110 protein-coding genes, 1 tRNA gene and 4 pseudogenes (2 of these 115 running past the window's edge) are annotated in these 109,664 nt (G+C 66.8%); 67 read left to right on the forward strand and 48 right to left on the reverse strand.

The annotated features are described in order from the left end of the window. The 4 genes in view from BMZ21_RS10945 to BMZ21_RS10960 are tightly spaced (at most 34 nt apart) and all read left to right on the forward strand, a layout consistent with a single transcriptional unit that may run on beyond the window. A protein-coding gene (locus tag BMZ21_RS10945; protein ID WP_091833318.1) for a TRAP transporter substrate-binding protein crosses the window boundary here: on the forward strand, window positions 1-552 show its 3' portion. 423 nt of this gene lie to the left of the window's left edge; only the last 552 of its 975 coding nucleotides appear in the window; its start codon lies off the left edge, out of view; it ends in the stop codon at window positions 550-552. Between the two features lie 34 nt (window positions 553-586). Continuing rightward, complete coding sequence (locus BMZ21_RS10950; protein WP_091833322.1) at window positions 587-1,219, forward strand: TRAP transporter small permease; 633 nt, start codon at window positions 587-589, stop codon at window positions 1,217-1,219. Between the two features lies 1 nt (window position 1,220). Then, complete coding sequence (locus tag BMZ21_RS10955; protein WP_091833325.1) at window positions 1,221-2,483, forward strand: TRAP transporter large permease; 1,263 nt, start codon at window positions 1,221-1,223, stop codon at window positions 2,481-2,483. Between the two features lie 26 nt (window positions 2,484-2,509). Continuing rightward, window positions 2,510-2,866 carry a hypothetical protein gene (locus BMZ21_RS10960; protein ID WP_091833328.1) on the forward strand — a complete coding sequence of 119 codons (357 nt, stop codon included), beginning with the start codon at window positions 2,510-2,512 and terminating at the stop codon, window positions 2,864-2,866. Window positions 2,867-3,247: 381 nt separating this feature from the next. On the opposite strand, the gene BMZ21_RS10965 is transcribed toward BMZ21_RS10960, so the two are convergent. Beyond that, window positions 3,248-3,769 carry a TetR-like C-terminal domain-containing protein gene (locus tag BMZ21_RS10965; protein WP_158673537.1) on the reverse strand — a complete coding sequence of 174 codons (522 nt, stop codon included), beginning with the start codon at window positions 3,767-3,769 and terminating at the stop codon, window positions 3,248-3,250. Between the two features lie 221 nt (window positions 3,770-3,990). Between BMZ21_RS10965 and BMZ21_RS10970 the strand changes: the two genes are divergently transcribed. From BMZ21_RS10970 to BMZ21_RS30805, 11 genes and pseudogenes are all read left to right on the forward strand, one after another. Continuing rightward, entirely contained in the window at window positions 3,991-4,968 is a 978-nt protein-coding gene (locus BMZ21_RS10970; RefSeq protein ID WP_091833334.1) for an ABC transporter substrate-binding protein, read from the forward strand. Continuing rightward, on the forward strand, window positions 4,965-5,789 hold the full coding sequence (locus tag BMZ21_RS10975; protein WP_091833339.1) for an ABC transporter permease: 825 nt from the start codon (window positions 4,965-4,967) through the stop codon (window positions 5,787-5,789). Before BMZ21_RS10970 ends, BMZ21_RS10975 begins: the two co-directional genes overlap by 4 nt. Continuing rightward, the gene (locus BMZ21_RS10980; protein WP_167561602.1) at window positions 5,786-6,580 is read left to right on the forward strand and encodes an ABC transporter permease; all 795 of its coding nucleotides are present in this window, start codon (window positions 5,786-5,788) and stop codon (window positions 6,578-6,580) included. The genes BMZ21_RS10975 and BMZ21_RS10980 overlap by 4 nt, the downstream gene beginning before the upstream one ends. A gap of 1 nt (window position 6,581) precedes the next feature. Then, entirely contained in the window at window positions 6,582-7,418 is an 837-nt protein-coding gene (locus BMZ21_RS10985; protein ID WP_091833341.1) for an ABC transporter ATP-binding protein, read from the forward strand. Beyond that, window positions 7,418-8,305, forward strand: a complete 888-nt coding sequence (locus tag BMZ21_RS10990; protein ID WP_336531907.1) for an SDR family NAD(P)-dependent oxidoreductase — start codon at window positions 7,418-7,420, stop codon at window positions 8,303-8,305. Before BMZ21_RS10985 ends, BMZ21_RS10990 begins: the two co-directional genes overlap by 1 nt. A gap of 42 nt (window positions 8,306-8,347) precedes the next feature. Next, entirely contained in the window at window positions 8,348-9,253 is a 906-nt protein-coding gene (locus BMZ21_RS10995) for a beta-keto acid cleavage family enzyme (RefSeq protein WP_091833347.1), read from the forward strand. Between the two features lie 23 nt (window positions 9,254-9,276). Beyond that, complete coding sequence (dhaL, locus tag BMZ21_RS11000) at window positions 9,277-11,004, forward strand: dihydroxyacetone kinase subunit DhaL (RefSeq protein WP_091833350.1); 1,728 nt, start codon at window positions 9,277-9,279, stop codon at window positions 11,002-11,004. Then, window positions 11,001-11,915, forward strand: coding sequence for a beta-keto acid cleavage family enzyme (locus tag BMZ21_RS11005; protein WP_091833354.1), 915 nt, complete (start codon window positions 11,001-11,003; stop codon window positions 11,913-11,915). Before dhaL ends, BMZ21_RS11005 begins: the two co-directional genes overlap by 4 nt. After that, the gene (locus BMZ21_RS11010) at window positions 11,912-12,628 is read left to right on the forward strand and encodes an SDR family NAD(P)-dependent oxidoreductase (protein ID WP_091833358.1); all 717 of its coding nucleotides are present in this window, start codon (window positions 11,912-11,914) and stop codon (window positions 12,626-12,628) included. The genes BMZ21_RS11005 and BMZ21_RS11010 overlap by 4 nt, the downstream gene beginning before the upstream one ends. 15 nt (window positions 12,629-12,643) lie before the next feature. Then, window positions 12,644-14,428 carry an IlvD/Edd family dehydratase gene (locus BMZ21_RS11015; protein ID WP_091833361.1) on the forward strand — a complete coding sequence of 595 codons (1,785 nt, stop codon included), beginning with the start codon at window positions 12,644-12,646 and terminating at the stop codon, window positions 14,426-14,428. A 46-nt stretch (window positions 14,429-14,474) separates the two neighbouring features. Continuing rightward, a pseudogene (locus BMZ21_RS30805) lies at window positions 14,475-15,013 on the forward strand (transposase); the annotation flags it as partial. Window positions 15,014-15,331: 318 nt separating this feature from the next. Here BMZ21_RS30805 and BMZ21_RS11025 read toward each other — a convergent pair. From BMZ21_RS11025 to BMZ21_RS11035, 3 genes are all read right to left on the reverse strand, one after another. Then, window positions 15,332-16,045 (reverse strand): HAD hydrolase-like protein, encoded by a 714-nt coding sequence (locus BMZ21_RS11025; RefSeq protein WP_208862262.1) that lies wholly within the window; start codon window positions 16,043-16,045, stop codon window positions 15,332-15,334. Between the two features lie 18 nt (window positions 16,046-16,063). Beyond that, entirely contained in the window at window positions 16,064-17,041 is a 978-nt protein-coding gene (locus BMZ21_RS11030; protein WP_244543802.1) for a patatin-like phospholipase family protein, read from the reverse strand. Between the two features lie 251 nt (window positions 17,042-17,292). Next, window positions 17,293-18,126 carry a MipA/OmpV family protein gene (locus tag BMZ21_RS11035; RefSeq protein ID WP_091833364.1) on the reverse strand — a complete coding sequence of 278 codons (834 nt, stop codon included), beginning with the start codon at window positions 18,124-18,126 and terminating at the stop codon, window positions 17,293-17,295. A gap of 162 nt (window positions 18,127-18,288) precedes the next feature. Here BMZ21_RS11035 and BMZ21_RS31125 point away from each other — a divergent pair. The 4 genes and pseudogenes from BMZ21_RS31125 to BMZ21_RS11045 all read left to right on the forward strand — a co-directional run. Further along, window positions 18,289-18,564, forward strand: a pseudogene (locus tag BMZ21_RS31125) (response regulator); the annotation flags it as partial. Continuing rightward, a pseudogene (locus tag BMZ21_RS31130) lies at window positions 18,544-18,643 on the forward strand (DNA-binding response regulator); the annotation flags it as partial. The pseudogenes BMZ21_RS31125 and BMZ21_RS31130, both read left to right, overlap by 21 nt. A 65-nt stretch (window positions 18,644-18,708) precedes the next feature. After that, window positions 18,709-18,969: a winged helix-turn-helix domain-containing protein gene (locus BMZ21_RS31135; protein ID WP_425285435.1), complete on the forward strand. Its 261-nt coding sequence runs from the start codon at window positions 18,709-18,711 to the stop codon at window positions 18,967-18,969. Window positions 18,970-18,979: 10 nt separating this feature from the next. Then, a complete protein-coding gene (locus BMZ21_RS11045) occupies window positions 18,980-20,362 on the forward strand; it encodes an ATP-binding protein (RefSeq protein ID WP_167561603.1) in 1,383 nt (460 codons plus the stop codon). 23 nt (window positions 20,363-20,385) lie between these two features. Here BMZ21_RS11045 and BMZ21_RS11050 read toward each other — a convergent pair whose 3' ends face one another. The 4 genes from BMZ21_RS11050 to BMZ21_RS11060 form a co-directional block, all read right to left on the reverse strand. Further along, on the reverse strand, window positions 20,386-20,718 hold the full coding sequence (locus BMZ21_RS11050; protein ID WP_091833372.1) for a hypothetical protein: 333 nt from the start codon (window positions 20,716-20,718) through the stop codon (window positions 20,386-20,388). Window positions 20,719-20,763: 45 nt separating this feature from the next. Continuing rightward, window positions 20,764-20,934: a hypothetical protein gene (locus BMZ21_RS30350; RefSeq protein ID WP_167561604.1), complete on the reverse strand. Its 171-nt coding sequence runs from the start codon at window positions 20,932-20,934 to the stop codon at window positions 20,764-20,766. A 742-nt stretch (window positions 20,935-21,676) separates the two neighbouring features. Next, entirely contained in the window at window positions 21,677-22,387 is a 711-nt protein-coding gene (locus BMZ21_RS11055) for a formylglycine-generating enzyme family protein (RefSeq protein ID WP_091833375.1), read from the reverse strand. Between the two features lie 32 nt (window positions 22,388-22,419). Further along, window positions 22,420-23,529 carry an aldo/keto reductase gene (locus BMZ21_RS11060; protein WP_244543803.1) on the reverse strand — a complete coding sequence of 370 codons (1,110 nt, stop codon included), beginning with the start codon at window positions 23,527-23,529 and terminating at the stop codon, window positions 22,420-22,422. Window positions 23,530-23,613: 84 nt separating this feature from the next. Here BMZ21_RS11060 and BMZ21_RS11065 point away from each other — a divergent pair, with 84 nt between their 5' ends. The 3 genes from BMZ21_RS11065 to BMZ21_RS11075 all read left to right on the forward strand — a co-directional run bounded on the left by BMZ21_RS11065 (window position 23,614) and on the right by BMZ21_RS11075 (window position 26,049). Then, window positions 23,614-24,327: a helix-turn-helix domain-containing protein gene (locus tag BMZ21_RS11065; protein ID WP_167561605.1), complete on the forward strand. Its 714-nt coding sequence runs from the start codon at window positions 23,614-23,616 to the stop codon at window positions 24,325-24,327. A 117-nt stretch (window positions 24,328-24,444) separates the two neighbouring features. After that, complete coding sequence (locus tag BMZ21_RS11070; RefSeq protein ID WP_167561606.1) at window positions 24,445-25,113, forward strand: 2Fe-2S iron-sulfur cluster-binding protein; 669 nt, start codon at window positions 24,445-24,447, stop codon at window positions 25,111-25,113. 3 nt (window positions 25,114-25,116) lie between these two features. After that, the gene (locus tag BMZ21_RS11075; protein WP_091833381.1) at window positions 25,117-26,049 is read left to right on the forward strand and encodes an FAD binding domain-containing protein; all 933 of its coding nucleotides are present in this window, start codon (window positions 25,117-25,119) and stop codon (window positions 26,047-26,049) included. Here the strand turns inward: BMZ21_RS11075 and BMZ21_RS11080 are convergent. The 5 genes and pseudogenes from BMZ21_RS11080 to BMZ21_RS11100 all read right to left on the reverse strand — a co-directional run. Beyond that, a pseudogene (locus tag BMZ21_RS11080) lies at window positions 25,935-26,246 on the reverse strand (pyridoxal-phosphate dependent enzyme); the annotation flags it as partial. The gene BMZ21_RS11075 and the pseudogene BMZ21_RS11080 overlap by 115 nt on opposite strands. A 226-nt stretch (window positions 26,247-26,472) precedes the next feature. Continuing rightward, a complete protein-coding gene (locus BMZ21_RS11085; RefSeq protein ID WP_091833384.1) occupies window positions 26,473-27,240 on the reverse strand; it encodes an alpha/beta fold hydrolase in 768 nt (255 codons plus the stop codon). Between the two features lie 141 nt (window positions 27,241-27,381). Further along, on the reverse strand, window positions 27,382-27,906 hold the full coding sequence (locus BMZ21_RS11090) for a cytochrome P460 family protein (protein WP_091833387.1): 525 nt from the start codon (window positions 27,904-27,906) through the stop codon (window positions 27,382-27,384). Window positions 27,907-28,507: 601 nt separating this feature from the next. Then, the gene (locus tag BMZ21_RS11095) at window positions 28,508-28,879 is read right to left on the reverse strand and encodes a MarR family winged helix-turn-helix transcriptional regulator (protein WP_158673539.1); all 372 of its coding nucleotides are present in this window, start codon (window positions 28,877-28,879) and stop codon (window positions 28,508-28,510) included. A 526-nt stretch (window positions 28,880-29,405) separates the two neighbouring features. Further along, a tRNA-Ser gene (locus BMZ21_RS11100) sits at window positions 29,406-29,495 on the reverse strand. Window positions 29,496-29,694: 199 nt separating this feature from the next. Here BMZ21_RS11100 and BMZ21_RS11105 point away from each other — a divergent pair. From BMZ21_RS11105 to olsB, 4 genes are all read left to right on the forward strand, one after another. Continuing rightward, window positions 29,695-29,997 carry a hypothetical protein gene (locus tag BMZ21_RS11105; protein WP_100963244.1) on the forward strand — a complete coding sequence of 101 codons (303 nt, stop codon included), beginning with the start codon at window positions 29,695-29,697 and terminating at the stop codon, window positions 29,995-29,997. A gap of 154 nt (window positions 29,998-30,151) precedes the next feature. After that, window positions 30,152-31,690, forward strand: coding sequence for a YifB family Mg chelatase-like AAA ATPase (locus BMZ21_RS11110; RefSeq protein ID WP_091833398.1), 1,539 nt, complete (start codon window positions 30,152-30,154; stop codon window positions 31,688-31,690). A 109-nt stretch (window positions 31,691-31,799) separates the two neighbouring features. Beyond that, entirely contained in the window at window positions 31,800-33,896 is a 2,097-nt protein-coding gene (locus tag BMZ21_RS11115; RefSeq protein WP_091833401.1) for a response regulator, read from the forward strand. Between the two features lie 125 nt (window positions 33,897-34,021). Beyond that, entirely contained in the window at window positions 34,022-34,978 is a 957-nt protein-coding gene (gene olsB / locus BMZ21_RS11120) for a l-ornithine N(alpha)-acyltransferase (RefSeq protein ID WP_211200375.1), read from the forward strand. Window positions 34,979-34,984: 6 nt separating this feature from the next. Here the strand turns inward: olsB and BMZ21_RS11125 are convergent, their stop codons facing one another. The 3 genes from BMZ21_RS11125 to BMZ21_RS11135 are packed head-to-tail and all read right to left on the reverse strand — an operon-like array spanning window position 34,985 to window position 37,676. Further along, window positions 34,985-35,851: an SDR family oxidoreductase gene (locus BMZ21_RS11125; RefSeq protein ID WP_091833407.1), complete on the reverse strand. Its 867-nt coding sequence runs from the start codon at window positions 35,849-35,851 to the stop codon at window positions 34,985-34,987. Continuing rightward, complete coding sequence (queG, locus tag BMZ21_RS11130) at window positions 35,848-37,086, reverse strand: tRNA epoxyqueuosine(34) reductase QueG (RefSeq protein WP_091833410.1); 1,239 nt, start codon at window positions 37,084-37,086, stop codon at window positions 35,848-35,850. The genes BMZ21_RS11125 and queG overlap by 4 nt, the downstream gene beginning before the upstream one ends. Then, window positions 36,984-37,676 carry a glutathione S-transferase family protein gene (locus BMZ21_RS11135; RefSeq protein WP_091833413.1) on the reverse strand — a complete coding sequence of 231 codons (693 nt, stop codon included), beginning with the start codon at window positions 37,674-37,676 and terminating at the stop codon, window positions 36,984-36,986. Before BMZ21_RS11135 ends, queG begins: the two co-directional genes overlap by 103 nt. Window positions 37,677-37,914: 238 nt before the next feature. On the opposite strand from BMZ21_RS11135, the gene BMZ21_RS11140 reads away from it, so the two are divergent. Next, entirely contained in the window at window positions 37,915-38,712 is a 798-nt protein-coding gene (locus tag BMZ21_RS11140; protein WP_091833417.1) for an undecaprenyl-diphosphate phosphatase, read from the forward strand. A gap of 2 nt (window positions 38,713-38,714) precedes the next feature. On the opposite strand, the gene BMZ21_RS11145 is transcribed toward BMZ21_RS11140, so the two are convergent. Beyond that, on the reverse strand, window positions 38,715-39,629 hold the full coding sequence (locus tag BMZ21_RS11145) for a LysR family transcriptional regulator (RefSeq protein ID WP_091833420.1): 915 nt from the start codon (window positions 39,627-39,629) through the stop codon (window positions 38,715-38,717). A gap of 86 nt (window positions 39,630-39,715) precedes the next feature. Here BMZ21_RS11145 and BMZ21_RS11150 point away from each other — a divergent pair, with 86 nt between their 5' ends. Continuing rightward, the gene (locus tag BMZ21_RS11150) at window positions 39,716-40,918 is read left to right on the forward strand and encodes a 4-oxalomesaconate tautomerase (protein ID WP_280141479.1); all 1,203 of its coding nucleotides are present in this window, start codon (window positions 39,716-39,718) and stop codon (window positions 40,916-40,918) included. Beyond that, on the forward strand, window positions 40,851-41,837 hold the full coding sequence (locus BMZ21_RS11155) for a Bug family tripartite tricarboxylate transporter substrate binding protein (RefSeq protein ID WP_091833423.1): 987 nt from the start codon (window positions 40,851-40,853) through the stop codon (window positions 41,835-41,837). The genes BMZ21_RS11150 and BMZ21_RS11155 overlap by 68 nt, the downstream gene beginning before the upstream one ends. A gap of 3 nt (window positions 41,838-41,840) precedes the next feature. Here BMZ21_RS11155 and nth read toward each other — a convergent pair whose 3' ends face one another. Continuing rightward, entirely contained in the window at window positions 41,841-42,542 is a 702-nt protein-coding gene (gene nth / locus BMZ21_RS11160; RefSeq protein WP_091833426.1) for an endonuclease III, read from the reverse strand. Window positions 42,543-42,562: 20 nt separating this feature from the next. Here nth and BMZ21_RS11165 point away from each other — a divergent pair, with 20 nt between their 5' ends. Both BMZ21_RS11165 and BMZ21_RS11170 read left to right on the forward strand, forming a co-directional pair. Next, the gene (locus BMZ21_RS11165; RefSeq protein ID WP_091833429.1) at window positions 42,563-43,096 is read left to right on the forward strand and encodes a DUF2244 domain-containing protein; all 534 of its coding nucleotides are present in this window, start codon (window positions 42,563-42,565) and stop codon (window positions 43,094-43,096) included. Further along, window positions 43,093-43,596, forward strand: coding sequence for a hypothetical protein (locus BMZ21_RS11170; RefSeq protein WP_091833432.1), 504 nt, complete (start codon window positions 43,093-43,095; stop codon window positions 43,594-43,596). The genes BMZ21_RS11165 and BMZ21_RS11170 overlap by 4 nt, the downstream gene beginning before the upstream one ends. Window positions 43,597-43,604: 8 nt before the next feature. Here the strand turns inward: BMZ21_RS11170 and BMZ21_RS11175 are convergent, their stop codons facing one another. Then, window positions 43,605-44,210: a class I SAM-dependent DNA methyltransferase gene (locus tag BMZ21_RS11175; RefSeq protein WP_091833435.1), complete on the reverse strand. Its 606-nt coding sequence runs from the start codon at window positions 44,208-44,210 to the stop codon at window positions 43,605-43,607. A 118-nt stretch (window positions 44,211-44,328) separates the two neighbouring features. Between BMZ21_RS11175 and BMZ21_RS11180 the strand changes: the two genes are divergently transcribed. Beyond that, window positions 44,329-45,315, forward strand: coding sequence for a methylated-DNA--[protein]-cysteine S-methyltransferase (locus BMZ21_RS11180; RefSeq protein ID WP_244543804.1), 987 nt, complete (start codon window positions 44,329-44,331; stop codon window positions 45,313-45,315). 9 nt (window positions 45,316-45,324) lie between these two features. Here the strand turns inward: BMZ21_RS11180 and BMZ21_RS11185 are convergent, their stop codons facing one another. Further along, window positions 45,325-46,230, reverse strand: a complete 906-nt coding sequence (locus BMZ21_RS11185; RefSeq protein WP_091833438.1) for a hypothetical protein — start codon at window positions 46,228-46,230, stop codon at window positions 45,325-45,327. 462 nt (window positions 46,231-46,692) lie between these two features. On the opposite strand from BMZ21_RS11185, the gene dnaK reads away from it, so the two are divergent. Both dnaK and dnaJ read left to right on the forward strand, forming a co-directional pair. Next, window positions 46,693-48,615 (forward strand): molecular chaperone DnaK, encoded by a 1,923-nt coding sequence (gene dnaK, locus BMZ21_RS11190; RefSeq protein ID WP_091833442.1) that lies wholly within the window; start codon window positions 46,693-46,695, stop codon window positions 48,613-48,615. 139 nt (window positions 48,616-48,754) lie between these two features. Continuing rightward, window positions 48,755-49,891 (forward strand): molecular chaperone DnaJ, encoded by a 1,137-nt coding sequence (gene dnaJ / locus BMZ21_RS11195; RefSeq protein WP_091833445.1) that lies wholly within the window; start codon window positions 48,755-48,757, stop codon window positions 49,889-49,891. A gap of 59 nt (window positions 49,892-49,950) precedes the next feature. Here dnaJ and BMZ21_RS11200 read toward each other — a convergent pair whose 3' ends face one another. Both BMZ21_RS11200 and BMZ21_RS11205 read right to left on the reverse strand, forming a co-directional pair. Next, window positions 49,951-50,142, reverse strand: coding sequence for a CsbD family protein (locus tag BMZ21_RS11200; protein ID WP_091833448.1), 192 nt, complete (start codon window positions 50,140-50,142; stop codon window positions 49,951-49,953). Between the two features lie 89 nt (window positions 50,143-50,231). After that, window positions 50,232-51,053: a helix-turn-helix domain-containing protein gene (locus BMZ21_RS11205; protein WP_091833451.1), complete on the reverse strand. Its 822-nt coding sequence runs from the start codon at window positions 51,051-51,053 to the stop codon at window positions 50,232-50,234. A 134-nt stretch (window positions 51,054-51,187) separates the two neighbouring features. Here BMZ21_RS11205 and BMZ21_RS11210 point away from each other — a divergent pair, with 134 nt between their 5' ends. The 3 genes from BMZ21_RS11210 (at window position 51,188) to BMZ21_RS11220 (ending at window position 56,017) form a co-directional block, all read left to right on the forward strand. Further along, on the forward strand, window positions 51,188-51,610 hold the full coding sequence (locus tag BMZ21_RS11210) for a hypothetical protein (RefSeq protein WP_091833455.1): 423 nt from the start codon (window positions 51,188-51,190) through the stop codon (window positions 51,608-51,610). A gap of 137 nt (window positions 51,611-51,747) precedes the next feature. Further along, the gene (locus BMZ21_RS11215) at window positions 51,748-53,949 is read left to right on the forward strand and encodes an esterase-like activity of phytase family protein (RefSeq protein WP_091833458.1); all 2,202 of its coding nucleotides are present in this window, start codon (window positions 51,748-51,750) and stop codon (window positions 53,947-53,949) included. A gap of 145 nt (window positions 53,950-54,094) precedes the next feature. Beyond that, complete coding sequence (locus BMZ21_RS11220; protein WP_091833461.1) at window positions 54,095-56,017, forward strand: potassium transporter Kup; 1,923 nt, start codon at window positions 54,095-54,097, stop codon at window positions 56,015-56,017. A gap of 197 nt (window positions 56,018-56,214) precedes the next feature. Here BMZ21_RS11220 and BMZ21_RS11225 read toward each other — a convergent pair whose 3' ends face one another. Then, complete coding sequence (locus tag BMZ21_RS11225) at window positions 56,215-57,447, reverse strand: argininosuccinate synthase (RefSeq protein ID WP_091833464.1); 1,233 nt, start codon at window positions 57,445-57,447, stop codon at window positions 56,215-56,217. 205 nt (window positions 57,448-57,652) lie between these two features. Here BMZ21_RS11225 and BMZ21_RS11230 point away from each other — a divergent pair, with 205 nt between their 5' ends. Then, window positions 57,653-58,261: a 2-hydroxychromene-2-carboxylate isomerase gene (locus BMZ21_RS11230; protein ID WP_091833467.1), complete on the forward strand. Its 609-nt coding sequence runs from the start codon at window positions 57,653-57,655 to the stop codon at window positions 58,259-58,261. Here the strand turns inward: BMZ21_RS11230 and BMZ21_RS11235 are convergent. The 5 genes from BMZ21_RS11235 to BMZ21_RS11255 all read right to left on the reverse strand — a co-directional run bounded on the left by BMZ21_RS11235 (window position 58,258) and on the right by BMZ21_RS11255 (window position 63,881). Then, window positions 58,258-59,331 carry a M48 family metallopeptidase gene (locus tag BMZ21_RS11235; protein WP_091833470.1) on the reverse strand — a complete coding sequence of 358 codons (1,074 nt, stop codon included), beginning with the start codon at window positions 59,329-59,331 and terminating at the stop codon, window positions 58,258-58,260. The genes BMZ21_RS11230 and BMZ21_RS11235 overlap by 4 nt on opposite strands. Before the next feature lie 34 nt (window positions 59,332-59,365). After that, window positions 59,366-59,923 carry a LemA family protein gene (locus BMZ21_RS11240; RefSeq protein ID WP_091833473.1) on the reverse strand — a complete coding sequence of 186 codons (558 nt, stop codon included), beginning with the start codon at window positions 59,921-59,923 and terminating at the stop codon, window positions 59,366-59,368. Between the two features lie 114 nt (window positions 59,924-60,037). Then, window positions 60,038-61,279 carry an MFS transporter gene (locus tag BMZ21_RS11245; RefSeq protein WP_091833476.1) on the reverse strand — a complete coding sequence of 414 codons (1,242 nt, stop codon included), beginning with the start codon at window positions 61,277-61,279 and terminating at the stop codon, window positions 60,038-60,040. After that, complete coding sequence (locus BMZ21_RS11250) at window positions 61,276-61,647, reverse strand: hypothetical protein (protein ID WP_091833479.1); 372 nt, start codon at window positions 61,645-61,647, stop codon at window positions 61,276-61,278. Before BMZ21_RS11250 ends, BMZ21_RS11245 begins: the two co-directional genes overlap by 4 nt. A 2-nt stretch (window positions 61,648-61,649) precedes the next feature. After that, window positions 61,650-63,881 (reverse strand): TonB-dependent receptor, encoded by a 2,232-nt coding sequence (locus tag BMZ21_RS11255; RefSeq protein ID WP_091833482.1) that lies wholly within the window; start codon window positions 63,879-63,881, stop codon window positions 61,650-61,652. 243 nt (window positions 63,882-64,124) lie between these two features. Between BMZ21_RS11255 and BMZ21_RS11260 the strand changes: the two genes are divergently transcribed. After that, window positions 64,125-65,135 (forward strand): helix-turn-helix transcriptional regulator, encoded by a 1,011-nt coding sequence (locus BMZ21_RS11260; protein WP_167561607.1) that lies wholly within the window; start codon window positions 64,125-64,127, stop codon window positions 65,133-65,135. A gap of 8 nt (window positions 65,136-65,143) precedes the next feature. On the opposite strand, the gene BMZ21_RS11265 is transcribed toward BMZ21_RS11260, so the two are convergent. Further along, window positions 65,144-66,856 (reverse strand): cytochrome c biogenesis protein DipZ, encoded by a 1,713-nt coding sequence (locus BMZ21_RS11265; protein ID WP_091833487.1) that lies wholly within the window; start codon window positions 66,854-66,856, stop codon window positions 65,144-65,146. Between the two features lie 28 nt (window positions 66,857-66,884). Then, window positions 66,885-67,097, reverse strand: coding sequence for a hypothetical protein (locus BMZ21_RS11270; protein WP_091833489.1), 213 nt, complete (start codon window positions 67,095-67,097; stop codon window positions 66,885-66,887). Window positions 67,098-67,232: 135 nt separating this feature from the next. On the opposite strand from BMZ21_RS11270, the gene BMZ21_RS11275 reads away from it, so the two are divergent. Beyond that, window positions 67,233-67,718 (forward strand): MarR family winged helix-turn-helix transcriptional regulator, encoded by a 486-nt coding sequence (locus tag BMZ21_RS11275; RefSeq protein WP_091833492.1) that lies wholly within the window; start codon window positions 67,233-67,235, stop codon window positions 67,716-67,718. Between the two features lie 12 nt (window positions 67,719-67,730). Here the strand turns inward: BMZ21_RS11275 and BMZ21_RS11280 are convergent, their stop codons facing one another. Next, entirely contained in the window at window positions 67,731-68,738 is a 1,008-nt protein-coding gene (locus tag BMZ21_RS11280; RefSeq protein ID WP_091833495.1) for an LLM class flavin-dependent oxidoreductase, read from the reverse strand. Window positions 68,739-69,133: 395 nt separating this feature from the next. On the opposite strand from BMZ21_RS11280, the gene rpsA reads away from it, so the two are divergent. Continuing rightward, window positions 69,134-70,840: a 30S ribosomal protein S1 gene (gene rpsA, locus BMZ21_RS11285; protein WP_091833499.1), complete on the forward strand. Its 1,707-nt coding sequence runs from the start codon at window positions 69,134-69,136 to the stop codon at window positions 70,838-70,840. 89 nt (window positions 70,841-70,929) lie between these two features. Next, on the forward strand, window positions 70,930-72,219 hold the full coding sequence (locus tag BMZ21_RS11290; protein WP_091833502.1) for an Hsp70 family protein: 1,290 nt from the start codon (window positions 70,930-70,932) through the stop codon (window positions 72,217-72,219). Window positions 72,220-72,226: 7 nt separating this feature from the next. Here BMZ21_RS11290 and BMZ21_RS11295 read toward each other — a convergent pair whose 3' ends face one another. Then, the gene (locus tag BMZ21_RS11295; RefSeq protein ID WP_091833505.1) at window positions 72,227-72,601 is read right to left on the reverse strand and encodes a cupin domain-containing protein; all 375 of its coding nucleotides are present in this window, start codon (window positions 72,599-72,601) and stop codon (window positions 72,227-72,229) included. 164 nt (window positions 72,602-72,765) lie between these two features. On the opposite strand from BMZ21_RS11295, the gene sppA reads away from it, so the two are divergent. The 4 genes from sppA to lhpI are packed head-to-tail and all read left to right on the forward strand — an operon-like array spanning window position 72,766 to window position 75,358. Further along, a complete protein-coding gene (gene sppA / locus BMZ21_RS11300; protein ID WP_091833508.1) occupies window positions 72,766-73,734 on the forward strand; it encodes a signal peptide peptidase SppA in 969 nt (322 codons plus the stop codon). Between the two features lie 28 nt (window positions 73,735-73,762). Further along, on the forward strand, window positions 73,763-74,047 hold the full coding sequence (gene ihfB, locus BMZ21_RS11305; protein ID WP_091833512.1) for an integration host factor subunit beta: 285 nt from the start codon (window positions 73,763-73,765) through the stop codon (window positions 74,045-74,047). Window positions 74,048-74,067: 20 nt separating this feature from the next. After that, window positions 74,068-74,403 (forward strand): LapA family protein, encoded by a 336-nt coding sequence (locus BMZ21_RS11310; protein ID WP_091833515.1) that lies wholly within the window; start codon window positions 74,068-74,070, stop codon window positions 74,401-74,403. A gap of 10 nt (window positions 74,404-74,413) precedes the next feature. Beyond that, entirely contained in the window at window positions 74,414-75,358 is a 945-nt protein-coding gene (lhpI, locus tag BMZ21_RS11315) for a bifunctional Delta(1)-pyrroline-2-carboxylate/Delta(1)-piperideine-2-carboxylate reductase (RefSeq protein WP_091833518.1), read from the forward strand. Between the two features lie 33 nt (window positions 75,359-75,391). Here lhpI and BMZ21_RS11320 read toward each other — a convergent pair whose 3' ends face one another. Both BMZ21_RS11320 and BMZ21_RS11325 read right to left on the reverse strand, forming a co-directional pair. Beyond that, on the reverse strand, window positions 75,392-75,565 hold the full coding sequence (locus BMZ21_RS11320) for a DUF3309 family protein (RefSeq protein ID WP_091833522.1): 174 nt from the start codon (window positions 75,563-75,565) through the stop codon (window positions 75,392-75,394). A gap of 91 nt (window positions 75,566-75,656) precedes the next feature. Continuing rightward, the gene (locus tag BMZ21_RS11325) at window positions 75,657-76,640 is read right to left on the reverse strand and encodes a tripartite tricarboxylate transporter substrate binding protein (protein WP_091833525.1); all 984 of its coding nucleotides are present in this window, start codon (window positions 76,638-76,640) and stop codon (window positions 75,657-75,659) included. A 197-nt stretch (window positions 76,641-76,837) separates the two neighbouring features. Between BMZ21_RS11325 and mepA the strand changes: the two genes are divergently transcribed. After that, window positions 76,838-77,731 (forward strand): penicillin-insensitive murein endopeptidase, encoded by an 894-nt coding sequence (gene mepA, locus BMZ21_RS11330; protein WP_091833528.1) that lies wholly within the window; start codon window positions 76,838-76,840, stop codon window positions 77,729-77,731. Between the two features lie 119 nt (window positions 77,732-77,850). Here the strand turns inward: mepA and BMZ21_RS30590 are convergent, their stop codons facing one another. Continuing rightward, the gene (locus BMZ21_RS30590; protein WP_091833531.1) at window positions 77,851-78,990 is read right to left on the reverse strand and encodes an extensin-like domain-containing protein; all 1,140 of its coding nucleotides are present in this window, start codon (window positions 78,988-78,990) and stop codon (window positions 77,851-77,853) included. A gap of 312 nt (window positions 78,991-79,302) precedes the next feature. On the opposite strand from BMZ21_RS30590, the gene BMZ21_RS11340 reads away from it, so the two are divergent. After that, complete coding sequence (locus BMZ21_RS11340) at window positions 79,303-80,010, forward strand: glutathione S-transferase N-terminal domain-containing protein (RefSeq protein WP_091833534.1); 708 nt, start codon at window positions 79,303-79,305, stop codon at window positions 80,008-80,010. 123 nt (window positions 80,011-80,133) lie between these two features. Here BMZ21_RS11340 and BMZ21_RS11345 read toward each other — a convergent pair whose 3' ends face one another. From BMZ21_RS11345 to BMZ21_RS11360, 4 genes are read right to left on the reverse strand one after another with little or no spacing between them, the layout of a single operon-like run. Beyond that, a complete protein-coding gene (locus BMZ21_RS11345) occupies window positions 80,134-80,913 on the reverse strand; it encodes an ABC transporter ATP-binding protein (protein WP_244543805.1) in 780 nt (259 codons plus the stop codon). Next, a complete protein-coding gene (locus tag BMZ21_RS11350) occupies window positions 80,910-81,902 on the reverse strand; it encodes an ABC transporter substrate-binding protein (RefSeq protein WP_091833541.1) in 993 nt (330 codons plus the stop codon). Before BMZ21_RS11350 ends, BMZ21_RS11345 begins: the two co-directional genes overlap by 4 nt. Before the next feature lie 54 nt (window positions 81,903-81,956). Continuing rightward, on the reverse strand, window positions 81,957-82,763 hold the full coding sequence (locus tag BMZ21_RS11355) for an ABC transporter permease (RefSeq protein WP_091833544.1): 807 nt from the start codon (window positions 82,761-82,763) through the stop codon (window positions 81,957-81,959). Then, complete coding sequence (locus tag BMZ21_RS11360) at window positions 82,760-83,608, reverse strand: IclR family transcriptional regulator (RefSeq protein WP_091833547.1); 849 nt, start codon at window positions 83,606-83,608, stop codon at window positions 82,760-82,762. Before BMZ21_RS11360 ends, BMZ21_RS11355 begins: the two co-directional genes overlap by 4 nt. 122 nt (window positions 83,609-83,730) lie before the next feature. Here BMZ21_RS11360 and BMZ21_RS11365 point away from each other — a divergent pair, with 122 nt between their 5' ends. The 3 genes from BMZ21_RS11365 to BMZ21_RS11375 all read left to right on the forward strand — a co-directional run bounded on the left by BMZ21_RS11365 (window position 83,731) and on the right by BMZ21_RS11375 (window position 86,584). Next, entirely contained in the window at window positions 83,731-84,429 is a 699-nt protein-coding gene (locus tag BMZ21_RS11365) for a hypothetical protein (protein ID WP_091833550.1), read from the forward strand. Next, the gene (locus BMZ21_RS11370; RefSeq protein ID WP_091833553.1) at window positions 84,429-85,208 is read left to right on the forward strand and encodes an SDR family NAD(P)-dependent oxidoreductase; all 780 of its coding nucleotides are present in this window, start codon (window positions 84,429-84,431) and stop codon (window positions 85,206-85,208) included. The genes BMZ21_RS11365 and BMZ21_RS11370 overlap by 1 nt, the downstream gene beginning before the upstream one ends. Before the next feature lie 131 nt (window positions 85,209-85,339). Then, the gene (locus BMZ21_RS11375) at window positions 85,340-86,584 is read left to right on the forward strand and encodes an amidase (RefSeq protein WP_091833556.1); all 1,245 of its coding nucleotides are present in this window, start codon (window positions 85,340-85,342) and stop codon (window positions 86,582-86,584) included. 483 nt (window positions 86,585-87,067) lie between these two features. On the opposite strand, the gene BMZ21_RS29910 is transcribed toward BMZ21_RS11375, so the two are convergent. Next, window positions 87,068-87,325, reverse strand: coding sequence for a hypothetical protein (locus tag BMZ21_RS29910; RefSeq protein ID WP_143079690.1), 258 nt, complete (start codon window positions 87,323-87,325; stop codon window positions 87,068-87,070). Window positions 87,326-87,558: 233 nt separating this feature from the next. On the opposite strand from BMZ21_RS29910, the gene BMZ21_RS11385 reads away from it, so the two are divergent. The 3 genes from BMZ21_RS11385 to BMZ21_RS11395 all read left to right on the forward strand — a co-directional run bounded on the left by BMZ21_RS11385 (window position 87,559) and on the right by BMZ21_RS11395 (window position 90,103). Beyond that, complete coding sequence (locus tag BMZ21_RS11385; protein ID WP_091833562.1) at window positions 87,559-88,530, forward strand: TIM44-like domain-containing protein; 972 nt, start codon at window positions 87,559-87,561, stop codon at window positions 88,528-88,530. A gap of 143 nt (window positions 88,531-88,673) precedes the next feature. Further along, window positions 88,674-89,480 (forward strand): 4-hydroxy-tetrahydrodipicolinate reductase, encoded by an 807-nt coding sequence (dapB, locus tag BMZ21_RS11390; protein WP_091834348.1) that lies wholly within the window; start codon window positions 88,674-88,676, stop codon window positions 89,478-89,480. After that, a complete protein-coding gene (locus BMZ21_RS11395; protein WP_208862263.1) occupies window positions 89,480-90,103 on the forward strand; it encodes an alpha-ketoglutarate-dependent dioxygenase AlkB family protein in 624 nt (207 codons plus the stop codon). Before dapB ends, BMZ21_RS11395 begins: the two co-directional genes overlap by 1 nt. Here the strand turns inward: BMZ21_RS11395 and BMZ21_RS11400 are convergent. The 3 genes from BMZ21_RS11400 to BMZ21_RS11410 all read right to left on the reverse strand — a co-directional run bounded on the left by BMZ21_RS11400 (window position 90,095) and on the right by BMZ21_RS11410 (window position 94,216). After that, window positions 90,095-90,727, reverse strand: coding sequence for a trimeric intracellular cation channel family protein (locus BMZ21_RS11400; RefSeq protein ID WP_091833568.1), 633 nt, complete (start codon window positions 90,725-90,727; stop codon window positions 90,095-90,097). The genes BMZ21_RS11395 and BMZ21_RS11400 overlap by 9 nt on opposite strands. Window positions 90,728-90,730: 3 nt before the next feature. After that, a complete protein-coding gene (gene grpE, locus BMZ21_RS11405) occupies window positions 90,731-91,354 on the reverse strand; it encodes a nucleotide exchange factor GrpE (RefSeq protein WP_091834350.1) in 624 nt (207 codons plus the stop codon). Between the two features lie 96 nt (window positions 91,355-91,450). Further along, window positions 91,451-94,216 (reverse strand): [protein-PII] uridylyltransferase, encoded by a 2,766-nt coding sequence (locus BMZ21_RS11410; RefSeq protein ID WP_425285436.1) that lies wholly within the window; start codon window positions 94,214-94,216, stop codon window positions 91,451-91,453. A gap of 336 nt (window positions 94,217-94,552) precedes the next feature. Between BMZ21_RS11410 and BMZ21_RS11415 the strand changes: the two genes are divergently transcribed. The 5 genes from BMZ21_RS11415 (at window position 94,553) to BMZ21_RS11435 (ending at window position 98,589) form a co-directional block, all read left to right on the forward strand. Then, complete coding sequence (locus BMZ21_RS11415) at window positions 94,553-95,518, forward strand: aliphatic sulfonate ABC transporter substrate-binding protein (protein WP_091834353.1); 966 nt, start codon at window positions 94,553-94,555, stop codon at window positions 95,516-95,518. A 20-nt stretch (window positions 95,519-95,538) separates the two neighbouring features. After that, window positions 95,539-96,372: an ABC transporter permease gene (locus tag BMZ21_RS11420; protein ID WP_091833576.1), complete on the forward strand. Its 834-nt coding sequence runs from the start codon at window positions 95,539-95,541 to the stop codon at window positions 96,370-96,372. A gap of 7 nt (window positions 96,373-96,379) precedes the next feature. Then, window positions 96,380-97,162: an ABC transporter ATP-binding protein gene (locus BMZ21_RS11425; protein WP_091833580.1), complete on the forward strand. Its 783-nt coding sequence runs from the start codon at window positions 96,380-96,382 to the stop codon at window positions 97,160-97,162. 161 nt (window positions 97,163-97,323) lie between these two features. Next, entirely contained in the window at window positions 97,324-98,034 is a 711-nt protein-coding gene (locus BMZ21_RS11430; RefSeq protein ID WP_167561608.1) for an ATP-binding cassette domain-containing protein, read from the forward strand. Between the two features lie 45 nt (window positions 98,035-98,079). Then, on the forward strand, window positions 98,080-98,589 hold the full coding sequence (locus tag BMZ21_RS11435; protein WP_091833586.1) for an OsmC family protein: 510 nt from the start codon (window positions 98,080-98,082) through the stop codon (window positions 98,587-98,589). Here the strand turns inward: BMZ21_RS11435 and BMZ21_RS11440 are convergent, their stop codons facing one another. Together BMZ21_RS11440 and BMZ21_RS11445 are read right to left on the reverse strand one after the other, a co-directional pair. Continuing rightward, entirely contained in the window at window positions 98,590-99,831 is a 1,242-nt protein-coding gene (locus BMZ21_RS11440; protein WP_091833590.1) for an MFS transporter, read from the reverse strand. A 95-nt stretch (window positions 99,832-99,926) separates the two neighbouring features. Then, window positions 99,927-101,111, reverse strand: coding sequence for a DNA recombination protein RmuC (locus BMZ21_RS11445; RefSeq protein WP_091833593.1), 1,185 nt, complete (start codon window positions 101,109-101,111; stop codon window positions 99,927-99,929). A 114-nt stretch (window positions 101,112-101,225) separates the two neighbouring features. On the opposite strand from BMZ21_RS11445, the gene def reads away from it, so the two are divergent. From def to truA, 3 genes are all read left to right on the forward strand, one after another. Further along, window positions 101,226-101,759, forward strand: coding sequence for a peptide deformylase (gene def, locus BMZ21_RS11450; protein ID WP_091833596.1), 534 nt, complete (start codon window positions 101,226-101,228; stop codon window positions 101,757-101,759). A gap of 19 nt (window positions 101,760-101,778) precedes the next feature. Next, window positions 101,779-102,708 (forward strand): methionyl-tRNA formyltransferase, encoded by a 930-nt coding sequence (fmt, locus tag BMZ21_RS11455; RefSeq protein WP_091833598.1) that lies wholly within the window; start codon window positions 101,779-101,781, stop codon window positions 102,706-102,708. 130 nt (window positions 102,709-102,838) lie between these two features. Beyond that, entirely contained in the window at window positions 102,839-103,576 is a 738-nt protein-coding gene (gene truA / locus BMZ21_RS11460) for a tRNA pseudouridine(38-40) synthase TruA (RefSeq protein ID WP_091833601.1), read from the forward strand. A 7-nt stretch (window positions 103,577-103,583) separates the two neighbouring features. Here truA and BMZ21_RS11465 read toward each other — a convergent pair whose 3' ends face one another. From BMZ21_RS11465 to BMZ21_RS11475, 3 genes are all read right to left on the reverse strand, one after another. Next, window positions 103,584-104,171, reverse strand: coding sequence for a hypothetical protein (locus tag BMZ21_RS11465; protein ID WP_091833604.1), 588 nt, complete (start codon window positions 104,169-104,171; stop codon window positions 103,584-103,586). 67 nt (window positions 104,172-104,238) lie between these two features. After that, window positions 104,239-105,441: a succinyl-diaminopimelate desuccinylase gene (dapE, locus tag BMZ21_RS11470; RefSeq protein ID WP_091833606.1), complete on the reverse strand. Its 1,203-nt coding sequence runs from the start codon at window positions 105,439-105,441 to the stop codon at window positions 104,239-104,241. Window positions 105,442-105,473: 32 nt separating this feature from the next. Further along, window positions 105,474-105,896 carry a DUF805 domain-containing protein gene (locus tag BMZ21_RS11475; protein WP_091833609.1) on the reverse strand — a complete coding sequence of 141 codons (423 nt, stop codon included), beginning with the start codon at window positions 105,894-105,896 and terminating at the stop codon, window positions 105,474-105,476. A 250-nt stretch (window positions 105,897-106,146) separates the two neighbouring features. On the opposite strand from BMZ21_RS11475, the gene BMZ21_RS11480 reads away from it, so the two are divergent. The 5 genes from BMZ21_RS11480 to rpoN all read left to right on the forward strand — a co-directional run. Further along, entirely contained in the window at window positions 106,147-106,761 is a 615-nt protein-coding gene (locus BMZ21_RS11480; protein ID WP_091833612.1) for a ribonuclease D, read from the forward strand. Window positions 106,762-106,878: 117 nt separating this feature from the next. Further along, window positions 106,879-107,616, forward strand: coding sequence for a lipopolysaccharide-assembly, LptC-related protein (locus BMZ21_RS11485; protein WP_143079691.1), 738 nt, complete (start codon window positions 106,879-106,881; stop codon window positions 107,614-107,616). Window positions 107,617-107,657: 41 nt separating this feature from the next. After that, entirely contained in the window at window positions 107,658-108,296 is a 639-nt protein-coding gene (locus BMZ21_RS11490) for an LptA/OstA family protein (RefSeq protein ID WP_091833618.1), read from the forward strand. A 111-nt stretch (window positions 108,297-108,407) separates the two neighbouring features. After that, window positions 108,408-109,304: an LPS export ABC transporter ATP-binding protein gene (lptB, locus tag BMZ21_RS11495; RefSeq protein WP_425285437.1), complete on the forward strand. Its 897-nt coding sequence runs from the start codon at window positions 108,408-108,410 to the stop codon at window positions 109,302-109,304. A 160-nt stretch (window positions 109,305-109,464) separates the two neighbouring features. Further along, on the forward strand, window positions 109,465-109,664 hold the 5' end (the start) of the coding sequence (rpoN, locus tag BMZ21_RS11500; protein ID WP_091833621.1) for an RNA polymerase factor sigma-54. The gene runs 1,333 nt beyond the window's last position; 200 of the gene's 1,533 nt are visible here — the first part of the coding sequence; it begins with the start codon at window positions 109,465-109,467; its stop codon lies off the right edge, out of view.

The raw sequence follows: 109,664 nt of genomic DNA on the forward strand, positions 1-109,664 counted from the left end.
CTCGGATACGGCATGACTGGCCTGCGCCAGATCCTGACCCGCGACAAGTCGACGGGCATCGCCGACATCAAGGGCAAGAAGATCCGCGTCATACCGTCCGCGCCGGCGCGTGACTTTTACGAGCTGCTCGGTGCGGCGCCCACGCCGGTGCCGTTCGCCGGTGTCTACGATGCGCTCGCCAATGGTCAGGTCGATGGCATCGACATGGATTTCGAGGCGACGTTCTACAACAAGTACAACCAGCTCGCCAAAACCATGCTGGTGACCAATCACGTCATGGCACCGATGGCCGCTGCCTTCTCGGCCAGGGTGTGGCGCGATCTGAGCGAGGCTGATCAGAAGCTGATCCGCGATCTCGTCGCCAAGCAGATGAAGCTCATCCGCAACGAGTTCGTCGCCAACGAGGAAGCCTTCCGCAAGCGCCTGGCTGAAGCCGGCTTCGAGATGAGGCCGGTCGCGCGCGAGACGTTCGCGGAGGTCGTCAAGGCCTGGGATGCGCGCTGGGAGGCCAAGGCGCCCGATCTGAAGGCGCTGCGAACCTTCACTCGCTGACGCCGGCCGGTCGCGCCAACAGGAGAATGTCGCCATGGATCTGACCGCGCGAGACGCGGCCCTCCTGCGCTGTCGCCGCAGGACTGTCGCGGAGGCGACGCAGGCCGTCAGCCGTGTCGTCGCCGCTGGTGAAAAGGTGCTGGTGACCGCCTTCGTCGCCGCGATCTTCGCGCTGATCCTGCTGAACATCGCAACCCGGGCCGCCGGCCGGCCGCTGATTTGGGTCGACGAACTTGCGATCTATCTGATGGTCGCGACCTGCTTCATCGGCACCTCGCTGACGGTGCGACAGCGGCTCGACTTCGCCGTGACGCTCGTTATCGACGCGCTTGGGCAAGCCAAGCGCAGGGTCGTCGACGCGATGCTGACCGTGATCGGCCTCGCCTATGGGCTTTTCCTGATTGTGCTGTGCTGGCGACTCTTCGACCCGGTGCAGCTGGCATGGTCGGGCTTCGACATCGCGGCCTACACCGCGGCCTCGCTGAACTTCCTCTATACCGATCCGACCCAGACGCTGGGAATTCCCAAATGGGTCGTCCTGCTCGTGCTGCCGCTCTACGCCGTCGGCGTCAGCATTCATTGCCTCGCCAATCTGGTCGAGGACCTGGGCTGGGCGGAGCGCGAACGGATCGCCGCCGACAGCGCCGCGACCCTGGAGGCCGGCTGACATGATCACTGGTGCAGCTTTCACCGCGTTCCTGCTGGGCGGCCTGCCGATCGGGCTCGTGCTCTGCCTTGCGACGTTGTCCTACGTCGTCGCGACGCGAAACTGGCAGCTCTTCGATTCCTATCTGATACAGCTCTTCGGCGGCATCGATTCCTACGGCCTGCTCGCCCTGCCACTGTTCATCCTGGTCGGCGAGTTCATGAACGCAGGCGGGATCACGACGCGGCTGCTCGAGATGACAATGGCCATCACCGGCCGGATCCGCGGCAGCCTCGCCTATGTCAACGTCTTCGCCAACGGGCTGATCTCGTCGATCCTGGGATCGTCGACGACCCAGATCGCAATCATGGCGCAGACGCTCGTGCCGGAAATGGTGCGCAAAGGCTACGACAAGAACTTTGCCGTCGCCACCACCGTCTCGGCGGGATTGCTCGGGCCTATCATCCCGCCCTCGCTGATCTTCGTGATCTACGGCGTGATGGTGCAGGCACCGATCGGCGACATGTTCGTCGCGGGAATCATTCCCGGCCTGCTGATCATCGCGGCCTTCTGCCTAGTGATCTGGCTGATGGGCTTCTGGCTCGCCTATCCCATCGAGCCCCACGCTTCGGTCCGCGAGCGCATCGGCCGGTTCATGCGCGGCCTGCCCACCATGCTGATCCCGATCGTCATCCTGGTCAGCATCATGACCGGACTGGCGAGCCCGACGGAATCGGCGGCGCTGGCCTGCGTCGCAGCGCTGTTTCTCGGCTTGGGCTATCGCGAGATCGATCTGCGCCAGCTGCCGCAGATGTTCCTGCGGACCGGGCTCAACACGGCGATCGTGCTTTACCTCGTCGCCGCGGCCAACGTCTTCACCTGGGTGCTGATCCACGGCCAGGTGCCGCAGGTCGTCGCCAGCTGGATGACCTCGGTGGCGAGCGGACCGGTCAGCTTCATGCTCTGGCTCAACCTGATCCTGCTGGTCATCGGCACGGTGATCGACGGCGTCGCCGGGCTGATCCTGATCGTGCCGATCCTCTATCCGATCGCGACCGGCCTCTACGGCATCGATCCGATCCATTTCGGGGTGGTGGTCTCGATCAATCTGACTCTCGGGTTGGTTTCGCCGCCGGTCGGGGCTGCGCTATTCGTCGGCGCGTCGTTGACGAATACCAAACCGAGCGACGTCTTCGCCATGTCACTCCCCTTCTGCCTCGCAACCTGCGTGGTCCTGGTCGTTCTCAGCATCTGGCCATGGTTCACGCTGGCGCTGATCAGATGACTCCACGCGCAAACAGGACAATCGCGATGAATCAGTCGAGCACGGCACCTGGCGGCGTCGCCCGCATCTGGCGAGGTCGGACCAGCAGCACCCTGGCGGACGAGTACACCCGTTATCTCTACGACCACGGCGTGAAGAAGCTCGAGTCGCTCGGCGCGCGCGGCGTCCAGATGCTCCGCGAGGACCAGGCGGATTCCAGCTTCTTCATGGTCACGTCGTTCTGGGACAGCATGGAGGCGATGACCCGCTGGGCCGGAGCCGACCCGACCCGGATCAGGCATCTGGACAAGGACCCTGAATATCTTCTCGAACTGCCCAGCAGCGTGCAGATCCTGAGCGTCGTCTCCTGCAACTGGATACTGGCGGATACGATGCGCATTTAGACCATATTGGCTCTGCCTGCCGGGCTAGCAGGCCCTGCAAGGCCGCTTCCGGGCTATGTGGCCTGCTGCCGGCTTCGCGGGCACCGTGAGTGAGTGTTTCGTGAGGCCGGAGGGTCTGCGGCGCTTCGAAGCGCGTCCAAATGCGAGGCTCTCCAGACCCACTCCGATGCATGCGTGCAGCGGCCTCGCTCGACAGAAGCCCCCAGACTACGAAGATAAGCGTAACCCGCGTGAACGAGACCGCGGCACAGAGGTGCAATCCGAGCTTGACCCAACTGCCCGACTAGTGAGGCAGACCTTCGATGTACGTCAGCAAGCGAACTATGAGCACGTGAGCTTCGACACGCGCAATGCGGCGACGTTCCCAGCGGGATCGTCGACTTAGTCTGCAGCAAGCCGGCTCATGACGAAGCGCGTCGTTTCTTCCGCGAGTTCCTCGGGCAGTCGTCGATAACCGCCGAGAAAGGCGCGGCAGATCAGCGGGCCCGTGAGGAGATCGCAAATCCATTCGGCATCGATCTCTCCCGTTAGTTCGCCGCGCGCCCGTGCGCGCCCGAGAGCTCGCGATGTGGATGCCCTGCGCGGTGCCACGAATCCGTGCCACCAACTGCTGGCGAGCTCCGGTTCGGCACTGATATCGGCGAGCAGGCCGGGGAACAGCCCGGCGATGACGGGGTCGTTCCAGAACCGGATCTGAGAGCGCTGCAATTCCAACAGGTCGCCTGCAAGGGATCCGGTGTCAGGCGTTGGGTCGATACCATAGCCCTCGATCAGGGCACCGAGAACGAGGAGCACCTTGTTGGCGCCCCGAAGGTAGATGGTCGGCCGCGTGGCGCCGGTCCGTTGCGCAACCATGTCATAGGACAAGCGCTGGTAGCCGACCTCCGCCAGCAGATCGAGCACGGCGCGGGTGATGGCAGCATCGGTTGCACTCCGCCGGGGCCGCCCTCGCGTACGAGGCTTGTCGGCAAAGACCCCGGAAGGCTCGGGCGTCGGCTTGGCCGAGTTTGTCCTAGGCATCGCTACATCTCTTGACAGGGCCATTCGAACTAATTCATATACAGGTCGTATCGTAAATATAAGACCTCAAGGTCGTTTACACGATTTTCCCCGGGGAGGAAACCATGAAGCGCTTGTCCTATCTGTCGCGACGTCACGTTCTGGCCGGCATCGCTGCCCTGTCCACCGCGGCCGCGTCCCCACTGGCGGTCGCGCAGACCGGCGCTGGCAAACTGCGCGAATTGAAGCTCGGCGTCTTCCCGATCGTCGATGCCGCAGTCCTTTTGCTGGCGCGCGACCGGAGCATCTTCGAGAAGCATGGGCTCAAGGTCACGATCAGCACGTTGTCGACAGCCTCGATCGTGCAATCGACGATGAGCGGACAGGTCGATGTCGCGCTCAACTCCTTGCAACATACCGCCTCCGCCAGCGCGGCCGGATTGCCGATCGGGGTCGTGAGCGGCCTCAGCCGCTGGGCGAAGGGAAGCTCCGGAGCCGACCCCGATGGCCTGATCGTCCGCAAGGGGGATGTCCGCTCGGGCGCCGACCTCAACGGCAAGACGATTGCGGTCGTGGCGCTGAACAGCGCCGACGAACTCGCCGCCCGCGTGACGGTCGACCGCTTCGGCGGCGATGCGCGCAGCCTGAAATTTGCCGTGCTGCCGCCGCCCGCGATGAAGGGCGCCGTTCAGAACGGCGACGTACAGGCGGCCGTGGTCCACGACCCCTTCTACTCCTCCTTCATGGCGAGCGGCGCGTTCGCGGCTCCCTTCGGCAATCCGAACTTCCTCGCCTTTGCCGATCTGCCGCGCCTCGTCCTGATCGCCTCGCGCGACTACGCCAAGGCCAATGCGGATACGATGCGAGCGCTGCGCGCGGCCGTGGCAGAGGCGATCGCGTATGCCGAGAGCCATCCGCAGGATGTGCCGGAGGCCCTGATGAAAGGCTTCAACACGCCTGAAGCCGACGCCAAGGCCTCGGCGCTGCCGAAGCTCTCGGCCGAAGTCACGGTCCCCCAGGTGGCGCAGGTGAAGAAGCTGTTCGAGGATTACAGCTTCGCGAAGGGCACGGTCGATCCGTCCGCTCTGGTGCTGGCGCCGTGAGCGGTCTCGTCTCCCTTCCCTCGGACGGTACGCCGGCGCGCCGAGCGCCGCCGCGGCCGATCGGCCCCTGGCTCGGCAAGGCAGCCTTCCTGCTGCTCCCGCTGGCGGCGTGGCATCTCCTCGTGCTCAGCGGCAAGGTCGGGCCCGAGGTGTTGCCCCGGCTCGACGCGACGCTGCTGCGCCTGGCCGCACTGATCGCCGCCGGCGACGTTCCGGCCCGCATTGGCGAGACCCTTACCGGCTGGGCGATCTCGCTGCTGATCGCGACGTCGATCGCCGTTCCGCTCGGCATCCTTCTCGGATCGAGCGCCTTCGCGCGGCAGAGCAGCCGGCTGCTGGTCGATGCGGTGCGGAGCGTCCCGCCGCTGGGGCTAATCCCGCTGGCGCTGCTGCTGTTCGGCGCGCGCCGGCAGACCGAGCTTATGGTGACCGTACCGACCATGCTGTGGCCGATCATGCTGCAGGTCAGCCATGGCGTGCGCGACATCGACCCGATGTTGGTCGAGACCGGCCGAGCCTTTCGCCTGCCGAAGGCCACGCTGCTCCGGCATGTGCTGATGCCGGCTGTGACGCCCTATCTCATCACCGGACTGCGGCTTGCCGCCGTCATGGGTCTTCTGCTCTGCATCGGCATCGAGGTACTCACTTATGTGCCAGGCGTCGGCGCGGCGATTGCGGTCGCCCAGAGCGTCGGCGCGGTCCTCGACGTCTATGCCTATACGCTGGTAGCGATCGGGCTGGGCGTCGCGATGACGCTCGCGACCTATCTCGCCGAGGGGTTGCTCGTGCCCTGGAGCCCGGCGCGCAGGAGGCGGCCGTGAGCGCCCTGCGTTGGCGCGGCCTCGCGCTCGAACTTTGGCTACCGGCCCTGCTGGTGCTGCTCTGGTGGCTGAGTTCGCGCGGAAGCACGTCGCTCTATTTCCCGCCATTGGCGCAAATTCTCGATCGGTTCGCCTCGGACTGGCTCTTTGCCAGGGTCGGCAGCGACCTTTTGCCGAGCCTGCGCAATCTCGCCGCCGGCTTTGCGATCGGAGCTGGCCTTGGTGTGGCCCTCGGCGTCGCTCTCGGTCTGTCCCCGCTGGCGCGGCTCGCCCTGCCGCTGCTGGAAGTGATGCGCGCCGTGCCGGTGATCGCGCTGATCCCGCTCGTGATCATGCTGATGGGTACGGGGGACGGAGAGAAGATGGCGATCATCGCCTTCGGTACGCTGTGGCCCGTCGTGCTCAACACCACAGAGGGCGTCAGGACGATCGACCCGACGCTGCGGGACGCGGCCGCGACGATGGGGCTGCGCAAGCGCGACACCCTCATGCGCGTCGTCCTGCCGGCGGCGAGCCCGCAAACCTTCGCGGGCCTGCGGCTGGCCGTGTCGATCGCACTGGTGGCGACCGTAGGCAGCGAGCTCTTCGCCTCCACCCGTGGCATCGGCTACGTCATCCTGTCGGCGACGCAAGGCTGGGACATGCCGCAGATGTGGGCCGCGCTGATCATGCTCGGCATCATCGGCTATGCCCTCAACGGCCTGATGAGCCTGGCCGAGAGGCGTGCGCTCGGCTGGCATCACAGCCACGCCGCCTCCGGCTTCGACAGCTCTCATCGCAGGAAACGCTGACATGCTAGAGATCAATGATCTGTCGATGAGCTACGGCTCCGGCACGCAGGCGAAAGTCATCTTCCGGAACCTGAATTGCACCGTCGAGCGGGGCGAAATCGCCTGCCTCGTCGGCCCCTCAGGTGTCGGCAAGTCGACGCTGATGCGCTGCATCGCCGGGCTGTCGCGGCCCGTCGCCGGCACCGTGACCCTCGATGGCGCAGTGATCGACCGGCCGCACAAGGACATCGCGGTGGTCTTCCAGGACTACGGCCGCTCGCTGATGCCCTGGCTCAGCGTGCTCGGGAATGTCACGCTGCCCCTGCGTCATCGGATCGCCGATGGCGGCAGGCGCGACAGCGCTGCGGAAGCTGCCATCGAGGCCGTCGGCCTCAAAGGACACGAGCGGAAATATCCCTGGCAACTGTCCGGCGGCATGCAGCAGCGCGTCGCGATCGCCCGGGCGATCGCCTGCGAGCCGCGACTGCTGCTGATGGACGAGCCCTTCGCCTCCGTCGATGCCCAGACACGCGCTGAGCTGGAGGACCTGACGCTGGGCCTGCGCGAACGGCTCGGCATGTCGGTCGTCGTCGTGACGCACGACATCGACGAGTCGATCTACCTCTCGGATCGGGTCGTGGTGCTGCGCGGCTCGCCGGCCGAGGTGGTCGACACGCTCGCCGTGCCGTTGCCCACGCCACGCGACCAGATCGCCACCAAATCGGAGCCGCGTTTCGCCGAGCTCAGGGCGCGCGTGCTGCACGAAATCCGTGGCGAACGCGGAGCGGCGCCGGCGCGACTGAGCCTGGTCGGCGAAGAGCCCCTTCAACGGACCTCGATCGCCGGGAGAACCGCGTGATGGCCACGCCACAACAAGACGCTATGGGCGTCGGAATTCCGCCGGAGCTCGCAGGCAGGCCGCCGCGGTTGGCCGGAAAGGTCGCCATCGTCACCGGAGCCGGCTCGGTCGGCGACGGCTGGGGCAATGGCCGCGCGACCGCCGCCGTCTTCGCCCGCGAAGGCGCCGAGATCTTCGCGGTGGACCGCAATGTCGAAGCGGTCGAGGCCACGCGCGCCGCGATCCTGGAGCGTGGCGGTATATGCGAAACCCACGTCGCCGACGTGACGGACGCCGAAGCGGTCGGCCGGTTGGCTGATGCCTGCCTCGAACGATACGGCCGCATCGACGTGCTGCACAACAATGTCGGCATTGCCCATGTCGGCGGCCCCCTGGACACGGCCGAGGCCGACTGGGACCGGCTGATGGCCGCCAACATCAAGAGCATGTTCCTGACCTGCAAGGCGGTCATACCGATCATGCTGGCGCAGTTCGAGCGCGAGGGGCGCGGCGGCGCGATCGTGAATATGGGCGCGATCGCCGGCATCCGCTGGACCGGCGTACCGCTCCTCGCCTACGCCGCCTCGAAGGGCGCGATCGTGCCGTTTTCCAAGCAGATCGCGCTGCAATATGCGCGGCAGCGAATTCGCTGCAACGCGGTCACCGCCGGTTTCCTCGAAACCCCGATGATTACCGTGCTGCGTGACGCCTATGGCGCGGCGGATTTCGACGAGATGATGCGCAAGCGCGACCGCCAGATCCCCCGCGGCAAGATGGGCACGGGCTGGGACGTCGCCCATGCCGCCCTCTTCCTCGCCTCGGACGAGGCCGACTTCATCACCGGGCAATCGCTCGTCGTCGACGGCGGCGTCACCTCCCAGACCTGGCTCGATTCCAACGACAACTGACGGGCTTGCCATCGCGGCGCCCCGCATGCCGGAGAACGCTCCATGAAGAAGATGATCATCGACGTGCGCATGAACGAGTACGCCATGCGCGACGAGAACCCGAATGTCCCGTGGTCGCCGGCCGAGATCGCCGAGGACGCCGCCGAATGCTACGAGGCCGGTGCAACCTGCGTGCATTTCCACGGCCGCGACGGTGTGACAGGCGAGCCGGAGAACAGCTTCGAGACCTATGCCGAGACGATCGAGCGCATTCGCGAGAAGGCGCCCGACGTGCTTGTGCATTCGACGCTCGGCTACGTCACGCTCACCCCGTCGGAACGACGCGTCGAGCACATCCTCAAGCTCGCGCGCAACCCGAAGACAAGGCCCGACATCGCGCCCGTCGACATGGCCTCGATGAACGTCGACGTCTACGCCAAGGACAAGAAGGAGTTCGTCACCGACGACCTCGTCTTCCACAACCCGACCAAGCTGCTGAAATACTTCACTCGCGAGATTCAGGCGGCTGGCGTCAAGACGGTCCACACCTGCTGGAACATCGGCTGTACGCGCACCGTCGACGCCTTCATTGAGATGGGGCTGATCCGGGGACCTGCCTATATCGGCTTGCTGATGTCGGAGAGCGGGCTTTTCGCGGGCCACCCCGGTACTTATCGCGGCCTCTCGGCCCATCTCGACTTCCTGCCGCGCAACGGGCCGAGCGAATGGCTGGCGCTGGTCTATCCCGGCAGCGTGCAGCCGATCGCCAGCATCGCCATCGCCGAGGGCGGACATCTCTCCTTCGGGCTCGGCGACCATCCCTATCTCGAACTCGGCGGCAAACCGCGCAATGCCGATATCGTCCGCCATATTGCGGCCCTGGCTCGCAGCATGGGGCGCGACATCGCGACACCGCAGGAGGCGAGGGAAATTCTCGGCATCGCCGAGCCCCAGCGCGCGGCCGCCTGAGCGCGATAGTCGGAGGAGTGGGAATGAAAAAGCTGATCAACGATCCGCGCGATGTGGTCGGGCAGATGCTGGAGGGGCTCGTCGGCCTCGACGAGCGCCTGGCGCTGCTCGCGGGCGAGAACGTCGTGCTGCGGCGCGACGCCGCCGAGCTAGCGGCGAGGGGCGGGGTCGCGCTGATCTCCGGCGGAGGCGCCGGCCACGAGCCAGCCCATGCCGGCTATGTCGGCGAGGGCCTGCTGACGGCCGCGGTCTCCGGCGACGTCTTCACCTCGCCGAGCACGGATGCGGTCCTTGCCGCGATCCGCGCAGTCGGCGGCCAAGCCGGCGTGCTGCTGATCGTCAAGAACTACACCGGAGACCGGCTCAATTTCGGCCTCGCCGCCGATATCGCCCGCACGGAAGGCATCCCCGTCGAGATGGTGATCGTCGATGACGACGTCGCGCTCGGCGCGGGCGGCGGTGCGGGCCGGCGCGGCATCGCCGGCACGGTTCTGGTCCACAAGGTGGCAGGAGCCTGCGCTGCTGCAGGCCTCCCGCTTGCCGAGATCAAAGCCGAGGTCGAGGCCGCCATCGCCGCGACCGGCACCATGGGCGTCGCCCTGTCGGGCTGCACGGTGCCCGGCGCCGATTCAGCGGGCTTCGATCTCGCCGCCAACGAGATCGAGCTCGGGCTCGGCATCCATGGCGAGGCCGGGATCGAACGAGCCCATCTCGATGGCGCCGATGCGCTCGTCGAGACGCTTATCGATCGGATCGTCGCCGATCGGGGCTTCGGCGCGAACGATCAGACGGCGCTCCTCGTCAACGGGCTCGGCGGCACGCCGCCGATGGAACTGGCCATCGTCGCCCGGGCCGCCCTCGCCGCGTTGCGCAAACGCGGCATCACCGTGCGTCGTAGCTGGTGCGGCAGCAATCTGACCGCGCTCGACATGCAAGGCTGCTCGCTCTCGCTGATGAGGCTCGATGCAGGCCGCTTGGCGCGTCTCGATGCTCCGGCATTCTCGGCGAGCTGGCAGGCGGGAGCGACGCCGCCGGTGGAGCCCAATCGAGTGCGGATGGCTGCCGGCGCAGTGTCCGTCGAGGCGACCGCGGCAGAGCTCGGGCCGAAGGCGCGGCGCTTCCGCCATGTCCTGGGCGCGATTTCGCATGCCATCCGGGTGCAGGAGGCCCGCCTCACAACGCTCGACCAGGCCGTGGGAGACGGCGATCTCGGCTTCAGCCTCCGCCGTGGTGCCGACGCACTGGACAAGGCGTTCGCTGGCAATCTGCCTGCTGACGAGGCGAGCCTGCTCAGGCTCGTGTCGCAGACACTCCGGCGCAGCATCGGCGGTACCTCAGGCCCGCTCTATGCCATCGCCGCGTTGCGGGCGTCGGAAGTCCTGCGCAAGACGAATGACCCGTCTGCGCACGCCTGGGCCGAAGCGCTCACGGCTTCCTGCACCGGTATCTCCGAACTGGGAGGCGCCGCCCGCGGCGATCGCACCATGCTCGACGCGCTGATCCCAGCGGCCGAGGCGTTTTCCGGAGCTGTGGGGAGCGGAGCGCCTGTATCCACCGCTCTGGCGCAGGCTGTTACCGCAGCACGGCAAGGCGCAGCCGCCACGGCCGGCATGACGCCGCGCAAGGGCCGGTCGAGCTATCTCGGCGACCGGGTCGCGGGCCATCCCGACCCCGGCGCGGAGGCGGTCGCGATCTGGCTGGCCGCGCTCGCCCACGAGTTCTCCGAAGCCGGAGCGGAGGCGAAGCCATGAGCCGGAAGGTCATCGTCACCGTGGCACCGACGGGCGGATTCGCGACCCGGGCCCAGAACCCGCATCTGCCGACGCAGCCGGACGAGATCGCAGAAGACGTCGCGCGCTGTCATGCGGCGGGCGCCTCTGTCGCGGCGCTGCATGCCCGCCTTCCCAATGACGAACCGACCTGCGACGCGGCGATCTATGGCCGGATCAACGCGCTGATCCGCGAGCGCTGCGACATCGTCATCAACAATTCCGGCGGCGGTGGCGTCACCGGCGCGATGGGCCGCAGACTCAGCGACGATCTCTGGGAGGTCGATCTCGACGAGCGCATGAAGGCGGCCGACGCCGGCGCGGAGATCGTCACGCTGAACGCCATGACGGTTCTCGCCACGCTCGCCGGCCGCGAGACGCTCCTGACGGCCTCGCCGCGACGCGCCCGCATTTTCGCGCAGCGCCTGCGCGACAGGGCCATCAAGCCGGAATGGGAGGCGTTCAGCCCGGCCCATCTGATGCAGGACATGCGCACGCTCACCGCAGAGGGGCTCGATCCGGCCCCGCACATCGTCAATCTCTGTCTCGGCTTCGATCATGTCTTCCAGGGCGCCATGCCCTATTCACCCAAGATTCTCCAGATGATGGTAGAATTGCTGCCGGCAGGCTCGGTGTTCTCCGTGGCGGCGGCCGGCGCGGCGCAGCTTCCTGCAACCACCCACGCGCTGCTGCTCGGCGGCCATGTCCGCGTCGGGCTCGAGGACAACCTGGACTATCTGCCCGGCGAGCCGACGACCAACCCACGCCTGGTCGAGCGGATGGTGCGCATCATCCACGAACTCGGCATGGAGCCGGCGACGCCCAGCGAGGCCCGCGAAATCCTCGGCCTGGTGCCGTCAAATGCGCAAGCACGCGCGGAGCAAGCAGCATGAGCATCCTCGATCGTTTCCGCATGGACGGCGAAGTCGCCATCGTCACCGGCGGGGCCAGCGGCATCGGCGCGGCGGTCGTCGAGGCCCTGCGCGAGGCCGGCGCCAGCGTGATCGTCGCCGACCGCAATGGCGAACCGTCGCTCGACGTCGCCGACGAACGGGCGGTCGATGCCTTCTTCGCCGATGTCGTGCGGCGGCACGGGCGCCTCGACGTGCTGGTCAACAATGCCGGCATCGCCATCCGCCATCCCACGCTCGAACTGTCGAGCGCCGACTGGAACAGCGTCGTCGCGGTGAACATGACCGGCATGTTCCTTTGTGCCCGCGCCGCCGCTCGCCACATGCTGCCGGCGGGCGAAGGCAGGATCGTCAATACCGCTTCGGTGATGGGGCTGTCCGGCGGGCTCTACCCCAACGTGTCGTACCAGACGACCAAGGGCGCGATCGTCAACATGACCCGGGCCTTGGCGATCGAATGGGCGCGTACCGGCATTCGTGTGAACGCCGTCGCTCCCTGGTTCGTGCGCACGGCTCTCACTGCGGGCGTGCTCGACCGGCCGGGCATGCAGGCCGAAATCGAGGCCGCGACCCCCATGGGGCGCCTCGCCGAGCCCGAAGAGATTGCCGGCGCCTTCCTCTATCTCGCCAGCAGGGCCTCCGGAATGGTCACCGGCCATACGCTGCCTGTCGATGGCGGCTTCCTGGCGCGCTGATGGAAGATACGAGCGATGAGCGAGCAAACCAAGCCCCGCCTGCGCAGCCAACTCTGGTGGAGCAACCCGGACGATCCCGGCATGACCGCGCTCTATATGGAGCGCTATCTCAATTACGGCCTGACGCGGGCGGAGCTGCAAACGGGCAAGCCGATCATCGGCATCGCCCAGACCGGCAGCGACCTCGCGCCCTGCAATCGCCACCACCTGGCACTTGCGCAGCGCGTGCGCGAGGGCATCCTGCAGGCTGGTGGCATTCCCTTCGAGTTCCCTGTCCATCCGATCCAGGAAACCGGCAAGCGCCCGACGGCGGCGCTCGACCGCAATCTCGCCTATCTCGGCCTTGTCGAGATCCTGTTCGGCTATCCGCTCGATGGCGTTGTGCTGACCACTGGCTGCGACAAGACCACGCCGGCCTGCCTGATGGCGGCGGCGACCGTCGATATCCCCGCGATCGTGCTCTCCGGCGGACCGATGCTGGACGGGCACGCAGACGGCAGGCTCGTCGGCTCCGGCACGGTAATCTGGGACGCGCGCAGGCGCCTCGCCGCTGGCGAGATCGACACCGACGCCTTCATGCATATCGTCTCGACCTCGGCGCCGAGCATCGGCCATTGCAACACGATGGGCACGGCGAGCTCGATGAACGCGCTGGCCGAAGCGCTCGGCATGAGCCTGCCCGGCTCGGCCGCAATACCTGCGCCATATCGCGAACGCGCGCAGGTCGCTCACGCGACCGGCGCCCGGATCGTCGGGATGGTATGGGAGGATCTGAAGCCGTCCCGCATCATGACCCGCGCCGCCTTCGAGAACGCGATCGTCTGCGCATCCGCCATCGGCGCATCGACGAATTGTCCGCCCCATCTCAACGCCATCGCGCGGCATATGGGCGTTCCGCTCGACAACGCGGACTGGGACAGGATCGGCTACGACGTGCCGCTGCTCGTCGACATGATGCCGGCTGGGCGGCATCTCGGCGAAGCTTATTACCGTGCCGGTGGTCTGCCGGCAGTCATCGCCGAGTTGCGCAAGGCAGGGCGGATGCACGAAGGCACCCTGACCGTGACGGGGCGCACGCTGGGCGAGGACAACGCCGGAGCGCGCATTCTCGACGAGGAGGTCATCCGGCCGATCGCCCGCCCGCTGCGCGACGCCGCTGGCTTCGCCGTCCTGTCCGGCAATCTCTTCGACAGCGCGATCATGAAGACCTCGGTGATCTCGGAGGAATTCCGGCGTCGCTATCTCCGCCGTCCAGGGGACGAGGACGCTCTCGAAGGACGGGCCGTCGTATTCGAAGGTCCGGAGGACTACCACGCCCGGATCAACGATCCGGCGCTCGGCATCGACGAGGACTCGATACTCGTCATCCGCCATGTCGGTCCGCTCGGCTATCCCGGCGGAGCGGAGGTGGTGAACATGCTGCCGCCGGACGCCTTGGTCCGTCGCGGTATCGAAGAACTGCCTTGCATCGGCGACGGGCGCCAGAGCGGAACCTCCGGCAGCCCCTCGATCCTGAACGCTTCACCGGAAGCGGCAACGGGCGGCGGCCTCGCGCTGCTGCGGACCGGCGACCGCATTCGGATCGACCTGAACAAGCGCAGCGCCGACATGCTCGTCGGCAACGACGAACTGGCGCGGCGGCGGAAGGACCTGGTGCTGCCGGGCCTGATCGACCAGACGCCCTGGCAAACCCTGTTCCGCCGGCACGTCGGCCAGCTCGATGGCGGCATGGTGCTGGAAGAGGCGCTCCGCCACCAGCGCATCGCGGCGATCCACGGCGTTCCACGCGGCAATCATTGAACGCGACGCCGGGGGCGCTTCGCCTGAATGGAGAGCGGCATGACGAGGTTGGCAGGCAAATACGCCCGAACTGGCCGGGCGGATCAGTGCCGCCCTGGCCGGACAGATCGGCGAGCTCCAGGTCCGGCTGACGGGACTGGAAACGGACCTGCTTGCCTGGCATCGCTCCAATGAGCCGTCGCAGCGGCTGAGCGCCCTTCCCGAAGTCGGCCTCGCTTCGGCCACAGCGCTCGCCGCGTCGGTCACCGACGCCGGCCGCTTCCGATCCGGGCGGCAGTTTGCGGCCTTGCGCAGCCTGACGCCACTTCAGAACTCCAGCGGCGGCAAGGAGCGGATGGGACGGATCTAGCGCATGGGAGATCGCTATTCGAGGTGGCCGATCGTCGTCGGCATGACCTCGGTGGTTCGCCGAGCTCGGGCCAAGCCAGACTCCGTCGACCCGCGGATCGCCACCATGCCGGCACGCAAGCCCGCCCGGGTTGGTCGTAACCGTCGCGGCAGCCAATCCAACAGCGCGTGGGGCGGTCGATCATGGCCAGGCGCGGCGTCTATCGCGCGCCCTATCAGTGCGCAGCAAAAGTTTAGCCGGTCGTCGAAGACCAGCTTCAGGAGGTTGCGAGCGCGATGTGAAATGATGGCGAACCGGTCACACCGGGAACTGGGACACCTCGCCGAATGTCAAAGGCGTCAAAGCCTGCAAGGCAAAGTGGGAACGGCTCGCGGATACCATCAGGGCCAGCGCTCTTTGAACGACCGCATCGACAAGCTGGACATAAGACTGCACCCGACCAGACCGCCAGCATCACATCACCACTTGCAACGCGGGACACCGGACATTTCGCGAGCTGCGCGAGACATCAGGTTGCACCTATGCGCCCAAAGGCCACCTAAACTGGGACGTGATCACCGCGACAACAGAATATCCTTCAGCTGATCGGACGTGACCGCCAGTTTCGTCGCTCGCGCTGCGACCAGAGCATCGTCATGGGAGGCGCCCCATCCCACACCGATGCTGGCAACGCCCGCACGGTGAGCGGCATCGATATCCCGGACCTCGTCGCCGACTGCTACGACCTCGCAAGGCCTGGCGTTCAGGGTCTTGAGCACCCGTTTGAACTTCGCCGATTTTCCGAAGAGGGTTGCGCCCGTCTCGTAGTGGTCAATGAGCGGCGCATGCGGGCCGAGCACCAACTGAATATTCGCCGCCGAGTTGGAGCTGACCACCGCGATCAATACTCCGTTCGACTTGAGCTCGAGAAGCAGGTCCCCGACCCATCCGAAAAGTTTGATCTGATCGATCTCCTGCGCCGCGAGCGCCCGCATGTGCATCGCGATCGCCGGCAGTTTCCATTTCGGAATTCCCAAGGCGTTCAGGATGTCCAGTGGCGGCTTGCGCCGGAGCTCTTCGCGCTGCTCGGCGGTGATCTGCCTGAAATCATAGCGCCGGGCGACGTCGTTCAAGACCCCGAAGAACCAGCCGATGCTGTCGGCGAGCGTGCCGTCGAAATCGAAGATGACGACACGCTTGCGCGCATTGAAGGCGTGGCTGTTGCCGCTGTCGTTCGTGTGGACGTGCATCAAACGCTCCGCAGTGCTTGCTGGCAGGTCGACTTCCATCGAAGTCCGCAGGTGCAGCTATCGTGCCGGCGCCTGTGGCGTATCTGCCGTCGCATCGGAAAATGACGGGCGATCCTTCCAGAAGCTGCCGCCCATCATGCCGTCGTATCCGAGCTTGTAGACGGCGCGCATGTAGGACGTGCCGAACGGATTGATCATCTCGTAGGGCACTTCCTTGTCGATGGAAGCCATCCGAAACCGGATCCCGGTCTTCTTGGCGTAGGCATAGGTGGCGAGCAGCGCGGTCCGTGTCTGGGCCTTGATCAGCGACGAGCTTGCCCGCGCCATGACGATGAAGGTGTTGTTCGCCGTCATCGCGAACTCCGGCATGAGGGCGTTGTTGACGAGGATGTACATGTTGAGCCTGGCCCTGCTGGGCCACTGCTCCTTGTCCGCATTGGCGATCCAGCCCTCGGGGATGGTCAGGATCTGTGACGCTGAGCCGCCGTCGGAGTGCATCTCTTCGACCACCTGCTTGCCGGCCCTGGCCTTGATGAGCACGGCCGGATAGAGGCCGGGAAGGCTGGCCGATGCCATGACGATGTCCCGGAACAGCTTCAATGCGTCTGGTCGGTCGCTGTCCGCGATGGCGCCCAGGTTCCAGATCACGGCCCTCTGTGAGTCGAGGTTCGACGTCAGGACGAGAAGGCGGCGCCCCTTGCGATGTTCCGCGGCGATGTTCGCCATGATGTCACGGGTCAGATAGCGTTCGACGAGCTCGCGGAACGGCTCCTGTTTCAGCAGGCTCGGGCCGAGCAGACCCGCCGGCAGGAAGCCGACATCGACGAGTTTTTCAGCAAGCCCGCTCGTGTAGAGCTCGACGAGGGTCTCGTCATAGGCCGGGCCGAGAAAGGCGAATGGCGCGATCAGGGCTCCTGTGCTGACACCGCTGACGATGTCGAATTGCGGGCGTCCGCCCTTGTCCGACCAGGCCTTCAACGCGCCGACGCTGAACGCGCCTCCCGCACCGCCGCCCGATAGGACAAGGTAGTTCATCCTTCGGCGCTGCGAGGCGGGCAGCCAGGCACGGGCTCGGGGGAGACTGCCTGTCGAATCCGCATAGGTCCGGATAGCGTCGAAGCCTTCGATATCGGCGGTCGCTGCGGCCCCTGCCTGATAGGGAATGCGGGCAGGAGCAAGACAGCCTCCGAGGAGGGCGAACACGCAGATCGCGACAAGGCGAGCGATGGTTCGCATTGTGTGAGGATCGCAAGGACACATGGAGCAGGCAGCGCGCGGCCCGCGCGTCAGAAGCGATAGGCGACCGCCAGCCCGCCGCTGAACTGGTTCTCCGACCCCTCCCGCTTGACGATCGGTGACTTGGCGGCATCGCCCAGAAGGCGGCCATAGGCGACGCGGCCGGTGATGCCCCAATTCTGCGTGAAGGCGTAGCGGGCGCTCAGGCCGATCTCCGCCATGCTGAGACCGGACGATGCGGTATAGGTGGGCAGTCCGGTCGCCACCGCACCGGCCGCGGTCACGCCGAAATAGGCGTTCGAATATTTCTTGTCCGCGAATTGCAGCTCGGCATCGAGCGACATGAAGAAGGTCCGGGTGAACTGGATGCCGTAGCTCGTCTGCAGGGTGACCGTGTAGCCTTCATGTCCCTCGGAAGCCTTGGCGAATTCGACCCCGAACGAGAGCTTGTCGTTCTGCAGCAGGAGCCGCTCCAGATTCAGCTTGGCGAAACCGCCGAACTCGACCGAGCTGTCGACTTCCGGGAGAAGCTTGAGTCGACGGCTTTTCACGCTGTTGTCGCGGCCACCATCATAACCAACTAGCGGGCCGGCCTCGATCAAGCCGCCGGGGATCACATTGACCTTGGCGCGCGGGCCGAGCACCTCGATGTAGTAGTCGCGATAGGCGAGACGGCCCATTCCGAACGGCATCGCCTTGTAGTGCTTCGAGCCCGGAAATTCCGGCATCATGCCGCCACCGAGCGCGAGCATGGCGCTCCAGTCCGAGCGCGGCTGCTCGGTGGGCGGCTGTGGCTCCCGGCTTCTGGAAGGCAGGTCGCTGGCCCGGGCTGTGGCCGGTGCCGCCAGAGTCGCCAGAAGGATCGCGTAGTCCTGAATGCGCATACGAATCTCCGTGGATGCGTGGCTGTTGCCTCGCGGCCCGGAGATCGGCTTGCTACCTTACAGGCTCCTTACGGCGATCGGCGCGCAGCCGTGAGGCGCTGAAAGGTTCGTGCAAGGTAGCATGCCTAGCTGTGTCCTGTTCCGCTACGCGAAGGAGCTGAGATGCGCGTTCTGTTTGCAGAGGACGACGAGGCTGTCGGCCGGGCGACGGCCTCGTCCCTGACCGCTGCCGGCTTCGTCGTCGATCTCGTCGAGAGCCGTGACGATGCCCTGCATGCGCTGAAGTCACACAGTTACGATGCCGCCGTGTTCGACATCCTCCTGCCTGATGGCAGCGGGCTTGAGGCGCTCGCCGAAGTGCGCCGATCGCGGCTCGATCTTCCGGTGCTGCTGCTGACGGCGCTGGGCTCGGTCGACGATCGCGTTACCGGCCTCAACACAGGAGCCGACGACTACCTCGTCAAGCCGTTCTCGATCGACGAGCTGATCGCGCGGCTCCGCGCACTGCAACGGCGGCTCGGGACCTCGGTGGCGATGGTGCTCGCCGTCGAGAACACGAGCTTCGACCCGACCTCGCGGATGATGTCGGTCGATGGCGAGCATGTGCCGCTCTCGCGGGCCGAGAGCATCGTCGTCGAGCGCTTCATGCGCTGCCTTGGTCGCGTCGTCACCAAGGAGCAGCTGGCGGAGAGCGTCTACTCGTTCAACGAGGAATACACCGACAACGCGGTCGAGGTGCATGTCCACCGCGTCAGGCGCAAGCTGGAAGGCAGCGGTGCGAAGCTGTCGATCAGGACGGTGCGAGGGCTGGGCTACATCATGGTCGCGGACAAGACTCCATAGGCGGTGGACCTTGAACTCACTCAGTCTCCGGCTCGTCATCGCCACGACGATCGTGTTCATGGCCTCGCTCTCCTGCACGTTCGCCGTGCTGGTCCAGGAGGCGAAGTACGGGCTCTTCCGGGTCCAGAGGAACAGCCTGACGGTACAGGTCGATACCCTTGCGGAACGGATCCGCATCGTCGACGGCAGGCCGACGCTGGAACTCGGCGACCTCGCCGAAGAAGTCGGCAAGACGGTCTCCTATGCACTGCTCGACCGGCAAGGGCGCGTGATCCAGTCCTGGGGCCTCAAAGGCGTCGATGTCTCGCCGGCCGTCATCGAGCGCTACGACACCGACGATCCATTCGGCTTCTCAATCGAGAGATGGCTCGATCCGAACAGCGGCGACCCGGTCATGCTGATTCTGCCCGATGCCGGCGGCAGGCAACGGGTCGTCGTCACGGTCGTGGCGCGCGAGGGCCTGTTCGTGCAGGCCTCGATGCCGCTGCTCGACAGTAACATCGCGATCGCCGACGTGCTCTACACCTTCACCGAAGGCACGGTCCTGGCGATCCTCCTGCCTCTGCTGCTCGCGATGATCGCGATCCCGATCATCGTCAGGCTGACGCTGAAACCGATCCGGCGTGTCTCCCGACAGGCGCAGGAGATGGAGGCGGCGACGCTCGACCGGCGCCTCTCTATAAATCGCGTGCCGACCGAGATGCGCGGGCTCGTCCGTGCCTTCAACGACCTGCTCGCGCGGCTCGACACGGCCTGGCGCCTGCAGCGCGAGTTCACCGCCAACGCCGCGCATGAGCTGCGCACGCCGATCGCCGCCCTCAGGGCCGAGGTGGAAGCCATCGTTCCAGCGCCGGCGCGCTCGGTCCTCGCCGTCCATTTCGACAAGGTCGCCCGCCTGCTGGCGCAGCTGCTCGCGCTGGCCGAGGCGGACAGTAGGCCGATCGACACGGCTGCGCATCTCGACCTGACCGCACTCGCGAAAGCCGTGGTGACCGATATGGCTCCGGCGGTTCTCGCCTCGGGCAGGGATATCGCGGTCGAGCTCGCCGGCGACGGACCGACCCTGGTGCGCGGCGATCCGGGGCTGGTGGAAATCGCCTTGCGCAATCTCGTCGACAACGCCGTCCGCCATTCGCGCCCGCAAAGCGCCATTCGCGTGGTGATCGACGAGAGGAGCATCTCGGTCAGCAATACCGGCAGCGACATCCCTGAAGAGGTCCGCGAGGCGATGTTCGAGCGCTTCTGGAAGAAGGACCGTCGCACAGGTGGCAGTGGTCTCGGCCTTTCGATCGTCGATACGATCATGACGCGCCTCGGTGGCAGCGTCATTGTGTCTTCCTCCAGCGGAACCGCGACGTTCGCGCTCGGTTTCCAGTTAGGTTCAGGTGCTTGAACGACGAGGCGCCGCCGGAACGGTCAGCGGCTGAACGGATCGCCGCATCTCGCCATCCTCAGAAGCAGCTCGGTGGCGGATGCCTGGAGAGCGACCTTGAAGGCGTGTGTCGCCAGCCCCGCAGCCAGGCCGGCAGCAGCCCGGGCTGCGGCGGCAGCGGTGACCCAGGCGCAATCATGCGCGGCAAAGCAGGTCGCCTCGTAGGCTCCGGCCCAGCCGGACGCCCAGCAGTCGTCGGACGCCTTGATCCAGCATGCCTCATCGACGTCGACTGCCCTGGCATTGGCAAGGTGGCTCACCTGGGCCAGCACCGCCCGCAGCTTGAAAAACTCTGCGAACTCCGTGATCTGGGGCAAGCCATAAAGCCGCCGGGCTTCTTCCTGCAGGCCCGCGAGATTGAGCTAGACTGGCGCGTAGGTTCGCACCAGCCAGTCCCCAGCCATAAGTGCACGTGCCTCTTCGATGCCCGGTGTGGCGCGCGTGTCGAGGATGATCGGGATCAACGGGTCGAGGATCGATCGTTCGTCATCCGGAAGGCCTTCATACCAGGCATCCATGAACACACCGATCACGGGGCATATCGTGTTGGCTCGCACCGACCACGGCCCGCCGGCGGGCCGTCGGACGGCTATCCCTCGCAGGTGGCCGGTCGAGGGAGAAGTGATGGTCGACCACCTTTTTTGCGACCGGCTCTGCCTTACGTCCAGCGCGTCATCACTTGCGAGCATTCTGTCGCCTCCAGACGGTTCGGGTGGCGTCGTCTGGACGAACAAGCTTGCGCCTTCCTGACAGCGGCAAGCGGATACCGAGCACTAACGAAGGTGCCTCGGCTCCTTCCCGCCTGCAGCCAGGCGATGCCGTTTGCCGTTTGGCGCTCGGCGCGATGCTGAAATTTGCTCGTATCGGCCCGAATGGGCGCTGCTACCGTGACGGCCACTGGAGGTGTTGGTACTGCAATTTTTCTGCAGGGCAGAGACGCGCCCTAAGTCGACATTCGAAACTTGCCCAGAAGCGGACGTTCGAGACCGACCAGAGCCTTTGCCTATGCTCGCGCCCGTCTCTAACTCCTCCCCCTCAACAAAGGCGTCAGCTATCCAACCCTCATCGACTTGAGGCAGGAGAAACATCAAGCGATCGCTGCAGACCATTGGCCACCGATATAGGTCAGTGCGTAGCGGCCGACATCTTTTGCCTATACTTGTCAATGGTCATCCACCGCCGGCCATGAACAACTGCATAGAGAAGGCCATCAGAGAGTTTTGAGCTTTCCGCAGCAATCGGATCGCTTTCGCTATGCGCACGCGCATTGAGGCGTCAGCGGACATCGTAGGCGCAGCGGAAGCCGACATAGACGGCGTAGAAATTTGCCGCCTTCCATTGCATGCCGTCGGCGCGGCTTTGGGCCGGGCCGTACCACCAGGAGCCGCCGGCGGTGAGCGCCTCCTCGCCGCGCCGGTCGGACAGCCACTCCCAGACATTGCCGCCCATGTCGAAAAGCCCGTTGACGCCGCGGCGGGTGGCGCCGACCGGGCTGTGGCGCTCCCACCGGTCGCCGGACGACAGGTTCATGCCATCCGGCTTGTCGCCGACCGCATAGGCATAGGTCCGCCCGGTCTCAAAGCCGTCGCTCGGCGTCTCACGCCGCTCGGTATAGGCCGCCTCGCGCCATTCGGCGGCGGTCGGCAGGCGCCCGCCCGCCGCCGCGCAAAAGTCGCGGGCCTCGGACCAGCTGACATGCGCGGCCGGGGCCTCGGGAGCTGCCGGATCGCCCGATGGCCGCAGATAGCTCCAGCCGCTGCGCCGGACCCAGCCCATCCGGAACTCGAAGCCGCCGCCCTCGCGCTCGGCTGCGGTGCGCAGCGCACGCGCCTTGGCATAGGCCTCGAAGGACGCCACGGAGACCTCCGTCGCGTCGATCGCAAAGCTGCCGATCCGGATGGGCTCTGCCGTCACCGCCGTCGGCGTGGCGATGGTGGCGAAGGTCAGCACGGCGGCGAGCCAGGTGACGGGGCGGCGTACGGACATGCTGCGGGCTCCAGAGCGTGGCGGTCGGGCGATCAGGTCAGGCGCTGGCGGATGACGCCCTGCTGGCGCCGGATCAGCCCCTGATACCGTGCGTCCTTGCCGGGATACCAGGGAACACTGGCGATCTTGTCGAAGCCCGGCAGCCTTTCCATGTGCTGCACCATGCGCCGGCGCATCGCTTCGTCCGGCAGCGGGCCGCGCAGCGCACGCACATTCTCGGCCGCATGAACTGGGTTCGAGGTCGCCGGCAGCACGCAGGTCACGGCTGGGTTGGCGATCACCCACTTCAGGAAGAACTCGGCCCAGGTCGAGGCGAAGTCGCGGGCGAAATCCGGGACCGGACGTCCCTGCACGACTTGGAACAGCCTTGCCTTCTCGAAAGGCATGTTGGCCAGCACCGCCATGCCGCGTTCCCGCGCCATCGGCAGGATGCGCGTCTCGGCCGATCGATTGAAGATCGAGTAGTTGATCTGCACCATGTCGATGCCGCCGCGTGCCATCACGCCGGCGACGGCATCGTGGAACATGGTCTCGTATTGCGAGATCGCGATGTAGCGGATGCGGCCTTCCTTCTTCCAGGCGCGCAGGATCGGCACAAGCGACTCGATGTTGACGAGGCTGTGGATGTGCATGGCGTCGATGGTCTCGCGCCAGAGCAGGCCCTGGGACAGCTCGAGGCTGCGGCGGGCATGGGATTCGTCGGCGAGATACTCGCCGGTCGTCCAGACCTTGTTGGCGATGAACATCTGGTCGAGGATTCCGAGCTCCGTGCCGAGTTGGCCGAGCGTGTACTGGGCCGAACCATAGAGCGGCGAAGTATCGACCAGACGCACGCCGGCATCCCAATGGATCTTCATCACCTCGCGTAGATTGTCGCGCCTGGCGCCCGGCAGCGCGTCGAAGACGAGGAATGTGCCAAGCCCGACGGCCGGGATCGCCTCTCCGCTCTGGCCGATCGGGCGGGTGATGATCGGGCCTCCAGCGGCGGCCGGGGCACGGGCCGGCGCGCCGGCGGCACCTCCCGAAGGAGTGGCTGCATTCTGCGCCATCGCGAGGGGCGCGGCGCCGACGCCGGCGGCCATCGTCGCGGCGCCGCCGAGGAAGCCGCGGCGGCTGGTTGCCGATTTGCTGATCGAGTTCATGGGTCACCCGCTGTTGCATCGGACCCGGCCTGGTCCTGCGAAAGCGCCGAGATGCACTGGACCTCGCCAGCGCATCTCATCGTCTTGACCCATCGTGGCAGGACGGCTCGCACCCGGATCACCCCCGAAGGTGGACGCCTCCATGACATCCGGGATCGCCCCGGAACAGTCTCCTTCGTTCCGGCGAACCTGCCGCGAAGGGCGATCTACGAGCAAGCTGACCTGCGCTATTCAGCCCTCTGGATTCATCCAAACGCTGGCGCTCTTGCCGATGCCCCGGCTGTTGAAAATGCCCTGATCAACGCGCAGGAACCGGCGCTCGCGAGCCTGATCGACAGCCTGAGGCTGGACCTAGCTGCCGGCTGCATGCCGGACGACGGCTATGTCGAGCAGTTGGTCTCCGTCATCTTGCGCCGCATCGCGGCGGCGGATCGAACGGGTGCACCACGCGCGGTGCGTGACGCTCACGCCAGCCTGAGCGCAACCGTGCTGAAGCGCATCGAAGCCTATGTCGAGGCGCATCTGCGCGACGCGATCTCTCTGTCGGAACTCGCGGGAGTCGCGGGGTTGGCTCCCGACAGTTTCGCCCGTCGCTTCAAGGCGACAACCGGGCTCGCTCCCTATGCCTTCGTGTTGCAGCAGCGCATGGCCCGGGCCGAGACCATGCTTGCCCGCAGCGGCGAGCCGATCGGTGTCATTGCCGCCCGCCTGGGCTTTTCGAGCCAGAGCCATTTCACCGCGACGTTCCGCAGGCATCTCGACACGACACCGCAGGCCTATCGGCGAGCTTTTTCCTGAATCGCGACAAGCGCTGCGGAATTCCGACAGAAGCCCTGCTGCCGCGCACCATCTCCTCCTTTGTCGAACTCGCCGCGCCGCCCGGCCGGCGGGCAGCATCGCAAGGAGGCTTGCCGCATGATACGCGACACCACGAGCACCGATTCCTTCGGCGGTCTGACGCGCCGCACCCTGCTGGAAGGTAGCGCAGCGGCGCTGCTGATGAGCGCCGGCACCGCCGCAGCCCAGTCTGCCAATGCTCCCGGTGCCGCCGGCTTGGCTCCGCAAGGCGCGGGCCGCCTGCCGATGTCGTTCCGGATCAACTCCAGCAGGATCGAGGCGAGCCTCGATCCGCGCACCAGCCTGCTCGATGCGTTGCGCGAGGAGATCGGCCTGACTGGCTCAAAGAAGGGTTGCGATCACGGCCAATGCGGAGCCTGCACCATTCTCGTCAACGGACGGCGCATCAATGCCTGCCTGACGTTGGCGATCATGCATCAGGACGACGAGATCACCACCGTCGAGGGGCTGGCGACGGGCGATGTCCTGCACCCGATGCAGGCCGCCTTCGTGAAGCACGACGGTTTCCAATGCGGCTATTGCACGCCGGGGCAAATCTGCTCCGCAGTCGGCATGTTGCGCGAGGCCGAGGCGGGGTGGCCAAGCCATGCCAGCGCAGATGCCGCCCGCGGGCGCTTCGCATTGTCCGATGCCGAAATTCGCGAGCGCATGAGCGGCAATCTCTGCCGCTGCGCCGCCTATCCCAACATCGTCGCGGCGATCCGCGACGCCGCGCGGGAGGGCTGAACGATGCGGCACTTCACTTACGAGCGCGCAACCGATGCCCGCGCTGCCGCCGCTGCCGCTGCAGAACGGCCCGACGCGAAGTTTATCGCCGGCGGCACGAACCTGATCGACCTCATGCGTGTCGGGATCGAAAGACCGGGACATCTCGTCGACATCAGCCGCTTGCCGCTCGCGGCGATCACCGCCACGGATCAGGGCGGCCTGCGCATCGGCGCGCAGGTGCGCAATAGCGACCTGGCCGCCGATTTGCAGGTCAGGCGGCGCTATCCGGCACTGTCTCAGGCCCTTCTGGCCGGCGCGTCGGGCCAGTTGCGCAACAAGGCCACCACCGCCGGCAATCTGCTCCAGCGCACGCGCTGCCCGTATTTCTACAACCCGGCCATGCCCTGCAACAAACGCGAGCCCGGCGCCGGATGCGCGGCACTCGGCGGCTTCGAGCGCAGCCTCGGCATCCTCGGCACCAGCACGGATTGCGCCGCCGTTCATCCCTCCGACATGGCCGTCGCGATGACGGCGCTCGACGCTCGCATCGAAACGATCTCCGCCGACGGCGGCGAGCGCTCGCTGACGATCGACGAATTCTATCGGCTGCCGGGCAACACGCCCCATGTCGAGACGGCGCTCGAGCCCGGCGAAATGATCACCGCCGTGACATTGCCGCCGCCACCGCGCGGGCGCCAGATCTATCGCAAGGTCCGTGACCGCGCCTCCTATGCCTTCGCGCTCGTCTCGGTCGCGGCCATCGTCGAGGGAGACAGCAGGCGGCTCCGCACCGCCAGCCTCGCCTTCGGGGGCGTCGCACCGAAGCCTTGGAGAGCACGGGCGGCCGAAGCGGCTCTTACGGGCGCCGCGAATGACGAGCACGTTGCTGCGGCGCCCATCGGCATAATGATGTTGTCGGGAGCGCGGAAGCCGAGATCCTCCCATAGTTCGTAGGCGAGCGTCATGGTGCCCTCCAGGAAGAAGGCCTGCCAATTATAGCTAGCATAAAAGAGCTGGTCGGATTGTCGGATTGCCTCGTCGGCCGTCGCTTGGCGCGGGCCATCGATGAGCTCGACCTCGGCGCAGTGAGCGCGCATCTGCACTGTCTTGCCGGGCTGGGTCGACGCCGGGACCAGGATCTTGGCCCGCATGCCACCTGCGGCAGCATAGGTCGCGACAGCGGCGCCGCCATTGCAGGATTAATCCTCCAGCACCGCCGTCAGCACCGCCGTGACGCCTTGTTGGCGCAGGACCGACAGCATGACCGAAACCGGCATTGTAGCCGATCTCGGTTCCCGCGATCAAAGGGTTCTCGGGCGATTGCAGACTGGCCCAGTCTGCATCGGCCTCAGCGGTCAGCCATCCGTGCCGCTGGCGTTACCTCGCAGCTTCCTCGATGAGACCAGCAACGGCCTGTGGCTGGGACACCATCACCACGTGAGACGCGCCTTCTGCTACGACCGTGCGCTTCGAGCCTGCCCGCTCAGCCATGAAGCCTAGCGCTTTGGCGGGGATGTTTTTGTCACCATCGCCGTAGATGAAGTAGGAGGGAAGCACTTTCCAAGCCGGTTTGCCTGACTTTTCTGTCAGTGCCGCCGCGGTGATCGGCCGCTGGCCGGCTGCCATCAGCGCAGCGTCAGCGGCGCCCACGTCATGGGCAAATTGATCTCGGAACTTGACCTGATCGATGGAGAGGTCAGTCCCACCATCGGCCAGCTTAACAGGAGCGGCAAGTGCCTTGCCGAGGGTGCCACCGGGGAACTTACCTGCCAAATCGGCTGCTGCTTCGCCTTCATCCGGAGCAAATGCCGCCACATAGACCAACGACTTGACGTTGTTCCTGCCATTCGCGGCGGTGGTGATCACTTGGCCGCCATACGAGTGGCCTACTAGAACGACAGGGCCGTCGATGCTTGCAACTATATCGGAGACATAGGCTGCGTCGGACGAGACGCTGCGCAACGGATTTGCGGCGGCAATCACACGGTAGCCTTTGCTTTGCAGTAACTTCGTAACACCATTCCAACTCGAAGAATCGGCAAAGGCGCCGTGAACAAGTACGATGGTAGGCCTCGCAGGCTGGGCAACTGCGTTACCCGAAAGCAGAGCACCGGCAACGGCAAGGCCTGCAGCAAATTTGGACATGGGTACTTCCTTTCAATTAGAAACCAAGATGGCATTTATAATTTGCAAGTCTAGATCTTTTGTTGCGATTTGAAGAACATTTCCAGCGGTATATCCGATAGCTTGTTCTTATAGTTTTCTCCGAGAGCATGATCTTAGATCTTACGGAGAGTAATGGCTGAAGACGAAATCATTTTTACGGTCGAGTTTTTGGTGACAGGCGAAACAGGATTTTGTCAGTGGGATGCTCTGATTTGCAATTCCGTTCTCAAATTGCCCATAACCCCAGCCGTCGCTGTCAGCATACTTTTTCGAGTCTTTGACGCTGATCTGCACGTTGGTCGGATTGCCAGCAATGTACGACTGTGGCGCCGGGAATACAGCGTCATTCCGTGGTGATGACTTAAACTCGTAAGCAAGTCGGACAATTATCGCTTCGTCAGGGAAGGGCAGCGTGCCAGCGCGGAACGCTTCGTAGGCGACGTCGTTCCCAATAACCGCACGGATGTCGTTGTTCTGGCCTGCCTCGTGAGCGACGGTTATGCCTCGCCAATCTCGATAACCCTCTGGAAGGCCTACGCCATACACAGGTGAGACATTTTCGCCGGCAGTGCCGATTGTGGCTGCGTATATGAATATTGCCGAAGCAGCAGACAACACCGAGCCTAGTGACAAAAATTCCTTCAAATTAGCCCCCTAAAGCATGTGAAATTCCATGCCCAAAATCGCGGCATACGATTTCTATAGGATCCTATATATCGTGACGAGACTTCCTGCAAGAAGCTTTCCCACGCTGGAGAGGGTCGACTTCATGTCTGCGCCGTTGACACTGCCCGACCTCTTAAGCGCGGTAGTCGGTGTCCCGCGGCGGCAATTTTCCTGTTTAAATATCCGAAAGAGGAGTTCGGCGATCGAACGCTACGAACTCAGCAATTTCGAGTAGAACACGATCGAGCCGCATCTTCCCATACAAGCCGTGCGGTGTGCCCCGTTTCGATGACCGCCGGGTTCTAAGCGGCATCTTCTGTGTGCGTCGCTCCGGCGCCGCTGGACGGATGCGCCAGTCCTCTAGGGTCACCAACGACGCTATACATCGCTTCAAAACTTGCGCAAAGCCGGCTTCTGCAATCGGCTCAATCACGTAGAAAAGTCTTACGACGACGTCCTGATAATCGACACCTCGGTCGCGCCGGTCCATCCACAAGGGGCGACCGGAAAGCGTATAGTCTGATCAAACCGATCCGTGTTTCTGTCGCTCAATCAAGCATAAAAATGTCATGACCAATTACTAGCGTTCAAAATTTGCGAGCATCCGCTTCAATAAATTGATTACTTGTTCGATCTCCTGCGTACTGAAACCTTGCACAGCCAAGTCATTCCCGTCATCCATTATCTCAGAAATGACCGGCAACGCGGAGTTTGCTTTTTCGGTAAGGCGAATGAAGCTGCTCCGGGCGTCCTTCGGGTCCTTGCGACGTGTAACAAAACCGTCGCGTTCAAGCCGGCTTAAGAGTTGTGCCGTGCTGGATTGCTCTACCCCAAGAAGTTCGGTCATTTGCTTTTGCGTCAGCTCGCCCCCCTCGGAGAGAGCACTGATCACTGGGTATCCAGCAAGACCGGTGCCTAAAGGCTGAATCCGCTCTTCCGCGTAGCGGGACATCAACCGTGCCAGCCTTACTACGAGGTAACCCGGCCTCTCGCGCAACTTCCATCTTGGTCCTACAGTACCCACTGACATCAAATCCTGTCTGCTGGAGCATTAGATCTAGTTCGCCGCCTTGGGCCTCCGGCGTAGCAGGCAGGCCTGGAACACCGGCAACGTCCAGCCGTCATCGTCTATTCGGGTCGGCATCACTCCGACCTCCATATCAGTCGAACCTATGTATCACACGTTGAATTGGGAAAGCGGTTACTGAACGTCATCGAACTGATGCCAGCCTCTGGGATGAACCGCCCGAGAGCGGACGTTCCAAATATCAGCCAGGGGCCAACTCTCGACAGAAAATTAGTCACTGCGGTTGTCGTGCGGAACCGCAGTCGCGCGGGCTTAGCAGAGAAACGGCCCTTTGAAAGGCGCAAAAGTTCTCGGCTGCCGTGGAACAGAGAACGTCCCGGCGCCTTCAAAGCGCGGAAATACCGGCCATTTCGAGCGGTTCTGCGCCGAGGGCTGAAGCGGTGAGACTAGCTGGCGGACAGGGCGGGATTCGAACCCGCGATACGGTTTCCCGTATACACACTTTCCAGGCGTGCGCCTTCAACCACTCGGCCACCTGTCCGGCGCGCTGCTTATGGCGCCCACGCGCGCGACTTTCAAGGCCTAAAGCCGCAGGCCGCACAGGGTTGCGTGCAATTGTCCTTTGCCGTTGCATGATCGCGGGCGAGGAGACACATGCAGATGCGCCGGTGCGGCCGATCGAGGCTCTCGCGGCGCCGGCTGTGGCGGGAATGGGGGAAGGCTTGCGGGTTCTCGTCAGGATGCTGGGCTACCTTCTCGTCGCCGGCGGCTTCGTCGCGCTGCTCACCGATGGCGCGCGCTCGATCGCCAATTCGGCCCTGCGCTTCACGCCGCTCGGCGAGACCGCGCTGACGTTTCTCGGCGAGCGCTTCCGTCAGCTGCAGCCCGCGGTCGAGCGCAATCTCCATCCCATGCTCTGGGATCCGGTGCTGGTCCATCTGCTGCAGGTGCCGACCGCAGCGGCCGGATTGCTGCTCGGCTTCCTCCTGCTCTGGCTCGGTGCGGCGCCCAAATCCGTGATCGGCATCGTCACGCGACGGTGAGCATCCTGATGAGCCGTGTCGCCGTGGGCCCGTCCTCGTGCGGCAGTCGATCGTTCGCATCGAACGTGCGATGGGCTTGTAAGTTCCCCATATGTTCTTGCAACCCTGGCGCGCTTCCGCTAGCGTCACTGCGCGGAGCTGGGGTGGGCTTGGAATGGTGACGCGGGTCGCGACGGTAGCGTTCGAAGGCATCGAGGCGCGCGCCGTCGATGTACAGGTCCAGGTCACGCCGGGTGGCGTCGCCTTCATCCTCGTCGGCCTGCCGGACAAGGCGGTCGGCGAGAGCAAGGAGCGCGTCCGTGCCGCGCTGATCGCGTCGGGGCTGGCGCTGCCGGCCAAGCGCATCACGGTCAACCTCGCCCCGGCCGACCTGCCGAAGGAAGGCAGCCATTACGATCTGCCGATCGCGCTGGGGGTCATGGCGGCGATCGGCGCGATCCCGGCTGACGCGCTCGCCGGCTACACCGTACTTGGCGAACTCGCCCTCGACGGCTCGATCACCCCGGTTGCCGGGGTGCTGCCGGCCGCGATCGCAGCCTATGGCCGAGGGCAGGGGCTGATCTGCCCCGCCGCCAGCGGGCCGGAAGCGGCCTGGGCGGCCCGCGATCTGGATATCCTCGCGCCGCGCTCGCTGATCCAGCTCGCCAACCATTTCAAGGGCACGCAGGTGATGGCGCGGCCGCAGCCCGCCGTCGCCCGCCAAGGCGGGCCGCTGCCCGACCTGCGCGACATCAAAGGCCAGGAGAGCGCCAAGCGCGTCCTCGAGATCGCAGCCGCCGGCGGCCACAATCTCCTGATGAACGGGCCGCCCGGCGCCGGCAAGTCGATGCTGGCGAGCCGCCTGCCCTCGATCCTGCCGCCGCTCGATCCGCGCGAGCTGCTGGAGGTCTCGATGGTGCTTTCGGTCGCCGGCCATCTCGCCGATGGCGAGTTGACGGACCGACGCCCCTTCCGTGCTCCGCATCACTCGGCCTCGATGGCCGCACTCGTCGGTGGAGGCCAGCAGGCCCGGCCCGGCGAAATCTCGCTCGCCCATCACGGCGTGCTCTTCCTCGACGAATTGCCGGAGTTCCAGGCGCACGCGCTCGATGCGCTGCGCCAGCCGATGGAGACTGGCGAGGTGCTGATCTCGCGTGCCAACCACCGCACCGTATACCCCGCGAATTTCCAGCTGATCGCCGCGATGAATCCCTGCCGCTGCGGCGAGGCGACCGAGCCCGGCTATGCCTGCCACACCCGGCCCAACGAGCGATGCATGGCGAGTTATCAGGCGAAGATTTCGGGCCCGATGCTCGACCGTATCGACATCACCATCGAGGTGCCGGCGTTGACGGCGGCCGACCTCATCCTGCCGGCTGCGTCCGAAGGTTCGGCCGAGGTCGCGGGCCGCGTGGCGGCCGCCCGGGCCCGCCAGTCGGCTCGCTACGCTGCGCTGGGGCTGGCGGGCGGTACGACCAATGCCCGCTGCCCGGCCGCGCTGCTGGACGAGGTGGCACGACCGGATGCGGCCGGGCTCGCGCTGCTGCGCAGCGCCGCCGATGCGATGCGGCTTACGGCACGCGGCTACCACCGCGTGCTCAGGGTCGCGCGGACGCTCGCCGATCTCGACGGCGATAGCGGGGTCGGGCGCATCCATCTCGCCGAGGCGCTGTCCTATCGCTCGCGCATCGACCAGGCGGCACAGGCTGCCTGATCAGGGATTGCCGCCTGATGAAAGGTTAATGAAGCCGTTCGAACCAACCGGGCATCCTCGCGGATAGGGCGAACCCTTTCTCAAGAGGGGCCGTGATAGATGGTCGGGCATGATCGAGCTGCCGTCTCTCCTCATTCTGTTGACCGGCGCCGCCATTGCCTTGGCGATCGCTTGTGCCATCGTCGCGATCCGGCTGCTGCGGGAGCGCCGCCAGGTGACCCGGCAGGCGAGGGCGCTGACGGCCGATGTCGAGAAGCTGAGCGACCGGCTCTGGGTGCTTGCCGACAGCGAGGAACGCTATCGCAGCCTGATCGAGGCACAAGGCGATCTGATCGTGCGCCGCAGCGAGGGCCGGATCATCTACGCCAACGCCGCCTATGCGGCGCTGATCGGCAAGAGCGAAACCGAGGCCGTCGGCAGCGTCGAACAGCCGCGCGTGCGCAGCGCCCGGCCGGCGCAGATGCTGCCGGGCGGAGCCCGCGTCGTCGACGAATGCATCGAGACGCAAGAAGGCGAACGCTGGCTCTCCTGGGTCGAGACGGTCGTCCCGGTCGCAGCCGGCCAGACCGTGCTGCAGCGGGTCGGCCGCGAGATCAGCGGGCGCATCGCAGCCGAAACGGCGCTTGAGGAAGCGCGCAGCCGGGCCGAGGAGGCGAGCGCCGCCAAGTCGCGCTTCCTGGCGACCGTGAGCCATGAATTCCGCACTCCGCTCAACGGCATCCTCGGGATGGCCGACCTGCTCGGCGATACCAGGCTCGACCCGGAGCAGGCGACCTATGTCAAGGCGCTCAGAAGCTCGGGCGAGGCGCTGCTCGGGCTCGTCGACGACATTCTCGACTTCGCCAAGGTCGAGGCCGGCAAGCTCGAACTTGCCGATGCGCCGTTCGATCCAGCCGCGCTGATCGAGGACGTCACCGAGTTGATGGCGCCGCGCGCCCAGGCCAAGGGCATCGAGATCTCCACTTTGCTCGGGCCCGCCCTGTCGGGACAACTCGTCGGCGACGCGGAGCGCCTGCGCCAGATTCTGCTCAATCTCGTCGGCAATGCTGTGAAGTTCACGCAGGCGGGCGGCGTCGGCATCGAGGCCGATGCTGTCGCCGGTCAGTTCGTCGTCGCCATCGCCGATACGGGGCCGGGGATTCCGGCCGAGCGTCTCGCGACGATCTTCGAGGAGTTCGAGCAGGGCGGCATGACCGGCCATCGCGACCAGGCCGGTACCGGTCTTGGCCTCGCCATCGCCCGCCGGCTCGCCCGCGCCATGGGCGGTGAGATCGAAGCCGGGAATCGCGCGGAGGGCGGCGCATTGTTCCGGCTGGTTCTGCCGTTACGAGCCGGCACAGCCCAAATCGCGTCTCCGGCCTCCCCGAACTGGCAGGGTCGGCGCATCCTGGTCGCATCCTCGGCGCCGTTCAGCGCGGCCCATATCGCAGCCTGCCTCGAACGGACGGGCGCGCAGGTTCTGCGGGCCGGCGATCATGCTCGGGCCCTCGCGGCGCTTGCCGGCGATTCGGCCCTGTCCGCGGTGCTGATCGACCGCAATCTTCCGGGCGGCGAGGTCGAGGCGGTGGCGGCCGCGGCGCGACGCGCCGGCGTAGCCGATATCGTGATCATCTTGGCGCCGGCCGAGCGCCGCAGCTTCGGCTCCCCCTATGCCGCCGGCTTCAGCGGCTTCCTCGTCAAGCCGGTCCGGGCGCGCTCGCTGCAGGCGCGGCTCGACCCGGTCGAGCGGCTGCAGCACGCAGTCGCGACGGCGCCGGCCGGCGACGCGTCGGCGGAGCAGCCTGTCGCCGGCTTGCGGGTCCTCGTCGCCGAGGACAACGAGATCAACGCGCTTCTGTTGACTCGCACGTTGGAGCGGCTCGGCTGCCTTGCGGTCTGGGCGCGTGATGGCGGCGAGGCTGTCCGCCTGGCCGAAGAGGCCCGCGCCGGCCGGTCGCCAGGGTTCGATCTCGCCTTGCTCGATGTCCGCATGCCGGTGCTGGACGGGCTCGCCGTCGCCCGGAACATCCGTGCGGCCGAGAAGGCGCAGGGCCTCGCCCGGCTGCCGATCGTCGCCGTCAGCGCCAACACGGCGGAGGATGACAGGCGCGAGGCGCTCGCCGCCGGCATGGATGATTGTCTGGCTAAGCCCCTGTCACGCGATCAGCTGCGTGGCTGGATCGAGCGGCTTTCGCAGCTGCGAACGGGCGAGATGCTGTCGGCCTGAGCCTGGGTTTGCTCCCCAGGCGGTTGGCTTCGTCATCACAGTGACGTAGTTTTGTCGCGATCCCGTAAGACGGTCGGCGCAGAGCTGTCATGCGCCGATCCGAGATCGCAGGGGCCAGACCGTCTATGACGCACGACGTTTTTCAGGGTGCCCGTCAGCCGGCAAAGCAGAAGCTGGCCGGCCAGGCCCTGTTGCAGCGTTTCTCCCCCTCGAGCCTGCTGGCTGCCGGCAAGCAGCTCGGCGGCTTCGCCTTCCCTGGCGCTGACGCTCTGTCCGGCACGCTCGGCCGCTCCGGCGCGCTCGAGGTCCGTTTGGCGCGTGGCCCGCGCGAGATCTGGCGGGCGCAGCGCCTGCGCTACCGTGTGTTCTATCAGGAGATGTCGGCCAAGCCCGATGTCGTCTCGCGAATGTTCCGCCGCGACGCCGATCGATTCGACGCCGTCTGCGATCATCTCCTCGTCATTGACCATGCCGCGCGTGGTCGCTTCGGCGGGATCAAGCCCAAGGTCGTCGGCACCTACCGGCTGATGCGTGAGCAGGCCGTGGCCAGGCTCGGCGGTTTCTACACCCAGTCCGAATTCGACATCGCGCCGCTGCTGGCGCGCCATCCCGAGATGCGCTTCCTGGAGCTCGGCCGCTCCTGCGTGCTGAAGCCCTATCGCACCAAGAAGACGGTCGAGCTGCTCTGGCATGGCATCTGGGCCTATTGCCGCCATCACCGCATCGACGCGATGTTCGGCTGCGCCAGCCTGGACGGCACCGACCCCGACATGCTGGCGCTGCCGCTCAGTTTCATCCACCATCACGCCACCGCCCAGGGCGACTGGCGCGTCGTGGCCCAGCCCGATCGGCATGTGGCGATGGATCGCCTCCCGGCCGGCATGATCGACGCCAAGCTCGCGCTGAAATGCTTGCCGCCGCTGGTTAAGGGCTATCTGCGCCTCGGTGCCCGCTTCGGCGCCGGCGCCGTGGTCGACAAGCAGTTCGGCACCACCGACGTGTTGGTCATCCTGCCGGTTTCTGCGATCGACCGGCGCTATATCGAGTATCTCGACGGCGACGCCGGGCGCTACGCCGCCTGAGCGCGATCACTCGCCGGATGCGGCGAGGTCGCGCAGCGCCTGCCGGTAATCCGGATAGCGGAAGGCATAGCCGAGTTCGCGCTTCACCAGCGCGTTCGAGACGCGCTTGTTCTCGCCGTAGAAACTCGCGGCCATCGGCGACAGCTTCGCGGGGTCGAACGGAGTTTCCGGCGGCGGAGCGAGCCCGGCGACCTCGGCCGCGAAGCTGACGACATCCTGCGGCGGTGCCGGCTCGTCATCGGTGACGTTGTAGATCGCTCCGGCGCGCGGCGCCTCGATCGAGGCCATCAGTATGCCGGCAATGTCGTCGACATGGATGCGGTTGAAGACCTGACCGGGCTTGACCAGGCGGTTGGCGGTGCCGGCCCGCAATTTGGTGATCGGGCTGCGGCCCGGGCCGTAAATGCCAGACAGGCGGAAAATCTGCACCGGCTTGCCGCTGCGCTCGCCGAAGGTGAGCCAGTCCTGCTCGATCTCCAGCCGCTGGCGTGAGCGCCGGCTGGTGGGTCGGCATTCGGCCGTCTCGTCGATCCAGGCGCCGCCATGGTCGCCATAGACCCCGATGGTCGAGAGATAGCCGATCCAGCGCAGCTTCTCGGCCGCGGCCAGCTTGTCGGCGAGCGCGCCGAGCACCGGATCGCCGCTCTCGTCGGGCTGGGCCGAGACCAGCACCGCGTCTGCATCCGCAACGAGCTTTGCCAGGGGTGTCGAGACCGCAAAACCGCCGAAGACCAGAGTGTGCAGGCCTTGCCTGCTGAGTTCGCCGGCCTTTTCGGCCGAGCGCACCGTTCCGGTGACCTCCCAGCCCTTCGCCAAGGCGGCGCGCGCGAAGAACCCGGCGGAATAGCCGAGGCCGAAGATGACGAGCTTCATGCGGGTTCCAGTTGGTTCGGAAAAGGCTGAGCCCATTCGGCTCTGACCTCGGGGTCGGTTTCCCGCGCGAGGCGGGCCGGCGCGAGTTCCGCGGCGCGGCTGGGCACGAGCTGCCAAAGCGCCCAGGCCGCCATCGCCCTCACCAAAGACGAGGGATCGTCGAGCAGGGCTTCGGCATTTGCGACCAGCGTCGGATCGCCGCTGTTGCCGATCGCAATCAGGACATTGCGGATGAACCGGTCGCGGCCGGTGCGCTTGACCGGCGTGCCGGCGAAGAGCGCGCGGAAGGCGGCGTCATCCAGCCCGGCGAGATCGGCCAGCGGCAACGCGTCGAGCTCTCCCTTCAGCGCCAGGCGCGTCTCATGCGCGGCCTCCGCGAACTTGTTCCAGGGGCAGACGGCGAGGCAGTCGTCGCAGCCGAAGACGCGGTTGCCGATGCCTTCGCGGAATTCTGCGTCGATATGGCCCTGATGCTCGATGGTGAGATAGGCGATGCACCGGCGCGAATCGAGCTGATAGGGCGCCGGGAAGGCCTTGGTCGGGCAGATGTCGAGGCAGCGCGTGCACGAGCCGCAACGGTCGCGCTCCGGCTCGTCCGGAGGCAAGTCCGCGCTCGTGTAGATCGCGCCCAGGAAGAGCCAGGCGCCGTGCTGGCGCGAGACCAGCACCGTCTGCTTGCCCTGCCAGCCGAGGCCCGCTGCCTGGGCCAGCGGCTTTTCCATTACTGGGGCGGTGTCGACGAAGACCTTGACCTCGGCGTCGCCACGCGCCGCCAGCACGCCGGCGATGCTCTTCAGCTTGCCCTTGATCACATCGTGATAGTCGCGCCGGCGGGCGTAGAGCGAGATGGCGCCGCGGTCGCGCTGCGCCAGAACCGCAAGCGGGTCGCCTTCGCCCGCATAGCTCATGCCGAGCATGACGATCGAACGCGCCGCCGGCCACAGGGTCGCCGGATCGGCGCGCTCCGCCGTGCGCTCGGTCAGCCAGGTCATGTCGCCGTGATGGCCGGCCTCCAGCCAGCCGGCGAGGCGGGCGGGCGCTTCGGGAATGGCGTCGACCGAGGCGACGCGCAGCACCGAGAACCCCTCGGCCTTGGCGCGCGCGGCGATCGCGGCCTTGAGCTTGTCGGGGCTCAGAAGTCCAGGTCGTCGTAATGGGCCGAGGGCGCCATGCCGGGAATCCGGTCGCTCAGCAGCGGCCGGAAGCTCGGTCTGGACTTGATCCTCGCATACCATGCGCGGGCGGCCTCATCCTCGTCCCAGGGCACGTCGCCGAGATAGTCGACGCAGGAGAGATGCGCCGCCGCGGCAAGATCGGCATAGCTCAGATTGTCGCCGGCGAGCCAGTTCCGTTTCGCCGTCAGCCAGGCGATGTAGCGCAGATGATAGCGCACATTGCCGCGCGCCGCGCGGATCGCGCTCATTTCCGGCGGGCCGCCGCCCTCGTCCCGGCTCATGAAGCGCTTCATCACCTTCTCCAGCACGAGCGGAGCGGTGATTTCCTCGTTGAACTTGATGTTGAACCAGTCGAGCAGCCGGCGCACCTCGATCCGCCCGCCCGGGCCTTCCGGCAGCAGGCGCCGTTCGGCCAGCGCGAGCCCGCGAGTCTCATCGAGATATTCGGCGATCGGTCCGGGGCCGGGCACGACGAGCCCGCTATCCTCGCGCAGCACCGGCGTCGTCCCGGCGGGATTGAGCTCGAGGAACTCGCGCCGCCGTTCCCAGACGCGCTCTTCGACCAACGTGGCGTCGAGGCCGAACTCGCCGAGTGCGAGCCGGATGAAGCGCGAATGCGGGCAAAGCGCATAATGGTGAAGCGTGGCCATCGATTGCTGGAACTGAGGACGGTTCGGGTGAGGTAGGCCGGCGCTGATGCAGCGCAATGGAGCGCCCCCGTATAGGCCTGCCGGCTAAGCCTAACAACCCGGGACGGGGTGAAGTGGCGGATTGCGCAGAAATCCTTCCCGGTCTGGTAACCAATTTGCAAAGACCCTGCGCCATAGCTTTAACGCGTTCGGCACAGCTTTGTTGCGCCGCACCAGCAAGGCTCGGAAGGACCCTCCCATGCATGACCTTCTTGTCGCCGCCGTGCTCGGCGTGGTCGAGGGGCTGACCGAATTCCTGCCGGTGTCCTCGACCGGCCACCTGCTGCTGCTCGGGCATTTTCTAGGCTTTGAATCCAAGGGCAAATCCTTCGAGATCCTGGTCCAGCTCGGCGCGATCCTCGCGATCCTGCTGGTCTATTTCCGCCGCCTGCTCGATATCGCCCTGCGCTTGCGCACCGATCCGTCTGCGCGTCGCTTCGTCATCGGCGTGCTCATCGCCTTCCTGCCGGCTGCGGTGATCGGCGCGCTGGCGCACGGCTTCATCAAGGGCGTGCTGTTCAACCCCTTTCTGGTCTGCTGCACGCTGATCGCCGGCGGCCTCGTCCTCCTCGTCGTCGACGAGCTGGAGCTCGAGGTGAGACATCACGACGCCACCAATTTCCCGCTGCCGATGTATCTCAAGATCGGCTTCATCCAGTGTCTTGCGATGGTGCCCGGTGTCTCTCGCTCCGGATCGACCATCGTTGGCGCGATGCTGCTCGGCGCCGACAAGCGGGCCGCGGCCGAGTTCTCCTTCTTCCTGGCGATGCCGACGATGGCCGGCGCCTTTGCCTACGACCTGCTGAAGAACTACAAGGAGCTGACGACCAACGATCTCACATTGATCACGATCGGCTTCGTCACCGCCTTCATCTCGGCGCTGATTGTCGTCCGCAGCTTCCTCGATTTCGTCTCGAAGCGCGGCTTCACGCCCTTCGCCTGGTGGCGGATCATCGTCGGCTCGGCCGGCCTCGCCGGGCTCTGGGTCTTCGGCTGAGCTCAGCCTGAAGCGGGTAAGGGCCCGCGCCAGGTTCCGAGCAGCATCTCCAGGAAGCGTTCCGCCGCTGGCGCCAGCTTGACCCCGCGGCGCCGGACCACGCCGATCGTGCGCGAAACTTCCGGGTCGCGGATCGGCCGCGTCACGATGATCGGGTGGTTCTCGCCCGGCGTCGCCAGCTTCGGCAGCACGGATATGCCGAGGCCCGCCTCGACCAGCCCGAGCGAGGTCGACAGATGCGTCACCTCGAACGACCAGTCGAGCCTGACGCCGACCTTGACCAGGGCCGCATCGAGGATGGCACGGTTGCCGCTGCTGCGGCTGACGGTGACCAGCGGATGGCCTTCGAGATCGGCCCAGCCCAGGGATGATTTCTGCGCCAGCGGATGGTCGTGCCGGCAGGCGAGCACGAAGGGATCGTCGATCAACGGCTCGAAACTGAGCTCGCCATCGGAGCCGCCGATCAGGTTGATGCCGAACTCGACCTCGCCGCGCGCCACCGCTTCCAAGCCGTCATTGGCCGAGAGGTCGAGGATTCGGAAGCGGATGTTCGGGTACTGCGCCTGGAAGCGCGCGATCACCGAGGGCAGGAAGTAGAAGGCGGCCGTGGGTACGCAGGCGAGCGCGATCAGTCCGGCGCGGCGGCTGCCGAGATCCCGCATCGCGAAGATCGAGCTGTCGAACTCGTCGAGCATGCGCCGGACCAGCGGCAGCATCTCGCGCCCGACCATAGTCAGCGCGACCCGGCGCGTCGTCCGCTCCAGCAGCGCCGCCCCGACCGCGCTTTCAAGGCGCTGGATGCGCCGGCTCAGCGCCGGCTGTGACATGTTGAGCGCCTCGGCGGCGCGGTGGAAGCCGCCGAGCTCGACGACCGAGATGAAGGCGCGCAGATCGAGGGCTTCAAAATTGATACTCATGGCGTATCAATAGCGTCGATCTCTGCATTTCACAGCAGTTATCTGATTTGAGAAGAGAGGGCATCGCCAATCGCCGGGTGACGCCCTTGTCCGCTCCCTTCCAGCTCCCGCATCCTCAGGCCCTGCGCATCCCCTGCGTGCTGATGCGCGGCGGCACCTCGCGCGGCCCGTTTTTCCTGGAGCGCGATCTGCCGAGCGATCCGGCGGCGCGCGATCGCGTCCTGCTCGCCGCAATGGGCTCGCCGCATATGCTGCAGCTCGACGGGCTCGGTGGCGGCAATTCGCTGACCAGCAAGGTTGCGATCGTCAGCCGCTCCAGTCGGCCCGATGCCGATGTCGACTATCTCTTCGCCCAGGTCGCGGTCGAGCGCGCTCATGTCGATCTCAGCCCGAACTGCGGCAACATGCTCTCCGCCGTCGGCCCCTTCGCGATCGAGGCCGGGCTGGTACCGGCGCTCGACGGCGAGACGATAGTGCGCATTCACAACCGCAACACCGGCGCGCTGATCGAGGCAGCCGTGCAGACGCCTGGCGGTGTCGTCGCCTATGACGGAGCGACCGCGATCGACGGTGTCGCCGGCACGGCCGCCCCGATCAAGCTCGGCTTCCTCGAAGCCGTCGGCTCGAAAACCGGCGCATTGCTGCCGACCGGCTGCGCTCGCGAGGAGATCGACGGCGTCCCGGTGACGCTGGTCGACTATGCCACGCCGATGCTGCTGCTGCGGGCAAGCGATCTCGGCCTTGCCGGCGATGAGACGCCGGCCGAGCTCGATGCGAATGCCGCCCTGCTGGCGCGCCTGGAGGGGCTGCGCCGCGAGGCCGGCCGCCGCATGGGTCTCGGGGATGTCGCCGGGCGCGTCATTCCCAAGGTCGGGGTGCTTTCGCCGGCGCGTCGCGGCGGCAGCCTGACCTCACGCTATTTCACGCCGGATCGCTGCCACCGCAGCCATGCCGTCACCGGAGCGCTCTGCGTCGCCGCGGCAAGCCGTATCGCCGGCAGTGTCGCCGCCGAGATGCTGTCCCCCGGGATCGGCTCGCTGATCGCGGTCGAGCATCCGAGCGGCGCCATCCAGGTCGACCTTGCGCTCGATGCCGCCGGTCAGGTGGCCCGCGCCAGCCTGGTCCGCACGGCGCGCCGCATCTTCGAAGGAAACGTCATCGTCCCCGCCAGTGCGATCCTCGCGCTTGCAGAGAGGGCGGAAACGGGAGGAGAACTGACCCATGACGATCACGCGCCGCCATCTCTGCAGCCTGATCACGGCCGCTCTGGCCAGCACCTGCCTGCCTGACTTCGCCCGCGCCCAGGCTGCCTTCCCGGACAAGCCGATGAAGCTCCTGGTGCCTTACGCCGCCGGGGGCGGCACGGACGCGATCGCGCGTCTCGTCGCCCAGGGCGTCGGCGAGCGGCTCGGCCAGTCGCTGGTGGTCGAGAACAACGGCTCGGCCGGTGGCAATCTCGCGACAGCACAGGCGGCTGCGGCTTCGCCGGACGGCTATACCGTGCTGATGGCCAATCAGGGCCCGATGGTAGTCAACCCGCATCTCTTCAAGAACGTCCGGGTCGATCCGCTGACTGCATTCGACCCGCTGACGCTGATCTCGGCGGCGCCGCTCGTCGTGGTCGTCGCGCCGAATTCGCCACACAAGACGCTGGCCGAGCTCGTCGGCCAGGGCCAGAAGAACCCGGGCAAGCTGACCTATGGCTCGGCCGGCAACGGCTCGGCCAGCCATCTGGCGACGATCCTGCTGGCGCAGACCGCGCAGTTCGAGGCGGTGCATGTGCCTTATCGCGGCGCCGGCCCGGCGCTGACCGATCTGCTCGCCGGCAACAGCGACTTCATGATTACCACCGTGCCGTCCGTGCTCGGCCTGATCGAAGGCGGCAAGGTCAGGGCGCTGGCGGTGACCGGCAAGGCGCGCGCCAAGCTTTTCCCCGAGGTTCCCTCGGTCGCCGAGAGCGGCTGGCCGGACTACGAGGCAACGGCCTGGTACGGCTTTGTCGTGCCCAAGGGCACGCCCAAGGACATCGCGGCCAAGCTGCGTCAGGCGACGGTCGAGACCATCAACAGCCCGATCATCCGCGAGCGTCTGCAGAACGAGGGTGCCGAGCCGATCGGCAACAAGCCGGAGGAGTTCGCAGCGATGATGGAAGCGGAGTCGCGGCGCTGGGCCGGCATCATCAAGCAGGCCCGCCTCGCCATCAACTGAGGCTCAGGCGATCCGCTTGTCGGCGGAATCGCAGAGGTCAGCGACGACGCAGCTCTCGCAGGCCGGCCGCAGCGCCTTGCAGGTGTAGCGTCCGTGCAGGATCAGCCAGTGATGCGCGTGCCGGCCGAACTCGGCCGGCACCGCCTTTTCCAGGCCGAGTTCGACCTGCAGCACATTCTTGCCGGGCGCGATGCGCAGGCGGTTCGCGACGCGGAAGACATGGGTGTCGACCGCGTGGGTGATCTCGCCGAAAGCGATGTTGAGCACCACGTTCGCGGTCTTGCGGCCGACGCCGGGCAGGCTCTCCAGCGCCTCGCGCGCGATCGGCACCTCGCTGCCGAACTCCAAGATCAGCTTTTCCGAGAGTGCGATGACGTTCTTCGCCTTGTTGCGGTAGAGCCCGATCGTCTTGATCAGCTCGCGCACCTGGTCTTCGCCGAGGGCGAGCATCTTTTCAGGCGTGTCAGCGAGCTCGAACAGCCGCTTCGTCGCCTTGTTGACGCCGGCATCGGTCGCCTGTGCCGAGAGCACCACGGCGACCAGCAACGTGAAGGCGTTGACGTAGTCAAGCTCGCCCTTCGGCTCGGGCCTTTGCTGCCGGAAGCGGCTGAATATCTCGTAGACCTCGGCAGCGCTGCGCGGCTTCGGATTCGTGATCCGCTTCGGTGGAGGGCTGCGGCGTTTCGCACTGTTCGGCACGGGCATCGCGGCGTTATAGTTGGCACATGACCTTGGGCAAGCCCGAATCCGACCTTGCAGTCGAAGCGGCCGAAAAGCCGGTCTTCGACGCGACGATCACGCCGCATCGCTCGCTCGGCCAGAACGGATTCCGGACCGTGATGACGCTGGTCTGCCTGACCAGCGTCGCGGCCTCCATTCCTTTCATGGTGCTCGGTGCCTGGCCGGTCGCAGGCTTCTTCGGCCTCGACGTCCTCGCGCTGTTCATCGCCTTCAAGGTCAACTTCAATGCGGCCCGCGCCTTCGAGCGCATCGTCGTGACGCCGCTCGAGGTGCTGTTGCGCAAGGTCTCGCATCACGGCCGCGAGAGGATCTGGCGCTCCAATCCGGCCTGGACCAAGCTCGAGCGCGCGGACGACGAGGATTACGGCCTGCTCGAGCTTTCGCTGGTCGCGCGAGGGCAGCGCACCGTGGTCGCTTCCGCACTTTCGCCGCAGGAGCGCGAAGGCTTCGCACAGGCGCTCGGAGCGGCGCTCGCCAAGGCCAAGCGCGGCCCGGATTTCGAACCCGCCCGAGCATGACCGCTACGATCATCCCGCTGATCGCATGGGCGGCGATCATCGTCGTCGTCATCGCGGCGGTGCGGGCCAATCGCGCTCGGCGCGGCCCCCTGCCTGCTGAGACCGGTGGCGAGGAAGCTGTCCGTGCTTATGCACTGATCCTGCGCGACAAGCTCGATCGCGCCCTGTTCGGCCCGGTGCTGGCAGGGCAGGTCTGGGATCGCGTGATGGTTCGCCCAGTCGGCGAGGGGCTGATCCACGAATTCCACCGCGATTACTGCGGTCACGGCCTGATCCGCACGCGAGACGGCGTCAAGCTCTGCGACATCCTGGACGGTCATCATCCCGGCGAGGCCATTGCCGAGTGGCGTTCGCGCGAGGACTTCGTCGCCTTCTTCGCCGAGCAGTCGGACTATAGTTGCAGCGGCTGGGACGAGGCTTCGCCGGTTTTCTTCACCGACGACGAATGGCACCGCAACAACCAACGCCTGACGCGGGAGAAGCTGCAGCGCTTCGCTTGAGGGAGGCCTCAGGTTGTCCGTTGCGCCAGCCAGACCGTATGGCCGCCGCAGTTCGGGTCCTCGACGATATGCTCGACGACGGCAAAACCGGTCGCATTGAGCAGCGCGCGATACTCGGACGGATCGAGGCTGCCATGGTAGAGCGGTTCGCCCTCGAAGCTGCCGATCGCCTCGCCATGGCCGGGCCCGCTGGTGAAGAGCAGCGCAGCTCCATCCGCCGCATGCGCACGGAAGAGCGGGAACATCCGCCGCTGATCGTCGGGCTTCAGATGGAAGAAGCTGTCCCAGGCGATGAGCCCGTCGAAGCGCCGGCCAAGTGCGAGCTCGCGCATATCGCCGACCTGCCAGTCCTGCTGCGGGAAGCGTTTCCGGCAGAGCGCGATCAGCGGCGCCGCCGAATCGATGCCGGTGACCGCACAGCCCCGTTCGATCAGATGCCTGGCGATCGGCTCGCCCATGCCGCAGCCGATGTCGAGGACCGAAGGAGTCGCCGGCAGCCGTGACAGGAAGCGGTCGAGCCAGTGCGCCTCCATCAGCTTCCGGCCGCGTTGCTGGTCATAGGCAGCGGCGTGGCGCAGGTAGAGCGAGACGACGGCGTCGGCGGAATCGGTCATCGTTGGATGTCTACGCGGCCTTTGAGGCGAAGACGAGCTTGTCAGCTTTCGGGTGGGAGACGCATGCTGACAGCATTAGCGTCGCGAGCATGAGATTTGAGATCGCGAGGACAGAAAGATGAACGCCCATTCCAGTCTCAGGACGGCGATGAAACCGATAGTCGTCTCCAATGCCGTGCTCGCCCGCGCCACCGAAGCCATTCCCTCGGAAGCCGATTTTCCGGCGGTTGTGCCCGGCTCGGATTACGACACCGTGCGCCGCATCCTGGCCTACATCACCAATAACTGGCGCCAGCAGCCGACGATCGAGGCGATTGCCGACGCGGCCGGTGCGACCCCGACCGACGTGCATCATCTGTTCCGGCGCTGGTGCGGGCTGACGCCCAAGGCGTTCCTGCAGGCGATCACGCTCGACAACGCCAAGGGCCTGCTGGCCGCCTCCGCCAGCATCCTCGACACCAGCTTCGAGGTCGGACTCTCCGGTCCCGGCCGCCTGCACGACCTCTTCGTCACCCATGAGGCGATGTCGCCGGGCGAGTGGAAGACCGGCGGCGAGGGATTGCGCATGTCCTATGGCTTCCACCAGTCGCCCTTCGGCGAAGCGCTGGTCGTGGTGACCGAGCGCGGGCTCGCCGGTCTCGGCTGGGTCTCGAACAGCCTCGACGGCGGCAAGGTGATCGGCGGCCGGGCCGAGGCGCTGGCCGACATGATGCGGCGCTGGCCGCATGCGGACTACCACTTCGATCCGCAGAGCACGGCGCCCTATGCGACGCGCATCTTCGAGCCGGGCAGCTGGTCGCCGCAGACGCCGCTGCGCGTCGTGCTGATCGGCACCGATTTCGAGGTCCGTGTCTGGGAGACGCTGCTGCGCATCCCGGTCGGCTGCGCCACCACCTATGGCGACGTCGCCGGCCATATCGGCAAGCCTTCGGCGGCTCGCGCGGTTGGCGCTGCGGTGGGCAAGAACCCGATCTCCTTCGTCGTCCCCTGCCACCGCGTCATCGGCAAGTCCGGCGCGCTCACCGGCTACCATTGGGGGCTGACGCGCAAGCGCGCCATCCTCGGCTGGGAAGCCGGGCAGGTCGCAGGCGGCGAGGCCGCCTGAGTCCAGAACTTACTGGATGGTCGGAGCGGGCGCTGCCGCAGGCGGGGGCGTCCGCCTTGCCGTGGCCGGGCGCGGCTTCGACGTCTCGGGCTTCGGCTCGGGCAGGCCGAGGCGGGCGCGGATCGAGGCGGCGCGCGCCTCGGTGATGCGGGCGCCGCAGAAGCCGTGCGAGCCCTCGCGCTGGAAGTCGCGGCAGATCTGCTCGCGCTCCGACGAGAAGCCGGCCTGCTCGCGGGCGATCGTGCGCTGCTCGGTCAGGTTGGCCTTGGCCGAGAGCGCCCGGTAGCCTTCCCGCACCGCGGTCTCCGCCTTGCTGCGCTCGGCCTCGGTCTCCTTGGCGCGGGCCGGCAGGGTGCGCACGTCCGGCCCCCAGACGCCGCGCGGATCGATGCGGCAGGCGGCGGCCTCGATCACGCAGGGCTGCTCCGGCTCGATCACCAGGAAGGCGCCTTCGAGCACGTCGAAGACGATCGGGCAGGCCGCGGCTTCCAGCTTGTAGCGCGGCAACCCGGCCGGCTTGCCGAGCGAGGTCACCGGCACGGGCGTATCGCCGAAGGAGATGGCGCAGGGTTCGACGAGGTTGCTGGACTGGAAGCCTTCGGCGCGCAGCTTCAGGCCGTAGCCGCTGCCGGTCTTCTCCAGCGTTGCTTCGCCGAAGCCGCCATTGCGTCGCAAGCTCTTGCCAAGAAGCGAGTCTTCTCCGGGGATCTTGATGGCCGGCATGGTGCGCGGGCGCGGCGCCGACGACTGGCCGCCGACGGAGGCCGGCGCCGATTGCTGGGCGCCGGGCTGGTTGAAGGGCTGCGCACCGGGAAGCTGCATCGGCTGAGCCAGGGCTGCGCCTGCAAGGCCGAGCCAGGCCAGGGCTGCACCGGCAGCGAGGCGATGGGCAGTCGGGCGGCGGAGCGTCGTCACGGCTGTTTCCTGGTGGCGAAGGTCCATTCTGAATGGAATGGCTACGCCTGTTGCGCAAGAGCATGCGCGCAACACTTACCCGGAATGGTCAGCCCTGCGAATTCTGTGAGGGATACTGCACAAAGCCGATTCTTAATCCGGCTCCGCGCCTTGCAAGCAGGCCGTCACCCTCCCTATATACGCCGCGAAGCGGTGGTTTTTACGGGCCATCGGGGCCGGATTGCGCCAGGCGCCAGCACTCACATGCGAACGCTGCAACGCAGGGCCGGTCGATCTTTGTTGTAACCGGCGGGTGAGGCCGGGCCGGGGCTTGAAGTCCCGTTCCGTCGCTTCAGCCGCCAGACGTGGGTATCCCGGGTTCGTTCGCCGCGGAAGGTGGGGGCGATCCGGGGCCATGGGCCGGGGAGCGGCGTCTTACGCGCGCTCTTCCGGCGATCTGCTAAATCGAAAGGGATCCCATCCATGGGTAAAGTCATCGGTATCGACCTCGGAACCACCAACTCCTGCGTTGCAGTGATGGAAGGGTCGACGCCCAAGGTCATCGAGAATTCCGAGGGCGCCCGCACCACGCCTTCGATCGTCGCCATCACGGATGACGGCGAGCGTCTGGTCGGCCAGCCGGCCAAGCGCCAGGCGGTCACCAATCCGGAGCGGACCTTCTTCGCCATCAAGCGCCTGATCGGGCGCACTTTCGACGATCCGATGACCAAGAAGGACATCGATCTCGTCCCCTACAAGATCAAGAAGGCCCCGTCGGGTGACGCCTGGGTCGAGGCCGACGGCAAGGATTACTCGCCCTCGCAGATCTCCGCCTTCACGCTGACCAAGATGAAGGAGACCGCGGAGGCCTATCTCGGCCAGCCGGTGACGCAGGCCGTCATCACCGTTCCCGCCTATTTCAACGACGCCCAGCGTCAGGCCACCAAGGATGCCGGCCGTATCGCCGGCCTCGAGGTGCTGCGCATCATCAACGAGCCGACTGCGGCCGCGCTCGCCTATGGCCTCGACAAGAAGTCGGCCGGCACCATCGCGGTCTATGACCTCGGCGGCGGCACGTTCGACGTCTCGGTCCTCGAGATCGGCGACGGCGTGTTCGAGGTGAAGTCGACCAATGGCGACACCTTCCTCGGCGGCGAGGACTTCGACATGCGCCTGGTCGAATACCTGGCGGACGAGTTCAAGCGCGAGCAGGGCATTGACCTGAAGAAGGACAAGCTCGCCCTGCAGCGCCTGAAGGAGGCGGCCGAGAAGGCCAAGATCGAGCTCTCCACGACCGCACAGACCGAGATCAACCTGCCCTACATCACGGCGGATGCCTCGGGTCCGAAGCACCTCGCCATCAAGCTCTCGCGCGCCAAGTTCGAGAGCCTGGTCGACGATCTGATCCAGCGCACCATCGAGCCCTGCCGCAAGGCGCTCAAGGATGCCGGCCTGTCCGCGGGCCAGATCGACGAGGTCGTCCTGGTCGGCGGCATGACCCGCATGCCGAAGGTCCAGGAGGTCGTGAAGCAGTTCTTCGGCAAGGAGCCGCACAAGGGCGTCAACCCCGACGAGGTCGTCGCCATCGGCGCCGCGATCCAGGCCGGCGTCCTGCAGGGCGACGTCAAGGACGTCCTGCTGCTTGACGTGACCCCGCTCTCGCTCGGCATCGAGACGCTGGGCGGCGTGTTCACGCGCCTGATCGACCGCAACACCACGATCCCGACCAAGAAGAGCCAGGTCTTCTCCACCGCCGAGGACAACCAGGGCGCGGTGACGATCCGGGTCTTCCAGGGCGAGCGCGAGATGGCGGCCGACAACAAGATGCTCGGCCAGTTCGACCTGATGGGCATCCCGCCGGCCCCGCGCGGCATGCCGCAGATCGAGGTGACCTTCGACATCGACGCCAACGGCATCGTCTCGGTGACGGCGAAGGACAAGGCCACCAACAAGGAGCAGCAGATCCGCATCCAGGCGTCCGGCGGCCTCTCCGAGGCCGAGATCCAGAAGATGGTCAAGGATGCCGAGGCCAACGCCGCCGATGACAAGAAGCGTCGCGAGGTGGTCGAAGCCAAGAACCAGGGCGAGAGCCTCGTGCACTCGACCGAGAAGTCGCTGAAGGACTATGGCGACAAGGTTTCGGCGGCCGACAAGGGCGCGATCGAGACGGCGCTCGAAGCCCTCAGGACTGCGCTGACCGGTGAGGATGTCGAGGCGATCCAGGCCCGCACCAACGAGCTGATGCAGGCGTCGATGAAGCTCGGCGAGGCGATGTATGCCGCCAGCCAGGCCGAAGCGAACGCTCCCGAGGGCGCCGCTGCCGAGGAGCCGAAGAAGGACGACGTTATCGACGCCGACTTCAAGGACGTCAGCGACGACAAGGGCGACAAGAAGAAGAGCGCCTGATCGCGCTACTTGGTCATCCATCGACCGTGACGGGATGGCCGGGCTTGACCCGGCCATTCCGTTGAGGCGATGGCGTCGGCAGGACATGACTCGCCGGCCTGCGCAAGGAGCGCGGGGCGGCGCAGGGGCAGCTGGTTGAATGTCGAAGCGCGACTATTACGAAATCCTCGGGGTCTCCCGGACCGTGACGGAGGTCGAGCTCAAGAGCTCCTTCCGCAAGCTCGCCATGCAGCATCACCCGGACAAGAACCCGGGCGACAAGCAGGCCGAGTTGAAGTTCAAGGAGATCAACGAGGCCTATCAGATCCTCTCCGACGGCCAGAAGCGCGCGGCCTATGACCGCTACGGCCATCAGGCCTTCGAGAACGGCGGCGGGGGCGGTGGCGGCCCTGCCGACATGTCGGACTTCATGTCCGATATCTTCGAATCCTTCTTCGGCGAGGGCCGCGGCCGTGGCGGCCCGCGCGGCGCCAATTCCCGCGAACGCGGCGCCGACCTGCGCTATAATCTCGAGATCGGCCTCGAAGAGGCCTATTCCGGCAAGAACGAGACCATCCGCGTCCCGACTTCGGTGACCTGTGAAGTCTGCTCCGGCACCGGCGCCAAGGCCGGCTCGAAGTCGCGCCAGTGCCCGACCTGCGGCGGCCATGGCCGCGTCCGCGCCAGCCAGGGCTTCTTCTCGGTCGAGCGGACATGCCCGACCTGCAACGGCCGCGGCGAGATCATCGACGATCCCTGCACCGGCTGCCAGGGCGCCGGACGCGTCACCCGCGAACGCACGCTCTCGGTCAACATCCCGGCCGGTGTCGAGGACGGTACCCGCATCCGCCTTGCAGGCGAGGGTGAGGCTGGCTTGCGCGGCGGACCGGCTGGTGATCTCTACATCTTCCTATCGATCAAGCCGCACGCCATCTTCCAGCGCGACGGCGCCGACCTGTTCTGCCGGGTGCCGATCGGCCTGACTTCGGCCGCGCTCGGCGGCGAGATCGAGGTGCCGACGCTGAATGGTGAAAAGGCCCGGGTGAAAATCCCCGAGGGGACTCAGACCGGCAAGCAGTTCCGGCTCAAGGCCAAGGGCATGAGCGTTCTGCGCTCGCGCGAGATGGGCGATCTCTACATCCAGGTTCTCGTCGAGACGCCGCAGAAGCTCACTCCCCGCCAGCGCGAATTGCTGATGGAGTTCGAGCGCGAGAGCTCGGGCGCAACCCATCCCGAGACAGCCGGCTTCTTCGGCCGGGTCAAGGATTTCCTCGGCGGCCTCGGCGGCTCTGCCTGAGACGAAAAAACGGGCGCCTTGCGGCGCCCGTTCTTCTGTGGTCGGAGCCGGCCTGATGGTCAGGCCTTGTCGATCACCTTCTTGACGGCGTCCTTGGTTTTGCCGACCGCCTGCTGGGCTTCGCCCTTGCGCTCCTGCGCGATACCCTCGGCCTGAAGCTCGGGCTTGTTCAGCGCCTTGCCGGCTGCCTGCTTGATGTTGCCGGCGGCCTCGTTGGCCATGCCCTTGATCTTGTCGGCGGTGCTGCCCATGGACGTGTTCCTTTCCGAATGAGTCGAGCCCGGCGCCTCGGCGTCGGTTCGGATGGGAGAACGTCACGGCCGGGCTTTGGTTCCCGCGCTCAAGCGGACGTGATGGTCTCTGCGATCGCCCGCAGCGCCCGGCCCGTTGCCTCGTCGGCCGGGAAGAAGGTCTCCAGCGCCAGCTCCGACAAGGTCACGTCGACCGGCGTGCCGAACACCGTCGTGGTCGAGATCAGCGACAGCTCGGTCTCGCCGAGCCGCAGGTGCAGCGGCAGCACGATCGGCGGCTCGGCCTCGTCCTGCGCCTTGCCTTTGATGACTGGCACGGCCGGGACGGGATAGCTCAGCAATTCGGTCAGGAGTTCGGCCAGCAGCGGGTCGGCCGTGGCGCGGATCTGCTGGCGCAGCCTTGCGATCAGATGGCCGCGCCATTCCGTCAGGTTGACGATCGCCGGGGCGAGTCCGCGCGGATGCAGGCTGAGCCGCAGCACGTTGACCGGCGGGCGCAGCAGGTCGGCGTCTTCGACGACCGCGAGCATCGGCGCGATCATCTTGTTCGCCGCGAGCAGGGTCCAGTGCCGGTCGATGGCCACGGCCGGGTAGGGCTCGTGCCCCTTGAGCAGCAGGTCGATCGCGCTGCGCGCCGCCTGCAGGCTCGGATCCTCCAGCGAGCGTTCGAGATAGACCGGTGCATAGCCGGCCGAGAGTAGGAGCGCGTTGCGCTCGCGCAGCGGCACGCCGAGATGCTCGGCGAGCAGCAGGACCATGTCTCGGCTCGGGACCGAGCGGCCGCTCTCGACAAAGCTGAGATGCTTCTGCGAGATCTCGGCTTCGAGCGCGAGGTCGAGCTGGCTGAGACGGCGCAGCTGGCGCCAGTCGCGGATGAGATGCCCGATCGTGGGCTGCTGGTGCTTGTTCATGATGGGCAAGCTAGCCGCAGCCGCGCCGCCATCCAATTACCTCTGGCTTAATCGACCGGCCGCCGGGCTTTCGTCAGCATGGCCTCCATCAGCAACCGCCCCGGATGAGACGGGGCCTGAACCGGAGAACGACCATGGCCTTCATCCAATCCTCGCGTTTCCTGCGCAACGCCCTTGCCCTCGATGCCGCCGCCTGCGCCGCGACCGGCCTGCTGCTCAGCGTCGGCGCCAGTTCGCTCTCCGGCCTCCTCGGCTTTCCGGCGGAGCTTCTTCGCAGCGCCGGCCTGGTGTTGCTGCCTTGTGCTGCCCTGCTTGCGTTCTTCGCCAGCCGGCTTCGCCTGCCGCGCCTCGCAATCTATGCCGTGATCGGTGTCAACGTCCTCTGGATCGCCGACAGCGTGCTGATCCTCGTCGCCGGCTGGTTCGCGCCGACCACGCTCGGCATCGCCTTCGTCTTGGCCCAGGCCGCGGCGGTCGCGGTCGTCACCGAGCTCGAGGTGATCGGCCTGAAGAAGTCGGTCACGGAAACCGTTGGAACCGAAGCCGCTTTGCACTGACCAAACGGCCCGTTAGCCGAAGCCGCCGTGGCTCGCGCCGCGGCGGCCGTTGCTTGCGATGGCTTGTCACGAAACCGTCGTCTGTGCTCACTAGCCGGAAGGCCTGCCTCCCCACCCTGCGGAACAGGACCGTCCCAATGCGCAAACCCCTTGTCCTTGCGGCCCTCGCGACGCTCCTCTCGGGCGCAACGGCACTTGCCGAGCCGACCTTCAACCGTATCGCCACCTTCCAGGTGCCGCTGAACCTCCCGGCCGATCGCGACGCGAAGAAGAAGACGGTTGCGGAGATCATTTCGGCCAACGAGGCCGGCACCCTGCTCGCCTATACCGACGCCGAGCAGAAGGCGGTCGGTCTGATCGACATCACCACGGCTGATGCGCCCAAGCCCGCCGGCTTCATTCCGGTCGGCGGCGAGCCGACCTCGGTCGTGATCCTCGGCGAGCGCGCCTTCGCCGTCGTCGTTAGCTCCGGCGACAACTTCAAGGAGCCGGCCGGCCATCTCGCCACCATCGACCTGAGAACGAAGCAGGTCACAGCCAAATGCGAGCTAGGCGGCCAGCCCGATTCGATCGCCCTGACCAAGGACAAGGGCAAGCTCGCCATCGTCATCGAGAACGAGCGCGACGAGAAGCTGAACAAGGGCGATCTGCCGCAGCTTCCCGCCGGCAATCTCACTTTGATCGGCATCACGGGCGGCGAGGCCGATTGCGCCTCCAGGCAGGTTGTCGACCTCACCGGCATCGCCGCGGTCGAGCCGACCGATCCGGAGCCGGAATTCGTCGACGTCAACCAGGACGGTCGTGCCGTGGTGACGCTGCAGGAGAACAACCACATCGCCGTGGTCGACACCAGGACCGGCAAGCTCGTTACGCATTTCCCGGCCGGCACCGTCGATCTCAAGAACATCGACAAGACCCGAGACGGTGAGATCAAGCCGGTTGAGGAGCTGAAGGGCGTGCGCCGCGAGCCCGATGCGGTGCGCTGGCTCGACAACGACCGCTTTGTCACCGCCAATGAGGGCGACTGGAAGGGCGGCTCGCGCGGCTTCACCATCTTCCACAAGGACGGCACGATCGAGTTCGATGCCGGCAACATGGTCGACCACATCGCCATCCGCCTCGGCCATTATCCGGAGCGCCGCTCAGCCGCTAAGGGCAGCGAGCCGGAGGGTATCGAGGTCGGCACCTATGATGGCGAGCGCCTGTTCTTCGTCGGGCTGGAACGCGCCTCACTCGTGCTCGTCTTCAAGGACGAAGGGCCGGGCAAGGCTCCGCGCTATCTGCAGGCCCTGCCGGGCGGCATCGCGCCGGAAGGACTGCTGGCGATCCCGCAGCGCAATCTCTTCGTTTCCGCCTCCGAGGCCGATCTCGGCGAGAAGGACGGGCCGCGTTCGGCCGTGACCATCTATCAGCGCAGCGAGGCGCCAACCGCCTACCCGACGATCGTCTCGGCCGATGTCGATGGCGTGCCACGCGGGTGGGGCGCGCTCTCGGGCCTCGCCGCCCATCCCGAGCTGCCGGGCCGTCTCTTCAGCGTCGCCGACAACGCCTATACGCCCTCGCGCATCCTCGACATCGACGCGACGAAGAAACCGGCGACGATCACCGGCGCCGTCACCGTGACGAAGGACGGCAAGCCGGCCTCCTATGATCTCGAGGGGATCGCGACGCGCGCCGGCGGCGGCTTCTGGCTGGTCTCGGAAGGCGCGCCGGAGCGCAAGGAGAAGCCAACCCAGAACCTGCTGCTGCGCGCTTCGGCCAGGGGCGAGATCGAGGAGGAGATCGCCCTGCCGGAGGACTTTGCCGCCAAGGCGGTCAACCAGGGCTATGAGGGCGTCGCCGTCACCGGCGCGGGCCAGGACGAAACGGTCTGGATCGCGGTCCAGCGCGAGTGGAAGGACGACCCCAAGGGCAAGGTCAAGATTCTGACCTACAAGCCCTTCAGCAAGAGCTGGGGTATTCTCTACTACCCGCTGACCGCTCCGGCCGCCGGCGCCTGGATGGGCCTCTCCGAACTGACCTATCTCGGCGACGAGACCTTCGCGGTGATCGAGCGCGACAACCAGTTTGGCGCCAAGGCCGTGAAGACGCTGGCGACCTTCTCGGTCAAGGGCCTGAAGCCGGCGCCTTTCGGCGCCTCGGAGATCCCGACGGTCGAGAAGACGCTGCTGCGCGACCTGACGCCGGACCTGATGAAGCTCGGCGGCTACGGGCTCGACAAGGTCGAGGGGATGGCGGTCGACAAGGCCGGCGATCTCTTCGTCGTCACCGACAATGACGGCGTCGACGATTCCTCCGGCGAGACCCAGTTCTTCGCCTTCGGCAGGCTCTCGAAGTAAGACGCTACGACAGGAGGCCGGCGAGTTCTTCTCGCCGGCCGGCCGATATCTTTGGGGTGTTTCCTGCTCCGCAGCGTAATTCAGCCGCTCCAGCCTTGCTGTTGCTGCCACTGCGTGCCCTACTTCTGCGAAAGGGGGGCAGCGAATGACCCAAGGGGTTCTGTCACAGAGCAGCGCGCCCTCGCATGGCGAGCACCACGGCTCCCTTCCTGCCCTCACGCTCGGCGCCCTCGGAGTCGTCTACGGCGACATCGGCACCAGCCCGCTCTATGCGCTGAAGGAGGCCGCCCGCGCCGCGAGCGCCGGCGGGACCTTGCAGCCGGGAGCGATCGTCGGCTGTGTCTCGATGATCCTGTGGGCGTTGATCCTGATCATCTCGCTCAAATACTCGCTGCTGATCATGCGTGCCGACAATCGCGGCGAAGGCGGCATTATGGCGATGCTGGCGCTGCTCAAGGCACGTCACGCCAAGCCGGGCACGGCCCGGGCCTATGTACTGGTAGTGGGCCTCGTCGGCGCCGCACTGCTCTATGGCGATGGGGCGATCACGCCGGCGATCTCGGTGCTCAGCGCGATCGAGGGCCTGAAGGTTGATGCGCCGTTTCTGACGCCGGCGATCGTGCCGCTGACCGCGGCGATCCTGATCGGCGTGTTCCTTGTGCAAAGCAAAGGCACGGGCTTCATCGGCAAGCTGTTCGGGCCGATCATGCTGCTCTGGTTCATCGCCCTCGCGCTGCTCGGCATTCGGGGCATCCTGATGGCGCCGGGGATCCTCTCCGCCATCAACCCGCTCAACGCGCTCTACTTCATCACCCACACCGCACCGCTCGTCGGCTTCGCCGTTCTCGGCGCGACCTTCCTGGCCGTGACCGGCGGTGAGGCGATGTATGCGGACATGGGCCATTTCGGCCCGCTGCCGATCCGCATCGCCTGGCTGACGGTGGTGCTCCCGGCGCTGATGCTCAACTATTTCGGCCAGGGCGGGCTGCTGCTGAGCCATCCCGAGGCGCTCGAAAACCCGTTCTACCAGCTCGCCCCGGACTGGGCGCATTATCCGATGGTGGTCTTCGCCACGGCCGCTGCCGTCATCGCCTCGCAGGCGGTTATCACTGGCGCCTTTTCGCTGACCCGCCAGGCCGTGCAGCTCGGCCTCTTCCCGGCGATCCGCATCAAGCACACGGCGGATGACCAGAAGGGGCAGATCTACATCCCGATCGTCAACTGGCTGATCTGCCTGGCGACCCTGACCTCGGTCTTCATGTTCCGCTCATCCGATGCGCTGGCCGGCGCCTACGGCATCGCCGTTTCCCTGCTGATGGCGATCACCACCGGACTCGCGGCGTTGATCGCGCTGAAATGGGGCTACAACCCGATCCTCGTCGTGGCGGTCAACGGCTTCTTCCTGCTGATCGATCTCGCCTTCTTCTCGGCGAACCTGCCGAAGCTGCACGAGGGCGGCTGGTACCCGCTGCTGCTGGCCATGGTGCTGACGATGATCATGCTGACCTGGCGACGCGGCCTTGTCTTGGTGGAGGCGGCGCGCGCCCGCCAGCGCGAGCCGGAGAAGGCGTTCCTGGACATGTTGGCGACGAACCCGCCGCTGCGCCTGCCCGGGACGGCCGCGTTCCTGGCCTCGGCCGCGCGGGGGCTGCCGCTCTCGCTCACGCATTTCGTCCGCCACAACCATGCCCTGCACGAGCGCATCCTTCTGGTGACGGGTAAGCTGCAGGAAATTCCGCGCGTCTCCGACGAGAACCGGATCGAGCTGATCGAGCTCGCACCCAGCGTCACCCGTGTGATCCTGCATTTCGGCTTCATGGAAACGCCGCACATCCCGAGCGGATTGCGCTGCGGTGTCGAGCGCGGCCTGCTGCGGGGTGTCGATCTCGCTGAGATGTCGTATTACATCGGCCGCGAGACGGTCATTCCGCGCGAGGAGATCGCGGGCATGGCGATGTGGCGCGAGGCGCTCTTCGCCTTCATGCAGCGCAACGCCGAGCGTTCCGCCGCGCATTTCCATATCCCGGCCAAGCAGGTCGTCGAGGTCGGGGTCGAGATCGAGATCTGATCTTCGCGATCAGGTCACCGCGTCATTCCAAGGCAGCTCTCAGGGTTGAGTCTGGAACCTCTGATCACCGCGGTGGAGGACTATTTCGTCATCGCGAGCGTAGCGAAGCGATCCAGAGGGCGTAGAGTACTGCCGCCCTGGATTGCTTCGTCGCTACGCTCCTCGCAATGACGGCGAGGCGTCGAAGAGCCGGTCTTTCAGAGCCCCAGCTTGCGCTTGCGCTGGCCGAGCGTGCGCAGGCGAAGCGCGTTGAGCTTGATGAAGCCGGCCGCGTCGCGGTGGTCGTAGGCGACGGCGCCCTCTTCGAAGGTGACGAGGTCCTGATCGTACAGCGAATACGGGCTGGAGCGGCCGATGACGTGGACGCCGCCCTTGTAGAGCTTGAGCCGCACCTGGCCGGCGACAAACTCCTGGCTCTTGTCGATCAGAGCCTGCAGCATCTCGCGCTCCGGCGAGAACCAGAAGCCGTTATAGATCAGCTCGGCATATTGCGGCATGAGCTGGTCCTTGAGATGCGCGGCGCCGCGATCGAGCGTGATCGACTCGATGGCGCGATGCGCGACGGCCAGGATCGTGCCGCCGGGTGTCTCGTACATGCCGCGGCTTTTCATGCCGACGAAGCGGTTCTCGACCAGGTCGAGCCGGCCGATGCCGTTGTCGCGGCCGAGTTCGTTGAGCTTGGCCAGCAGCTTGGCCGGCGAGAGCTGGACGCCGTCGATCGCCACCGCATCGCCCTTGGCGAAGTCGATGCTGATGATCGTCGGCTTGTCCGGCGCCTCCTCGGGCGAGATCGTGCGCGAATAGACATAGTCCGGCACTTCCTGCGCCGGGTCCTCCAGCACCTTTCCCTCGGAGGAGGCATGCAGCAGGTTGGCGTCGACCGAGAACGGCGCTTCGCCGCGCTTGTCCTTGGCGATCGGGATCTGGTGCTGCTCGGCGAAGGCGATCAGCTGCTCGCGTGAGCGCAGATCCCATTCACGCCAGGGCGCAATCACCTGGACGTCGGGCTTCAGCGCATAGGCGGTCAGTTCGAAGCGGACCTGGTCGTTGCCCTTGCCGGTAGCGCCATGGGAAATCGCGTCGGCGCCGACGCGGTCGGCGATCTCGATGAGCTTCTTGCCGATCAGCGGGCGGGCGATCGAGGTTCCCAGCAGATAGACGCCCTCATAGGCGGCATTGGCCCGGAACATCGGGAAGACATAGTCGCGGACGAACTCTTCCCGCAGGTCCTCGATATGGATGTTCTCGGGCTTGATGCCGAGCAACAGCGCCTTCTGACGGGCCGGTTCCAGCTCTTCGCCCTGGCCGAGATCGGCGGTGAAGGTCACGACCTCGCAATTATAGGTGGTCTGCAGCCATTTCAGGATGATCGAGGTGTCGAGCCCGCCGGAATAGGCGAGTACGACCTTGTTCACGCGCTTGTCGGCCATGGACTGGTCTTCCTGCAGTGGCGGCACGGGGGCTTGTGCCTGGAGTAGAGAATGCGACCCCGCCGGCCGCATTTCGGACGTAACCGGGCACTATCGCAGGGCTCGGGGCGACGCAATCGGAACCTTCTGATCGATCTGGCGTCATCTGCTGATGGGTTGCCGCCCGCAATGCGGGCGGAGCGCTGCGTTGCTGGTTGGGGGTCAGATGCCGAATCGTCCTGTTCTGGATTTCTGGTACGAGTTCGCGTCGACTTATTCCTGCCTGAGCGCCCTGCGGATCGAGGAACTGGCGGAGGCAGCCGGAGTGGCGGTGCGCTGGCGCCCGTTCCTGCTCGGCCCGATCTTCGCTGCCCAGGGCTGGACCAGCTCCCCGTTCAATCTCTATCCGAACAAGGGTCGCTACATGTGGCGCGACGTGGCGCGCCGTGCCGGCCGCAACGGCCTCGCTATCGTCCGTCCCGAGGTCTTCCCGCAGAACTCTCTCGTTGCCGCGCGGCTGGCGCTGGCCGGGCGCGAGGCCGGCTGGCTGCCGGCCTTCTCCACGGCGCTGTTCCGTGCCCAGTTCTGCGAAGGGCGCAATATCGCCGAGGAAGCGGTGTTGAACGCAGCGCTGCGCGAAGCCGGGGCCGATCCCGCCTCGGCCTTTCCCGCCTCGCGCAGCGAGGAGGTCAAGGGCCGGCTCAAGGCCGAGACCGAGCTCGCCAAATCGCTCGGGATCTTCGGCGCACCGACCTTCGTCACCGGCGACGGCGAATTATTCTGGGGCGACGACCGGCTCGAGGAAGCGCTTAGCTGGGCGAAGGACGGGCGCTAACCGCCTGCAGGTGGTGGCGCCGGGCGCGACCACGGTCCGTGCGTCGCAGAGGTCTGGGCGATCTCGGGCAAAGGCTGCCTTTCGCTGATCTTCGGCGGGCCGGGCGGCGCTTCCGGCGGCAGGCGCCCGCCGGCTGTCTGCACCAGCGCCTGCACCCTCTTGGTGACGGACGGATGGGTCGAGAACAGATCGGCGAAATCGTCGGGATCGTTCTCGAAGCACATGTCCATCACGCCCGACGGGACATTGTCGATGTCGGCCCGGCCGGAAATCTTCAGCAGCGCCGAGATCATCGCGTCCGGGTTCTTGGTCAGCTCCACCGCCCCGGCATCGGCGAGGTATTCGCGCGCCCGCGACAGCGACAGCCGGATCAGCACGGCGAGCAGCCAGGCGACGGCGATCACCGCAAAGCCGAGGATGATCGCAAAGCCGCTGCCCTTCTTGTCGCCGTCCGAGGAGATGCGGACCCGCCCGAGATTGCGGAACACGACTTCGCCGACGAAGGAGATGATGCCGGCGATCACCACGGCGATCACCATCAGCCGGACGTCGCCATTGCGGATATGGGTCAGCTCATGGGCGATCACCGCTTCGATCTCGGCGTCGTTGAGCTGCTCGATCAGCCCGGTGGTCAGCGTCACCGTGAACTGCTTGTCGTTGACGCCGCTGGCGAAGGCGTTGAGCGCGTCGCTTTGGATGATGGCGAGCTTCGGCGTCACCATGCCGCGCGAGATGCAGAGGTTCTCGAGCATCCGGTAGAGCTTGGGCTGGGCCTCCCGCGTCACGCCTTCGGCGCCCGAGACCGCCTCGATCAGTCTGACATTGATCCTGAAGCCGATGAACACCCAGGCGCCGGTCGCAAGCGTGATGAAGGGCAGCCAGGACCAGAAGCGCTGGTTGACGAAGCTCAGCACCGTGCGCCCGCGCGGCACGCCGGCATAGCCGTAGCCGACCAGCATGATGCCCCAGACCGTCAGGTAAACCATCAGGAAGAGCCCGATGATCAGGGCGATCGACCGGGTCCGGTTGTTGCGCTGATGGGTGTAGAGCCCGAAGGCTTCCCCCGGCATCGCCGCAGCTCCGCTGTGAGGCCTGTCGAAGCGCTCAGAACTTCACGGTCGGCGCGACTTCGATCTGCTTGCGCGTCTCTTCGCCGACATCGAAGAATTCGCGTGGGCTGAAGCCCATCTGCGGCGCGAAGAACACCGCCGGAAAGGCCTGGATCGCCGCGTTGAACTCGCTGACCGCATTGTTGAAGAAGCGCCGTGCCGCCGCCAGCTTGTCCTCGACATTGCCGAGGTCCTGCTGCAGCTGCTGGAAGTTCGCGCTCGCCTTCAGGTCGGGATAGGCCTCGCCCAGCGCCAGCAGGCGGCCGACGGCGCCGGTGAGCTGCTGCTCCGCCACGGCCTGATCGTGCGGGCCGGTCGCGGCCTGCGCCTGGTTGCGCGCCTTGATCACCGCGTCGAAGGTCTCCTTCTCGTGAGTGGCATAGCCCTTCACGGTCTCGACCAGGTTCGGGATCAGGTCGTGGCGCTGCTTCAGTTGCACATCGATGTCGGCGAAGGCCTGGTTGACGCGCTGGCGCATCGCGACGAGGCCGTTATAGGTCATGATCAGCCAGACCACGACGACGACGATCAGTCCAAGGACGACCCAACCCATGGTGTTCTCCTTCGGCACAGGCGATCTTGCGGCACAGGCGATCTCGCCGGCAACCTTGCATGAAGGACGACGCTAGGGAAGGCGCCGCCCCTTGCCGCGAGCACTTTGCGCCGGTCAGGCCGGCTTTCCGACGCTGCTGCGTGCGATCATCCTGACCGTCGCGATCACCGCGACCGCCGAGATCGCGGTCGCCAGAGAGAACAGCGCACCATAGCCCAGCGTGTCGGCGAGCTTGCCCGCCAGCATCGAGCCGGCGAGATAGACGAGTAGTTGCGCGCAGGCGAGGATGGTGAAGTCGGTGCCCGGCTGGTCAGAGGTCGTCACTGCCATGAACAGCGAATAGAGCGCGACGATCTCCATATAGCGGATCAGTGTCTGGAAGCCGGCGGCGCCGAACAATGGCCAGGCACCGACGACGGCTCCGAGCGCATGGCAGGCGAAGAGCAGGAAGCAGAGCGTGCGCGCCGCACCGAGCAGCGCGAGCACGAAGGCAATGCCCCGGCGCTTGACCAGCCAGGCGGCGATCGCCGAGCCGGCAAGGCCCGCCGTCGTCGCCGATATCCCGGAGAGATAGCCGATCTGGTTCAGCGGCACGCCGGCATCGACGAGGTAGGAGCCCTCCATCGCCTTCACCAGCCCCTCGCTTGCCCGGTAGATCAGCGCGATCCAGAGGATCTGTCGCGCTTCCGGCCGGCGCAGGAAGGCGCGGATCGAGGGGCGCTTGGCGGCCTCGGCCGGGGTCGGGTCGCCCTCGCGCATCATCGCCGCTGCGACGAGCGGCAGCAGCGAGATCGCGGCGATGGTGAGGAGCATGCCGGTCCAGCCGATGTGATGATGCAGGACGAGGCCAAGCGTGCCGCCGATCACCACGCCGAAAGCGATCGAGCCGCCCTGGATGGCGTTGCCGATGGCGCGATCGGCCTCCGGCAGGTATTTCGCGGCATAACCGTCGGTGGCGATGTCCTGCGTCGAGATCAGCAGGGAGGCGGTAAAGCCGATCGCGATGATCTTGCCGACATCGAGCGGCCCTACCGCGATCAGCGCGAGGATGCACAGGATCGTGCCGGTCTGGGTGATGAAGACCCAGCCGGCCCGGTGCGCCCGCGCGAACGGCCTGATCCGGTCGATCCACGGCGCCCAGACGAATTTGATGACCAGCGGCAGCAGCAGGATGCTCATATAGCCGATGGCGGTGCGCGAAACGCCGGCTTCGCGCATGATCGGCGGCAGCGCCGCGACGAAGAGATAGGACGGGATCGCCTGCGCGAGATACAAGCCCCCGAGCACGGCAAAGAGCCGGTAGCGCGCGGCATTGCTGGCCGGTGCAGTGCCGATGGCCGCTTCGCTCGCGCTCATGCCGCTCTCCGGTGCTTCAGCAGGAAGGCTCGCGCCGCCGCCTCGTCGGTCTCCAGGCTGATCGGGAAGGGCCAGAGCCGGCGGAAGACGTCCGCCATCGCCTCGGTCGCGCCCGGGCGCACGATGGCGCAGGCGCCGCAGAGCGCGCCGAACTGGGCCCGCGTCCGCTTGAACCAGATCGCCTGCTCGCGCTCGCCGGCCTGCGACAGCTTGCGGCCGCCGCCGAAGATGGTGAGCAGCAGGAAAGGTTCCTCGCGCCGGCCGAGCTCGGCGAGCGCGTCGAGATAGGCGCGCTCGTCATTGTCGTCATAGGGCGGCGCGAAGCGCAGGGTGACGATGCCGTCGGCGTCGCTGTCGAGGCTGACCATGGTCAGAAGGTCTTGCGGAAGCCGAGCGTCACGGTGCGACCCCAGGCATAGTTGGCGAGATTGCGCACCGAGGTCGCGGTCGGGTTCTGGTAGTTGCGGTCGAACAGGTTGTTGACCGCGACATAGGCCTCTCCTTCGAGCACCGGGGCGGTGAAGGCGACATTCATGGTCGCCGCGCCCTTCAGCCTGTTGCGGGTACCACGCAGGTCGGTCGCGACGTCGCGGTCGGAGAAGGCCTCGCCCTCGACGCGGAACTGCATGCCGTTGGTGAAGCGGTAGCTGCCATAGAGCATGCCGCGATAGGGCGAGCCGATGCGGTTGTTCGGCAGGGCGCTGTCGAGCTTGCGGTCGCCATTGGTGTCGTAGCGGCCCTCGCGATAGGCCAGCACGGTGCCGATGGTGAGCTGCTCGGTGACGGCGATGTCGCCGGTCGCCTCGATGCCCCAGATCCGCTCCTTCTGTTGCGAGATCGTGTTGCTCGCCTGGTCGAAGGTCACGCCCTTGCTGGAGGTGCTGATGAAGCCGGTCAGCGAGCCCTTGAAGATGCCATGGCTGCCGCGGATGCCGAGTTCGTAATTGTTGACGATCTGCGCTTCCGGCGCGATCGAGGCATAGCTGATGCTGCGCCGGTTGGTCGGCAGGCAGTTCGGATTGGTGACCGGGCAGGCATAGGCGGTGGAGATGCCGGCCCGTCTCGTGAAGGCGCCGACATCCGGCAAGGCGAAGCCCTGCGAGAAGCCGCCGAAGATTTCGCTGCTCTCGGAAAGCTTGACCGTGGCACCGAGATTGCCGGTCCAGGCCTTGTAGTCGAACTTGCCGCCGGTGACGTTGAGCGCCGGCAGCACGAAGCTCTGATAGCCCTGGGCGTTGTTGGCGGCGACCGCCGCATAGGCGGCCGGGCGGGTATAGTCGCTGACGTCCAGTGAGAAATACTCGTAGCGCAGGCCGCCGCGCAGGGTGATCCGCTCGCCGATCGGGATTTGAAGCTGGCCGAAGGCGGCGCTCGTCGTCTGCTTCAGCGGCGTGAACACGTCCTGACCACTGGTCAGCGTTTGCCAGGTCTTCTCCTGGTTGAGGTCGCCGCCCCAGGTCAGCTTGGCGCCGGGCAGGATGCGGTCGAGCGGCGTGTCGATCGTCAGGTTCACGCCGCCGCGCTGCGAATAAAGCGTGGTCTGGTTGTCCGGGCTCGTCGGCGAGGCCGGGTTGAAGGAGTAGTAGACCTGGCTGTTGTAGGGGTATGAGAAGGCCGAGTAATTGAAGCGCTTCTTGATGTCGTTGTAGTAGCCGAGCAGGCTGAGCTTGCCGAGGGCGAAGTCGCTGTCGCTGTAGCGCAGCGAGACCGACTTGGTGTCCTCGACGACGTTCTGGCCGGTATAGAGCTGCGTCCGGTCCGGCCGCGCGAAGGGCGCGGCGTAGTTGGTCAGGTATTTCGGATCCTGGTCGAAGGCGATCAGCGAACCCTGTATTTCGATGCGCTTGCTGGCGTCGAGATCATAGCCGAGCTTGGCGAGGAGGTTGCCGGCCTTGTAGCGGTCGCCGCCGCCCTGGCCGAGCAGGCCGTCGGAGGGGAGTTCGCGCCCGGCGCCGTCATAGGTGCGGCCGGCGCCGCGGGCGCTGCCGGAGATCAGGTAGTCGATGCCATCAGGGATTTTGCCGGAGACGGTGACCGAGGCTTCGGGTGCCAGCGAGCGGCCGAGCGCCTGGGTGAAGCCGCGCACGGCGGTGTTGACCGTCACCCGCGGCTTGCCGTCGGCCGCCTTCTTGGTGATGAAGTTGACGGTGCCGCCGGTCGCGCCGGCGCCGTAGAGGCTGGACGCGCCGGCGACCAGCTCGATGCGCTCGACCGTGTTGAGGTCGATCAGCGAAAGGATGCGCGAGACGTCGCGCAGCGGCGTGTTCATCGGCACGCCGTCGATCAGCACCAAGAGGTCGCGGCCGCGATAGTTCTCCGAGGCGCTCGATACCGTCTGCGTCGCCATCGAATAGCCCGGCACCAGCTTGCCGAGTGCGGCCGCGGCGTTCGGGCTGAATTTCAGCTGTTCCTCGATCTGCGCCCGGTCGAGCACCTGGATCGATTGCGGCGTCTCGGCCGTGCTGCGCTCGGTGCGCGCCGCAGTCACGGTGATCGTGTCGAGGTCGATCACATTGGATGGGGCCTGGGACGACTGCGCCACCGCCGCCGAGGCGCAAAGCAGAGCCGGCAGGCTGATGGCGAGGGACGCACGCTTGCTCATGAAGATACCTGTCGTCGTCGGGTCGGATCGGTCTCCCGAGCGAGGGCGTATCGCTCGGGGTCTTACGATCGGAAGTTGTGATGTCGTTTCGATATTAGTTTAGAACTAGAATAAACTAGATTTATTCATCAATCTTGGCGGCGAAATTCTCTTGATGTGTTGAGTTCTTGCGATCTCTAAAGTTATATCGAAGGCATCATCTTGGACTTGCGCGAACGCGCCATGGGACAAAAGCGAACTCCGATGCGCGACGAGGTGGCTGTGGCAGCGCTGCAACGGTCTGCCGGGGCGAAGGCCGCCGAGGGCGAGACCTTCGCGCCGTTCTGGCTGGTGTCGGGCGAGGCGGCGCCCGAGGAAGTCCAGGCGATGGCGCGCAGGGTCTTCGGGCATGTGCCTGATGGCGATGACATCCGCGCCGAGGCCGCCTTGCCTTTCGCTGCTCGCAGCATGCTGACGACGCGGCCCGATATCGGGCTGATGTCCTGCTTCTCGCCGGCGACGCCCTGGGTCTGGCCAGCGCGCCAGGGCGGGCAGGAGCTGCGCTATATTCTCGTCCGCCCGTCGGACGGCCGCTGCGTGATCGACCAAGCGGGGCGCCGCATCTCGCTGCGGGCCCGCGATGCCGCGGTCGTCGATCTCGCAAGGGAGACGCGCTTCACGCTGGTCGAGCTCGGCCGCATCGACCTGATCGCGCTCGATCCGGCGCGTTTGCCGGCGCTGGCGCAACTCGCTCCCGATGAACTGATGCAGGCGATCCCCCGCGGCAATCGCGGTCTGCAGGTGCTGGCGCATTACGGCGCGCTATTGCTGCGCGGCCTGTTCCCGCTCAACTCGGCTCCGCTGCGCGATCTCGCCATCGGTCATGCCCATGACCTGATCGGCGTGATGCTGGCCGATCGCAGCGCCCCGCCGGTGACCGCGACGCCGCGCCGCGGCGGTCGGCTCGCCGCGATCAAGGCCGATATCGAGACCAGGCTGGAGCGGCGCGAACTCTCGATCGACATGATCGCCGGGCTCTACGGCGTGACGCCGCGCGCCATCCAGAAGGCCTTCGGCGCGGAGGGGCGGACCTTCTCCGATTATGTGCTGGAGCGCCGGCTCGAACGCGCCTGGCTTAAGCTGATGTCGGCCGAGGACGCCGCCGTCACCATCAGCAGCGTCGCCTTCGAGGTCGGCTTCGGCGACCTGTCATACTTCAACCGAAGTTTTCGCAAGCGCTTCGGCCGCTCGCCCTCGCAGGTCAGGGCGGGCTGACGCGTGCGTCAGCCGAAGGTGAAGGCGTAGGCGCGGGCACCCGGATCGAGGAATTCGATGCTGAAGTCGCGAGGCTTCACCGGCCCGTCCTGGCGGACCAGCTGGTAGAGCCGCTCGTCGCCGATCGTGCCGTAGCCCTCGGCGTCGATGTCGGCGCCATGGGCACTGCCGGGCGCCGCGCCGTCGATGGTGACGCGGAAGCGGACCGGCGGGCTGCGGGGCACGCGGCCCATCACCAGATGCAGGTCGCGGGCATGGAAGCGATGGTTGATCCGCCCGCCCGCCTGCTGCGAGACCGCGAACTCGCCGGCGACGGTCCAGCTGCCGGAGAGACTCCACTGGTTGAGGCGCGGGGAGGCGGCGGCTTCATAGGTAGCAGGCGCATCGGCCTTGATTCCGCCCGGCGAGGCGAAGCCATTCGTGCGGGCATGGCCGAGATAGGTCTCGGGCGAGCGCAGATTGGCGAAGTCGGGCGCCCCCTGCGCGCCTTCGCCCGAGACCTTGGCGACGCCGGGCCCGACCGCATTGCCGGCCTCGGCGAGTAGCGACTGGATCACCTTTTCGGAGGCGGCGTAGTCGCCCTCGCCGAACTCGTGATGGCGGATGCGGCCCTGCGCGTCGACGAAGTAGCGGGCAGGCCAGGCCTGGTTCCCGAAGGTGCGCCAGACCGCATAGTCGTTATCGATCGCGACCGGATAGCTCACGCCAAGCGCGGCGACCGCCTTGCGCACATTGGCGGGATCCTTCTCGAAGGCGAATTCCGGCGTGTGCACGCCGACCACGACGAGGCCCTGATCCCGGTACTTCTCGGCCCAGGCTCTGACATAAGGCAGCGTGCGCAGGCAGTTGATGCAGGAATAGGTCCAGAAGTTCACCAGCACGACCTTGCCGCGGACACTCTCGGAGGTGATCGGCTCGCGGTCGAGCCATTGCCTGGCGCCGAACAGCGGCTTGGATGCCGGTTGTGCCAGCGCGGTTGTGACGAGGCTCGGAGCGGCTGGCATGGCGATATCAAGGAGGCGTTGCTCGATGGCCGCCGTGGTCGGTGCCGACAGGCGGGTGAGGACGCTGGTGTCGAAGCCGAAGGCGATCGCGAGACTGCTCGCGATCACCGCGACACCGAGGCCGCGTCGCAACGATTCGATCGAGGCGGCGGGCCGCCGCGTCCAGGCCAGCAGCCGCTTGCCGAGCAGCAGCACTGCGGCCAGCGCCGTCGCGGCGCCGGCGGCATAGGCGAAGAGCAGGAGCGCGGTGGTGAGGCTCGGCCCGCCGAGAGCGGCGCCGGCGAGGATCAGACCGAGCACCGGCCCGGCGCAGGGCGTCCAGAGGAGGCCTGTGGCGACGCCGAGCAAAGCGGAGTAGGCCGGGCGCGGGTCGGTGCGGCCTTCGGTGCCCGCAACACGCGCCAACCTCTCGCCGAGCGCGGTCAGCGGCGCGGCGAGGCGTGTGGCCAGCGCCGGCAACAGCAGAGCGAGCCCGAACAGGGCGACGAAGCCGAGCGCGACGCTGCGTCCATGTTGATTGAGCGCGATCGCCCAGCTGCCCGCGACGGCGGCGAGGCTGGCGACCCCCGCGAACGCCAAGGCCATGCCGAACAGCATCGGCAAGGTGCTTGTCCGGAAAGGCTGGCCGGCGCGCGTCAGCACGAAGGGCAGGACCGGCAGGATGCAGGGGCTCGCGATGGTCAGGACGCCGGCGAGATAGGCGAGGGCGAAGTTCATGGGAAGCGTCTCCTCGACAGGCGGTTCGTCAGGAACGGGCTGCGCCGCGCCGCGGCGGCGGGTTCGATGACAGGACCGGGGCGGAGCCGTAGGCGCGTGGGCCGGTGAAGGCGCTGCACGCCATGGCGAAGCTCGTCGTCGCCGCCAGCATCGCCGCCAGAAGCAGGCGGCGCGGGGCCGGAATCGTCTCGGGCTGAACGTGCGCGAGTGCCTTGGCGGTGGATGAGCCGGTGCGGGTCATGGCGTGCTCCCTCAGTTTGCTTTCGAGCGATTAGATCGCTCGATAAATAAACGAGCACGAAACGTCAATCAATCGCTTGAAAATAAATCGTGCGTCAAATATCTGTGAGCGATCCTTTGCCGGGAGGCGTGCGCGATGAGCGATTCAGGACAGGCGGCTGAGCAGACCGGCGCCGACCGGCTGCCGGGGCTCGACGAGTTCCTGTGCTTTGCGGTCTATTCGACCAATCTCGCCTTCAATCGCGTCTACAAGCCGCTGCTCGACGAGCTCGGGCTGACCTATCCGCAGTACATTGCGCTGGTCGCCCTCTACGAGGTGCCTGACCAGACCGTCGGCCAGCTCGGCGAAAAGCTCTTCCTCGATTCGAGTACGCTGACGCCGTTGCTGAAGCGGCTGGAGGCGATGGGCGTGGTAACGCGCCAGCGCGACCCGCAGGACGAGCGCCAGGTCCGCATCAACCTGACACCGCAGGGCCGCGCATTGCGCGAGCGGGGCAGGGCGGTCAGGGTCAGCATGCAGCGCGCGACGGGCCTCGCTCCCGAGGAGCAGCGTCATCTGCGCGAGGCCATGGTTCGGCTGCGGGGAAACCTCAACACAGCCCACCATGAACGCCGCTCCTGAGCGGCGACTCGGTCAGGCCGCGACCGCCGCCAATCCCAGTGTCGGCTGGATTTCGGCCAGGATCTCGTAGGAGCGCTTGCGGGCCGCGTGGTCGAAAATCGCCGAGGCGACGATCAGCTCGTCGGCGTCGGTCTTCTCGATGAAGGCCTGCAGCTGCGCCCGCACGCTCTCGCGCGAGCCGACGAAGGAGCAGGCCAGCATGCGTTGTGCCTGCGCCTTTTCCGGGCCGGACCAGTAATCCTCGATATCGTCGATCGGCTTCGGCAGGAGGCCGCGCCGGCCGCGCAGCATGTCGGCGAAGCGCTGCTGCAACGAGGTGAAGAGGTATTGCGCCTCGGCATCGGTCTCGGCCGCGATGACGTTGCAGCCGACCATGGCATAGGGCCTGTCGAGCTGCGCCGAGGGCTGGAAGCGCTCGCGATAGACGGCGAGCGCGTCCATCAGCGCATCCGGCGAGAAATGCGAGGCGAAGGCATAGGGCAGCCCGAGCACTGCGGCGAGCTGCGAGCCGAACAGGCTGGAGCCGAGGATCCAGAGCGGGACATTGGTGTCGGTGCCTGGCACCGCCTGGATCACCTGGTCCGGCTGCAACGGCCCGAGCAGCGCCTGCAATTCCAGCACGTCCTGCGGGAAGCGCTCGGACGCGTCGGCCTCGCGCCGCATCGCTCGCCAGGTCCGCTGGTCGGTGCCGGGCGCGCGGCCGAGCCCGAGGTCGATGCGGCCGGGATAGAGCGTCTCCAGCGTGCCGAACTGCTCGGCGATCACCAAAGGCGAATGGTTTGGCAGCATGATCCCGCCGGCGCCGACGCGGATCGTCTCGGTGCCTTCGGCGACGTAGCCGATCGCGACGGCGGTCGCGGCGCTGGCGATGCCGGTCATGTTGTGGTGCTCGGCCAGCCAGAACCGGGTGTAGCCGAGCTTTTCGGCATGGCGGGCGAGGTCGCGGCTGTTGTGGAGGGCGTCCGCCGCGGTCGCACCTTCGGCGATGAAGGCGAGGTCGAGGATGGAAAGCGGGAACATTGGGCTTTTCCCTTGCATCGCTCCGGCTTGGCGCCGGGCTTCGCCATGAAAGATCGGGGTCGCCTGGGCGAGTCACAAGGTCGCTCGGCGCATGCGCGACCGGCATTTCGCGCCGCAATCCGCTTGCGGAACGACGCGAAAATCGCTAGGTCAGCCTCGTCCGAAGGGCCGTGATCGATCACAGCCGGGGGCGGCCGAAATGGCCGGCTCCCGTTTTGTGTTAGGAGAACGGGCCTTTTGATGCGGATCGGCCCCTGCGGCCAGGCGCCGCCATCCCAAGGGATGGCACGCTCCGGACACCGGAGCACCGTGCGGATCGATCCGGCGTGCAGCACCAACCCAACGGCGCCATGCCGGACATCCGCGGGATACGCGGCCGGCGTTCAGGAGCACATATGTCAGCTGTCGAAAGCTATAGCGCGGGCCGCGAGGATTTCGCCGCCCTGCTCGAGGAATCGTTCACCCGGAACGAGGCCCTCGAAGGGACCGTCATCAAGGGCAAGGTCGTTGCCATTGAGAAGGACATGGCGATCATCGATGTCGGTCTGAAGACCGAAGGTCGCGTCGCCCTGAAGGAATTCACCGGCCCGGGCCGGGACGAAGAGCTCAAGGTCGGCGACGAGGTCGAGGTCTATCTCGACCGGATCGAGAACGCGCTCGGCGAAGCCGTTATCTCGCGCGACAAGGCTCGCCGCGAGGAGAGCTGGGTCAAGCTCGAGAAGGCGTTCGAGGCCCGCGAGAAGGTCATGGGCAACATCTTCAACACGGTCAAGGGTGGCTACACCGTCGATCTCGACGGCGCCGTCGCCTTCCTGCCGCGTTCGCAGGTGGACATCCGCCCGATCCGCGACGTCGGCCCGCTGATGGGCCAGCCGCAGCCCTTCGAGATCCTCAAGATGGATCGTCGCCGCGGCAACATCGTCGTCTCGCGCCGCACCGTGCTCGAAGAGACCCGCGCCGAGGCTCGTTCCGAGCTCGTCGCCTCGCTCGAAGAGGGTCAGGTCATCGACGGCGTCGTCAAGAACATCACCGAGTACGGCGCGTTCGTCGATCTCGGCGGCATTGACGGCCTGCTGCACGTGACCGACATGGCCTGGCGCCGCGTCAACCATCCGTCCGAGGTCGTGACCATCGGCCAGACGGTCAAGGTCAAGATCATCAAGATCAACCAAGAGACGCACCGCATCTCGCTGGGCATCAAGCAGCTGCTGGCCGATCCGTGGGATGGCATCGCCGCCCGCTACCCGGTCGGCACCCGCCTGAAGGGCCGTGTCACCAACATCACGGACTACGGCGCGTTCGTCGAGGTGGAGCCGGGCATCGAAGGCCTGATCCACGTCTCCGAGATGTCCTGGACCAAGAAGAACGTCCACCCCGGCAAGATCGTCTCGACCTCGCAGGAAGTCGACGTCGCGATCCTCGAGGTCGATCAGGTCAAGCGCCGCATCTCGCTCGGCCTCAAGCAGACCCTGCGCAACCCGTGGGAAGTCTTCGCCGAGCAGCATCCGGCTGGTTCGGTCGTCGAGGGCGAGGTCAAGAACAAGACCGAGTTCGGTCTGTTCCTCGGCCTCGAGGGCGACATCGACGGCATGATCCATCTGTCGGACCTGGACTGGAACCGTCCGGGCGAGCAGGTGATCGAGGAGTACAAGAAGGGCGACATGCTCCAGGCGGTCGTGCTCGATGTCGACGTCGAGAAGGAGCGCATCTCGCTCGGCCTCAAGCAGCTTGGCGGCGATCCCTTCGTGGATGCCGGCGAGTTCAAGAAGGGCCAGGTCGTGACCTGCGAGATCATCGACGTCAAGGACGGTGGTCTCGACGTCAAGATCTCCGGCACGGACATGACGACCTTCATCAAGCGCGCCGAAATCGCGCGTGATCGTGCCGAGCAGCGCCCCGAGCGCTTCGCGGCCGGCGAGAAGGTCGACGCCCGCGTCATCCTCTTCGACAAGAAGGCCCGCAAGATCCAGGTCTCGATCAAGGCCCTGGAAGTGGCCGAGGAGCGCGAGGCGATGGCCACCTACGGCTCGGCCGACTCGGGTGCTTCGCTCGGCGACATCCTCGGCGCCGCCCTCAAGAAGGCGACGACCGACAAGAAGTGATCACCAGGCCGCGTCTTGCGGTCTGACCAATCCATCGGCCCGCGCGGAGAAATCCGCGCGGGCTTTTGTTTCGGCTGAAGGAGGCGAGCATGAACGACGCAGCGATCGGGATCGATTTCGGCACCACGAACAGCGTGGTCGCGCTCGCACGTCCGGACGGTTCGGTGACGACCCGCAGCTTCGCCACCCGCCAGGGCGCCGTCGACGCCTATCGTTCGGCCCTGATGTTCTGGCGCGAGGGCCGCCCGCCCCACGCCCATGTCACCCATGTCAGTGGCCCCGATGCGCTCGACATGGCGCTCGGCATGACCACCGAGCACCGCTTCCTGCAATCGCTGAAGACGCATCTGTCGAGCCGCGCCTTCCAGGAGACGCGTCTGTTCGGCAAGCTCTTCCGGCTGGAGGACCTGATCGCAGTCTTCCTGAGCGACCTCTCCGCCGGGCTGGATGATCTCGGCGAACGAAGCGTCCTCTCCGGCCGCCCGGTCGTCTTCGCCGGCGACCGGCCCGATGAGGAGCTCGCCCTGACGCGTCTGGCTGCCGCCTATGGCAAGGCCGGCATGACTAAGGTCGACTTCGCCTATGAGCCGCTCGGCGCCGCCTATTGGTACGCGCGCGACCTCAAGGCGCCGCAGACCATGCTGGTCGCCGACTTCGGCGGCGGCACCAGCGACTTCTCGGTGATGCGCTTCGAGCCCGGCGACAGCGGCACCTTGCAGGCCGTCCCGCTATCCCATGCCGGTGTCGGCGTCGCCGGCGACACTTTCGACTACCGCATCATCGAGCATGCGGTCTCGCCTCTGCTCGGCAAGGGCTCGGACTATCTTTCCTTCGGCAAGCGCCTGCCGATCCCGGCGCATTACCACGCCGCCTTCGCGCAATGGCACCGGCTCTCGCTGATGAAGAGCAGGGAGACGATGACCGAGCTCAAGGCGCTGATCCGCGACGCGGTCGAGCCCGGCAGGCTCGAGGACCTGATGACGGTGATCGAATACGATCTCGGCTACGAGCTCTACCGTGCCGTCTCGGCGACCAAGATCGCGCTCTCCTCGCAGGAGGAGGCACAGCTCAGCTTCGATCAGATGGGCGTGCGCATCGAGCGGACTGTGACGCGGACCATGTTCGATCGCTGGATCGCCGAGGATGTCGCGGCGATCGAAGGCGCGCTCGACGAGGCGCTGGCCACCGCCGGGGTCGACGGCGACAAGATCGAGGCGGTGTTCATGACCGGCGGCACTTCCTATGTGCCGGCGGTGCGCGCCTTGTTCGACCGGCGCTTCAGCCCGCAGCGCATCCATATCGGCGACGCTTTCCGCTCGGTCGCGAGCGGCCTTGCCCTGCTCGCGCTCGACCGGCAGCGGGCCCTCGCCGCGGCCTAAAGATCGTTTAGACCCAAAGATCGTTCTGCGCCGTCCGCGCGCCACCCTCATGGCCGGTGTTGAGCGTGCCGCGCGGCTCGATCAGCAGCATGCAGACCTCCTTTTCGGCGAAAGGCTTGTGCTCCTTGCCCTTGGGCACGACGAACATCTCGCCCGGGCCGACGGTGACCGAACCGTCGCGGAAGTCGATCCGCAGCGAGCCTTCGATCACGAGGAAGGCTTCGTCGGTCTCGGGATGGTCGTGCCAGATGAAGTCGCCTTCGATCCTGACGATCTTGATCTGGTAGTCGTTGAGCTCGGCCATGACCCGCGGCTGCCAGTGCTCGTGAATGTGGCCGAGCTTCTCGGCGAAGTTGATGGCGCGATAGGTGTTTTCAGGCATTTCGATAGGGCTCCGATCAGGTTATCGGCATGGTCGGTGCCTGCCGTCGTCATGTCTTGAACGATCGTGCAGCGCCCGCCGCGACTGTCGGCGCGACAACTGCCGCCTTGCCCGCCCCGTACCGCGAGGCTACATCACAGGCCCAGTCAACCGGAGCCGCCGACATGTCGTCCGATGCCGATCTGCTCGCCGATCGTCGCAGCCTGCGGCGCAAGCTCTCGCTCTGGCGGTTGCTCGCGCTCGCCGGCGTCGTCGTGATGGTCGTCGCCGCCGCGCTCGTCTGGAGCGGGCGCCTGCCGGGCAGCACCGCCCAGGCGCACATCGCCCGCGTGACCATTTCCGGCTTCATCTCCGGCGATCGCCGCACGCTCGACCTGATCAAGTCGCTGGAGGATAGCCGCGCCAGCGCCGTGCTGCTCAGCATCGACAGCCCCGGCGGCACTGTGACCGGCTCCGAAGCCGTCTACGATGCGGTCCGCCGCCTTGCCGCAAAGAAGCCCGTGATCGCGGTGGTCGATGGCATGGCCGCCTCCGGCGGCTACATCGTCGCGCTCGGCAGCGAGCGCATCGTCGCACGCCAGACCTCGATGGTCGGCTCGATCGGCGTGATCGCGCAGATCCCCAATGTCGCCCGGCTTCTCGACACCATCGGCGTCAAGTTCGAGATCACGCGGTCGAGCCCGCTCAAGGCGGCGCCGAGCGGCCTCGAGCCGACGTCGCCGGAGGCGGCCGCCGAGACCGCCCGCGTGATCGCCGACAATTACGACTGGTTCAAGCGGCTGGTCGGCGAGCGCCGCAAGCTCGCCGACCCCGAGATCGCCGCAGTGTCCGACGGCCGCGTCCATTCCGGTCGCCAGGCGATCAGGCTCAAGCTCATCGACGAGGTCGGCAGCGAGCAGGAAGCGATCGCCTGGCTCGAGCGCGAGAAGGGCGTCGGCAAGGATCTGCCCGTGCGCGACTGGCGCCGCCGCAGCGAATCCTCCTCCTACGGGCTCTGGAGCGCAAGCGAGGCGATAGCGCGCGCCGCCGGCCTGGAGGAGCTGGCGGCCCTGCTCGCGCGTGCTGCCGAAACCCCGGTTGGACTGCGGCTTGACGCGCCCTTGGCGCTCTGGCAGCCTGCCGTCGAAAAGTGACGATGTTACAAGCGGTTATATTGCACCCATGATAAAATCAGAACTCGTCCAGCGCATCGCCGAGCGCAACACCCATCTCTATCAGCGCGATATCGAGAACATCGTCGGCTCGATCCTCGACGAGGTCGTCAAGGCGCTCGCGCGCGGCGACCGGGTCGAGCTGCGCGGCTTCGGGGCGTTCTCGACCAAGGAACGCGCCGCCCGGGTCGGCCGCAACCCGCGCACCGGCGATTCCGTCAAGGTCGACCAGAAGTTCGTGCCGGTCTTCAAGACCGGCAAGGAGCTGCGCATGCGGCTGAACGGCAAAGCCTGAGACAGGCGGGGGAGAGCGGGATGAAGGCTTTCTTCAAGGCGCTGGTGCTCGTTCCGGTGGCGCTGATCGTGGTGCTGTTCTCGGTGGCGAACCGCGCCCCGGTCCGAGTCTCGCTCGATCCGATCAGCCGCGACGCGCCGGCGCTCGCCCTCGACCTGCCGCTCTTTGCGGTGGTCCTCGCCGCCATTGCCGTCGGCATCCTGATCGGTGGCTTCGCCTCCTGGCTGGCGCAGGGCAAGCATCGCAAGGCCGCGAGGGTCAATCGCCGGGAGGCCGACAAGCTGCGTGGCGAGGCGCAGTCGCTGCGCGCCGCCGTGCCGGATTCGGCGCTGCCGGCACTGACCAGCCGCGTCTGAAACCTCCGTCATGCGCTTCTTCTCCGCTGCCGAGATCGACGGCCTGCTGAATTTCCCCGCTTTGGTCGATGCGCTCGCCGAGGCCTTCCGCGGCGGCATCGTCACGCCGGTACGTCATCACCATGAGATCGAGCGCCCGGATGCGGCAGCGACCCTCCTGCTGATGCCGGCCTGGACGGCGCCGCAGGCGAGCCCTGCCTTCCTCGGTACCAAGGTCGTCACGGTGTTTCCCGGCAATGCCGCAGTGAGCCTGCCGAGCGTGATGGGCAGCTATCTCCTGATGGATGGCGCGACCGGAGCGCCGCTCGCAGCGCTGGATGGCGCGCGCCTGACGCTCTGGCGCACCGCAGCGGCTTCGGCGCTCGCCTCGCGCGTGCTGGAGCGCCCGGATTGCAAGCGCATGCTGATGGTCGGGGCCGGTGCGCTTTCGAGCTTCCTGGTCAAGGCACATCGCAGCGTGCGCCATTTCGAGGATATCGCGATCTGGGCGCGCCGGCCGGACGCCGCCGCCGAGGTCGTGGCCGAGCTTGCACGGGACGGCATCGAGGCGCGCGTCGCGGACAATCTGGAAGCCGAGGCGCGCCAGGCCGATCTGATTTCCTGCGCCACCCTGTCCCGCGAGCCCTTGATCCATGGCCGCTGGCTGAAGCGAACCGCCCATCTTGATCTGGTCGGCGCCTTCAACCTGTCGATGCGTGAGGCCGACGATGAGGCGCTGCAGCGCGCCCATGTCTTCGTCGATACGGAAGCGGCGCTGCACGAGGGCGGTGACGTTGCCGTCGCGATCAAGACGGGCGCCTATACGGCGGAGCAGGTCTCAGGCACGCTGGCCGGCCTCTGCCGCGGCGAATACGACGCCGCAGCCGAGCGCGACGACGTCACCCTGTTCAAGTCAGTCGGCACCGCGCTCGAGGACCTCGCCGCCGCCATGCTGGTCTGGAAGCTGGCGAACTGAAGCGCGGCCTCGAAGGCCGCGCTTGTCGCCCCGTTACACTCTGACGGCCGGGCCGCCGAGCGCTCCAAGCAGCCACAGCACGATCACGATGACCAGGACGAGGCCGACCACGCCGCCTAGGCCGGCTCCGCCATAGCTGCGATGGCCGTAATACCCGCCGCCGCCGAGCAGGACGATGAGCAGAATGATGATGAGCAGTGTGGACATGGTTCGCGCCCCTTCTTCCGTCCGCCCGCCTCGTCAGTCGTCGGCGAGCGAGCGCTGGAAGAACGTCGGGCGCGAACCGTAGGTTCCAGTCCTACTCCGCCTTGATGCCGACTTCACGGATCAGGCCGACCCATTTCGTCTGCTCGGCGCGGACGAAGGCCGCGAGCTCGGCCGGCGTGTTGCCGACCGGTTGGGCAGCGAGCTGGTCCATCTTGCCGCGCACCACGGGGTCGGCGATCGCGGCCTTGGTCTCGGCCTGCATCCGGTCGATGATCGCCTGCGGCGTCTTCGCCGGCGCGAACAGGGCGAACCAGGACGAGACATCGAAGCCCGGTACGAGATCGTTGATCGGCGCGAATTCGGAAGCGGTCGGCGCGCGCTGTGCGGTGGTGACGCCGAAGCCGCGCACCGTGCCGGCGCGGACCTGGGGCAGGGCGGCGGTGATGTTGTCGAACATCAGGTCGACGCGCCCGCCGATCAGGTCCTGCATCGCCTGCGCCGAGCCGCGATAGGGCACATGCACCATCTTGATGCCGGTCAGCTTCTGGAAGAGTTCGCCGGCAAGGTGGATCGAGGTGCCGACACCGGAGGAGGCATAGGTCAGCTTGCCCGGATTGGCCTTGCCATAGGCGATCAGCTCGGCGGTGTCCTTGACCTTCAGCGTCGGGCTGACGACGAGCAGGTTGGGCACCAGCGCGATCATGGTGATCGGGGCGAAATCGGTCAGCGGGTCGTAGTTGACCTTGGCGTAGAGCGCCGGATTGGCGACGAGGCCGACCGAGACGATCAGCAGCGTGTCGCCGTTCGGCTCGGAGCGCGCCACCGCCTCGACGCCGATATTGCCGCCGGCGCCGGCGCGATTCTCGACCACGAAGGTCGCCCCGAGTGTCTGGCCGACCTTGTCGGCGACCAGCCGTCCGAGGATATCGGTGGCGCCGCCGGGCGTGAACGGCACGACCAGCTTGGGCGTACGTCCCTGCGGCCAGGCGCCCTGCGCGCGGCCGGCGGCCGGCAAGGCGAGCGCGGCGCCGAGGCCGCCCAGCAAGGCGCGGCGGTCGAGAGAAAAGCGGCTCATCGTCGGATGTCTCCTCCAGGAATGGTCACCGGTGGGCTTGCCGCCCGTTCTTCGGCAGTGAAGACGCTGCCGGCTCGCAAGCGCCCTGTCCAGCCCATTGAGCGGGCAGTAGCTTGACCTCGGCGTGAGCGGCCTGCGATTCTGCCACCATGCAAACGCCTCGTCGCTTCGCCCCCCTGATTCTCCTGCCCTTGCTCATGACAGTGGGAGCTGCGCAAGCCCAGTCCACCGGCGAGGCGGAGGCGAAGACCCGCGCTGCCAATATCGCGGCGTACCCGGATGCAGCCCGTGCCTTGTTCGGCCAGAAGACCACTCCGGCCGCCCTGAGGGCGCGTGCGATCGGCTCCTATGCCCGCGGCTGCCTGGCGGGGGCAACCGCGCTGCCGGTCGACGGCGAGAACTGGCAGGTCATGCGCCTCGCCCGCAACCGCAACTGGGGCCATCCCGAGCTGATCTCCTTCCTGGAGCGCTTCGCCAGCGAGGTGCCGAAGATCACCGGCTGGCCCGGCCTCCTGGTCGGTGACATCTCGCAGCCGCGCGGCGGGCCGATGCTGACCGGCCACGCCTCGCACCAGATCGGGCTCGATGCCGACATCTGGCTGACGCCGATGCCGAGGAAACGGCTCGACAGCGACGACCGCGAGAACATGTCCGCGGTCAACATGGCCCGCTCCGACTGGCGCGACGTCAATCCGAAGAACTGGACGCCGGCGCATACCCGGCTGATCAAGGCGGCGGCGAGCGAGCCGAAGGTCGAGCGCATCTTCGTCAATCCCGCGCTCAAGGTCGCGCTCTGCCGCGAGGCCGGCTCGGACAAGACCTGGCTGAACAAGGTCCGGCCGATCTGGGGGCACAACTACCATTTTCATATCCGCCTGAGCTGCCCGCCCGGCATGGAGGGCTGCCAGGGGCAGGAGCCGCCCAATTTCGGCGACGGCTGCGGCGAAGAGCTCGATGGCTGGGTCGAGAAACAGCATCAGGCGATCTTCAACCCACCCAAGCCGAAACCGGGGCCGAAGCCAAAGCCCAAGCCGCCGATGTCGCTCGACGCACTCCCGGCCGAGTGCCGGCAGGTGCTGCTGGCGCGGTGAAGGGGCTCGTCATGCTCGGGCTTGGCCCGAGCATCCCAGGCCGGAGAGGGCTGCTGATGGCGCTTCCTCGTCACGAGATTCTCGGGTCTGCGCTTCGCTTCGCCCAAGAATGACGCGTGCTACCGCCGCAACGATCCAGTCTGCTGCCCCTGCGGCCGATAGGCGAAGGGGTCGTTGCGCGGGTTGATCGGCGGCTCGTCGCCTGGCTGGGCGCTGTCGACGATGCCGTTGCCTTCCTCGTCGCCCACGATCAGCTCCTCGGTCGGCGGCGTCGAGCCCGGCAGCTGCAGTGGCCCGCGCATCTCGCTCGGCGCCGGCTGTGGCTGGTAGCGCTGGCTCATCTGCGGCGCCTCCTCGATATAGCGCCGCTGGCCGTCGAGCCCGCCATGCTGCTGATGTGCGACCGGATAGCCGCCGCTGACCGCGCCCGGCGGACGCAAGCCGCCGCTCGGCTGGCGCAGCAGGCCGCCTGAACCGCTCGCCACCATCGGCGGCGGCAGGCTCTGACGCGTATCCTGCTGCTGCTGTTGCAGCGCCATCCGGTCCGGCCGCGCCGGGTCCGGCGGCGGCAGGTTGTAGTTGGGCTCGTATTTGATCACCGGCTTGCAGATGTGCCGGCCCTTGGAATGGCGCGCCAGGTCGATGTGGAAATGGTCGTAGTGGAAGGCGTCTGCGCCGGGGCCGAGCACGGTCGAGAAATGCTCGCAGGCGCCGACGAAGATCTCGCGCAGGAAGGCCTGCTCCTCCGGCGCGCCGCGCCAGCCATCCTTGACGGTGACGACGCGGTTGTCGTTCAGGCGGAAGGAAAACACGTCGACGGCATTGCCGAAGGCATGCTCGGAGGTGCGGCTCGTGCCGGTGCCGTTGTTCATCGCACGGCAGGAATAGGAGCCGGCTCGGATCTCGATCACCTGCGCGCCGAGCACGTTCATCGCTGCCGGCTGCACCACCTCGGTGAACCATTTGTCCGTCGTTGCAACCACCGGGCAGGCCAGGGTCGCATTGCTGGTCAGCGCCACGCTGCCATTGGCGAAGGCCGCGACCTTGAGCGGCTTCTCCATGCCGCAGGTGCCGGGCCCGTCGATCGCCTTGCCGCGCAGGCTGACATAGGCCGAAAGCTGAACCTGGCCCGAGGCCAGGCACTGGGCTTCGGCCTGGTCACGCCAGGGCGCGCGCTGCGGCTTCTGGAACTTGCCGCAGCCGGCAAGGCCGGCGCCGATGACGCCGAGCGCGAGGAGAGTGAGGTGAACGCGACGCATGACAGATCAAATGCGAGGCGTTGGGTGAACGGTTTGTTGACCGGCTGCGTCCTGGAAGTCACGGGCGGATTAACTTTGCCGATGGCGTTAAGTGGGGGTTAACGCAGCTCGGCGAGCCGGTGCCGATCTTAACCTTCACATTTCGGATTTGCTTTGACGGCTCGGCGACACTGCAAGGTCCAAGCGGTTGCGCCCTTCGGATCGCCACTCCAAGTTACGCCGCAACGTCATGGCCTCGCGCCATCGGCGTCCCGCCGACAGGGCGCGCCAGGCAAGGCCGGCGCCTCGCCCGCCATCCGAGGAAGTTTCTCGATGTCCGATCTCTCCGCTTTCGCGATCACGCAACGCTGGCCGGCCCAGCATCCCGACCGGCTGCAGCTCTACTCGTTGCCGACGCCCAACGGCGTGAAGGTCTCGATCATGCTGGAGGAGACCGGCATCCCCTATGAGCCGCACTTGATCGACATCGGCAAGAACGAGACCTGGATCCCGGAATATCTCGCGCTCAACCCGAACGGCAAGATTCCGGCGATCATCGATCCCGACGGTCCCGGCGGTAAGCCGCTCGGCCTGTTCGAGTCCGGCGCGATCCTGGTCTACCTCGCCGACAAGGCCGGCAAGTTCCTGCCCACCGACCCGGCCCGCCGCTACGAGACCCTGCAATGGGTCTTCTTCCAGATGGCGGCGATCGGCCCGATGTTCGGCCAGCTCGGCTTCTTCCATAAGTTCGCCGGCCGCGAATACGAGGACAAGCGCCCGCGCGACCGCTACGCCAATGAGAGCAAGCGCCTGCTCGGCGTGCTCGAGACAAGGCTCGCCGGCCGCGACTGGCTGATGGGCGACGAGTACACCATCGCCGACATTGCGACGCTCGGCTGGGTCCGCAATCTCGTCGGCTTCTATGGCGCCGGTGAGCTGGTCGAATACGACAAGCTCAAGCTGGTGCCGAAATGGCTGGAACGCGGCCTCGCGCGTCCGGCCGTGCAGCGCGGGCTGGAGATCCCGAAGCGTCCGGGCTGAGGGGGAACGCGCGTCATGCTCGGGCTTGCCCCGAGCATCTCAGGCCGGGAGGGGGCTCCGATAGAGCCTTCTCGTCACGAGATTCTCGGGTCTGCGCTGCGCTTCGCCCGAGAATGACGCCCTTCAATACTTGATCACCCCGAACCGCCGGAACGCATCATGGATGCGATCGGCATAGGTGTTGAAGCTCGGATAGTCGCCGAGATGGGCCGGTCGCGGCCGCGGCAACTCGATCTTGATCTCGTCGACGACCCGGCCAGGCGTCGGCGACATTACCAGAACCCGGTCGGAGAGGCCGATCGCCTCCTCGATCGAGTGGGTGATGAAGACGACCGTCTTGGCCGTCTCCAGCCAGAGCATTTCGAGATCGTGCCGGATCTGCGTGCGCGTGATCGCGTCGAGCGCGCCGAAGGGCTCGTCCATCATGAGCACGGAGGGGTTGTGGATCAGCGCGCGGGCGATCGAGACGCGCTGGCGCATGCCGCCGGAGAGCTGCTTGGGATAGCGGTCGGCGGCATGGCTGATGCCGAGCTTGGCGAAGAGTTCGAGCGCCCGTTCCTTGGCCGGCGCCAGCGGCAGGCCGCGAATCTCCGCCTGCAGCATGACGTTTTCGAGTGCCGTGCGGAATTCCAGCAGCAGATGGTCCTGGAAGACGATGCCGATATCGGTGAGCGGCTCCGTCAGCGGTTTGCCGTTGACCAGAAGCTCGCCGCCACTGGTCGGGATCAGCCCGGCCGCCATCAGCATGAATGTGCTCTTGCCGCAGCCGGAGGGGCCGATCAGGCTGACGAACTCGCCGCTCCTGATGTCGAGCGTCAGACCGTCGACGGCGGTGAAGCCGCCGAAGGTCTTGACGATGCCGTGCCCCTGTATCGAGGCGGCGCTGGCGGTTGCCGCGGTCACGAGCAGGCCGGTGCCGAGGCCGGCAGCAGCTCGGTCGTGTAGTAGTCGCTGATCGGCTTGTCCTTGGGCAGGCCGAGATACTGCGTCAGCAGGTCGAAGCTCACGCTCCAGTTCTTCTCCGGCACCTTACCGAGCGAGGTCGCGCCGGGGGCGCAGAGCAGCTTGTTGACGACGTCGAACTGCGCCAGCACCTGCGCCTTCTTGACCGAGGGGAACTGTGCGACCACCGCGTCGGCGGCGGCATCCGGATTCTTGCGGGCCGCGTCCCAACCCTGCAGGCTCGCCTCGATGAACTTCTTGTAGAGCTCGGCATCGGCCTTGATCTTGTCGTCGCGGGCGATGATCGACAAGCCCACGGTCGGCACGCCGACATCGCGATAGAAGATGTCGCGGACCTTGAAGCCGCGCTCGCGGATCTGGACCGAGTGGAAGTCTGCGCCGCCCAGGATGGCGTCGACCTTCTTTTCCAGCAGCGCGCCGACGAAGGCACCGGGGTCGATGTTGATGACGTCGACCTTGCCCTTGTCGATGCCGTTGCTGGCAAGGATGGCGTCGAGCAGCGTCGTCTGCGCCGTGCCGGGCTGGACCGCGAGCTTCTTGCCGACGAGGTCCTTGGGCGAGGCGATGCCACTGTCCTCCAACGCGATGATCGCGAAGCCGTTGGTCTGGAGCACGGGCGCGACGATCTTCACCGGCGCGCCCTTGGTCCGCAATTGCATGGCGGCCGGTGCATCTGCGAAGCCGACATCGGTCTGGCCCGTCGCGACCATCTGCGCGGTGGTGCCCGAGCCCTTGCCTTCCTCGATCGTCAGGTTGATCCCGGCCTTCTCATAGAGGCCCATTTGCTTGGCCATCATGAAGCCGGCATTGGGCGCCGCGGCGAGGAAGTTCAGCGTGATCTTCATCGGCTTGCCGCCGGCCTGGGCGAGCGCGCCTGATGTGCCGAGCGCCAGCATGGCGGCGGCGGTGAGCAATGTCCGTCTCAGCATGGTCGTTCTCCCTGTGGTTCCGGTTGGCCCGGATTGATGGTCGATGTCGTAGGCTCAGCCCTTGCGCTGCCAGGGCATCAGGAGCACTTCGAGCCCGTCGACGAGGTAGCTGAACAGGATGCCGACGGCCGACAGCGCCACCAGGCAGGCAAAGATCAGCGGCATGTCGAGGAAGCTTGTGCCGCGCAGCAGGAGATAGCCGAGGCCGGCATTGGCGCCGACGAACTCTCCGACGATTGCACCCGTCGCCGCGAACACGGCCGAGACCTTGAGGCCGGAGAAGATATAGGTCAGCGCCGCCGGCACCCGGACATAGCGGAAGGTCTGCCAGGCAGAGGCGCCCATCGAACGGGTCAGATAGAGCACCCGCTCGTCCAGCGCCCGGAAGCCCGTCATGCTCGCGACCAGCGTCGGGAAGAAGCAGAGCAGGAAGGTCAGCAGCACCTTCGGGAACAGGCCGAAGCCGAACCAGACGACGAAGAGTGGCGCAATCGCGATCTTCGGCACGAGCTGGAAGAAGACGATCACCGGATAGACCGCCTTCTCCAGCAGCTTCACCGAGACGATGACATAGCCGAGCGGGATCGAGATCACCGCCGCCATGAGGAAGCCGAGCACGATCTCGTTGGCGGTCACCAGCGTGTGCCGGAAGATGTCGACGCGGTCGATCCAGAGCCGCTCGAAAAAGGCGCTCGGCACCGGCAGGATGTATTCGGGGATGCCGGCCATCGGCACCAGGAGCTGCCAGGCGACCAGCAGCACGGCGAAGCTCGCCAGCGGCCAGGCGATCGCCGAGGCCCAGGCGGCGACCTTGCTGGGGGCCAGTTGCTTGGCCGGGCTGGTTGCGCTGTCGCTGCTCATGCTGATGTCTCTGTCGGCGCCAACCGTATGGCTGTCTCTGTCGAAACCGCGGGGAGGGCGCCGATCTGTCGCCGCCGGAGTGGCCAGATCGCTGCCATCTCCCGCGCGGCTGTGGCGAGCGCCGCTGCGATCTCGCTTCGGCGCGCCTCCTGCATGCGTGGCAAGGGGCCGGCGACGCTGAGCGTGCCGGCGACCGGAGCGCCGGCATCGGGCCCGGCGCGGAAGGTCGTCGCCATCGCGACGGTGCCGATCTCACCCTCTTCGACCGCCAGTGCGTAGCCGCGGCTGCGGGTCTCGCCGAGATGCTGCCTCAAGGCATCGACATCGCCGAGCGCGTTCGGGCCGGTGCGCCCCTCGCCGCCGAAGCCGCGGGCACAGACGATGCGCAATGCGTCCGCTTCCGGCAGGGAAGCGAGCCAGGCCTTGCCGGTCGCGGTGGCGTGCAGGACGATGCCCATCCCCATCGGCGGCTCGTAGCGCAGGCCGGCGGTCGCGCCCTGCGCGCGGGCGATCCAGGTCAGGCTCTCGCCCTCGACCACGGCGAGACGGCAATATTCGCGGGTGGCGCGGGCGAGCCCGTCGAGCACGATCTGGCCGGCATCGGGCAGGCCGCGCAGGTCGAGATTGCGGAAGGCGAGCTGCGACAGTTTCAGGGTCAACCCATAGGCGCCCGATTGCGGGTCCTGCGTGACGAATCCGCGCTCGGCGAGGGTGGCGAGCAATCGGTGCGTGGCGCTGACTGGCAGGTCGAGCCGCTCGGCAAGCACGGTCAGGTCGGCGCCGTCGGCTTCGTCGGCCAGCGCCTCCAGCAGCTTGAATGCACGCTCGACCGCCGCGATCGTCACCCGTTCCCGCCCATCTCTCGAATAGAATTGGAAATCATTTCCAATTTGGATTTCATTTTCGTATAGAGACGAGGCGAGGCCGAGTCAACGCGCCCCGCAGGACGAGCCCGGTGGAGGGGACGATGAGCCTGGCAGGTGAGGGAGCGGTCGCGATCTGGCACGACATCGCGCCGGAAGGCAGGGCGGAGTTCTATGCCTGGCATGGCGAGGAGCATATGCCGGAGCGGGTCGGCATCCCCGGCTTCCTGCGCGGGCGCCGCTATGTCGCGATCGACGCCGATCTCGAGTTCTTCAATCTGTACGAGGCGCAGACCGTCGAGGTGCTGAAGGGGCAGGACTATACGGCCAGGGTCAACGCGCCGACGCCGTGGACCTTCTCGGCGGTGAAGCATTTCCGCTCGGTGGCGCGCGCGATCTGCCGGGTGTCCCACACCAGCGGTCCGGCCCAGGGCGGGCTGATCGCAACCTTGCGCTATGACGTGCCTGACAACATCGCCTCGGCTCACAAGGCGGCCCTGCTGCGCGGGCTGGTGCCGGATCTGCTCGCGACGCGTGGGGTGGCAGGTGTCCATCTGCTGACCGCGGACGCCCAGGCGAGCGGCGTTGCCACCGCCGAGCAGAAGGCTCGCGGCGTCGCCAATGCCGTGCCGCGCTCGGTGCTGCTGCTCGAGGGTTGGGGCGACGAGGCCGAATTCATCGCGCTGGCGCGCGAGTCGCTGTCGGCTGAGGAGTTGCAGGCGCTCGGCGGCGAGGGGCCGTTCTCGCTCGGCCTCTACCGCCATCAGATCACCCGGGCAAAGACCGCCTGGAGCGCCGGCTGATGAGCGCGCGCTATGATCTTTCCGGGCGTCATGCGATCGTCACCGGCGGTGCAGGCGGGCTCGGCCGCGGCATCGCTCACGCGCTGATCGAGGCCGGCGCCAGCGTCACCCTCTGGGACCAGGATGCGGACAGCCTGTCACAGGCCGTCTCCGAACTGGGGCGCCGGGCGAGCCAGCGTCAGATCGACATTCGCGACGTCAACGCGGTCGAGGCAGCGGCCGATGCTGCTGTCTCCACCCGTGGCCGCATCGATATCCTCATCAACAATGCCGGCGTGCTCGGCGAAGTCAAACCGATCTGGGAGACGACGCCAGACAACTTCCAGCGCGTGCTGCAGGTCAATCTGTTCGCTGCCTATCTGGTGACGCGGGCCATCGTCGGCCGGATGCTGCGACAGGAGCCCCGGCGCTCGCCGGATTGCCATCCGCTGCGCGGTCATGTCGTCAACATCGCCTCGATCCAGGGCAAGGAGGGCATGGCGATGGCCGCCGCCTATTCCGCCTCGAAGGCGGGTTTGATCGCGCTCACCAAGAGCGTCGCCAAGGAGACGGCCAAGGAGGGCATCATCGTCACGGCGGTGACGCCGGCGGCCGCCGAGACCGCCATGGCGAAGGAGATTTCGGCCGAGCGGCGCGCCGACATCATGTCGCGCATCCCGATGGGGCGCTTCGCCGAGGTGGCGGAGGTGGCGCGGCTGGTGCTCTGGCTCTCCAGCGACGACTGCTCCTTCTCGACCGGCGGCATCTTCGATCTCTCTGGCGGCCGCGCGACCTACTGAGCCGCGCCTTTCGGCGGCGCACCGGCTGCATACCCCGTTTGCGGGGGGCGTTCCCGGCTTCCATTCGGCGCTTGGCCTGTGCCAGCATGGCCGCATCGGCGGCCCCGCCGCGGGATTCCAGGAACAGATCCATGCTTTCGGTTCGCGATATCGCTCGCCGCGTCGCCAGTGGCGCCATTTCCGCCCAGGCTGCCCTTGCCGACAGCGAGCGGCGAATCGACGAGCGCGACGGCGACCTGCGCGCCTTTGCAGCCCGCCCTGAAAGCCTGAAGGTCGGCGAGGGGCCGCTGGCCGGCATCGCCGTCGGGGTCAAGGACATCATCGACACCGCCGATCTGCCGACCGGCATGGGCGCTGCGATCTATGACGGCAACCAGCCCAGGGCCGATGCGCCGATCGTGATGGCGCTCAAGGCAGCCGGTGCGACCGTGGCCGGCAAGACGCAGACCACGGCCTTCGCCTTCCTCGATCCCGCCCCGACCCGCAATCCGCATGATCCCTCGGCCAGCCCCGGCGGCTCCTCGGCCGGTTCGGCCGCGGCAGTCGCCGCCAGCCTGATCCCGCTTGCGATCGGTACCCAGACCGGCGGCTCGGTGATCCGCCCGGCCGCCTATTGTGGGGTCGCTGCGATCAAGCCGTCCTACGGGCTGCTGCCTACGGTCGGCGTGAAGCCCTTCTCCTGGTCGCTCGACACGCTCGGCCTGATGGCCGCCAGCGCCGACGATCTCGGTTTCGCGCTGGCTGTGCTGACCGGCAGGCCCGATCTCGACGCGCCCGAAACTACGCTCGATGGGCTCAGGCTCGGCCTCTGCCGGCAGGAATTCATCGACAGGCCTGAACCGGCTTGCGAGGGGGCGCTGCAGCGGATCGCCGATTTCGCCCGCAAGGGCGGTGCGACTGTGCTGGACATCGCGACGCCGGCCGAGCTCGCCGAGACCTTCCATGCCCATGGCCCGCTGCAGAATTGGGAGGCGACACAGGCGCTCGCCTGGGAATACGCCAATCATCGCGAAGACCTGCCGCCGAAGCTGCGCGCCTATCTCGACGAAGCCCGCGCCACCACGCCCGGCGAATATGACGTCGCCCGTGGCACTGCCCGGCGCGGCCGGCATGCGGCCGAGCGCTGGTTCGGTGAGGTCGATCTTGTCCTGACCTATGCCGCGCCGGGCGAGGCGCCGGAGACGCGCGCTTCGACCGGCGATTCCAAGTTCAACCGGCTCTGGACGCTGCTCGGCACGCCCTGCCTGACCGTGCCGCTGATGCGAGGCCCGCGTGGCCTGCCGGTCTCCTTCCAGCTCGTCGGCCGCTTCGGCGACGATGCTCGCGTCATCGCCGTGGCGCGGGCGCTCGAGCGCCTGATCCTGATGCCGGCATGACGATGTCTAGGCGAGATCTGGGCTCTGGTCCCGCATGGGACAATATTGCACTGCAACAACTTCGGCTTGATTGTGGCGGAAAGGATTTATGCTGCACTCCACAATACTAAAAGCTTCTGCCTGGAAGGTCTTGTCCGGGACTATCCACAAAGCAGTTCAATGATTTAACCACTGATTAAGAACGCTGCTCTGGTGCGGCGCTCGCTGCGGCGACGCAGCCACTTGCGGCGGCCGCCGTTTCTGCTAGCTTCCATGTCAGGTCAATGACAAGGAGGGTTCACATGAACCTCGCGCTAAGTCTCGACCGGTTGGCCATGGGAGCAGCTTTCGCGCTGGTTCTGGCGATCGTGATCGGAGCGTTCTGACGAGGAAGTCAGTCTCGAGTCGAAAAGACCGATAAGCCAATTGGAGAGCGTCGCGGGAGAGGCCCCGCGGCGCTTTTCCTTTGGGGCTCGTCAGATCGGCGGCGGGCGATGAAGCCGCTCAGCTTTCCGGGCAGGAATTTTCCGTCACTTGCCAGGACATCAGATTCGTGACGCGTCCGCAGGTGGCGAGGCGGCGCCCCATGGTGGTGCGGATGCAGGACATGCTGCCTTCCGCGATCTTCTTGCCGTCGTTCCAGCAATAGCAATAAGGCTCGGGCGCCTGTGCCAGGCGCGGCCTGTCGAGCGCGACGGCTTTCTCCTGCGCCCGGACAGGGGAAGCCGACAGTAACAGGATCGTCGCAGAAAACGCCGACAACAGCAGCGTTGCTGCACCAGAGCGCGGTAGCCTCCGAGGGGATCGGACCATGGCTCGCTCCTGTCGTTCGCTGGATCAGCGTGACGGTGCGGCAACGGTAGCATAGTGAAGCCGGCAACCCAATATGATCGGGGCCTGTCCGTCGAAGGTTCAGCTCAGGCCCACCTTGCGAAAGTCGTACGACCCGACCATATTTCGGGTCCAGTGAGCCGATCCCGGCTCCGGGAGGAACCATGTCACTGATTTCGCTCGCCCGTCGTGGACGTGCAGTCGCCCTCATCGCTGGCGCTCTTCTGCTGGTGCCGATCATTGCCGAGGCCGCTCCGGGCGGCCGCAGCATGGGCAGTCGCGGCTCGCGCAGCCAATCGCAGGTCGCGCCGACGCCGACCGCGCCTGGCTCGTCGTTCCAGCGCAGCCCGACGCAGGCCCCTGGCCCGTCGGCTGCCGCTCCGGCCGCTGGCGCTGCGGCGGGTGCCGCCGCGCAGGCGGCCCGCCCGTCCATGGCGCGCAGCCTGATGATGGGCGTTGCCGGCGGCTTGCTGGGTGCCGGCCTGTTCGGCCTGCTCTCGGGCGCCGGTTTCGGCGGCATCGCCGGCTTCCTTGGCCTGCTCTTCCAGGTCGCGCTGATCGGCGGACTGATCTGGCTGGCGCTGCGCCTGTTCCGTCGCCGCAGCGAGCCGCAGCTCGCCAGCGCCGGTGGGCCGCTGAGTCGCGAGGCCTATCAGCCGCAGCCGGCCGCGCCCGCCATGGGCGGTCTCGGCGGTGGCGCTGCGGCGGTGCCTGGCGCCAAGCCGGTCGAGTTCGAGCTGCAGGGCGCCGACTACGGCACGTTCGAGCGCCTGCTCACCGAGGTCCAGGCTGCGATCTCCGATGAGAACATCGCGCGCCTGCGCCAGATCACGACGCCCGAGATCTCCGGCGCCCTCGAGGAAGAATTCGCCGACAACGCCCGCAAGGGCCTCATCGAGAAGGCCGCCGAGGTCAAGCTGCTGCAGGGCGACCTCGCCGAATCCTGGCGCGAGGACGGCTATGAGTACGCCACCGTCGCGATGCGCTTCAGCCTGCTCACCGCCATGATCGAGCGCAATGGCGGCAAGGTGGTCGAGGGCCATGCCACGATCCCGCGCGAGGTCACCGAGCACTGGACCTTCGTGCGCTCGCGCGGCGGCGAGTGGAAGGTCGCGGCGATCCAGCCGGTCGAGTAAGCCGGCGGCGACACCCGAATTCTGGACGGCCGGGCTTTGCCCGGCCGTTTTTCGTTTCGGCGACGGGCGAAGCGCCCTATAGGCAAGTCTAGCGCCGGTAGTCGGCGTGCCTTGGCTATCTGGAGCGTTTAACCATGAGCGACATGCGTCTCGTCGTCGTCGGCGCCGCCGGGCGGATGGGCCGTACGCTGGTGAAAGCGATCCACGATACGCCTGGCTGCATGCTCTCTGCCGCGATCGAGCGGCCGGGCTCACCCGCGCTCGGCCAGGATGCGGCGGTGCTGGCCGGCCTGCCCGCCAGTGGTGTCCTGGTCAGCGACGACGCGCTCGCCGCCTTCGTCGAGGCCGAGGGCGTGCTCGACTTCACCATGCCTGAGGCGACCGTCGCCTTCGCCGGCCTCGCTGCCCAGGCCCGCATCGTCCATGTCGCCGGCACCACCGGCATGGAGCCGCAGCATCTGGCGAAGCTGGAGGCTGCCTCGCGCCATGCCGCGATCATCCGCTCCGGCAATATGAGCCTCGGCGTCAACCTGCTGGCGGCGCTGGTGCGCAAGGTCGCGGCGACGCTCGGCACCGACTGGGACATCGAGATCGTCGAGATGCACCATCGCATGAAGGTCGATGCGCCCTCGGGCACGGCCGTTCTGCTCGGCGAGGCGGCGGCGGAGGGCCGCGCCGTCGAACTCGCCGAAGCCCGCGTCGCAGTGCGCGACGGCCAGGTCGGCGCCCGCCAGCCTGGCACGATCGGCTTTGCCGCCCTGCGCGGCGGCACCGTCGTCGGCGACCACAAGGTGATCTTCGCCGGTGCCGGCGAGCGGCTCGAGCTCGCCCATGTCGCCGAGGATCGCAGCCTGTTCGCCCAGGGCGCGGTCAAGGCGGCGCTCTGGGGCCGCGGCCGCAAGCCCGGGCTCTATTCGATGGCCGACGTGCTCGGCCTCGACAAATTCTGATGACCGCGCTCGCCGTCGCGCCTGGCGTGACACATTGGCCGGGTTATCTCGATCCGGCCGAGCAGGCGGCGCTGGTCGCCGAACTGCGCGAGGCGGCGCGGCAGGCGCCATTCTATGTGCCGCGCATGCCGAAGACCGGAAAACCATTCTCGGTCAAAATGACCAATTGCGGCGCGCTCGGCTGGGTCTCGGATGAGCGCGGCTATCGCTACCAGCCGTTGCATCCCGAGACCGACGCGCCCTGGCCCCCGATCCCGGCCCGGTTGCTGCGCGCCTGGCAGGAGCTCGCGGGCTATCCGCACGAGCCCGAGGCCTGTCTCGTCAATTTCTACGAGCCATCAGCGAAGATGGGCCTGCATCAGGACCGTGATGAACAGGAGTTCGACGCGCCGGTGCTGTCGCTCTCGCTCGGCGACACCGCCGTCTTCCGCATCGGCGGCACCAGCCGTGGCGGCAGGACGGTCTCGCTGAAGCTGGCCTCGGGCGATGCGCTCGCCTTCGGCGGGCAGGCGCGGCTCGCCTTTCATGGCGTCGACCGCATCCTTGCGGGCTCGTCGAGCCTGCTGCCGCAGGCGGGGCGGATCAACCTGACCCTGCGGCGTGTGACGAAGCCCTCAATCTGAAGGCTTGGGCGCATCGTCGCCCGGCAGTTTCGGGAAGGACCAGCCGAACAGGAGCGAGCCGGCCCGCAGGCCGAAGCCGGCAGCGAGCCCGCCCAGCATGACCAGCAGCGGAGCAAAGCCCATTTGCGCAAGGCCGACCGTCGCGCCGGCGCCGGCGGCGGCAGCAGTGACGTAGAAGTCACGGCTCCAAAGCACCATCGGCCGGTCACCGGCGAGGATGTCGCGGATGATGCCGCCGAAGGTCGCGGTCATCGCGCCGAAAGCGATTGCGGAGGGGATCGGGACGCCGGCGGCCAGGCCCTTCTGCGCGCCGATCACGGCGAAGAGCGCAAGGCCGGCCGCGTCCGCCCAGATCAGCAGGCGCTTGGCGCCCCAGCCATCGAGTGTCCCGGGCTTGAAATACGCAATCGCCCAGGCCGCCAGGGCGACGGCTGAGCAGAGCAGAACGTCGGACGGCGCCTCGATCCAGAAGACGCGCCGGTCGAGCAGGAGGTCGCGCAAGGTGCCGCCACCGACGCCGGTGACGGTGGCGAGCAGGATGAACCCGAACGGATCCATCCGCTTGCGGGCGGCGACCAGCGCCCCGGTCAGGGCGAAGACGACGACACCCGCAGATTCGAGCACCTGTCAGTTCGCCGGCTTGTCGCCGGCATCGGCAGCCGGGTTCTCCAAACCGTTGACGGCAGGCTTCGGCGCGCCGGCGGAGACGCCGACCAGTGCCGGGCGCAGCACCCGCTCGCCGATCTTGTAGCCGGTCTGCACAACCTTCGAGACGAGGCCCTTGGCGATGCCGGCGTCAGGCGCCTCGAACATCGCCTGGTGCAGGTTCGGGTCGAACTTCTCGCCTTGCGGATCGATCTTGCGCACGCCGTGACGCTCGAGCGTCTTCAGGAGTTCGCGCTCGGTCAGCTCGACGCCCTCGACCAAGGCTTTCAGGCCATTGTCGGTCGCGGCCTGGCTCGTCTCCGGCACGCTCTCAAGCGCGCGGCGCAGATTGTCGGCCGAGCCGAGCAGGTCGCGGGCGAAGCTCGTCACCGCATAGGCCTTGGCGTCGGAGATCTCGCGCTCGGTGCGACGGCGCAGATTCTCCATTTCGGCGAGGGTGCGCAGCAGCTTGTCCTTGAGGTCGTCGCGCTCGGCTTCGATCAGGGCTGCCGGGTCGGGCGTCTGGGCCTCGTTCGCCTTGGCCTCGGTTGCGTCCTGATTCTCGGTTTCCGGCTTCGGATCGTCCTTCGCAGGGTTCTGCGTCATTCCATCATCCCAATCGTTGAGCGTCATGTATCGTTGCAGCGCCGGCTGTGAGCCGCACTGGCTTCGTCGCCGATATCGGGCTTCGGCCGGGCGAAATCAAGCACGAGCCATGGCCTTGGCCTTGCCGGAGGCCTGCTTGTCGAGCTCCAGAGTGAACACCGCGAGCAACGCCTGGCGGATCACCAGCTGCCGGCCGGTCGAAGTGATCTTCGCCCCGGTCAGGTCGGTGACGTAGAACACGTCGACCGCCTTCTCGCCGAAGGTCGCGATATGGGCCGAGGCGATGTTGAGGTTGAGCTTCCCGATCGCGGTGGTGAGGTCGTAGAGCAGGCCGGGCCGGTCGAGGCCGGAGACCTCCAGCACCGTGTGCCGCGAGGACAGGACGTTGTCGATGATGACCTCGGGCGCGACCTGGAAGGTGCCGCCGCGTGGCGGGGGTGCGCGGCGCTGGGCGACGAGGTCGGCGATCTTGATCTCGCCCTTGAGCGCGCGCTCGATTGCCGCCGCGATGCGCTCGGCCCGGCGCAGCTCGTCGTCGTCGCGCTCGAAGGCGCGCGAGACGAAGATGGTGTCGAGCACCAGCCCGTCCGTGGTGGTGAAGATCTGTGCGTCGACGATGTTGCCGCCAGCCGCCGCGCAGGCCCCGGTGACGATAGCAAGCAGGCGCGGATGGTCGGGCGCCAGCACGGTGAGCTCGGTCACGCCGCGGAACTGGTCGGTCTCGACCCGCGTCGCCGTGGTGCGGCCGGCAACCTCCGCCTCGCGCAGGAAGCGGGCATGCTGCTCCTGCCGCTCGGGCTCGACCTTGAGCCAGTAGGCCGGATAATGCCGGGCGAGATAGGCGGCCCGCTCCTCTTCCGTCCAATCGGCGAGGCGCGCCTCCAGCGCCTGCTGCTTGCGCTCGACCCTGGCCTTGCGCTCGATGCCGGAATGGCCGCCGGCGAGCACGACCTCGGTCTCGTAGTAGAGCGTGCGCAAGAGCTGGCCCTTCCAGCCGTTCCAGACGCCGGGGCCGACCGCCTTGATGTCGGCGACGGTCAGCACCAGCAGCAGCTTCAGCCGCTCCAGCGTCTGCACGATTCCCGCGAAGCTCTCGATCGTCTTGGGGTCGCCGAGGTCGCGGCTCTGGGCGATCGTGGACATCACCAGATGGTTCTCGATCAGCCAGACCACCGTCTCGGTCTGGGCATCGGTCAGGCCGAGCCGCGGGCAGAGCTTGCGGGCGATGCGGGCGCCGGCGACCGAATGGTCCTCCGGCCGGCCCTTGGCGATGTCGTGCAGGAACAGCGCGACATAGAGGGCGCGCCGGTTGGTGATGGTCGCGAAGATCGAGTTCGCCAGGGGGTGCTCGGCTTCGAGCTTGCCGCCGTCGATCTCGGCGAGGATGCCGATCGAGCGGAGCAGGTGCTCGTCGACCGTATAGTGATGATACATGTTGAACTGCATCATCGCGACGACGCGGCCGAAATCCGGGATGAAGCGGCCGAGCAGGCCGGACTCGTTCATCCGCCGCAGCACCGGCTCGGGCGAGCGCCGCGCCGTCAGGATCTCCAGGAAGATGCGGTTCGCCTCGCGGTCCTGCCGCAATTGCGGCGTGACGAGGCGCAGCGACTGCGTCACCAGCCGGCTGGTGTCGGGATGGATGGCGAGGTCGTCACGGCTGGCGATCTCGTAGAGCCGCAGAAGATTGACCGGGTCGCGCTTGAAGGCGTCGTCGTCGATCACGGCGAGGCGTTGGCCCCGCAGGGTGAAGTCGGGATGGCCGAGCGCGCGCACGCGCCGGCGCTTGGTGAAGGAGCCGATCAGGCTGGTCAGGCTGGCGCGCGGCTTCTGCTGGCGCGCCTCCAGCGCGGCGCAGACGATCGCGGTGAGGTCGCCGACATCCTTGGCGACGAGAAAATAGGCCTTCATGAAGCGCTCGACCGGGGCCTGGCCGCTGCGGCCGGCATAGCCGATTGCGGCTGCGACCTGGCGCTGCAGGTCGAAGGAGAGCCGCTCCTCTGCTCGCCCCGTGATGAAATGCATCCAGCAGCGCACCCGCCAGAGGAATTCCTCCGAGCGCTGGAACATCGCGAATTCGCGCGCATCGAACAGCCCGGCCTCGACCAGCTCGGCCGGATCGTCGACGCGATAGGAATACTTGGCGATCCAGAACAGCGTGTTGAGGTCGCGCAGGCCGCCCTTGCCGTCCTTGACGTTGGGCTCGACCAGGTAGCGCGACGAGCCGGCGCGGGCAACGCGGGTCTCGCGCTCGGCGAGCTTGGCCTCGGTGAAGGCCGGCGCCGTGCCCTCGGCGATCTCGGCGCCGTAGCGCCGCTGCAGATCGGCGAACAGCGCCGCATCGCCACAGATCAGGCGAGCCTCCAGCAGCGCGGTGCGGATCGTCATGTCGGCCCGGCCCTCGCGGATGCAGTCGTCGACCGAGCGCACGGAATGGCCGACCTTCAGCTTCAGGTCCCAGAGCGGGTAGAGCATCGCCTCGACAACGCTCTCGCCCCAGGCGGTCTGCTTGTCGGGGAAAAGGAAGAGCAGATCGACATCCGAGCCCGGCGCCAGCGTGCCGCGGCCATAGCCGCCGACCGCGACGACGGCGATGCGCTCTCCGGCGGACGGGTTCTCGACTGGGTAGAAATGCCGTGTCGCCGCGACATGCAGGCTGGCGACGATGCTGTCCATCACGCTGGAGAGCCGCTTGGCACAAGAGAGGCCGTTGCGGGATTTGGCTAGAATCTCGCGGGCTGACTGGCGACCTTCCTCGAGATTGTCGCGCAGTGCATCGACCAGCGCACCGCGCAGGCTATCGCGATCGCCCTCGTTGAACTGTCGCGCCAGCTTGCCGACCGCAGCCAGGGGATTGTCGATGAATTCGGCGAGGCGGGGTGCTGGCTTGTCGGGGGAGGGCGGCACTGAACGAGGCTCTTCGAGACTTTCGGCAACGCGGCGGCAGTCGATCCCTAGCACGAACGAGAGCGGACGCGGAAACATAATTAAACAAGCATATGATGTGAAATTATCGATATCACGCCATTCTACGTTTTGTTTGACATAGAGAACGATCGAACCTATCAATCGGACACGCGCCGATTTGAGCCAGCAGCTTGCGGGCGCGAAACAAGTGCAGCTAAAGCGGGGGCGCTGGAGGCTGATGTCCTCCTCCCCTTCGCGCAAGATCGACTGAAGGGAAACGCCATGCCGACCATTTCAGCTCTGACCCGCCGCGCCGTGCTCGTCGGCCTTGCCGCAGCGTCGCTCGCCGTTGGCAGTGCGCAGGCGCAGGCGCCGAAGGAGATCCGCGTCGATTACGCCACCTACAACCCGGTCAGCCTGCTACTGAAGGATCGCGGCATCCTCGAGAAGGCACTCGAGGCCGATGGCATCAAGGTGCGCTGGGTGCTCTCGGCCGGCTCGAACAAGGCGCTCGAATTCCTCAATGCCGGCTCGCTCGATTTCGGCTCGACCGCCGGCGCCGCCGCGCTGATCGGCAAGATCAACGGCAATCCGATCAAGTCGATCTATGTCTATTCCCGGCCGGAATGGACCGCGCTCGTCACCGGCGCCAAGAGCGAGATCACCAAGGTCGCCGACCTCAAGGGCAAGCGGGTCGCCGTCACCCGCGGCACCGATCCGCACATCTTCCTTGTCCGCTCGCTCGCCGAGGCGGGCCTGACCGAGAAGGACGTCAAGCTCGTGCTGCTGCAGCATGCCGATGGCCGGCTCGCCCTGGAGCGCGGCGATGTCGAGGCCTGGGCCGGGCTCGACCCGATGATGGCCGCCGCCGAGGTCGAGGCCGGCGCCAAGCTGTTCTACCGCAAGGCTGCCGACAACACCTGGGGCGTGCTCAACGTCCGCGAGGAGTTCGCCGAGAAGAATCCAGAGCTCGTCCGCAAGGTTCTCAAGGCCTATGAGGAGGCGCGCGCGATCGCACTCGCCAATCCGGCCGAGGTCCGGAAGGCGCTGGTCGAGGCGACCAAGCTCTCCGACGCGGTGATCGAGCGCCAGCTCACCCGGACCGAATTGACCCACAGCACGATCGGTCCGGCGCAGGCCGAGACCATTCTCGCCGCGGGCCTCGCTTTGCAGCAGGCTGGCGTCCTGCCGGCGACCGCCGACGTCAAGGCAACAGTCGACGCGCTGATCGACAAGCGCTTTGCCGCGACCAACTGAGCGGGCATGATCCCGTCGCAATGAGTTCGATCGAGATCGCAGACGCCATCGACGAGAAGCCGGCCGCGCCTCCTGCTCGGCCGGCTTCTCGCGTTGGCCTGCGGCTCGCCGGCTTCCTGCTGCCGGTCGTCCTCGCGATCATCTGGGAAATCCTCGTCCGGGCCGGCCTTGCCAATGGCCGGCTGATGCCGCCACCCAGCGTGGTCGGCAGAACGCTCTGGCAGCTTGCCGTCAGCGGCGAGCTCTGGACCCATGCCGCCGCGACGCTCTGGCGCGTCGCGGCCGGCTTCGGCATCGGCGCTGCCGTCGGCACCGCGCTCGGCGCGCTGACAGGTGCCCTGCCATTGGCCCGCGGCCTGCTCGACCCGACCTTGCAGGCCCTGCGCGCCATCCCCTCGATCGCCTGGGTGCCGCTGTTCATCCTGTGGTTCGGGATCTTCGAGGCCTCGAAGGTGGCGCTGATCGCGGTTGGCGTCTTCTTCCCGGTCTATCTCGGCGTCGCCGCCGCCATTCTCTCGATCGACCGCAAGATCGTCGAGGTCGGCCGCGTCTTTCGCCTCGGCCGGCTCGCGATGGTCCGGCGTGTCTTGCTGCCGGCGATCCTGCCCGACTGGTTCACGGCGTTGCGCGGCGGTCTCGGGCTCGGCTTCATGTTCGTCGTCGCCGCCGAGATCATGGGCGCGAGCGAGGGCCTCGGCTATCTCCTGGTCGATGGCCAGCAACTCGGCCGACCCGACACGATCATCGCTGCCATCATCGCCTTCGCCGTGCTCGGCAAGCTCGCCGATGGGCTCCTGCTCGCGCTGACGCGCCCCTTCCTCGCCTGGCAGGACACCGCCAGGGACAGGCTCTGAGGGCGCGATGCTGACCTTCGATCAGCTCTCCAAGACCTATGCCGACGGCACCCGTGCCCTGTCGGGCATCGACATCTCCGTCGCCGCCGGCGAGATCCTGGCGCTGGTCGGCGGCTCAGGTTGCGGCAAGACCACCCTGCTGCGCCTCGTCGCCGGGCTCGACCGGCCGAGCGAAGGCCGCATCCTGCTCGACGGCGCCGCCATCACCGAGCCGCGGGCCGATGTCGGCGTGATCTTCCAGGAGCCGCGCTTGCTGCCTTGGCTCTCGGTCGCCGCCAATGCCGGCTTCGGCCTCAGCCATCTGCCTGCGGCGGAGCGTGACCGCCTCGTCACCGGAGCGCTCGCCCGCGTCGGTCTCGCCGGCTATGAGGCGCGCTGGCCACGCGAGCTCTCCGGCGGCCAGCAGCAGCGCGTCGCCATCGCCCGCGCCCTCGTCACCCGGCCCAAGCTCCTCCTGATGGACGAGCCCTTCTCCGCGCTTGACGCCACCACGCGCGCCAGTCTGCACGGCCATCTCCTCGCGCTCTGGGAGGAGAGCCGGCCGACCGTGGTGATGGTCACCCACGATGTCGAAGAAGCCGTAACGCTGGCTGACCGCATCGTGGTGATGCAGCCTAGGCCCGGCCGCATCTTCGACGAGCTCGACAATCCGCTGGCCCGCCCGCGCGACCGGCTCTCGCCGGCCTTCGAGGCGACCAAGCGCGAGGCGCTGCGCACGCTCGACCGCTCGCTTACCGACAGCGAGCCACGCCAGCACAAGGCGGCCGAGAGCGCCGGCATGTGGTGGTAGCGACCGTTTGACAAAACGGACGCTCAGACCTTATGAAAGGACACGCGCCGATTTGAGCCTCAGCTTGCGGGCGCGAAACAAATGCAGCTAAAGCGCGGGACGACGGGACGGCCGCAAGGCCGTCGGCGCTCCTTCCGCCTTGTCTATGGATGGAGCCAGTTATGTCGGCCGATCTTCACGATCTTCCCCGTTCTCACGATCACGCCCTGTCACGTCCCGCTGCGGGCGAGGTCGTCGCGCTGCTCGGCACTCCCGAGGTGCGCGCGCTGGCCCTGCGTGGGTTCGCCGGCCTGAGGGCTGACGAAGGAACGGTGCCGACTGCCGGGATCGGCCTGCTCTGTGCCCGGCCGCGCTTCTTCCCCTGGCTCGATCTCGCCGAGAACCTCGCCTTTGCCTTGCCCAAAGCCACACCGTTCGAGCGCGAGGGCCTGATCGCCAACGTGCTGGTCCGCGTCGGTCTTGCTGCGCAGGCGACGCAGCGGCCCGGGACGCTCTCGCCGGAAGAGCTGCTGCGGCTCGCCATTGCCCGCCTGCTGCTGGTGAGGCCGCGCCTGCTGCTGATCGACGAGCCCTTCGCAACGCTCGACACAGAGGCGCGCGACCGGCTCGCGGCCTTCCTGCCTGAGCTCTGTACGCAGGGGCGTCCGGCCGTCGTCATCGCCACCGGCTCGGTCGAGGATGCCCTGCGCCTCGCCGACCGCATCCTCGTCCTGCCGCAGCAGCCGGGCCCGGTCGCCTTCAGCCTCGACAACCTCCTCGCCCGCCCGCGCGAGGAGGGTTCGGTCGGCTTCGTCGCCTTGCGCCGCGAATTGCGCCGGGCGCTCGACAAGGAAGTCCGGCATGCCGCGCCGGAGGTGGAGGCAGCGGCCTGAACCGGCTAGACAGGCCGCGAACCGTTTCTGCCAGGGATCACGATCATGGACGTCACCGCGCTGCGCGCTCTGCAGGCTCCGCTCAAGGACAAGTATCGTGAGGCGCCCGATGCGGCGGTGATCACGCTGAAAGCAAAAGGCGAACTCGACGACCAGCACATCGCCTGCAAGGTCGAAACCGGCCGGGCGATTGCGCTTGCCGGCCTCCATCCTGCCACCGGCGGCTCCGGCGCCGAGCTCTGCTCCGGCGACATGCTGCTCGAGGCGCTGGTCGCCTGCGCCGGCGTCACGCTGAAGGCGGTCGCGACCGCGCTCGAGATCGAATTGAAGAAGGGCACGGTCCGGGCCGAGGGCGATCTCGACTTCCGCGGCACGCTCGGCGTCGCCAAGGACGCCGCGGTCGGCTTCAAGGCGATCCGCCTGTCCTTCGATGTCGAGACCGATGCGCCTCAGGACAAGCTCGACACGCTGCTCAAGCTGACCGAGCGCTACTGCGTCGTCTTCCAGACGCTCAATGTGAAGCCGGAGCTCTCGGCGAATCTCGCGCGGGCCTGATCAGGCCGGCAGCGGGCGCGGCGACCCATCCGCCTCCGTCGCTTCCGGTTCCTGCGAAATCGGCGCCGTCATCGGGTCGATGATCGCGAAGGGGCGCTCCGACATCTGTTCGGGCGCGGCGCGCTGGCGGATGCGCAGTGCCGCCATGGCTGCGAGCAGCGCGCTGATCGCAGCCATGAAATAGAGCAGCCCGTTGATGTCGAGCCGCGCCATCACCTGGGCGCCAAGCAGCGGGCCGAGCGCCGAGCCGATGCCGCTGACCAGGATCAGCCGGCCGCTGACGGCGACGACGCGGTCCTGCGGCATGCGGTCGAGCGCATGGGCGACGCAGACCGGATAGAGCGTCGACATGAACCCCCCGAGCAGGGCGGCGACCGGCAGCACCGCGCCGAGATGGCGCGGAACCAGATCGAGCGCGACGGCAGCCACCGAGAAGCCGAGCGCCAGTCCCGCCAGCACGATGCGGCGGTCGCCGCGATCGGAGAGGCGGCCGACCGGGACCTGGAAGGCGAAGCCGCCGAGCACCGCGACCAGCATGAACAGCGCGATCGTCTCCTGCGGGATGGCATTGCGCGCCATCCAGGCCGGGAACAGCGCATAGAAGGCGCTGCTGATCATGCCGGCGATGACGCAACCGATCACTGAGATCGGCGCCTGCCGTGTCAGTTCGCCATAGGGCAGCGAGGCCTCCGCTGGCAGCGTCGGCGCTTCCGCGCGGGTCGTGCTGACCATCACCAGCGCCAGCGCGAACAGCGCGACTATGATGTTGAACGGGGTTGCGGTCTCGACCGGGAGCTTGCCGATCAGCAATTGGCCCGCCGCCAGCGCCAGGAAGGTGCCGACCATGTAGATCGAGAAGATGCGGCCGCGCTGCTCGGGCGGAGCCTTGGCGTTGAGCCAGCTCTCGGTGGTGATGAACAGGCCGACACAGCCCAGGCCAATCGCCATTCGGCACGCGATCCAGCCCACCGGTGAGACGAAGAGCGGCATCGCCGACGTTCCGACCACGACCATGCCGGCGAAGGCGGCATAAGCCCGGATATGGCCGATGCGCTGGATCACCTGCCCGCACCAGACGGCGCCGATGGTGAAGCCGACGAAATAGGCGCTCAGCACGATGCCGGTGAGTGTTGGGCCGAAGCCCTCATTCGTCAGCCGCAACGACAGGAACGTGTTGAAGAAGCCGTTGGCGAGCTGAACGAGGCTCGTCGCGGCGATGAGCGTTCCGATCTGAACGAGCAAGGGTCACGGCCTCCGGTGCAGTCTGGGAAGGCCTGCAACTCAACGCCGGAATGTGATCTCGCCATGGCGACCGGGAGGAATAGCAGCGCGCCGCGTCACTCCGCCGCCTTCAGCTTCACCGCCTTGGCGAAGGGCAGCTGCGGCTCGTTCGGACTGGCGTCGTCGAATTCTAGCGCCCCGATCCGCTCGGCCCGGCCGGTGACCTTGCCGGCCGATGTCCTGATCTGGGCGACGTCGTACTGCGCCTGGCGGAAATGGCTGTCGAGCTTGTCGACGCGTTCGCCGAGCCGGCGGACATCGTCGAGCAGCTTGCCGACTTCGGCCTGGATCACCTGCGCTTCCTCGCGCATGCGGGCATCGCGCACCAGCGACTGCATCAATTGGATCGCTAGCGCCAGCAGCGAGGGCGAGACGATCATCACCCGCGCCCGGTGCGCCTTCTGGATGATGTCGTCGAAATGCTCGTGCAGGTCGGCGTAAATCGCCTCCGACGGCACGAAGAGCAGCGCCATATCCTGCGTCTCGCCCGGCAGGAAATAGCGCTCGGCGATGTCCTTGACATGCTGGCCGACATCGGCGCGCACCCGTGCCGACGCGTGCTTCTTCGCCTCCTCGCCGCGTGCCTCGCGCAGCATGGTGAAGCTCTCCAGCGGAAACTTGGCATCGATGACGAGGCCGCGCCCGTCGCCCGGCAGGGTGACCAGGCAGTCCGGGCGCTTGCCGGTCGAGAGCGTTGGTTGAAACGAAAAGAAAGCCGCTGGAAGACCGTCGCGGATGATCGCCTCCATCCGGCCCTGGCCATAGGCGCCGCGCGCCTGCTTGTTGGCGAGCACGTCCTTCAGCGTCACCACCTCGCCGGTGAGCTCGGTCAGGTTCTTCTGGGCGTTGTCGATGACGGCGAGGCGCTCCTGCAGCCTGCCGAGGCTCTCATTGGTCTGGCGGACATTCTGCTCCAGCCCGGCGCCGACCTGCTGGCGCAGGCCGTCCATCCGTTCGGCCATGATCCGGGCAAGGTCGCCCTGCCGGGTCGAGAGGATCTCGGCCATGGTCTGCATGCGGCCGCTGAGTTCGGCCTGCTGCCGGTTCATCTCGGCGACCTTGTCGTCCATCTCACGGGCGCGCTCGGCCGCCATCGCCGCCTCGATCTCGCGCCGGCGCGCCGCGCGCCAGGACGAGAGCAGCGCCAGGACAAGCAGGAGGAGCGTCAGACCGGCGAAGCCGAAGGCGGCTTCGGCCCAGCTCACGGGACGCTCCAGCAGGACGAAGGCGATCTGGTTCATGCCGCAAGCCTACACCATCCAGGCCGCAAATCTAGAACATAAGCGGAACAGTTTGACCGTTTCGTCACAAGCGCTTATGTCGCGGCAACTCCTGAAAACGTCCCAGAGCGCCCTATGGCCATCCGCCCCCTCGTCATCCTGCCCGACTCGATGCTGCGCAAGGTCTCCGCGCCGATCGACGACATCACGCCGGAGATCCGCAAGCTGGCGGACGACATGCTGGAGACGATGTACGACGCGCCGGGAATCGGCCTTGCCGCGATCCAGATCGGCGAGCCGGTCCGGCTGGTCACCATCGACGTCTCGAAGAAGGCGGAAGAAGGCGAGGAACAGAAGCGCGAGCCGCTGGTCTTCATCAATCCCGAGGTGACCTGGCGCTCGGAGGAGCTGAGCTCCTATGAGGAAGGTTGCCTCTCGATTCCCGAATATTACGAGGAGGTCGAGCGGCCGGCGCGCGTCAAGGTCAGCTATCGCGATCTCGACGGCAAGGCGCAGGAGATCGAGGCCGACGGCCTGCTCGCCACCTGCCTGCAGCACGAGATCGACCATCTCAACGGCGTGCTCTTCATCGACTATCTGTCACGGCTGAAGCGCGACCGGGTCAACAAGCGCTTCGCCAAGGCGGCGAAACGGGAGAGCGCGGCCTGACCGGCCGGGGCAAAACATTATGAGCTTGCGCGTCATCTTCATGGGCACGCCGGATTTCGCCGTGCCCACCTTGACCGAGATCATCGGCCAGGGCCACGAGGTCGTCTCCGTCTATACCCGTGCTCCGGCGCCGGCCGGGCGCGGCATGGAACTGCGGCCCTCGCCAGTCCAGGTCACGGCCGAGCGCTTCGGCATCCCGGTGTTCTCGCCGAAGACGCTGAAGACCGCCGAGGCGGCCGAGGTCATGGCCTCGCACGAGGCCGACGTCGCCGTCGTCGTCGCCTATGGCCTGATCCTGCCCAGGGCGATCCTGGAGGCGCCGGAACTCGGCTGCCTCAATCTGCACGCTTCGCTGCTGCCGCGCTGGCGCGGCGCCGCACCGATCCAGCGCGCCATCATGGCGGGCGACGCCGAAACCGGCGTCTGCGTCATGAAGATGGAGGAGGGGCTGGATACCGGCCCGGTCGCCATGGTCGAGCGGCTTGCGATCGACGGCAACGCCACGGCCGGCGACATGCATGACCGGCTCGCCGGCCTCGGCGCCGACCTGATGGTCCGGGCGCTCGCCGCCCTCAGCCGCGGTGGCCTGCGCTTCACGTCGCAGGCGGAAGAGGGCGTGACCTATGCCAGCAAGATCGGCAATGACGAGGCAAGGCTGAGCTGGAACCGGCCGGCGCAGCAGGTTCACGACGTCGTGCGCGGCCTCTCGCCCTTCCCCGGCGCCTTCGTCGAGGTCGATCTCGGCAAGGGACCGGAGCGGTTGAAGCTCTTGCGCACCGCGCGCGCCGGCGGCGCGGCCGAGCCGGGCACGCTGCTCGACGACGAGGGCACCATCGCCTGCGCGGTCGGGGCGGTGAAGCTGCTCCAGGTCCAGCGCGCCGGAAAGGGGCCGATGAGCGCCCAGGAGTTCCTGCGCGGGGCGCGGCTCTCGGCGGGCGCGAAGCTCTAGTACCGGGAGGCATTGAAAATGGCTCCCGGTATTCCGTATGTGGATTTCTACAGCCGAAGGCTGTGTTTGAGAAATTCACATTGGATCAACGGCCTGACGCGTCAGCGTCACTGGCCGTTGGGATAAGTCTATGCCCCGTTACAAGCTCGTCATCGAATATGACGGCACGCCCTTCTCAGGCTGGCAGCGCCAGCTTAATGGGCCGTCCGTGCAACAGAGTGTCGAGGAGGCGATCGAAGCCTTCTGCGGCCATGCCGTGCGCCTGCATTGCGCCGGGCGCACCGATGCCGGTGTCCACGCCACCCATCAGGTTGCCCATGTCGATCTCGACAAGGAGTGGCGCACCGACGTCGTGCGCGACGCCAGCAATGCGAGGCTGAAGCGCCTGCCGGTGGCGGTGCTGAGCGCGCAGGCGGTGCCCGAAACCTTCGATGCCCGCATCTCGGCGACGCGGCGCTACTACATCTACCGCATCCTCGATCGGCGCGCGCAGCCGGCCCTCGATGCAAACCGGGTCTGGCATGTCCCCGTCAAGCTCGACCATGAGGCGATGGACCGCGCCGCCAAGGCACTGATCGGCCATCACGACTTCACCACCTTCCGCGCTGCCGAATGCCAGGCCAATGGCCCAATGCGCACGCTCGACCGGTTCGATTGCCGGCGCGAGGGGGCCGAGATCGTGGCTTACGTCCATGCCCGCTCCTTCCTGCATCACCAGGTCCGCTCCATGGTCGGTTGCCTCAAGATGGTCGGCATGGGGCGCTGGCCGGAGAACAAGGTCGGCAAGGTGCTGGCGGCACGCGACCGCTCGCAGTGCGCCGCGCTGGCGCCGCCCTGCGGGCTTTATCTGGCAGGCGTGGATTACTGAGGCCGGCTCAGAACCCGGCCAACCCGAAAATCTTCAGCACCGTGTAGTCGGCAAGCACGCTGGCGCAGGCGATCGCGCCGGCAACGCCGCTCTTCGCGCCGAACGTGGCCCTGGCGACGCAATAGCGCAATCGCAGCACGATCGCGGCGAAAGCGAGGCTCTGGAAGCCGGCGATGCCGGGGTTCGACCAGCCCAACGCGAACACCGTCGCCGGCACTGCCATCAGCGCCGCCGAGAGGATGCCGGCCCAGTTCCAGGCGATGACGAAGCTGGTGAAGCGGGGGTTGCGGGTGAGACTGGGCGCGAGCCCGACCAGCAGCGCCGGAACCGCAATTATCGCCAGGATCTCCGCCGTGACGATGGCTGCGATCAGGCCCGGTGCATCGAACAACCCGCCGCTGTTGGAGAGGCCGACGAGCGTGCGCTCGGCCGCCAGCGCCGGTATCATCGATGGCACCACCAGCACCAGCGCGAGATAGGAGCGCCAGAACCCGTCGCGGCTCAGGTCGAGATCGGGCAGGGCTTTCGCGTCGGCCCGCAGCAGGCGCCAGGAGGCAGCGAGCGATCGCGTCACATCGTCGGCAGCAAGCCTCATGGCCCAACCCTCCGGACGTCACGGCATTAGACTTTCGTCTAAACTGTGGGCGTCAGGGTCGGTTCCGTCAAGCCTGCTGCGCTGCAGCGAAATAGCTCGTCAGTAAACGATGCGTGATCCGCTCCAGCGCGACGAGGTCGGCGATGGCGACCCGCTCGTCGACCTGGTGCATGGTCTGGCCGACGACGCCGTATTCGACCACGGGGCAGTAGTCCTTGATGAAGCGGGCGTCGGAAGTGCCCCCCGTCGTTGACAGGGCCGGGCGCTTGCCGGTCTCGGCTTCGACGGCCTCGGCGGCCATCGCCACGAACGGTCCCGGCTTTGTCAGGAAGGCGACTGCGTTGGTCGGCTCGAAGCTGACCTCGTAACGCACGGTGTTGCCGGCTGCCTCGCGCAGGCGGCGCTCGATCTCGGCCGCCAGCGTCTCCGGCGTCCAGAGGTCGTTGAAGCGGATGTTGAACACGGCCCGCGCTTGCGCAGGGATGACGTTGGTCGCGGGATTGCCGACATCGAGCGTGGTCACCTCGAGATTGCTCGGGTCGAAATGCTCGGTGCCGGCATCGAGCGGGCTTGCGTCCAGCGCCGCCAGCAGCCGGACCATGCCGCGGATCGGATTCTGGGCGAGGTGCGGATAGCCGACATGGCCCTGCACGCCCTGCACGGCGAGCTTGCCGGTCAGCGAGCCGCGCCGGCCGATCTTGATCATATCGCTCATCGCCGCCGGATTGGTAGGCTCGCCGAGGAGGCAATGGTCGAAGCGCTCCCCGCGCGCGTCGGCCCAGGCCAGCAGCTTGACCGTGCCGTTGACGGCGGGGCCTTCCTCGTCGCCGGTGACGAGGAAGGCGATCGAGCCCGGCGCATCGGGATTCTCGCGGCGATAGCGGATCGCGGCGCAGGTCATGGCGGCGAGTCCGCCCTTCATGTCGCAGGCGCCGCGGCCATAGAGCACGCCGCCTTCGATGTCCGCCGCAAAGGGATCATGCGTCCAGGCGGCGAGGTCGCCGGGCGGGACGACATCGGTATGGCCGGCAATGACGAAGACCGGGCCCTCGTTGCCGATGCGGGCATAGAGGTTCTCGATGTCCGGCATGCCAGGCTCCGAGAAAGTCGGTCGCTCGACGCTGAAGCCTTCGGCGCTCAACACGGCATCGAGCAGCGCGAGCGCGCCGCCGTCGGCCGGTGTCACCGAGGCGCAGCGCACCAGGGCCTGGGTGAGGGCGACCGGATCGGTGGGGTCAAACTCGAGTGAGGTGGGTATTTGCTGGCTCATCGAGCCGGTCTAGAGGCTAGCAGTGACCCTGGCTAGCCTCTGGCAGCCCCGCTTTGCTCCGCAAGCGGGGCGTCGCGGCCGACGCCCGGCATCAGGCCGAGGTCGATCAGCGCGACCAGCCAGGCCATCGTCGAGATCGCGATCAGCGAGGGCGCCCAGGCATAGCCGAGCAGCGGCTGGACTTCCCGCGGCAGCACGATGGCGCAGACCAGCAGGATGCCGAACAGCGATGAGCCGCCCCGGTCGGTAGCGCGCTTGGCTGCCAGCGCCGCCCAGGGGAACAGAGCGAAGGCATTGGCGAAGGCGACGATCTTGGCGGCGGCATATTTGTCCGCGACCTGCGGCGCAGCCCACTGGACCGCCAGCAGGCAGAGGGCGAGCGCGATGCTGCCGAGCCAGAACTGGCGCAGGCCGATGCGGCCATCGAGGTCGGTGAACAGGCGGATTGCGGACATGTGTCAAGCTCCGATCCGATACCCTCGCACGCCGGGGCGCCCGAATGAAGCACATGGTGAATAAAAGGTTAATGCCTCCGAACCGGTTGTGCCGCCAGAGAAAATGCCTGCAGAGAAAAAGCTTGAATGCTGCCGGGCGCGCCGCTAGCTGCGAAACGTTCTCCGGATTTCTAGAGCGAACCATTCGGCCGGGTGGGCGAATGGCAGGTTGACTGAGCGGCGCGCGGCGCCGCCGAGCGAGGTTTTGGGCATGACCATTCGTCTGCACCGCGGCGATCTTCCCGATGGGTTCGAGCCGGGCCCGATCCTGGCGATCGACACCGAGACGCTCGGCCTCAATCCGCAGCGCGACCGGCTCTGCGTGGTGCAGCTTTCGCGTGGCGACGGCACTGCCGACGTCGTCCAGATCCCGAAGGGCGCCCCGGCGCCGGCCAATCTCTGCCGCATCCTCGCCGATCCCGGCGTGCTGAAGCTGTTCCACTTCGCCCGCTTCGACATCGCCGCGCTGGAGAAGGCGTTCGGCGTCGTCACCACGCCGGTCTATTGCACCAAGATCGCCTCCAAGCTGGTGCGCACCTATACGGATCGGCACGGGCTGAAGGACCTCGTCCGCGAGCTCCTCGGGGTCGAATTGTCGAAACAGCAGCAATCCTCGGACTGGGGCGCCGATACGCTGACCGAAGCGCAGCTCGGCTATGCCGCCTCGGACGTGCTGCATCTGCATGCCCTGAAGACGAAGCTCGATGTGATGCTGGAGCGCGAGAGCCGCGGCCATCTCGCCAAGGCCTGCTTCGACTTCCTTCCGGCGCGCGCCGAGCTTGATCTCGCCGGTTGGCCAGAGGTCGACATCTTCGCGCATACGTAAAGTTGATGTATCTGGGCTAGGGTCATCCGTCTGGCGGTCGCCGGACCGGCCGCTGCTGATTGTCGGCGTGCGCCGGTTCGACATGAAAAAGCCGCCGGTGGCTGGCAATGGGCGGGCATGAGCTTGGCGATCACAACTCCTGAGACACGCAGCCCGGCGGCGATTCGGGCGCAGATGCGGCAGAGCGCCTTCCGCGCTGCGCGCCGGCATTCCGCGCTCGTGCGCCTGCTCCGGCGCCTGATTCCGATCGGGGCGATCGTCGCTGTGGTGGGGTTGATCATCGTTCCCTTCCTCAACCCGCTGCGCCATGCCGGCAATTTCTCGCTGGGTGGGATCAGCCTGTCGGGCGGCAAGGTGGTGATGGAAACGCCGAAGCTCGCCGGCTATCGCAAGGACAACAGTCCTTACGAGGTCACGGCGGAATCGGCTCTGCAGGACGTCCGCAATCCCACGCAGATCGAGCTCGTGCAGATGGTCGCGCGGGTGCTGATGAAGTCCGAAGGCTGGATCAACATCAATGCCCGCAGCGGCCTTTTCGACCAGACGAAAGAGAAGCTGAAGCTGGTCGACGACGTGAAGATCCGCACCGATTCGGGCTATGATGTCCGCATGCGCACCGCCGACGTTGATTTCAAGGCCGGAACCGTCAACTCGCGCGAGCCGGTGAAGGTCAATCTCGGCACGACGACGGTTGACGCCGATACGCTTGACGTGAAGGACAATGGCGCGCTCATCACCTTCGAGGGGCGCGTGCATGTGCTGATCGAGAACGCGCCGGCCCGCAGCCTGGCCGGCCCGGAGCGCGAAGGCAGCACGCCCAATCTCGAAGCTCTTCGCCCGGCCGGCAAGCCGTGAGATCATCGCATCCAGCCATGCAGATCAGCCACAGGTCACCGATGAAAGCTCTCGCTCTCGCTCTCGCTGTTCTGGTCGCTCCGGCGCTGTCGACAGCTGCATTCGCTCAGCAGCCGGCCGCCAAGCCGGCCAAGGCGCGCGGTGGCGCTCCGGGCTCGCCTTTCGGCGGCATGGGCGGCGACAGCAAGGAACCGATCAAGATCGACGCGAACAAGCTCGACGTGCTCGACAAGGACAACAAGGCGGTCTTCTCCGGCAATGTCGTCGCCGTGCAGGGCGAGACGACCGTGCGCTGCTCGGTGATGACGGTGTTCTATGAGGGCCGGGGCCAGGGTGGGACGCCGAGGCCGGCGCAGCCTGCTGCGCAAGGCCAGGGCGCCAATGACGGCGCGATCAAGCGCATCGAATGCAGCGGGCCGGTCACCGTCGTGTCGAAAACCCAGGCCGCGACCTCGGACAATGCCGTCTTCGACCGCGCCAATAATCAGGTGATCATGACCGGCAATGTCGCGCTGAACGATGGCCCGAACATCACCCGCGGCGACAAGCTGGTCTATAATACGCAGACCGGCATCGCCAACGTGACGTCGAGCGGGCGTGTCCAGGGCTTCTTCGTGCCGAACTCGGGTGACAACAAGGACGGCAAGGACAACAAGGCCGGCGCCAAGCCAACCAATTGATATTCCTTTGCGGCAGGGGCGGCTGCAGGAAGGCGTTGCCAGTTCGGCGCGCCTGGCATACCAGAGCGGACCCATGTCGAACGCCAGCAGCTTGAATTTCCTCCTGTGACGATATCCACGTCTCCGCCTTCCGATGCTGGCCAGCAGGCGCAGCCAAGCCCGGCGCGGCCGGCCAAGGCGCCGGCGACGCCGGGGCTGTTCGGGCGACTCTTCGGCCGGGGCAAGGACAAGCAGGCTGTCGAAGACGACGAGCAGCCTGGCCCGGTCGCGAGCGCGGTCGGCGGTGCCGGCATCCTCGCCGTCAGCGGCCTGCGCAAGACCTATGGCGCCCGCAATGTCGTGAGCGAGGCCTCGCTCTATGTCCGCAATGGCGAGGCGGTCGGCCTGCTCGGCCCGAACGGCGCCGGCAAGACCACGATCTTCTACATGATCACCGGTCTGGTCAGCGCCGATATGGGTGTGATCTCGCTCGAAGGGAACGACATCACCAACCTGCCGATGTACCAGCGCGCCCGGCTCGGCATCGGCTATCTGCCGCAGGAAGCCTCGATCTTCCGCGGCCTCTCGGTCGAGGACAATATCCGGGCCGTGCTCGAGGTGGTTGAGCCGAACCGCAAGAAGCGCGAGCGCGAGCTCGACAAGCTGCTCGACGAATTCAACATCAGCCGCCTTCGCAAGGCGCCCTCGATCGCGCTCTCGGGCGGCGAGCGCCGCCGCTGCGAGATCGCCCGCGCACTCGCCGGGCGGCCCTCCTTCATCCTGCTCGACGAGCCCTTCGCCGGCATCGACCCGATCGCGGTCGGCGACATCCAGGAGCTGGTCCGGCAATTGACCGATCGCGGCATCGGCGTGCTGATCACCGACCACAATGTCCGCGAGACGCTCGGGTTGGTCGATCGCGCCTACATCATCCATTCCGGCCGGGTGCTGACCGAGGGCTCACCGGCCGAGATCATCGCCAATGCCGATGTCCGGCGTGTCTATCTCGGCGAGGATTTCCGGCTCTGAGGCGTCCGACACGCGGTCGCCACACCAGCTATGTTGCGGTGCATTAACTTCCCGACGCAAAAGCCTGTCCAAGGCTTTGACGTGGCCGCGGCCGGCGGTTAGTCTGTTCCACAGGCAAGAACCGTGCCGAATTGCCGCAGGCTAAGGAGTCGGGATCGCGATGGCGATGATGCCACGCATGGAGCTGCGCCAGGGCCAGTCCCTGGTGATGACGCCGCAGCTATTGCAGGCGATCAAGCTGCTCCAGCTCTCCCATCTCGAACTCCAGAGCTTCGTCGAGGGCGAGCTCGAGCGCAATCCGCTGCTCGAGCGCGGCGACGAGGCTCCCGATGCCGGCTCGCTCAACGGCGCCGGCGAAAG

It is taken from the genome of Allobosea lupini, from assembly GCF_900109525.1.
Lineage (GTDB): Bacteria > Pseudomonadota > Alphaproteobacteria > Rhizobiales > Beijerinckiaceae > Allobosea > Allobosea lupini.

Bases quoted from the DNA above. Each gene is read 5' to 3' on its own strand.
- BMZ21_RS11245 (WP_091833476.1), bottom strand. From the start codon at position 61,279: ATGAGCGCGAGCGAAGCGGCCATCGGCACTGCACCGGCCAGCAATGCC.
- grpE (WP_091834350.1), bottom strand. From the start codon at position 91,354: ATGACGCAGAACCCTGCGAAGGACGATCCGAAGCCGGAAACCGAGAAT.
- BMZ21_RS11200 (WP_091833448.1), bottom strand. From the start codon at position 50,142: ATGGGCAGCACCGCCGACAAGATCAAGGGCATGGCCAACGAGGCCGCC.
- BMZ21_RS11105 (WP_100963244.1), top strand. From the start codon at position 29,695: ATGCTGGGCTACCTTCTCGTCGCCGGCGGCTTCGTCGCGCTGCTCACC.
- BMZ21_RS11110 (WP_091833398.1), top strand. From the start codon at position 30,152: ATGGTGACGCGGGTCGCGACGGTAGCGTTCGAAGGCATCGAGGCGCGC.
- BMZ21_RS11250 (WP_091833479.1), bottom strand. From the start codon at position 61,647: ATGGTCAGCCTCGACAGCGACGCCGACGGCATCGTCACCCTGCGCTTC.
- BMZ21_RS11215 (WP_091833458.1), top strand. From the start codon at position 51,748: ATGCGCAAACCCCTTGTCCTTGCGGCCCTCGCGACGCTCCTCTCGGGC.
- BMZ21_RS11085 (WP_091833384.1), bottom strand. From the start codon at position 27,240: ATGTCCAAATTTGCTGCAGGCCTTGCCGTTGCCGGTGCTCTGCTTTCG.
- BMZ21_RS11350 (WP_091833541.1), bottom strand. From the start codon at position 81,902: ATGCTGAGACGGACATTGCTCACCGCCGCCGCCATGCTGGCGCTCGGC.
- BMZ21_RS11010 (WP_091833358.1), top strand. From the start codon at position 11,912: ATGAGCATCCTCGATCGTTTCCGCATGGACGGCGAAGTCGCCATCGTC.
- sppA (WP_091833508.1), top strand. From the start codon at position 72,766: ATGTCGTCCGATGCCGATCTGCTCGCCGATCGTCGCAGCCTGCGGCGC.
- BMZ21_RS11480 (WP_091833612.1), top strand. From the start codon at position 106,147: ATGACCATTCGTCTGCACCGCGGCGATCTTCCCGATGGGTTCGAGCCG.
- BMZ21_RS11175 (WP_091833435.1), bottom strand. From the start codon at position 44,210: ATGACCGATTCCGCCGACGCCGTCGTCTCGCTCTACCTGCGCCACGCC.
- BMZ21_RS11060 (WP_244543803.1), bottom strand. From the start codon at position 23,529: ATGAACTCGATCAGCAAATCGGCAACCAGCCGCCGCGGCTTCCTCGGC.
- BMZ21_RS10995 (WP_091833347.1), top strand. From the start codon at position 8,348: ATGAAGAAGATGATCATCGACGTGCGCATGAACGAGTACGCCATGCGC.
- BMZ21_RS11140 (WP_091833417.1), top strand. From the start codon at position 37,915: ATGCATGACCTTCTTGTCGCCGCCGTGCTCGGCGTGGTCGAGGGGCTG.
- BMZ21_RS11365 (WP_091833550.1), top strand. From the start codon at position 83,731: ATGAGCCTGGCAGGTGAGGGAGCGGTCGCGATCTGGCACGACATCGCG.
- BMZ21_RS11395 (WP_208862263.1), top strand. From the start codon at position 89,480: ATGACCGCGCTCGCCGTCGCGCCTGGCGTGACACATTGGCCGGGTTAT.
- BMZ21_RS11165 (WP_091833429.1), top strand. From the start codon at position 42,563: ATGACCTTGGGCAAGCCCGAATCCGACCTTGCAGTCGAAGCGGCCGAA.
- BMZ21_RS11280 (WP_091833495.1), bottom strand. From the start codon at position 68,738: ATGTTCCCGCTTTCCATCCTCGACCTCGCCTTCATCGCCGAAGGTGCG.
- BMZ21_RS11210 (WP_091833455.1), top strand. From the start codon at position 51,188: ATGGCCTTCATCCAATCCTCGCGTTTCCTGCGCAACGCCCTTGCCCTC.
- BMZ21_RS11475 (WP_091833609.1), bottom strand. From the start codon at position 105,896: ATGTCCGCAATCCGCCTGTTCACCGACCTCGATGGCCGCATCGGCCTG.
- BMZ21_RS11025 (WP_208862262.1), bottom strand. From the start codon at position 16,045: ATGGAAGTCGACCTGCCAGCAAGCACTGCGGAGCGTTTGATGCACGTC.
- BMZ21_RS10955 (WP_091833325.1), top strand. From the start codon at position 1,221: ATGATCACTGGTGCAGCTTTCACCGCGTTCCTGCTGGGCGGCCTGCCG.
- BMZ21_RS11055 (WP_091833375.1), bottom strand. From the start codon at position 22,387: ATGTCCGTACGCCGCCCCGTCACCTGGCTCGCCGCCGTGCTGACCTTC.
- BMZ21_RS11420 (WP_091833576.1), top strand. From the start codon at position 95,539: ATGAGTTCGATCGAGATCGCAGACGCCATCGACGAGAAGCCGGCCGCG.
- BMZ21_RS11125 (WP_091833407.1), bottom strand. From the start codon at position 35,851: ATGAAGCTCGTCATCTTCGGCCTCGGCTATTCCGCCGGGTTCTTCGCG.
- BMZ21_RS11070 (WP_167561606.1), top strand. From the start codon at position 24,445: ATGATACGCGACACCACGAGCACCGATTCCTTCGGCGGTCTGACGCGC.
- BMZ21_RS10950 (WP_091833322.1), top strand. From the start codon at position 587: ATGGATCTGACCGCGCGAGACGCGGCCCTCCTGCGCTGTCGCCGCAGG.
- BMZ21_RS10970 (WP_091833334.1), top strand. From the start codon at position 3,991: ATGAAGCGCTTGTCCTATCTGTCGCGACGTCACGTTCTGGCCGGCATC.
- BMZ21_RS11145 (WP_091833420.1), bottom strand. From the start codon at position 39,629: ATGAGTATCAATTTTGAAGCCCTCGATCTGCGCGCCTTCATCTCGGTC.
- BMZ21_RS11435 (WP_091833586.1), top strand. From the start codon at position 98,080: ATGGACGTCACCGCGCTGCGCGCTCTGCAGGCTCCGCTCAAGGACAAG.
- BMZ21_RS11425 (WP_091833580.1), top strand. From the start codon at position 96,380: ATGCTGACCTTCGATCAGCTCTCCAAGACCTATGCCGACGGCACCCGT.
- BMZ21_RS11355 (WP_091833544.1), bottom strand. From the start codon at position 82,763: ATGAGCAGCGACAGCGCAACCAGCCCGGCCAAGCAACTGGCCCCCAGC.
- BMZ21_RS11260 (WP_167561607.1), top strand. From the start codon at position 64,125: ATGCGCGACGAGGTGGCTGTGGCAGCGCTGCAACGGTCTGCCGGGGCG.
- BMZ21_RS11235 (WP_091833470.1), bottom strand. From the start codon at position 59,331: ATGCCGGGGGAAGCCTTCGGGCTCTACACCCATCAGCGCAACAACCGG.
- lhpI (WP_091833518.1), top strand. From the start codon at position 74,414: ATGCGCTTCTTCTCCGCTGCCGAGATCGACGGCCTGCTGAATTTCCCC.
- BMZ21_RS11255 (WP_091833482.1), bottom strand. From the start codon at position 63,881: ATGAGCAAGCGTGCGTCCCTCGCCATCAGCCTGCCGGCTCTGCTTTGC.
- BMZ21_RS11320 (WP_091833522.1), bottom strand. From the start codon at position 75,565: ATGTCCACACTGCTCATCATCATTCTGCTCATCGTCCTGCTCGGCGGC.
- fmt (WP_091833598.1), top strand. From the start codon at position 101,779: ATGAGCTTGCGCGTCATCTTCATGGGCACGCCGGATTTCGCCGTGCCC.
- dapE (WP_091833606.1), bottom strand. From the start codon at position 105,441: ATGAGCCAGCAAATACCCACCTCACTCGAGTTTGACCCCACCGATCCG.
- BMZ21_RS11005 (WP_091833354.1), top strand. From the start codon at position 11,001: ATGAGCCGGAAGGTCATCGTCACCGTGGCACCGACGGGCGGATTCGCG.
- BMZ21_RS11135 (WP_091833413.1), bottom strand. From the start codon at position 37,676: ATGGCCACGCTTCACCATTATGCGCTTTGCCCGCATTCGCGCTTCATC.
- BMZ21_RS11095 (WP_158673539.1), bottom strand. From the start codon at position 28,879: ATGTCCCGCTACGCGGAAGAGCGGATTCAGCCTTTAGGCACCGGTCTT.
- BMZ21_RS10960 (WP_091833328.1), top strand. From the start codon at position 2,510: ATGAATCAGTCGAGCACGGCACCTGGCGGCGTCGCCCGCATCTGGCGA.
- BMZ21_RS11370 (WP_091833553.1), top strand. From the start codon at position 84,429: ATGAGCGCGCGCTATGATCTTTCCGGGCGTCATGCGATCGTCACCGGC.
- def (WP_091833596.1), top strand. From the start codon at position 101,226: ATGGCCATCCGCCCCCTCGTCATCCTGCCCGACTCGATGCTGCGCAAG.
- BMZ21_RS11265 (WP_091833487.1), bottom strand. From the start codon at position 66,856: ATGAACTTCGCCCTCGCCTATCTCGCCGGCGTCCTGACCATCGCGAGC.
- BMZ21_RS10990 (WP_336531907.1), top strand. From the start codon at position 7,418: ATGGCCACGCCACAACAAGACGCTATGGGCGTCGGAATTCCGCCGGAG.
- rpsA (WP_091833499.1), top strand. From the start codon at position 69,134: ATGTCAGCTGTCGAAAGCTATAGCGCGGGCCGCGAGGATTTCGCCGCC.
- BMZ21_RS11340 (WP_091833534.1), top strand. From the start codon at position 79,303: ATGTCCGATCTCTCCGCTTTCGCGATCACGCAACGCTGGCCGGCCCAG.
- BMZ21_RS11180 (WP_244543804.1), top strand. From the start codon at position 44,329: ATGAACGCCCATTCCAGTCTCAGGACGGCGATGAAACCGATAGTCGTC.
- nth (WP_091833426.1), bottom strand. From the start codon at position 42,542: ATGCCCGTGCCGAACAGTGCGAAACGCCGCAGCCCTCCACCGAAGCGG.
- dapB (WP_091834348.1), top strand. From the start codon at position 88,674: ATGCGTCTCGTCGTCGTCGGCGCCGCCGGGCGGATGGGCCGTACGCTG.
- BMZ21_RS11240 (WP_091833473.1), bottom strand. From the start codon at position 59,923: ATGGGTTGGGTCGTCCTTGGACTGATCGTCGTCGTCGTGGTCTGGCTG.
- BMZ21_RS11270 (WP_091833489.1), bottom strand. From the start codon at position 67,097: ATGACCCGCACCGGCTCATCCACCGCCAAGGCACTCGCGCACGTTCAG.
- mepA (WP_091833528.1), top strand. From the start codon at position 76,838: ATGACAGTGGGAGCTGCGCAAGCCCAGTCCACCGGCGAGGCGGAGGCG.
- ihfB (WP_091833512.1), top strand. From the start codon at position 73,763: ATGATAAAATCAGAACTCGTCCAGCGCATCGCCGAGCGCAACACCCAT.
- BMZ21_RS11290 (WP_091833502.1), top strand. From the start codon at position 70,930: ATGAACGACGCAGCGATCGGGATCGATTTCGGCACCACGAACAGCGTG.
- BMZ21_RS31135 (WP_425285435.1), top strand. From the start codon at position 18,709: ATGTCGGTCGATGGCGAGCATGTGCCGCTCTCGCGGGCCGAGAGCATC.
- BMZ21_RS11375 (WP_091833556.1), top strand. From the start codon at position 85,340: ATGCTTTCGGTTCGCGATATCGCTCGCCGCGTCGCCAGTGGCGCCATT.
- dhaL (WP_091833350.1), top strand. From the start codon at position 9,277: ATGAAAAAGCTGATCAACGATCCGCGCGATGTGGTCGGGCAGATGCTG.
- BMZ21_RS11030 (WP_244543802.1), bottom strand. From the start codon at position 17,041: ATGAACTACCTTGTCCTATCGGGCGGCGGTGCGGGAGGCGCGTTCAGC.
- BMZ21_RS11385 (WP_091833562.1), top strand. From the start codon at position 87,559: ATGTCACTGATTTCGCTCGCCCGTCGTGGACGTGCAGTCGCCCTCATC.
- BMZ21_RS11155 (WP_091833423.1), top strand. From the start codon at position 40,851: ATGACGATCACGCGCCGCCATCTCTGCAGCCTGATCACGGCCGCTCTG.
- BMZ21_RS11205 (WP_091833451.1), bottom strand. From the start codon at position 51,053: ATGAACAAGCACCAGCAGCCCACGATCGGGCATCTCATCCGCGACTGG.
- BMZ21_RS11310 (WP_091833515.1), top strand. From the start codon at position 74,068: ATGAAGGCTTTCTTCAAGGCGCTGGTGCTCGTTCCGGTGGCGCTGATC.
- BMZ21_RS11275 (WP_091833492.1), top strand. From the start codon at position 67,233: ATGAGCGATTCAGGACAGGCGGCTGAGCAGACCGGCGCCGACCGGCTG.
- truA (WP_091833601.1), top strand. From the start codon at position 102,839: ATGCCCCGTTACAAGCTCGTCATCGAATATGACGGCACGCCCTTCTCA.
- queG (WP_091833410.1), bottom strand. From the start codon at position 37,086: ATGGTATGCGAGGATCAAGTCCAGACCGAGCTTCCGGCCGCTGCTGAG.
- dnaJ (WP_091833445.1), top strand. From the start codon at position 48,755: ATGTCGAAGCGCGACTATTACGAAATCCTCGGGGTCTCCCGGACCGTG.
- BMZ21_RS11490 (WP_091833618.1), top strand. From the start codon at position 107,658: ATGAAAGCTCTCGCTCTCGCTCTCGCTGTTCTGGTCGCTCCGGCGCTG.
- BMZ21_RS11295 (WP_091833505.1), bottom strand. From the start codon at position 72,601: ATGCCTGAAAACACCTATCGCGCCATCAACTTCGCCGAGAAGCTCGGC.
- BMZ21_RS11115 (WP_091833401.1), top strand. From the start codon at position 31,800: ATGATCGAGCTGCCGTCTCTCCTCATTCTGTTGACCGGCGCCGCCATT.
- BMZ21_RS11485 (WP_143079691.1), top strand. From the start codon at position 106,879: ATGAGCTTGGCGATCACAACTCCTGAGACACGCAGCCCGGCGGCGATT.
- BMZ21_RS11015 (WP_091833361.1), top strand. From the start codon at position 12,644: ATGAGCGAGCAAACCAAGCCCCGCCTGCGCAGCCAACTCTGGTGGAGC.
- BMZ21_RS11225 (WP_091833464.1), bottom strand. From the start codon at position 57,447: ATGGCCGACAAGCGCGTGAACAAGGTCGTACTCGCCTATTCCGGCGGG.
- BMZ21_RS11325 (WP_091833525.1), bottom strand. From the start codon at position 76,640: ATGAGCCGCTTTTCTCTCGACCGCCGCGCCTTGCTGGGCGGCCTCGGC.
- BMZ21_RS11465 (WP_091833604.1), bottom strand. From the start codon at position 104,171: ATGAGGCTTGCTGCCGACGATGTGACGCGATCGCTCGCTGCCTCCTGG.
- dnaK (WP_091833442.1), top strand. From the start codon at position 46,693: ATGGGTAAAGTCATCGGTATCGACCTCGGAACCACCAACTCCTGCGTT.
- BMZ21_RS11220 (WP_091833461.1), top strand. From the start codon at position 54,095: ATGACCCAAGGGGTTCTGTCACAGAGCAGCGCGCCCTCGCATGGCGAG.
- BMZ21_RS10985 (WP_091833341.1), top strand. From the start codon at position 6,582: ATGCTAGAGATCAATGATCTGTCGATGAGCTACGGCTCCGGCACGCAG.
- olsB (WP_211200375.1), top strand. From the start codon at position 34,022: ATGACGCACGACGTTTTTCAGGGTGCCCGTCAGCCGGCAAAGCAGAAG.
- BMZ21_RS11035 (WP_091833364.1), bottom strand. From the start codon at position 18,126: ATGCGCATTCAGGACTACGCGATCCTTCTGGCGACTCTGGCGGCACCG.
- BMZ21_RS11430 (WP_167561608.1), top strand. From the start codon at position 97,324: ATGTCGGCCGATCTTCACGATCTTCCCCGTTCTCACGATCACGCCCTG.
- BMZ21_RS11230 (WP_091833467.1), top strand. From the start codon at position 57,653: ATGCCGAATCGTCCTGTTCTGGATTTCTGGTACGAGTTCGCGTCGACT.
- BMZ21_RS11075 (WP_091833381.1), top strand. From the start codon at position 25,117: ATGCGGCACTTCACTTACGAGCGCGCAACCGATGCCCGCGCTGCCGCC.
- BMZ21_RS30590 (WP_091833531.1), bottom strand. From the start codon at position 78,990: ATGCGTCGCGTTCACCTCACTCTCCTCGCGCTCGGCGTCATCGGCGCC.
- BMZ21_RS11445 (WP_091833593.1), bottom strand. From the start codon at position 101,111: ATGAACCAGATCGCCTTCGTCCTGCTGGAGCGTCCCGTGAGCTGGGCC.
- BMZ21_RS11170 (WP_091833432.1), top strand. From the start codon at position 43,093: ATGACCGCTACGATCATCCCGCTGATCGCATGGGCGGCGATCATCGTC.